100 protein-coding genes, 1 tRNA gene and 3 pseudogenes (2 of these 104 running past the window's edge) are annotated in these 115,343 nt (G+C 60.0%); 62 read left to right on the top strand and 42 right to left on the bottom strand.

From position 1 onward, the window contains the following. The 5 genes from GMST_RS06815 to GMST_RS06835 all read left to right on the top strand — a co-directional run. Positions 1 to 59, top strand: the 3' end of a protein-coding gene (locus GMST_RS06815; RefSeq protein WP_183353888.1) for a flagellar assembly protein FliW. The gene continues 430 nt to the left of window position 1, outside the view; 59 of the gene's 489 nt are visible here — the last part of the coding sequence; its start codon lies beyond the left edge, outside the window; it ends in the stop codon at positions 57 to 59. A 242-nt stretch (positions 60 to 301) separates the two neighbouring features. After that, entirely contained in the window at positions 302 to 1,129 is an 828-nt protein-coding gene (locus GMST_RS06820; protein WP_183353889.1) for a flagellin N-terminal helical domain-containing protein, read from the top strand. Positions 1,130 to 1,314: 185 nt separating this feature from the next. After that, the gene (gene fliD / locus GMST_RS06825) at positions 1,315 to 2,760 is read left to right on the top strand and encodes a flagellar filament capping protein FliD (RefSeq protein ID WP_183353890.1); all 1,446 of its coding nucleotides are present in this window, start codon (positions 1,315 to 1,317) and stop codon (positions 2,758 to 2,760) included. A gap of 175 nt (positions 2,761 to 2,935) precedes the next feature. Continuing rightward, a complete protein-coding gene (gene fliS / locus GMST_RS06830; protein ID WP_183353891.1) occupies positions 2,936 to 3,364 on the top strand; it encodes a flagellar export chaperone FliS in 429 nt (142 codons plus the stop codon). After that, a complete protein-coding gene (locus tag GMST_RS06835; RefSeq protein WP_183353892.1) occupies positions 3,361 to 3,756 on the top strand; it encodes a hypothetical protein in 396 nt (131 codons plus the stop codon). The genes fliS and GMST_RS06835 overlap by 4 nt, the downstream gene beginning before the upstream one ends. A 293-nt stretch (positions 3,757 to 4,049) precedes the next feature. Here GMST_RS06835 and GMST_RS06840 read toward each other — a convergent pair whose 3' ends face one another. The 12 genes and pseudogenes from GMST_RS06840 to GMST_RS06895 form a co-directional block, all read right to left on the bottom strand. Continuing rightward, the gene (locus tag GMST_RS06840; protein ID WP_183353893.1) at positions 4,050 to 6,581 is read right to left on the bottom strand and encodes a motility associated factor glycosyltransferase family protein; all 2,532 of its coding nucleotides are present in this window, start codon (positions 6,579 to 6,581) and stop codon (positions 4,050 to 4,052) included. A 54-nt stretch (positions 6,582 to 6,635) separates the two neighbouring features. Beyond that, entirely contained in the window at positions 6,636 to 8,024 is a 1,389-nt protein-coding gene (locus tag GMST_RS06845; RefSeq protein WP_183353894.1) for a B12-binding domain-containing radical SAM protein, read from the bottom strand. A 37-nt stretch (positions 8,025 to 8,061) separates the two neighbouring features. Beyond that, positions 8,062 to 8,751 carry an acylneuraminate cytidylyltransferase family protein gene (locus GMST_RS06850; RefSeq protein ID WP_183353895.1) on the bottom strand — a complete coding sequence of 230 codons (690 nt, stop codon included), beginning with the start codon at positions 8,749 to 8,751 and terminating at the stop codon, positions 8,062 to 8,064. Beyond that, positions 8,741 to 9,796, bottom strand: a complete 1,056-nt coding sequence (locus tag GMST_RS06855) for a nucleotidyltransferase family protein (protein ID WP_183353896.1) — start codon at positions 9,794 to 9,796, stop codon at positions 8,741 to 8,743. Before GMST_RS06855 ends, GMST_RS06850 begins: the two co-directional genes overlap by 11 nt. Continuing rightward, the gene (locus GMST_RS06860; RefSeq protein WP_183353897.1) at positions 9,793 to 10,431 is read right to left on the bottom strand and encodes an acetyltransferase; all 639 of its coding nucleotides are present in this window, start codon (positions 10,429 to 10,431) and stop codon (positions 9,793 to 9,795) included. The genes GMST_RS06855 and GMST_RS06860 overlap by 4 nt, the downstream gene beginning before the upstream one ends. Next, positions 10,428 to 11,495: an N-acetylneuraminate synthase gene (gene neuB, locus GMST_RS06865; RefSeq protein WP_183353898.1), complete on the bottom strand. Its 1,068-nt coding sequence runs from the start codon at positions 11,493 to 11,495 to the stop codon at positions 10,428 to 10,430. The genes GMST_RS06860 and neuB overlap by 4 nt, the downstream gene beginning before the upstream one ends. A 50-nt stretch (positions 11,496 to 11,545) precedes the next feature. Beyond that, on the bottom strand, positions 11,546 to 12,712 hold the full coding sequence (neuC, locus tag GMST_RS06870) for a UDP-N-acetylglucosamine 2-epimerase (protein WP_183353899.1): 1,167 nt from the start codon (positions 12,710 to 12,712) through the stop codon (positions 11,546 to 11,548). Next, positions 12,705 to 13,889: a LegC family aminotransferase gene (locus GMST_RS06875; protein ID WP_183353900.1), complete on the bottom strand. Its 1,185-nt coding sequence runs from the start codon at positions 13,887 to 13,889 to the stop codon at positions 12,705 to 12,707. The genes neuC and GMST_RS06875 overlap by 8 nt, the downstream gene beginning before the upstream one ends. Further along, the gene (locus GMST_RS06880) at positions 13,886 to 14,902 is read right to left on the bottom strand and encodes an NAD-dependent 4,6-dehydratase LegB (protein ID WP_183353901.1); all 1,017 of its coding nucleotides are present in this window, start codon (positions 14,900 to 14,902) and stop codon (positions 13,886 to 13,888) included. Before GMST_RS06880 ends, GMST_RS06875 begins: the two co-directional genes overlap by 4 nt. 879 nt (positions 14,903 to 15,781) lie before the next feature. Continuing rightward, positions 15,782 to 16,534: pseudogene (locus GMST_RS06885) on the bottom strand (OmpA/MotB family protein); the annotation flags it as partial. Continuing rightward, positions 16,535 to 17,299: a flagellar motor protein gene (locus GMST_RS06890; protein ID WP_183353903.1), complete on the bottom strand. Its 765-nt coding sequence runs from the start codon at positions 17,297 to 17,299 to the stop codon at positions 16,535 to 16,537. A 29-nt stretch (positions 17,300 to 17,328) separates the two neighbouring features. After that, positions 17,329 to 17,586: a flagellar FlbD family protein gene (locus GMST_RS06895; protein ID WP_183353904.1), complete on the bottom strand. Its 258-nt coding sequence runs from the start codon at positions 17,584 to 17,586 to the stop codon at positions 17,329 to 17,331. A gap of 332 nt (positions 17,587 to 17,918) precedes the next feature. Here GMST_RS06895 and GMST_RS06900 point away from each other — a divergent pair, with 332 nt between their 5' ends. Then, a complete protein-coding gene (locus GMST_RS06900) occupies positions 17,919 to 18,320 on the top strand; it encodes a flagellar protein FlaG (protein ID WP_183353905.1) in 402 nt (133 codons plus the stop codon). 324 nt (positions 18,321 to 18,644) lie between these two features. Here the strand turns inward: GMST_RS06900 and GMST_RS06905 are convergent, their stop codons facing one another. Continuing rightward, positions 18,645 to 20,069 (bottom strand): tetratricopeptide repeat protein, encoded by a 1,425-nt coding sequence (locus tag GMST_RS06905; RefSeq protein ID WP_246399252.1) that lies wholly within the window; start codon positions 20,067 to 20,069, stop codon positions 18,645 to 18,647. A 538-nt stretch (positions 20,070 to 20,607) separates the two neighbouring features. Between GMST_RS06905 and GMST_RS06910 the strand changes: the two genes are divergently transcribed. Next, positions 20,608 to 20,934, top strand: a complete 327-nt coding sequence (locus GMST_RS06910; RefSeq protein ID WP_183353906.1) for a hypothetical protein — start codon at positions 20,608 to 20,610, stop codon at positions 20,932 to 20,934. A gap of 76 nt (positions 20,935 to 21,010) precedes the next feature. After that, the gene (locus GMST_RS06915; RefSeq protein WP_183353907.1) at positions 21,011 to 21,340 is read left to right on the top strand and encodes a hypothetical protein; all 330 of its coding nucleotides are present in this window, start codon (positions 21,011 to 21,013) and stop codon (positions 21,338 to 21,340) included. Here GMST_RS06915 and GMST_RS06920 read toward each other — a convergent pair. Beyond that, on the bottom strand, positions 21,303 to 22,154 hold the full coding sequence (locus GMST_RS06920) for a metallophosphoesterase (protein WP_183353908.1): 852 nt from the start codon (positions 22,152 to 22,154) through the stop codon (positions 21,303 to 21,305). The genes GMST_RS06915 and GMST_RS06920 overlap by 38 nt on opposite strands. A 196-nt stretch (positions 22,155 to 22,350) precedes the next feature. On the opposite strand from GMST_RS06920, the gene GMST_RS06925 reads away from it, so the two are divergent. The 26 genes from GMST_RS06925 (at position 22,351) to recQ (ending at position 45,832) form a co-directional block, all read left to right on the top strand. Then, entirely contained in the window at positions 22,351 to 22,806 is a 456-nt protein-coding gene (locus tag GMST_RS06925) for a peptide chain release factor family protein (protein WP_183353909.1), read from the top strand. A 376-nt stretch (positions 22,807 to 23,182) separates the two neighbouring features. Next, positions 23,183 to 24,433, top strand: a complete 1,251-nt coding sequence (gene rho / locus GMST_RS06930; protein ID WP_183353910.1) for a transcription termination factor Rho — start codon at positions 23,183 to 23,185, stop codon at positions 24,431 to 24,433. A 98-nt stretch (positions 24,434 to 24,531) separates the two neighbouring features. Then, entirely contained in the window at positions 24,532 to 24,738 is a 207-nt protein-coding gene (gene rpmE, locus GMST_RS06935; RefSeq protein WP_183353911.1) for a 50S ribosomal protein L31, read from the top strand. Positions 24,739 to 24,915: 177 nt separating this feature from the next. Then, complete coding sequence (thyX, locus tag GMST_RS06940) at positions 24,916 to 25,605, top strand: FAD-dependent thymidylate synthase (RefSeq protein WP_183353912.1); 690 nt, start codon at positions 24,916 to 24,918, stop codon at positions 25,603 to 25,605. A gap of 99 nt (positions 25,606 to 25,704) precedes the next feature. After that, positions 25,705 to 26,610: a DUF1385 domain-containing protein gene (locus GMST_RS06945; RefSeq protein ID WP_183353913.1), complete on the top strand. Its 906-nt coding sequence runs from the start codon at positions 25,705 to 25,707 to the stop codon at positions 26,608 to 26,610. A 33-nt stretch (positions 26,611 to 26,643) separates the two neighbouring features. Further along, a complete protein-coding gene (gene prfA, locus GMST_RS06950) occupies positions 26,644 to 27,717 on the top strand; it encodes a peptide chain release factor 1 (protein ID WP_183353914.1) in 1,074 nt (357 codons plus the stop codon). Between the two features lie 67 nt (positions 27,718 to 27,784). Then, positions 27,785 to 28,645 carry a peptide chain release factor N(5)-glutamine methyltransferase gene (gene prmC, locus GMST_RS06955; RefSeq protein ID WP_183353915.1) on the top strand — a complete coding sequence of 287 codons (861 nt, stop codon included), beginning with the start codon at positions 27,785 to 27,787 and terminating at the stop codon, positions 28,643 to 28,645. A gap of 197 nt (positions 28,646 to 28,842) precedes the next feature. Continuing rightward, positions 28,843 to 30,105, top strand: a complete 1,263-nt coding sequence (gene murA, locus GMST_RS06960) for a UDP-N-acetylglucosamine 1-carboxyvinyltransferase (protein WP_183353916.1) — start codon at positions 28,843 to 28,845, stop codon at positions 30,103 to 30,105. A 15-nt stretch (positions 30,106 to 30,120) separates the two neighbouring features. Further along, positions 30,121 to 30,197 (top strand) — tRNA-Pro (locus GMST_RS06965). Between the two features lie 54 nt (positions 30,198 to 30,251). Then, on the top strand, positions 30,252 to 30,890 hold the full coding sequence (hisG, locus tag GMST_RS06970; protein WP_183353917.1) for an ATP phosphoribosyltransferase: 639 nt from the start codon (positions 30,252 to 30,254) through the stop codon (positions 30,888 to 30,890). Between the two features lie 23 nt (positions 30,891 to 30,913). After that, positions 30,914 to 31,237 carry a hypothetical protein gene (locus GMST_RS06975; protein ID WP_183353918.1) on the top strand — a complete coding sequence of 108 codons (324 nt, stop codon included), beginning with the start codon at positions 30,914 to 30,916 and terminating at the stop codon, positions 31,235 to 31,237. Between the two features lie 82 nt (positions 31,238 to 31,319). Further along, complete coding sequence (gene hisD / locus GMST_RS06980) at positions 31,320 to 32,609, top strand: histidinol dehydrogenase (RefSeq protein ID WP_183353919.1); 1,290 nt, start codon at positions 31,320 to 31,322, stop codon at positions 32,607 to 32,609. Positions 32,610 to 32,658: 49 nt separating this feature from the next. After that, positions 32,659 to 33,246, top strand: coding sequence for an imidazoleglycerol-phosphate dehydratase HisB (gene hisB, locus GMST_RS06985; RefSeq protein ID WP_183353920.1), 588 nt, complete (start codon positions 32,659 to 32,661; stop codon positions 33,244 to 33,246). A 173-nt stretch (positions 33,247 to 33,419) separates the two neighbouring features. Next, entirely contained in the window at positions 33,420 to 34,043 is a 624-nt protein-coding gene (gene hisH / locus GMST_RS06990; protein ID WP_183353921.1) for an imidazole glycerol phosphate synthase subunit HisH, read from the top strand. Positions 34,044 to 34,242: 199 nt separating this feature from the next. Further along, positions 34,243 to 34,968, top strand: a complete 726-nt coding sequence (hisA, locus tag GMST_RS06995; protein WP_183353922.1) for a 1-(5-phosphoribosyl)-5-[(5-phosphoribosylamino)methylideneamino]imidazole-4-carboxamide isomerase — start codon at positions 34,243 to 34,245, stop codon at positions 34,966 to 34,968. 25 nt (positions 34,969 to 34,993) lie between these two features. Continuing rightward, the gene (gene hisF / locus GMST_RS07000; RefSeq protein WP_183353923.1) at positions 34,994 to 35,752 is read left to right on the top strand and encodes an imidazole glycerol phosphate synthase subunit HisF; all 759 of its coding nucleotides are present in this window, start codon (positions 34,994 to 34,996) and stop codon (positions 35,750 to 35,752) included. Positions 35,753 to 35,986: 234 nt separating this feature from the next. Continuing rightward, the gene (locus GMST_RS07005; RefSeq protein ID WP_183353924.1) at positions 35,987 to 36,319 is read left to right on the top strand and encodes a phosphoribosyl-ATP diphosphatase; all 333 of its coding nucleotides are present in this window, start codon (positions 35,987 to 35,989) and stop codon (positions 36,317 to 36,319) included. A gap of 126 nt (positions 36,320 to 36,445) precedes the next feature. Beyond that, complete coding sequence (rpsU, locus tag GMST_RS07010; protein WP_011940832.1) at positions 36,446 to 36,643, top strand: 30S ribosomal protein S21; 198 nt, start codon at positions 36,446 to 36,448, stop codon at positions 36,641 to 36,643. A gap of 9 nt (positions 36,644 to 36,652) precedes the next feature. Beyond that, the gene (locus GMST_RS07015; RefSeq protein ID WP_183353925.1) at positions 36,653 to 37,096 is read left to right on the top strand and encodes a GatB/YqeY domain-containing protein; all 444 of its coding nucleotides are present in this window, start codon (positions 36,653 to 36,655) and stop codon (positions 37,094 to 37,096) included. A 115-nt stretch (positions 37,097 to 37,211) separates the two neighbouring features. Continuing rightward, on the top strand, positions 37,212 to 37,733 hold the full coding sequence (locus GMST_RS07020) for a CvpA family protein (protein ID WP_183353926.1): 522 nt from the start codon (positions 37,212 to 37,214) through the stop codon (positions 37,731 to 37,733). Positions 37,734 to 37,751: 18 nt separating this feature from the next. Continuing rightward, positions 37,752 to 39,527, top strand: a complete 1,776-nt coding sequence (gene dnaG, locus GMST_RS07025; RefSeq protein WP_183353927.1) for a DNA primase — start codon at positions 37,752 to 37,754, stop codon at positions 39,525 to 39,527. A 28-nt stretch (positions 39,528 to 39,555) separates the two neighbouring features. Beyond that, positions 39,556 to 41,310, top strand: coding sequence for an RNA polymerase sigma factor RpoD (rpoD, locus tag GMST_RS07030; protein ID WP_183353928.1), 1,755 nt, complete (start codon positions 39,556 to 39,558; stop codon positions 41,308 to 41,310). Between the two features lie 208 nt (positions 41,311 to 41,518). Continuing rightward, positions 41,519 to 42,199, top strand: a complete 681-nt coding sequence (gene queC, locus GMST_RS07035; RefSeq protein ID WP_183353929.1) for a 7-cyano-7-deazaguanine synthase QueC — start codon at positions 41,519 to 41,521, stop codon at positions 42,197 to 42,199. Positions 42,200 to 42,310: 111 nt separating this feature from the next. Then, positions 42,311 to 43,078 (top strand): GTP cyclohydrolase FolE2, encoded by a 768-nt coding sequence (folE2, locus tag GMST_RS07040; RefSeq protein WP_183354134.1) that lies wholly within the window; start codon positions 42,311 to 42,313, stop codon positions 43,076 to 43,078. Positions 43,079 to 43,201: 123 nt separating this feature from the next. Further along, a complete protein-coding gene (locus tag GMST_RS07045; protein ID WP_183353930.1) occupies positions 43,202 to 43,879 on the top strand; it encodes a TIGR04282 family arsenosugar biosynthesis glycosyltransferase in 678 nt (225 codons plus the stop codon). 159 nt (positions 43,880 to 44,038) lie between these two features. Beyond that, positions 44,039 to 45,832 (top strand): DNA helicase RecQ, encoded by a 1,794-nt coding sequence (gene recQ / locus GMST_RS07050; protein ID WP_183353931.1) that lies wholly within the window; start codon positions 44,039 to 44,041, stop codon positions 45,830 to 45,832. 119 nt (positions 45,833 to 45,951) lie between these two features. Here the strand turns inward: recQ and ilvA are convergent, their stop codons facing one another. From ilvA to GMST_RS07065, 3 genes are all read right to left on the bottom strand, one after another. Beyond that, entirely contained in the window at positions 45,952 to 47,160 is a 1,209-nt protein-coding gene (ilvA, locus tag GMST_RS07055) for a threonine ammonia-lyase (RefSeq protein WP_183353932.1), read from the bottom strand. Positions 47,161 to 47,317: 157 nt separating this feature from the next. Further along, positions 47,318 to 48,325 carry a cation diffusion facilitator family transporter gene (locus tag GMST_RS07060; protein WP_183353933.1) on the bottom strand — a complete coding sequence of 336 codons (1,008 nt, stop codon included), beginning with the start codon at positions 48,323 to 48,325 and terminating at the stop codon, positions 47,318 to 47,320. Positions 48,326 to 48,370: 45 nt separating this feature from the next. After that, complete coding sequence (locus GMST_RS07065; protein ID WP_246399258.1) at positions 48,371 to 49,126, bottom strand: hypothetical protein; 756 nt, start codon at positions 49,124 to 49,126, stop codon at positions 48,371 to 48,373. 150 nt (positions 49,127 to 49,276) lie between these two features. Between GMST_RS07065 and trxB the strand changes: the two genes are divergently transcribed. The 3 genes from trxB (at position 49,277) to GMST_RS07080 (ending at position 54,000) form a co-directional block, all read left to right on the top strand. After that, positions 49,277 to 50,227: a thioredoxin-disulfide reductase gene (gene trxB / locus GMST_RS07070; RefSeq protein WP_183353934.1), complete on the top strand. Its 951-nt coding sequence runs from the start codon at positions 49,277 to 49,279 to the stop codon at positions 50,225 to 50,227. A 259-nt stretch (positions 50,228 to 50,486) separates the two neighbouring features. Further along, positions 50,487 to 51,365, top strand: a complete 879-nt coding sequence (locus tag GMST_RS07075) for a YifB family Mg chelatase-like AAA ATPase (RefSeq protein WP_183353935.1) — start codon at positions 50,487 to 50,489, stop codon at positions 51,363 to 51,365. 865 nt (positions 51,366 to 52,230) lie between these two features. Further along, a complete protein-coding gene (locus tag GMST_RS07080) occupies positions 52,231 to 54,000 on the top strand; it encodes a hypothetical protein (protein WP_183353936.1) in 1,770 nt (589 codons plus the stop codon). 147 nt (positions 54,001 to 54,147) lie between these two features. On the opposite strand, the gene GMST_RS07085 is transcribed toward GMST_RS07080, so the two are convergent. After that, a complete protein-coding gene (locus GMST_RS07085; protein ID WP_183353937.1) occupies positions 54,148 to 55,248 on the bottom strand; it encodes a helix-turn-helix domain-containing protein in 1,101 nt (366 codons plus the stop codon). Positions 55,249 to 55,465: 217 nt separating this feature from the next. Here GMST_RS07085 and GMST_RS07090 point away from each other — a divergent pair, with 217 nt between their 5' ends. The 5 genes from GMST_RS07090 to GMST_RS07110 all read left to right on the top strand — a co-directional run bounded on the left by GMST_RS07090 (position 55,466) and on the right by GMST_RS07110 (position 63,684). Continuing rightward, positions 55,466 to 55,699: a DUF2188 domain-containing protein gene (locus GMST_RS07090; protein WP_183353938.1), complete on the top strand. Its 234-nt coding sequence runs from the start codon at positions 55,466 to 55,468 to the stop codon at positions 55,697 to 55,699. A 199-nt stretch (positions 55,700 to 55,898) separates the two neighbouring features. After that, a complete protein-coding gene (locus tag GMST_RS07095; RefSeq protein ID WP_183353939.1) occupies positions 55,899 to 57,212 on the top strand; it encodes a hypothetical protein in 1,314 nt (437 codons plus the stop codon). A 149-nt stretch (positions 57,213 to 57,361) separates the two neighbouring features. Next, positions 57,362 to 58,066, top strand: coding sequence for a hypothetical protein (locus GMST_RS07100; protein ID WP_198424536.1), 705 nt, complete (start codon positions 57,362 to 57,364; stop codon positions 58,064 to 58,066). Beyond that, a complete protein-coding gene (locus GMST_RS07105; RefSeq protein WP_183353940.1) occupies positions 58,053 to 62,606 on the top strand; it encodes a hypothetical protein in 4,554 nt (1,517 codons plus the stop codon). The genes GMST_RS07100 and GMST_RS07105 overlap by 14 nt, the downstream gene beginning before the upstream one ends. Next, a complete protein-coding gene (locus tag GMST_RS07110) occupies positions 62,587 to 63,684 on the top strand; it encodes a Wadjet anti-phage system protein JetD domain-containing protein (RefSeq protein ID WP_183353941.1) in 1,098 nt (365 codons plus the stop codon). Before GMST_RS07105 ends, GMST_RS07110 begins: the two co-directional genes overlap by 20 nt. 138 nt (positions 63,685 to 63,822) lie before the next feature. Here GMST_RS07110 and GMST_RS07115 read toward each other — a convergent pair whose 3' ends face one another. The 4 genes from GMST_RS07115 to GMST_RS07130 all read right to left on the bottom strand — a co-directional run bounded on the left by GMST_RS07115 (position 63,823) and on the right by GMST_RS07130 (position 67,227). Continuing rightward, positions 63,823 to 64,176, bottom strand: coding sequence for a DUF6788 family protein (locus GMST_RS07115; RefSeq protein ID WP_183353942.1), 354 nt, complete (start codon positions 64,174 to 64,176; stop codon positions 63,823 to 63,825). Positions 64,177 to 64,296: 120 nt separating this feature from the next. Further along, a complete protein-coding gene (locus GMST_RS07120) occupies positions 64,297 to 65,562 on the bottom strand; it encodes a three-Cys-motif partner protein TcmP (protein WP_198424537.1) in 1,266 nt (421 codons plus the stop codon). Between the two features lie 40 nt (positions 65,563 to 65,602). After that, positions 65,603 to 66,340 (bottom strand): DUF5131 family protein, encoded by a 738-nt coding sequence (locus GMST_RS07125; RefSeq protein ID WP_183353943.1) that lies wholly within the window; start codon positions 66,338 to 66,340, stop codon positions 65,603 to 65,605. After that, positions 66,337 to 67,227 carry a three-Cys-motif partner protein TcmP gene (locus tag GMST_RS07130; RefSeq protein WP_183353944.1) on the bottom strand — a complete coding sequence of 297 codons (891 nt, stop codon included), beginning with the start codon at positions 67,225 to 67,227 and terminating at the stop codon, positions 66,337 to 66,339. Before GMST_RS07130 ends, GMST_RS07125 begins: the two co-directional genes overlap by 4 nt. Before the next feature lie 613 nt (positions 67,228 to 67,840). On the opposite strand from GMST_RS07130, the gene GMST_RS07135 reads away from it, so the two are divergent. Both GMST_RS07135 and GMST_RS07140 read left to right on the top strand, forming a co-directional pair. Further along, a complete protein-coding gene (locus GMST_RS07135) occupies positions 67,841 to 69,451 on the top strand; it encodes an anti-phage dCTP deaminase (RefSeq protein ID WP_183353945.1) in 1,611 nt (536 codons plus the stop codon). Positions 69,452 to 69,478: 27 nt separating this feature from the next. Further along, positions 69,479 to 69,673 (top strand): hypothetical protein, encoded by a 195-nt coding sequence (locus GMST_RS07140; RefSeq protein ID WP_183353946.1) that lies wholly within the window; start codon positions 69,479 to 69,481, stop codon positions 69,671 to 69,673. A gap of 102 nt (positions 69,674 to 69,775) precedes the next feature. Here the strand turns inward: GMST_RS07140 and GMST_RS07145 are convergent, their stop codons facing one another. The 6 genes and pseudogenes from GMST_RS07145 to GMST_RS07165 all read right to left on the bottom strand — a co-directional run bounded on the left by GMST_RS07145 (position 69,776) and on the right by GMST_RS07165 (position 75,637). Next, on the bottom strand, positions 69,776 to 70,642 hold the full coding sequence (locus GMST_RS07145; RefSeq protein ID WP_183353947.1) for a hypothetical protein: 867 nt from the start codon (positions 70,640 to 70,642) through the stop codon (positions 69,776 to 69,778). 183 nt (positions 70,643 to 70,825) lie between these two features. Next, positions 70,826 to 71,212, bottom strand: a pseudogene (locus GMST_RS22755) (hypothetical protein); the annotation flags it as partial. Positions 71,213 to 71,216: 4 nt separating this feature from the next. Further along, on the bottom strand, positions 71,217 to 72,410 hold the full coding sequence (locus GMST_RS22560; protein WP_371873110.1) for a TniQ family protein: 1,194 nt from the start codon (positions 72,408 to 72,410) through the stop codon (positions 71,217 to 71,219). Further along, positions 72,302 to 73,198: a TniB family NTP-binding protein gene (locus GMST_RS07155; RefSeq protein WP_183353949.1), complete on the bottom strand. Its 897-nt coding sequence runs from the start codon at positions 73,196 to 73,198 to the stop codon at positions 72,302 to 72,304. The genes GMST_RS22560 and GMST_RS07155 overlap by 109 nt, the downstream gene beginning before the upstream one ends. Then, positions 73,195 to 75,117, bottom strand: coding sequence for a TnsB C-terminal domain-containing protein (locus tag GMST_RS07160; RefSeq protein WP_183353950.1), 1,923 nt, complete (start codon positions 75,115 to 75,117; stop codon positions 73,195 to 73,197). The genes GMST_RS07155 and GMST_RS07160 overlap by 4 nt, the downstream gene beginning before the upstream one ends. Next, positions 75,104 to 75,637, bottom strand: a complete 534-nt coding sequence (locus GMST_RS07165; protein ID WP_198424538.1) for a TnsA endonuclease N-terminal domain-containing protein — start codon at positions 75,635 to 75,637, stop codon at positions 75,104 to 75,106. Before GMST_RS07165 ends, GMST_RS07160 begins: the two co-directional genes overlap by 14 nt. A 244-nt stretch (positions 75,638 to 75,881) precedes the next feature. Between GMST_RS07165 and GMST_RS07170 the strand changes: the two genes are divergently transcribed. Then, the gene (locus GMST_RS07170) at positions 75,882 to 76,589 is read left to right on the top strand and encodes a YifB family Mg chelatase-like AAA ATPase (protein ID WP_183354138.1); all 708 of its coding nucleotides are present in this window, start codon (positions 75,882 to 75,884) and stop codon (positions 76,587 to 76,589) included. A gap of 93 nt (positions 76,590 to 76,682) precedes the next feature. Here GMST_RS07170 and GMST_RS07175 read toward each other — a convergent pair whose 3' ends face one another. The 4 genes from GMST_RS07175 to GMST_RS07190 form a co-directional block, all read right to left on the bottom strand. Beyond that, the gene (locus GMST_RS07175; RefSeq protein WP_183353952.1) at positions 76,683 to 80,528 is read right to left on the bottom strand and encodes a M6 family metalloprotease domain-containing protein; all 3,846 of its coding nucleotides are present in this window, start codon (positions 80,526 to 80,528) and stop codon (positions 76,683 to 76,685) included. A gap of 352 nt (positions 80,529 to 80,880) precedes the next feature. Then, entirely contained in the window at positions 80,881 to 81,870 is a 990-nt protein-coding gene (locus GMST_RS07180; protein ID WP_183353953.1) for a zinc-dependent alcohol dehydrogenase family protein, read from the bottom strand. Positions 81,871 to 82,104: 234 nt separating this feature from the next. After that, on the bottom strand, positions 82,105 to 82,818 hold the full coding sequence (locus tag GMST_RS07185; RefSeq protein WP_183353954.1) for an LrgB family protein: 714 nt from the start codon (positions 82,816 to 82,818) through the stop codon (positions 82,105 to 82,107). Continuing rightward, positions 82,808 to 83,221 carry a CidA/LrgA family protein gene (locus GMST_RS07190; protein WP_183353955.1) on the bottom strand — a complete coding sequence of 138 codons (414 nt, stop codon included), beginning with the start codon at positions 83,219 to 83,221 and terminating at the stop codon, positions 82,808 to 82,810. Before GMST_RS07190 ends, GMST_RS07185 begins: the two co-directional genes overlap by 11 nt. Before the next feature lie 99 nt (positions 83,222 to 83,320). On the opposite strand from GMST_RS07190, the gene GMST_RS07195 reads away from it, so the two are divergent. Together GMST_RS07195 and GMST_RS07200 are read left to right on the top strand one after the other, a co-directional pair. After that, on the top strand, positions 83,321 to 84,193 hold the full coding sequence (locus GMST_RS07195; protein ID WP_183353956.1) for a LysR family transcriptional regulator: 873 nt from the start codon (positions 83,321 to 83,323) through the stop codon (positions 84,191 to 84,193). 85 nt (positions 84,194 to 84,278) lie between these two features. Continuing rightward, a complete protein-coding gene (locus tag GMST_RS07200; RefSeq protein ID WP_183353957.1) occupies positions 84,279 to 84,764 on the top strand; it encodes a DUF3124 domain-containing protein in 486 nt (161 codons plus the stop codon). Positions 84,765 to 85,016: 252 nt separating this feature from the next. Here GMST_RS07200 and lon read toward each other — a convergent pair whose 3' ends face one another. After that, positions 85,017 to 87,425: an endopeptidase La gene (gene lon, locus GMST_RS07205; protein WP_183353958.1), complete on the bottom strand. Its 2,409-nt coding sequence runs from the start codon at positions 87,423 to 87,425 to the stop codon at positions 85,017 to 85,019. Between the two features lie 244 nt (positions 87,426 to 87,669). Here lon and GMST_RS07210 point away from each other — a divergent pair, with 244 nt between their 5' ends. From GMST_RS07210 to GMST_RS07245, 8 genes are all read left to right on the top strand, one after another. Then, positions 87,670 to 88,377 (top strand): response regulator transcription factor, encoded by a 708-nt coding sequence (locus GMST_RS07210; RefSeq protein ID WP_183353959.1) that lies wholly within the window; start codon positions 87,670 to 87,672, stop codon positions 88,375 to 88,377. Between the two features lie 106 nt (positions 88,378 to 88,483). After that, a complete protein-coding gene (macA, locus tag GMST_RS07215; protein WP_183353960.1) occupies positions 88,484 to 89,686 on the top strand; it encodes a macrolide transporter subunit MacA in 1,203 nt (400 codons plus the stop codon). 2 nt (positions 89,687 to 89,688) lie between these two features. Next, entirely contained in the window at positions 89,689 to 91,647 is a 1,959-nt protein-coding gene (locus GMST_RS07220; protein WP_183353961.1) for a MacB family efflux pump subunit, read from the top strand. Between the two features lie 9 nt (positions 91,648 to 91,656). Further along, positions 91,657 to 93,240: an efflux transporter outer membrane subunit gene (locus tag GMST_RS07225; protein ID WP_246399267.1), complete on the top strand. Its 1,584-nt coding sequence runs from the start codon at positions 91,657 to 91,659 to the stop codon at positions 93,238 to 93,240. Positions 93,241 to 93,464: 224 nt separating this feature from the next. Next, the gene (locus GMST_RS07230; RefSeq protein ID WP_246399275.1) at positions 93,465 to 93,734 is read left to right on the top strand and encodes a hypothetical protein; all 270 of its coding nucleotides are present in this window, start codon (positions 93,465 to 93,467) and stop codon (positions 93,732 to 93,734) included. Further along, a complete protein-coding gene (locus GMST_RS07235; protein ID WP_183353962.1) occupies positions 93,731 to 94,036 on the top strand; it encodes a phasin family protein in 306 nt (101 codons plus the stop codon). The genes GMST_RS07230 and GMST_RS07235 overlap by 4 nt, the downstream gene beginning before the upstream one ends. Positions 94,037 to 94,218: 182 nt before the next feature. Further along, a complete protein-coding gene (gene fusA, locus GMST_RS07240; protein WP_183353963.1) occupies positions 94,219 to 96,354 on the top strand; it encodes an elongation factor G in 2,136 nt (711 codons plus the stop codon). 267 nt (positions 96,355 to 96,621) lie between these two features. Beyond that, positions 96,622 to 96,801 carry a CsbD family protein gene (locus GMST_RS07245; protein ID WP_183353964.1) on the top strand — a complete coding sequence of 60 codons (180 nt, stop codon included), beginning with the start codon at positions 96,622 to 96,624 and terminating at the stop codon, positions 96,799 to 96,801. Between the two features lie 159 nt (positions 96,802 to 96,960). On the opposite strand, the gene GMST_RS07250 is transcribed toward GMST_RS07245, so the two are convergent. Continuing rightward, positions 96,961 to 97,413: a BON domain-containing protein gene (locus tag GMST_RS07250; protein ID WP_183353965.1), complete on the bottom strand. Its 453-nt coding sequence runs from the start codon at positions 97,411 to 97,413 to the stop codon at positions 96,961 to 96,963. 381 nt (positions 97,414 to 97,794) lie between these two features. Between GMST_RS07250 and fdh the strand changes: the two are divergent. From fdh to nrfD, 3 genes and pseudogenes are all read left to right on the top strand, one after another. After that, positions 97,795 to 101,077: pseudogene (fdh, locus tag GMST_RS22100) on the top strand (formate dehydrogenase). 3 nt (positions 101,078 to 101,080) lie between these two features. After that, positions 101,081 to 101,869, top strand: a complete 789-nt coding sequence (locus GMST_RS07265) for a 4Fe-4S dicluster domain-containing protein (protein WP_183353967.1) — start codon at positions 101,081 to 101,083, stop codon at positions 101,867 to 101,869. Further along, the gene (gene nrfD / locus GMST_RS07270) at positions 101,866 to 102,909 is read left to right on the top strand and encodes an NrfD/PsrC family molybdoenzyme membrane anchor subunit (RefSeq protein WP_183353968.1); all 1,044 of its coding nucleotides are present in this window, start codon (positions 101,866 to 101,868) and stop codon (positions 102,907 to 102,909) included. The genes GMST_RS07265 and nrfD overlap by 4 nt, the downstream gene beginning before the upstream one ends. 141 nt (positions 102,910 to 103,050) lie before the next feature. Here the strand turns inward: nrfD and GMST_RS07275 are convergent, their stop codons facing one another. From GMST_RS07275 to GMST_RS07295, 5 genes are all read right to left on the bottom strand, one after another. Further along, complete coding sequence (locus GMST_RS07275; RefSeq protein ID WP_183353969.1) at positions 103,051 to 103,962, bottom strand: alpha/beta fold hydrolase; 912 nt, start codon at positions 103,960 to 103,962, stop codon at positions 103,051 to 103,053. A gap of 148 nt (positions 103,963 to 104,110) precedes the next feature. Next, positions 104,111 to 105,088 carry a TIM44-like domain-containing protein gene (locus GMST_RS07280; RefSeq protein WP_183353970.1) on the bottom strand — a complete coding sequence of 326 codons (978 nt, stop codon included), beginning with the start codon at positions 105,086 to 105,088 and terminating at the stop codon, positions 104,111 to 104,113. 55 nt (positions 105,089 to 105,143) lie between these two features. Continuing rightward, positions 105,144 to 105,362, bottom strand: a complete 219-nt coding sequence (locus GMST_RS07285) for a ribbon-helix-helix protein, CopG family (RefSeq protein WP_183353971.1) — start codon at positions 105,360 to 105,362, stop codon at positions 105,144 to 105,146. 112 nt (positions 105,363 to 105,474) lie between these two features. Continuing rightward, positions 105,475 to 105,720, bottom strand: coding sequence for a PGPGW domain-containing protein (locus GMST_RS07290; protein ID WP_183353972.1), 246 nt, complete (start codon positions 105,718 to 105,720; stop codon positions 105,475 to 105,477). A 192-nt stretch (positions 105,721 to 105,912) separates the two neighbouring features. Further along, a complete protein-coding gene (locus tag GMST_RS07295) occupies positions 105,913 to 106,689 on the bottom strand; it encodes a TerC family protein (RefSeq protein ID WP_183353973.1) in 777 nt (258 codons plus the stop codon). Between the two features lie 649 nt (positions 106,690 to 107,338). Here GMST_RS07295 and GMST_RS07300 point away from each other — a divergent pair. Both GMST_RS07300 and GMST_RS07305 read left to right on the top strand, forming a co-directional pair. After that, positions 107,339 to 108,088, top strand: a complete 750-nt coding sequence (locus GMST_RS07300) for an endonuclease/exonuclease/phosphatase family protein (RefSeq protein WP_183353974.1) — start codon at positions 107,339 to 107,341, stop codon at positions 108,086 to 108,088. A gap of 192 nt (positions 108,089 to 108,280) precedes the next feature. Next, positions 108,281 to 108,622, top strand: a complete 342-nt coding sequence (locus GMST_RS07305) for a hypothetical protein (protein ID WP_183353975.1) — start codon at positions 108,281 to 108,283, stop codon at positions 108,620 to 108,622. Between the two features lie 125 nt (positions 108,623 to 108,747). Here the strand turns inward: GMST_RS07305 and GMST_RS07310 are convergent, their stop codons facing one another. Next, on the bottom strand, positions 108,748 to 110,565 hold the full coding sequence (locus GMST_RS07310) for a KUP/HAK/KT family potassium transporter (protein ID WP_183353976.1): 1,818 nt from the start codon (positions 110,563 to 110,565) through the stop codon (positions 108,748 to 108,750). A gap of 152 nt (positions 110,566 to 110,717) precedes the next feature. Here GMST_RS07310 and ileS point away from each other — a divergent pair, with 152 nt between their 5' ends. Together ileS and lspA are read left to right on the top strand one after the other, a co-directional pair. After that, positions 110,718 to 113,495, top strand: a complete 2,778-nt coding sequence (gene ileS, locus GMST_RS07315) for an isoleucine--tRNA ligase (protein ID WP_183353977.1) — start codon at positions 110,718 to 110,720, stop codon at positions 113,493 to 113,495. A gap of 46 nt (positions 113,496 to 113,541) precedes the next feature. Further along, positions 113,542 to 114,030: a signal peptidase II gene (lspA, locus tag GMST_RS07320; protein ID WP_183353978.1), complete on the top strand. Its 489-nt coding sequence runs from the start codon at positions 113,542 to 113,544 to the stop codon at positions 114,028 to 114,030. A 365-nt stretch (positions 114,031 to 114,395) separates the two neighbouring features. On the opposite strand, the gene ybgC is transcribed toward lspA, so the two are convergent. Both ybgC and glnE read right to left on the bottom strand, forming a co-directional pair. Further along, positions 114,396 to 114,794, bottom strand: a complete 399-nt coding sequence (gene ybgC, locus GMST_RS07325; RefSeq protein ID WP_183353979.1) for a tol-pal system-associated acyl-CoA thioesterase — start codon at positions 114,792 to 114,794, stop codon at positions 114,396 to 114,398. Beyond that, a protein-coding gene (glnE, locus tag GMST_RS07330) for a bifunctional [glutamate--ammonia ligase]-adenylyl-L-tyrosine phosphorylase/[glutamate--ammonia-ligase] adenylyltransferase (RefSeq protein ID WP_183353980.1) crosses the window boundary here: on the bottom strand, positions 114,794 to 115,343 show its 3' portion. Its footprint extends 2,618 nt past the window's final position; only the last 550 of its 3,168 coding nucleotides appear in the window; its start codon lies beyond the right edge, outside the window; it ends in the stop codon at positions 114,794 to 114,796. The genes ybgC and glnE overlap by 1 nt, the downstream gene beginning before the upstream one ends.

A 115,343-nucleotide genomic window follows, 5' to 3' on the forward strand; every position in this document is an offset into this window, starting at 1 on the left:
TGAAAGGGGGACGGCGCAGCGGCAAGAAGCCGGCACCGGGGGCCGTGCAGCCTGCCTGACGGGCCAGCAGGCGCCCGGCGCAGCGCGCCGGAAAGAATTTTTCGTCCGAGCATTTTTTCTCTAAAGTTTGAGCCGCAAAAACCGAATAGTTCACCAGATGCCGGATGCGGCGCAAGGGTAACCCCCGCGGCGCAGAGGGCAAGCCCTGAACAACTTCACTCCAGGACCTGATCAAGCGTCACTGGTCGATCGTCAACCCATAGGGCACGGAAGCCCGCAACCACTCACGGAGGAATTCACCATGGCTTTAACTGTCAACACCAACGTAGCGTCCCTCAATGCCCAGCGTAACCTCTCCAAAACCCAGGTAGCCCTCAACCAGTCGCTGCAGCGTCTGTCTTCCGGTCTCCGGATCAACAGCGCCGCTGACGACGCAGCCGGTCTCGCCATCTCCGAAGGGATGAAGGCGCAGGTCAAGTCGATGAACCAGGCTATCCGCAACGCTAACGACGGCGTGTCGTTGGTGCAGACCGCGGAAGGCGCCCTCAACGAGGTCAGCAACATCCTGAGCCGTATGCGCGAACTCTCCACCCAGGCAGCGACCAACACCGTTGCCCAGTCGCAGCGTTCCTACATCGCGGCAGAATTCACCCAGCTGGCTTCGGAGATCACCCGCATCGCCTCCGCCACCAACTTCAACGGCATCAAGCTGACCGGTGGTGCTGCCACCTCGATCAAGATCCAGGTCGGCACCGGCACTTCTGCATTCGACACCATCACCGTCCAGCTGAAGTCGATGACCGCAACCGGCCTGAGCGTCGGCACCGCGTTCGGCACCGGCTCCGGCCAGTCCGCACAGGACATGCTGGCCAAGATCGACGGCGCCATCTCCAAGGTTTCCGCACAGCGCGCTAACCTGGGTGCCGTCCAGAACCGCTTCCAGTCCATCATCAACAACCTGCAGGTAGCCGCCGAGAACACCTCCGCAGCGCAGTCCCGCATCGCCGATGCCGACGTCGCTTCCGAGACCGCAGCCATGACCCGCGCTCAGATCCTGAACCAGGCCGGCATCTCGGTTCTGTCGCAGGCCAACCAGCTGCCGCAGGCAGCCCTCAAACTCTTGGGCTAAGAGTAACGTTAGTTGGTACGACCCAAAGGGGGGGCTTCGGCCCCTCCTTTTTTGCTAAGGAAGGTTAGTGAAGGACCGTCGCCGGCAGCCGAGCCGTCTCCAGGGACGACGCGGCGTAAGGTTGGGCGCTGATAATGCCCGGAGTCAGGGCAGACAACGCGTTTTTTTCAGAGGAGGCAGGAGCCATGTCTACTATTTCTTTTTCCGGTTTGGCGACAGGCATTGACACCGCATCGATCATCAGCCAGTTGGTGGCGCTCGAGCGCCGTCCCGAAACCCTTCTGAAAAACCAGCAGACGACCAACACCACCAAGATCTCCGATCTGCAGAAGATCGAAGATTACCTCAGCACCCTGCAAAACGTCGTCAAGGGCTTCAACTCCCCGGCGACCTTCGCCGCAACCAAGGCGTCCGTCCTCGACAGTTCGGTGCTTACCGCCAGCACCGCGAGCGGTGCCACCCCCGGTACCCACACGGTGGAGGTGATTTCCCTGGCCCACAACCAGCGCCAGGTTTCCGACGGAGTGGCAAGCGCCACCAGCAAGATCTTCAGCACCGGGAGCTTCACCATCAATAACGGCTCCGGCACCACCACCACGGTAAATATCGCCGAAGGGCAGAACACCCTGCAGGGGCTCGCCTCGGCCATCAACTCCTCGGGTGCCAACGTCTCCGCCTCGGTCATCAACGACGGCGCCAACTACCGCCTCGTCGTCAATGGCAACGACACCAAAAACTACGCTTTCGACTTCAGCGGCCTGTCAACCGACCCCGTCGGCGGGACCGGCGCGCTGGTACCCAACCTGCCGCAGGCGGGACCCACCTACCAGGCCGGCACCGACGCCAGCTTCAAGGTCGACGGCGTCTCGATGACCAAGCAGTCCAACACGGTCACCGACGCCATCCAGGGGATCACGCTCAACCTGGCCAAGGAAGGTTCCAGCACCAACATCACGGTGACCACCGACACCGACAGCATCACCACCAAACTCAACAACTTTGTCACGGCTTACAACAACGTGATTTCCTTTATAAACTCGGAGTCCACCTACAACGCCACCAGCAAGACCGCCGGGATACTCTCGGGCGACTCCACGGTGCGCGGCATCAAGCAGCAACTTCAGTCGCTGCTGACCTCCCCGGTGGTCGGAACCAGCGGCACCTTCAACTCTCTGGCGTCCATCGGTATCAAATCCGACTCCAAGACCGGCACCCTGTCCCTCGACTCGGCGAAATTGACCAGCAACCTCACCAACCACTACAACGACGTGGTCGATTACTTCGCCCACAACGGCGGTACTTCTGCGACCACACTGGCCCGGAACAAGTACGGCATCGCGCAGCAGTTCAACCTGGTCATCGAAACCATGGTGCACGCCTACACGGCTGACGGAGTTGCCAGCAACGGACTGTTGGAGATCGCCAAGCATACCCTGACGCTGAAGAACAAACAGCTCGACGATGCCATTGCCACCCAGGAAGACCGGATAACCGCACTGCAGGCAAACCTCGAGGCGCAGTATGCAGCCATGGAGAAAACGGTTTCAAACCTCAAAGCCCAGGGGAACCTGGTCACTTCCTTCTTCGCATCGAACAGTTCGAGCAGCAGTAGCAGTAATAGCAGTAACTGATGGGGTTCGGCCCGCTTCCTGCAGTGATTCCTGCGGTGTCGGGGGTCGCTGGCGGCGGACCGACAACCGCGAGGTGCGCCGGACGCATCCGGTCAAAGCCCGCGGTTCCAGATCAAACGACAGCCCTTGTTACGGCTCAAAGGCTGCACGGGCAGATTCTCAGGAGGACTACATCATGTACGCGGCGGTTAACCAATACCAGAACATGCAGGTCACCACGGCCTCGCCCGAGGGAATCCTCCTCATGCTGTGCGATGGCGCGGTAAAATTCTCCCGCCAGGCCCTCGATAACATGAATCGGGGAGACATCAACGGCAAGGGTATCTACATCGGCAAGGCCCTCGGCATCGTGACGGAACTGATGAACACCCTGAACCACGATACCGGCGGCGAAATAGCAGGAAACCTGGAGCGCCTCTACCTGTACGTCATCGGCGAGTTGACCGGCGCCAACCTGAAAAACGACGCGAAATCCCTGGAAAATGCCATCAAGATCATGACCAACCTGCGCGATACCTGGACCGATGCCGTGGAGATCGTCAGGAACGAGCGTTGCGCCAACAAGGCGGAACACAAGCTCCAGGCCGCGGGGAGCCGGCGGTGACCGGGGGCTCCGGCGCGCTTTTCGACGAGGGGCGCAAGCTGTACGAGATGCTGCTCGCAGAGGCTACGGACCTGCTCAGGAACCTGGGGAGGCTCGATCCCGAGGGGGTAGCCGAGGTGCTCGAGCGGCGTCAGAGTCTCGTCGACGCTCTTCAAGATTTTGACGCCCGGTTCCGGCCGGTGGCCGACAGCCCCGGCGGCGCAGAGTTCCGCGCCTTCCGCGAGGAGATCACCAGGGAGATCCTGGCGGTCGACGGGCTGGTCATCGGTCTGGCGCAGGACAAGCAGCAGTGCATCAGGGCGAAGAGCTCTTCCATCGCCAAATCGGCCAGCGTGGGGAGGGCGTACGACGCGCACTTCGGCACACGTTCGCACCTGAGAACTTCGATGTAACGCAGAAAGAGACTATTGCCCAAACAGAGGAAAAGGGGTCACCTGCAGAGCAGGGAGCCCCTTTTTACGTTGTGGCGGCATTTAGAGCATCGATATCGAGTCAAACAACGAGGTCCTTGGCAAACCACCTCGGTCGGAAAAAAACTCCCTCGCCACTCCGGGAGAGGGGGGACCTGGTAACAGGACTGGTAGGCATAGCTACAAAAAAAGGGGCCACCTGCGCGGCAGGTGACCCCTTTTCTCGTGTTGGCCGGCAGGTAAGCCGGTTGTCCCGTCAGGCAGCTCGCGCGCCGTCACCCCTGACAGGCGACGGCACCCGCGGACGGCTCCAGCTCGGCGAGGAGCTTCTGCGCGGCTCCGTTCAACGGGTCTTTTTCCAGCACCCTCTGGAACAGTTCGGCTGCGGCCTCGACGATCCCCGCTTCGCGGCACATGAGGCCCAGCGAGATGAGCGCCCCCGCGTCGTCAGGGACGAGCGAGATGTAGTGGCGCAGGGCATTGAAGGCGTCCTCGAACCGTCCCACCGCCTTCAGCAGCTCGGCGTAGACGGTCAGGTAAATGGGGGAGAAGCCGACGAGGCACTCGAGGGCCATCAGGGCGTTGTCGGGGTCGTTCTCGGCCAGTGAGAGGTGCACCACCTGCAGCAGGGCGTCCTCGGTCAGCTGGTGGGGCGGGTCGGTGAAGAGCTGCTGGTAGTGGCCGATCGCCTCGGCGGTTTCCCCCTTGAGCTCAGCCAAGAGCCCCTGCACGAAGTGGAGGTAGGGGAGCGCCTTGTCCGGATCGGGATGTCCAGCCAACCCGGTGGCCATACTCTCCAACTCGGAGACCTTCTGTCGCTTGAAGAGGAGCAGCACCTTACTCCGGGCATGCGCCAGATCGTGCGCCCTTTCCAGGAGCATGATGTGGGTGGTGCGCTCTTCGGTCATGACACGGGTGAACTCCTGCTCCAAACGATCCAAAACACCCCGTTGTGTTTCGGTCAGCAAGGGCACCTTGTCGGGGTTTCGCTGGCGCCAGAGCTGTACACGACCGCATTGCAGGTCTATTTCCCACTGGGCGGCCAGCAGATCGAAATCGGGTTTTTTGCCGTCCTCCTCGATGCGTGCGTCGATCCGTTGCACGAGGTCGTCCATACGGTTGATGAGGAACAGGGCGCCTTCCTCGTAAGCCTCGTAATACTCGCGAGTCGCGACCTCGACCTGTTCGTCGGTCATCTCTTCGGCCATCGTCGTTTTGAGGCTCAGCAGGAATCTCTTGATGCCGCACTGTTTGACAAGTATGGAGAATTCATCGAAATTCTGATCGAGTCTCTTTTCGATCTTGTCCATCCGTATTTTGTGCCGGAAGTCGCGCTTTCTGCCGTTGCGGCCGAACAGGCCGTCTGTGCATCTTAGGGCTTCGCGCGACAGGGTGAGTATGCCCTGGAACTTGCTGCGCGCCCGCTGTATTTCCTTTTTGATGCGGCGGTAATGCACCAGGCGCGTGGCTGCCGTCGATTCGGGCATGCGGGACCGGATCACGGAGGATGGCGGGGCAGCGCCATCGGCCAGGTCGAGTTCGTCGAGCGGTTTGTAGCCGATGAAGGGGACCACGGCGGCGTTACGTGAGCAGTTGTAGACGCCGATGCCCCGTTTCTCCAGTTCCTGCGCCTGTAAGGTAAGGATGCCGATGGACGCGCTGAAGCTGTAATTGGTTTCGGCCTGCCATCCTCCATAGGTCTCTATACGGGATGAGGTCTGGCCGAGGTCCGGGCCGACCTTACTCTCGTTGCTGCCCGCCGCGTGGGTCTGTCCCGCGGAGGAGAAACAGTTGTCGACGCCTGCCAGGACAATCGTGGTGCAGCCCATGTGCATGCAGAGGGAAATCGAGAAGTTGCTGACAGTGGGACCGTGGTACAGGAGCGTGTCGCTGTTCAACGGGGTGTGCCAGGGGAAAAGCGGGCCCGAGTACAGGTAGTCACCCCGCCACTGCCCTACCAACTGGGGAACCACATGGTAGCTGCCGACGAAAAGCGGCGGTTCCGGGAGGTCGGCAAATAACAGCATCTCCCTGCTGATTTCGAAGCTCAGGATGGTCGGGTCGACGGAGGCGACGATGTGCGGGACGATCCCCGCCTCCCGCAGGGTCCGGCAGATGCGGGAGACCGCGATGATGAGGATGCGGTCGCGGTTCTGCTTGACCCACGGCAGCACCTCGGTCAGGGAAGGGCCCCCCGCCAGGACGATCGCGGTCCGGCCGGCGAAGGCGTTCGGCAAGACCTGGCTGAAGGGGACCTGGTTCTCGGTCAGGTTCTCCCACTGGCGCGAAATGAACGGAAAGTTGTTCGCGGAAAGTACGATCTTCTGCAGCAAGTTCTTGAGCGCCAGGTTGAGATCCCAGGAAAGCTCGCGGTATTCGATCAGATTGGCGTCGCGCGACCCTACCGATTCGTGCACCTTGACCGCATCGAGGAAGGCGTAGCTCGTCAGCTGGTGCGCCTCGGTATGCCCCATGAAGTCGTCCAGCGACAGGACCGAGATCTCGGAGGGGAGTTCCTCCCACCCCGGGAGCTGGCCGAGAACCTCGAGGATGGAAGGCAACTCTACGAAAACGTAGCGCGACCCGCTGGGTACGCCGCATTTCGCTATGTACTGGGGCAACAACCCCGAGTCCGTGCCGATAATCACGTTGAGCTGAAACTCCTGGAACAGCTTCTCGCCGTACAACGAGCTGTAGAGCGCGTCCGAGCCGATTCTGGAGAAGGCGTTGCGGTTGATGGAGTACAAATAACGATCGCCGAAGGCGTTGGTGACGAAGTGCCCCAGGTTGTTTTCGATATCACGCATAATTTATCCCTTAGCTGCTCTGATACGGCCCCCCGAAGGAAGGCGCCCCCACGATCAACTCTGCCGGAAACCCCGGAAGGAGCTGTCGCTCTCCAGGTAAAGTTTCCGTGCCTGTTCGATGGTCGCGGACTGCTTCCGGGAGAAGTACTTTTCCAGCAGGATCGAGTTGGCGTCGAAAAGGGCCGCGTGGAACTCCTGGTCCGTCATGTCGGTGAAATTGACGGCGACCAGATCCGAGTTCAGGTGCTTGTTCTTGTAGAAATCCTCGCAATCCGCGATCAGCCCCTGCTCCAGGGCGTGGTAGTACAGGGGGGAGCCGGGATAGGGGGTTACCGGGCGGATGGTCCTCATCTGTGCGCCGTCGTCGTACTGCAAGAGGAAATCCACCCCTTTTTGCAGGGTTTCCCGGGTCTCCCCGATATTGCCGAAGATGATGTTGTATCCGGGGCTGATGCCGGCGTTCAGCGTCGCCTCGATCCCCTGGACGATCTGTTTCGTCGTGAGAGCCTTTTTCATGTTCTTCAGGATCTGGTCGTCGAAGGCCTCGATGCCGTAGTTGATGAACACGCAACCTGCCCGCTTCATCAGGGCGAGCACGTGGGGGTGCGCGTAGTTGAGCCTGCCGTTGCAGTCCCATTTCACGTCGAGGTTGGCGGCGAGAAAGCCCTCGCACAGTTCGGTCACCCGCGCTTCGGAAGACATGAGCAGCTCGTCGGAAAAGGCGATGTAGGTGATCCCGTAGTCGCGCTTGAGCAGCCTGATCTCCTCGATGATGCTCTCGGTGCTGCGCGGCCGGAACCCTTCGTCCATCCGGTAGCAGAAGTTGCAGGTGAAGGGGCATCCCCGCCCCGAGAGAACCGGCATGATGAAATCGCCGTTATTCGAATGGGGCATCCTGAGCAGGCGGTAGTACTCGATGGGGAACAGGTCGTAGGCCGGAAAGGGGATGCTGTCGATGTCGGCGATGAGAGGTCTGCGCTCGTTGACCAGGATCTGCCCGCCGTCGCGGTAGGCGATGCCGCGGATACCGGCTAGGGGGGAGCCCGACCCCACGGCCTCGAGCAGCTCGACGACGGTCTCTTCCCCCTCGCCAATGACGGTGATGTCCGCCCCCGTCTTGTCCATGAAGAACTTCGGTTCGGGAGCCGGTCCGTGCCCACCGATGAGGTAGAGGGGGCGCCGCTTGGACCGGTTGATCGCTTCGGAGAGGGAGAGGGCTTTGCGGTACTGGTAGTATCCGGCGATGAAGCTCAGGCAGACCACGTCGAAGGGGTGTGCGTCGAGATAGCCGGTCAGGTGCTCGTCGGGGTAGTGGTGGAGGTCCTGATTGTAAATGACCACCTCGTGCCCGTGGATTCTGAGCACGCTGGCGATGTACGCCAGCCCCTGGGGAAACCAGTGGATATAGGAATCGTTGTCGTAAACTACCAGCAGGATGCGCATTGTGTCTCCCATTGTTTGTCGTCGGAAATGGCGGCTCTTAGCGGTTGGCGCTCAAGCGGAACTCGCAGAGGGCGAAATCATCTTCGGTGTCGATATCGACGGAGTGCTCCTTGCTCATGATGCAGCCGGCGGTTTCCGGCCCGATGAAGGAGCGGCGCTCCAAAAGCCACGCGGTTCGAGCCACGTAGACCGCACCGTTCAAGGCATAGACTTCGGGAAGGTCCTGTCGGCGGGAAAAGCCGGGAGGCTCGGGGAGCAGGGGGCTCAGCCGGGACTCGCGGTTCAGGGTGAACATCCAGAAAGGGCTCTTTTCGGGTGCCGTTACCGTCACGCAAGAGGGAGCTGCACCGCCGACGCAGGCCTCGATGCAGCGGTCGATGTCCTCGGCGCTCCGAAACGGCGAGGTGGGCTGCAGGAGCACCACGTAGTCGTAGCCCGGCACCTGCTCGAGGGCGTGCAGCACCGGTTCGATGCCGGGGGTCTCGTCGCGGGCCAGTTCGGCCGGGCGCACGAAGGGAACCTCGCAGCCGACCTCCCGGGCCACCCGGATGATCTCCGCGTCGTCGGAGCTGAGGATCAGGCGGTCGATGTAGCGCGACTCCCTGGCCGCCTCGACGCTCCAGGCGAGGAGCGGCTTCCCCCCCAGGGGGCGGATGTTCTTCCCCGGCACCCCCTTCGACCCTCCGCGGGCCGGGATGACGGCCAGTACCTTCTGGTCATTTACCATTGAACACCTTCGGGTAGTCGAGGTCGGCCCGCTCGAAGTCGTCCATGCGGCCGATGTCGAGCCAGTACTCGTGGATCGGGAACACGGCCGTGGTCCGCTTCTGGTGGATGAGCCCCTTGAAGACGTCGGGCATGTCGAGGCGCTCGTTACTGGGGATCTGCTCCAGCGCCTCGGGGCTCAAGACGTAGATCCCGGCGTTGACGAAGAAGCGCTGCACCGGCTTCTCCTCGATGCTGGTCAGGCGGTGCTTGTCGAGCTTCACCACGCCGTAGGGGATGTGGTGGTCGTACTCGCGCACGCACATGGTCGCCGATGCCCGGTGCTCGGAGTGGAATTCCAGGAGCTGCTGGAAGTTCACCCTGGTCAAAAGGTCGCCGTTCATGACCAAAAGGGGCTGGGTCGGCTTCTCGGGGAGGAGCCCCAGCGGCCCGGCCGTGCCGAGCTGCTTTTCCTCGTGCAGGTAATCGATCTCGACCCCCCAGCGCGAGCCGTCGCCGAAGTAGTGCTTGATCATCTCGGCGCGGTAGTTGACCGCGATGTAGAAGCGCCTGAAACCGTACTCGGCGAAGCTCTGCAGGATCGTTTCCAGGATCGGCTTGCTCCCCACCTTCAAAAGCGGCTTCGGGCAGTCGTTGGTCAGCGGGCGCAGCCGGTTCCCCAGGCCCCCCGCCATCAGGATGACGACGTTCTCCCGGGCGCTCGGCTGGATCAGCTTGTTGAAAAGCTCCAGGCCGGTCACCAGCCCCTGGCTGTCGACGACCGGTATCTGCCGGATCTTGGTGGCTTTCATGATGGCGAGGATGCTCTCGCGGCTGTCGTTTAAGTCGGCGGCGATCGGGTTGTCGTTCATCACGAGCTCGACCGGGCTGTTCAGATCGATCCCCTTCAGGATGGCGCGCCGCACGTCGCCGTCGGTCAGAGTCCCCAAGAGCTTGCGCTGCGGGCTCACGACCAGGGCGATCTGCAGTCCCGTCTCGTCGATGCTGCGGATCACCTCGATGATCGGCGTTTGCGGTGCTACCAGTATGCTTTCCCAGTTGCTCATCGTTGTGCCTCTCGTGCGGGGACCCCGAACACCGTGACCCCTTCCTTGACGTTGCGCAGCACCAGCGCACCTGCGCCCACCGTGCTGCCCCGGGCGATGCTCACGCCCTGTATGACCGTGGCCCCCGTACCGATGTGGACCTCGTCCTCGACGACGACCCCCCCGGAGAGGGTGACTCCCGGCGCGAGGTGTACGTGGCTGCCGATCCGGCAGTCGTGGTCCACCGAGGCGCGGGTGTTGACGATTGAATTGGCGCCGATGCGCGCCCCGACCTGCACGACGGCTCCCGCCATGACCTGCGCTCCCATTCCCAGCTCAACGTCGCGCGCCAGGACTGCCGCCGGATGCACCACGCTCGCGAAACGGTAGCCCAGGGCCAGGTACTCCTTGAAGAGAGCGGCGCGGCGGGTAAGCGAGCCGACCGAGCCGATGCCGTTCACCAGTTCCACCTCGTCGCAGCCGAAGCGGCCGGCCTCCCGGTCGCCACCGAGGACCGGTACCCCCAGGATCAGCTCCCCCTTGAGCTTCTCTTCGGCGTCGAGGATTCCCACGACCTGGCGCGAGCAGAGCAAGAGTGCGTCCAAAAGGACCCGTGCGTGCCCTCCGGCGCCGAGTATCACGACAGGAAGGCTCACCGGATCACCTCGTCGGGTTGCAGCGCGGCGGCGCAGGACTGGCCGAGGTACTCCCAGTAGTAGAAGGGGGAGACCCCGGTCCCCGGCCGCTTCACCGCCAGGTTCTCGGTGCTGAACGGTTCCCCGGCCTCGATGGCGCGCCCGGCCACCAGGGACTTCCTGGCGATGGGGAGGTTCTGCACCTCGCTGGCAGCCGGCGCCTTCCGGGACGATCCCAACGCCTGCTCGGTGGCGCGGATGGCGAGGACCATCTGCCTAAGCTCGCCGGGCTCCAGGGACGCCTTGTGGTCCGGTCCCGGCAGGGTACGGTCCAGGGTGAAATGCTTCTCGATGACGCAGGCACCCAGGGCGACAGCCGCGATCGGGACGGCGATCCCTTCGGTGTGGTCCGAATAGCCGACCGGCAGCCCGAAACTGCGCCGCAAGGTTTTCATCACCTTCAGGTTCACGTCCTGAAGCGGAGCCGGGTATTCGGTGGTGCAGTGCAAAAGGGTCACCTGCTCCCTAAGCGCGGCGTGCCCGGCGGCGGAATGGTAGGCCGCACGAAACCCTGCCACGCCCGGGCCGGCCAGGCCCAGGTAGCCGAACGCCAGCACCCCCAAGGCGTCCTCGATCTCCCCCAGGGTGCTCATGCCGGTGGAGAGGATCACGGGCTTGCCGGTCTGCGCCATCCTGAGCAAAAGCGGGGCGTTGGTCAGGTCGCCCGAGGAGACCTTGAGGCAGGGGAGGGCGAAGCGCTCGGCCAAGAGTTCCACGCTCTCCAGGTCGAACGGGGTGGAGAGGAACTCGATCCCCACCTCGCGGCAGTGCGCGATCAGGCACTCGTGGGCGCGCTCGTCCAGTTCCAGCTTGCGGATCATCTCGTGCTGCGATTCACAGGCATCGGTGGTCTCGGTCTGGTAGCGGGCCTTGGGCGCCGAGCGCGCCACCAGCCGGTCCGCCTTGAAGGTCTGGAACTTGACGGCATCGGCTCCGGCTTTCCGGGCGGCCTCCACGAGCTGTTTCGCCATGGCGAGGGAGCCGTTGTGGTTCACCCCGGCTTCGGCGATGATGTAGGTCTTCATAGGCTCTCTTGTCTTGGTACGCCCCGGGTTCTTCCGGCCGATCCGGCCGGTCAGGGGGCGGGCGTCAGGTCGTGAAATCTCTTGACCAGGACCTCGTCGAGCTTCACCTGTTTCAGCTGTTCCTTGATCTTCAGCGCGCTGGCGTCCGCGTCGTAGACCGTGCTGATCCGCTTGAGTGTCTGCTGGAATTCCGGGCTCAAGGCCTTGCGGATCGCCGCGCCGATGTCGGCGGCCGTCTCTCGGCAGTCGATCACCGAGGAGGCCCGGCACCGCCCCGCCTGGCGCTCGCCAAGGTTCACCGTCGGTTTCCCGAACATGGGGACTTCGATGAGGCCGCTCGACGAGTTGCCGACCACCAGGTCGACCTGGGCCAGGGCGCTCAGGTAGCGCAGCTGCCCCAGGGAGGTAAAGACCGCCGCCCGGGCCGGACGGGCCGCGACGTAGTCGTCGATGAGGCGGGCGATCTCTTTGCCGCCGGCGTCGGAATTGGGCTTGGTGAAGATGAGCTTCGCGTCGGGGAACAGGTCCAGGGCGCTCAAGAGCTCCTGCATGGCGGCTTCGGGGCCCGCGGCGTCCAGGGTGACCGGGTGGTAGGTGACCAGGAAGTTCAGCGCCCCGAGTTCAAAGCCGAGCGACGCCTGCAAGGCGTCCCTCTCCAGCGGCTTTAGCCTGGCGATCTGTTCCAGGCCGGGAGCGCCGAAGTTGAAGACGCGCTCGGGGCTCTCACCCAGCTGGATGACGCGTTGCCGGTAGGGCTCCGCCGCTACGAAGTGGAGATGGGCCATCTTGGTGATGGCGTGCCGGATCGCCTCGTCGATGGCCCCCTCGGTGGTCTCTCCGCCGTGGATGTGGGCCACCGGGACCCGGGCCACCAGGGCGGCCTGTACCGCCGCCAGGATCTCGTAGCGGTCTCCCAGGACGACCAGGAGATCGGGCGCGAGCCGGTCCAGTGCGTCGGCGAAGCCGATCACCCCCAGACCGAGGGACTTGGTGACGCCGACCGGGGTGTCGCTCGCCAGCAGCATCTCCACCTTGGCGTCGATCGCGAAGCCGTCCTCCTCGATGGCGCGGTAGGTGGAGCCGAATTCGGGGGCGAGGTGCATCCCGGTGGCGACCACCTGGAGCTCGAGCTCGGGATCCTCCGCGATCTCGGTCATGAGCAGCTGGAGCAGCCCGTATTCGGCCCTGGTGCCGGTGACCACGCAGATCTTACGCATGGGGCGCCCCTGCACCCAGGGCGACGCCGCTTGGGATGTTCAGGATGCGCCGCTCCAGGCTCTCCGAAACGGAAAGGTCCATGCGGGGGGCCTCCTGGAACATGGGGAGCCGGTGCATGAGCGTCCAGGCGGGGCGGGTGGTGAGTCCGGCCGAGTTGGCTGCGGCGAGCACCGCATCGCGCTTATCCGCATGCGTCTCGTCGAGCAAGAGGGTGTTGAGCCAGTAGTTGCTGCGGGAGCCGGCCGGCTCGCTGAAGTAGCGGATGCCGCGTACCCCGGCGAAGGCCGCGCGGTAGCGCTCGGCGAGGGCGCGCTTGGCGGCCAGGAATCCGGGAAGTTGTTCGAGCTGGGCGCAGCCCAGTGCCGCGTTCAGGTTGGGCATCCGGTAGTTGAAGCCGACCTGGTCGTGGCTGAATTCCCAGCGGTGCGGCACCTTCGCCGTAGTCGTCAGGTGCTTGGCCAGTCGTCCCAGTTCCTCGTCGTTGGTGAGGATGGCGCCCCCGCCTCCGGTGGTGATGATCTTGTTGCCGTTAAAGCTGAGCGCCGCCAGGCAACCGTAGTTTCCGGTGTGGCGCCCCTGGTAGAAGGTCCCCAGGGATTCCGCGGCGTCCTCGATGAGCGCCAGCTTCCAGCGTCGACAGACCTCCTGAAGCGGCTCCAGGTCGACCGCGTGGCCGAAGGTATGCATGGGAAGTACGGCGCGGATGGGGCGGCCGGTCAGGCGGTTGCGGCACGCGCCGTCGGCGATTTCGGCCACCTCGGCGAGGTGTTCGGCGAGTTTAGCGGGGTCGAGACCCAGGGTCGCCTCCGCGCTGTCCGCCAGATGCGGGATGGCGCCGCAGTAGGCGACGGCATTGGCGGTCGCCACAAAGGTGAGCGCCGGGATGATCACCTCGTCGCCGGCGCGGACCCCGGCGAGCTTGAGGCAGACGTGCAGGGCGGCGGTGCCGTTCACCACGGCGACCGCGCGCTTCACGCTGGCATATTCGGCCAACTCCTTCTCGAAGCGGTCGACGTAGCTCCCCACCGAGGAGACCCACCGGGTATCCAGGCACTCCTTGATGTAGGGCCACTCGTTCCCCTCGAAGCGCGGCTCGTGCAGCTGTACGGGCTCGTCGCTCTTGGGAAGCGCGCTACGGATCGCCCGGACGATCCCTTCCAGGTCCAGGGCGTTCATATGTTGTAGATCCCTGCCTTGTAGGCCTTCAGGTTCTTGGGATCGCTGAACCAGCGCACCGTCTCTTCGAGGCCGCGCCGCAACCCCTCTTTCCCGGCGTACCGGGGCTCCCATCCCAAGAGTTCCTTTGCCTTGCGGTTTTCGGCCCAAAGCCGTTCCACTTCGCTTTTCCCCGGGCGCAGCCGAACCTCGTCGGCCTGGGTTTCGAAGCAGTTCTCTTTGCCCATGATCTCGGCGATCATGCGGGCGGTCTCGCCGATGGAGATCTCGTAGTTGCTCCCCACGTTGATCACCTCTCCCACGGCACGGTCGCTCTGAGCCGCGGCGATGAAACCGCGCACCGTGTCGGCGACGTAGTTGAAGTCGCGGGTCGGATGCAGGGAGCCCAGCTTGATCTTCTCGATGCCGCTGGCGAGCTGGGTGACGATGGTGGGGATGACCGCGCGTGCCGACTGGCGCGGACCGTAGGTGTTGAAGGGGCGGATGATCGCCACCGGGGTGTCGAAGGAGCTGTAGAAGGACATCGCCATCTGGTCCGCGCCGATCTTGCTGGCGGAGTAGGGGGACTGCCCCTGCAGGGGGTGCTCTTCGGTGATCGGAACGAAGCGGGCGGTGCCGTAGACCTCGCTCGTCGAGGTATGCACCACCTTGGCGACCCCCAGTTGCCGGGCCGCCTGCACGACGTTGAGGGTTCCCTTCACGTTGGTGTCCAGGTAGGTGTCGGGTGAATGGTAGGAGTACGGGATGGCGATCAGGGCGGCCAGGTGCAAGACGACGTCGCACCCTTTCATCGCCTCGCGCACCCCGTGCGGGTCCCGGATGTCTCCGGCAAACACGTCCAGCGATTTGAGGACCTCGGGTTCGGCATGGTCCAGCCAGCCCCAGGAGTTGAACGAGTTGTAGTAGACGAAGGCGCGTACCGAGTGGCCGCGACGCACCAGTTCCTCGGTTAGGTGAGAGCCGATAAAACCATCGGCGCCGGTGACCAAAATCTTCTGGTTGGCAAGCTCCATGTGGTGGTGTCCTTGGCAAGAAAGGTGAGGCGTTAGATGTTTAAAACCGCCAGCTTACCGCGATGAATCCGAGCGGGGAACTGCAGCTCACCTTTTTGCAACTGGTATGCCAGCCATCTGGAGTCAAAATTTTGAAGGGAACGGGGCTGCCGCGGGAAGGGAGTCACGGCTACGCCGCGAAACGGGTAGTTGCAGGGAAGATAAGGGAACTCACCTCGGCGTTACGCAAAACATGGCCTGTTTTTTCTAATGTAGGTGGTGCTTTAAGCGAAGTGGCGTCTGCTTTAGCTTAAAAAAGTGATTCGGCTTCGCCCAAGCCCCGGCAAACAGACCAGGAACGCCTCGCCATGTGTCATGCACCGGGCGAGGTAACAAAAAAAGGGGGTGCCAGGGCATTTTGAGCTCCCGTTTTCCCGGCGCGCGAAGCACGTGGTCCACATGAGAAAGGCAATTAAGCTAAATGCACCGGCAGTTTGCTTAACCACGTCTTCTTTAGCTTAAGTATGGGGATTTTAGCTTATGGGCGGGAATTTTAGCTTAATGGTGGTGGGCATCGGCTCAGGTACAGGGAGGTTCGGCTTAGCTTCGGCGGGGTTTGGCCTGATGCGCAGCATGGTCGCTTACCTGCCGGGGCGCCTGGCCTAGGTGCGCGGGTTTACGTGTTACCTGGCGGCCCTCACGAGAGAATCGCCGATCATCAGAAAAAAAGCCAGGCCGTGTGATGTCGGCCTGGCTTCACTATCAATTGCTGGTTGCCGTGCCCGGCGGGGCCGGGGCTGGGTTGGCTGCGGGGGGGATGCCGGTTGCCGGTTCGCCACCACCCGCGCCGCTGGTCGTGGAGCCGGTTACCGGGTTGCCGATGGGGGGCAGGTTCACCGGAGGCTCGGATTTCTCGCTTGCTTCGGAGAGCAGCACCAGGTCGACCCTGCGGTTCTTTCTCCTCCCCTCATCGCTAGTGTTCTCCGCGACCGGATGGTACTCGCCGTAGCCGGCCGCCGACAGCTGGGTCGGCTCGAAGTCCTGGCGCAGCATGTATTGCAAGAGGTTTGTGGCACGCGCGGTGGAGAGCTCCCAGTTCGAGGGGAACGCGGCGGAACGCATCGGCACGTTGTCGGTATGCCCTTCCACGCGGATGTTGTTCGAGTAGCTGGAGAGTGACTCCATCACGTCGTTAAGCAGCGTGTAGGAGGAGCGCTTCACCGTGGCGCTCCCCGAGTCGAAGAAGCCGGCTTCCCTGAGGCTCACCACCAGGCCGCGCTGATCGATGCTGACGCCCACCTTGTCCTGGGCCCCGATCTTCTGAAGATAGGCTTCCAGCGCGGCCTTGACCGACTTGAACTCCTCTTCGCGGGCGCGGACCTTGCCCCGCTTGTAGGGAGGGGGGGTCTTCTGCACGGCCGGGATGATGTTCATCGAACCGGCCTCGATCACGCTCGGCTTGGAGGACGGGGACTGGCTGTACCCGAAGGAGTCGCGCATGGAGGCCATGACCTCCTCGACCTTCTTCTTGTCGGTCTGGCTCATGGCGTAAAGGGTAACGAACACGGCGAATAACAGCGTGATGAAGTCCGCGTAGGAGACCAGCCATCGTTCGTGGTTCGGTTCCTTCTCGTGTTTTTGCTTTTTCGCCATCTACTTTCCCTTCTTTTCACCGCCGTCGTGGAGATAGGCGCGGAGCTTCTGCTCGATGAAGTGTGGGTTCTCGCCGTTTTGGATGGCGATCAGCCCTTCGATGACCATCTCCTTTTGCAGCAGCTCCTCTTTCAGCCGGTGCTTCAGTTTGGTGCCGAACGGGATGCAGAAGATGTTGGCCGTCATCAGGCCGTAGATGGTGGCCACGAAGGCAACCGCGATACCGCCGCCGAGCTTCGAGGGGTCGGAAAGGTTGCTCATGACGTGGATCAGTCCGAGTACGGCGCCGATGATACCGATGGTCGGCGCGAAGCCGCCGGCCGACTCGAAGACCTCGGCGCTCCCCTTGCTGTGCTCCTCGAAGGAGCCCAGTTCGATCTCCATGGTTTCCCTGAGCTTCTGGGGGTCGATGCCGTCGACGACCAGCGAGATCCCCTTCTTGGTGAAGGTGTCCTTGACGCTCTGTGCTTCCTGCTCGAGGGAGATCAGACCGTTGCGCCTAGCCTTAGCGGCGTAATTGATGATGTTCTTGATGACCGCCTCGGGATCCTCTTTGGGGGGCACGAACACCTTCTTCAGATCCTTGACCGCGGTGATGAGGGTGCCCAACGGGAAGCTGACGGTGGTCGCCGCGGCAGTACCGCCGAGCACGATGATCGCCGCGGTGGGCTGGATCAGCGCGCCCATGTGCAGACCCTCGAGAGCGGCGCCGCCGAAAACTGCCAACAAACCCAACGCAATACCAACAATAGTGGCTATATCCATGATGTCACTCGAACCTCGGTGGAGTTATTTTAGAGGGTGCACAGCGGGTTGTACCGTTCAGGGTCCCGTCTGTAGAGGTACTTTTTGGTCCCCTCCCCGCTGGCCCGCCGCAGCAGCCGAGCGCGGTAGGAGACGATGCGCCCGATCACCACCTTGGCCGGTTCCAAAAAGAGGTAACTTTTGCCGTTGGAGAGCGTGATGTGCGTGTCGGGAGTCTCTTCGATGGTTTCGATGAGGTCCGGGTTGAGGTAAACCTCGCTACCGTCGAGTCGTGTCAGCTTGATCATCTGCCACCTACCTTTAACAATCTAGGGTGTTTTGGCTTAATTTCGGCCGCAGGCCGCAAAACTTTAGCTATTGTTTAATTAGCTCCCGGAGTCCCGCGGCGGCGCGGGTGCCGGCGGCGGTGTTCCGGGGCGTCCGGCACGCCTCGGAACCGCTCCCGTGGACGAATGTCCGGGAACGGAGTGTGAAGCAAGGAGCACGCCATCGTGATGGGGATCCGTTTTTTTCTGTGGCCAATTTCATGGAGATAAAAAAAGTATTTTCCGCTCAATTTTTTCCCCGCGGTGCCGATACGGGTCCCAGTCCCATCTTAACTCATGATTCGGAGGTTGCCATGGCTATCATTGCGCTGGTAGGGACCCTTCAGGTGCAGGCTGCGAGCGAACCTGCGTCGAAACATGTAGATCCCGTTGCCACCGGGCGCCCGCCCACCAGCCCGCCCACCAGCCCGCCAAACCGCAAGGCCTCCCGTGCCGAGGCTCAGAAGCAGATAGAAACCGAGGCCGCGCGGTTGGAACGGCAGATGAAAGCTGCGGAGCAGCAGTTCAACGACTTCATGGAGCGCCACGCGATCAGGATGCGTTTCTCCGTCGATCCGGACACCAAAGAGGTCGTCGTGAAAGTGCTGCACGCCCAGTCCGGCGAGCTCATCCGGCAGGTCCCCACCGAGGAGGCCCTGAAACTCGCCAAGGAGCTCGACTCCCAGCAGGGGGTCATCGTTCAGACGAAAGCCTGATCCTTGTCGCGGCGGTTTTCACGGCTTGCGTCTTGGCCGGCTCGGCACGGCGGTGATCGTGGCAGCGCTTTGCTCGCCTGGATCGCGGCAGGGCGGCAGGCCGCCCCACACGGCGCGCTGCAACGGCGCACGCGTCAGATCTCACCCCCCCACACCCCTCAACCTTCCCCACCCGCTTCGCGACCTGTCACCCTTCAAGGCGAGAATTCGCTCTCGACCCTCCACGTTTTCACTCGAACCTGCATCCCCGTCAATTTCCCGAGGATCCGCCCCGGTGCTGTCGGAGATTTGACGCGGCGTGCAGCTTGTGGTGGCGCTGGAGGTTCATCCCTCGCGCACCGCGAGGTAATCGGCGCCGCGCAGTCCGGCAGCAAAGGACTCCAGGGCGTCGCGCACCTCGTCGAGTACGGCGCCCCAGTCTCCAGGGCGTAATTGCCGGAAAAGACGCATCACACCGGGGTACCAGGGAGAGTCGCCGCGCCCGGTAAGCCAGCGCCAGTCCGTTTTGTACTCCGGCAGCAGCACCCAGCAGGGGGTGCCCAGCGCCCCGGCAAGATGGGCGAAAGCGGTATCGACGGCGATCACCAGGTCCAGGTTGGCGACGATGGCGGCGGCCCCGGCGAAATCGGAGATCCCGGGTGCCAGGTCCGTGATGCAGAGGCCGGCGGGCGGGTCGGACGCCTCCTGCTCGCCGGCCCCCTTCTGCAGGCTGAAGAAGCGCACCCCCGCAACCCTGCCCAGGCCTTCCAGGGAGGCGAGGCCGGGAAGCGAGCGGTCGGCATCGTTTTCGAAGCTGGGGCTCCCCTTCCACACCAGTCCCACCCGCGCCTCGCGCCCGGGGCTCAGGGCTGCCAGTTCCTGAGCCCACCGGTCGGCCTGGTCCCCGGGTGCCCTGAGATAGGGGATGTTGGCAGGGATGGTGTCGAGTCTGGTGCCGAGATAGTAGGGGATGCTCAGTGGCGGAGTCCAGAAGTCCAGGCCCGTGGCGGGAAAGGTTTCATCGAAGGCGAAGACGGCGTCGACCCCGTCGAGCGCCTGAAAGAGGCTTTTGAGGGCCGGGTGGCAGACCATGGTGATGTGCACGGCGCCCGCACCCTTCAAGAGCGCGGCGTAGCGGGCAAACTGGATCATGTCACCGTGCCCCGCCTCGAAGGTGATCAGCAGAGAGCGCCCCGTAAGCGCCTCGCCCTGCCAGCGGGGGCACGGGAGCAGCGACTCCATCCAGCCGTACCAGGTGCGCGCCTCAAGGCATTGCCAGCCCTCCTCGAACCGCCCCTGGCGCAGGAGCAGGTAGCTCAGGTTGAAGCGCGACGCTTTGTGGTCGGGGTCGAGTTCCATGGCCCTGCGATAGCTCCGCTCGGCATGCGCCTCCTGCTTGAGGCAAGCCTGCAGGGCGCCCAGGTTGGACCACGCCTCGGGAGACTCGGGGGCGAGTGCCAGGGACCGGCGTGAGGCTGCCTGCGCCTCGGCGAACCGTTTCTGGACCAGCAGCAGGGCCGCCAGGTTGAGATGGGTCCTCCAACTGCGGGGGTTGAGGTTGAGGGCGTGGCGGATGTGCTGTTCGGCTTCTGCCACGCGGCCGGCCTTCTCCAGCAGCAGGGCGAGGTTCGTGTGCGCTTCGGCGGTATCCGGTGCGAGCCTCAACACCTCTAGGAAGCTCGCTTCGGCCGCGCGGGCGTCCCCCTCTGTCATCTGTTGCATCCCGGTGGCAAAGAGCGACTCGACGGCATCATCAAGATGGCAGGTCAATGGGGATTCTCCTTCTGTTTGGCTGCAAAGCGGCGTCCGCCGCACCTGGGTCGACTGCCTTTCTGGATCTTGGCCCGGGCAGGGAGCACAAAGCAATTTATCTGCCACCGGCGTTCAGGCAGAAAGCCTCAGGCTTTCGACTGGTGCAGCTTCGCTACGTTGCGGCACCTGTGCCCGCCGGACGCGGTTGAAGCCCCGCGGGGGGCGCTGACCCACATCCAGAAGATCGCTTGCCACGGCGGTTGGTCCTCGAACGTGCTCGGGCTCCGACGCGCGGCCGACATGCGGCGCCTCCGGCGTCAAGGTTTTGAATGGTGCGGGCTCGCCGGTCTTTGCAGCTGGAGCCTCGGTACCTGCCGCAAAGGCAGTTGAGGGTTTGGGAACGGGGGAAATGCGCTCGGCACCGCAGGGAAGGACGAATTAATAACGCGCGAGGGGTTGACTATGGCTTGGAATGTCTTAATGTCCTACTGTCGTGGAGGCCGGCAACCGCTGTGCCAAGGGACTCGGACGAAGGGGGAGCTTCGGGAGGGACGCCATGAAACGTTTTACGACAGCGCTGGAAGTGTTGCAGACGGATTACGAGTTCCGCGTCATAGCCCGCTCGTTGGCTGCCGCAGCCGAGGAAGCCGCTGCAGACGGCGTGGGGGCAGAGCGCGACGCGGCGGTGCGCGCCATAGCCTACCGTTTGGCGCGCCTTTGCCGGGTGGACGAGATAAGCTACGGTTACGATCCGGCCACCTTGGCGGATACCTACTGTACTTTGATGAAAGAATGCAAGGACAGGGCGTGTGAAGCTGCCGGCGAGAAGTTGGGCTTCCCACTGCCCGATCCGGTGACGGACCGGAAGCGGTTGCCGCTGTGATACGGGCGGCGGCAGCTCGCGAGAGGTCGGGGGGCTGGCATCGAGAGACGCTGAGCGGTGCAGGGGGAGGTGACTTATGAAACGCCACAAGGACGCCTTGGGGATCCAGGAAGGTGCCATCAACGTACGGGCCATGGCGCGATCCCTGGTGGGGGCGGCCGAAGAAGCGGCCAGCGAAGGGGCAGGGGCCGAGCAGGACGCGGCGGTGCGCATGATCGTGCACCGTCTGGCGCGCGTCTGCCGGGTCGACCTGGTCTCCTACGGCTATGACCCCGAAACCCTAACCGACACCTTCCAGTTGCTGGTCGGGGAATGCAAGGCCAAGGCGGAGCAGGAGGCCGGTGCCATCGGCAGCGGTCAGGCCCCGGTCATGCTGGAAGTGGGGAACCGTCGGGGCTCCCGGTAGCCCGTATCAGGGTCACCAGGGCGAGTTCGGGCCTGATGTTGATGCGGATCGGGAGGCCGCTCTCGCCCAGGCCGCCGCTTACGATGAGGGTGGTGTTGCCGTTGCGGTAGAGGCCGTAGTCCCAGGGCGGGAAAAAGCCGATGCGCGGCACGTAGGCGGCGCCGACCACCGGCAGGCGGATCTGGCCGCCGTGGGTATGCCCCGCCAGCAAAAGGTCGAGCCCGAGCCGGGTAGCCTGGGGAAAGAGCATCGGGGAGTGGGTGAGCAGGACCCGCGGTTCCCTGGGGTCGGTCTCGGCGAGCGCCAGGTCCAGCCGGTCCCGCCCGGTGATCGGGTCGTCGACTCCCGCGATCCAGAGCCGCTCCCCCCTTCTCTCGATGGATGCCGCGGCGTTGAGCAGCATCCGGGTTCCCACCCCGTGCAGCCGCTGGGAAAACTCCCATCCGCGCTCCAGCCGCCAGTCGTGATTCCCCAGCACCGCAAACACCGGACGGTCAGTCGCCCTGCGCAGCGAGGCAATCAGCTCGAGCGCGGGGGTGAGTGCGGGGCGGTATCCGGTCACCAGGTCGCCGGTTACCGCGATGACGTCGAAATGCTCCTGCCGAACCAGCGCCACCAATTCCTCGCCGGCCGTGCCAAATTCCTTGTCGTGCAGATCGCTTAAGTGCAGGATCGTGAACCCCTCGAACGCGGCGGGAAGCTGCCGCACCGGCACCTGGTAGCGCCGCAGCGCCACCGAGAGCCTTTCCAGGTAGAGGTAGGGGAACAAGGAGGCGCTCCCCATCAGGAACATGCGTCGTGAAATTGCCGCCATTATTTTGACCTCCGTACTGCCCGGGCTTCTGACATGGGCGGTTACTTGCCAAGGTGTAAGTAAATTCTAACTCAACTGCGACCGTAGCGTAACTTACTCTTCCTGAGCCAAAGCCGGGACCAGGCCGGGGTAACGCAGCAGATCCCTTTGACTTCGCCCTCTTTCTGCGGCTATGATGCCCGGGAAAGGGGGAGACATGGCCGAGTTTGCAGTGAGCCCGGAGAAGAACCGCTGGCTCAAGGAACGTATGGAAGAACTAGGGGTGAGCGAGACAGACCTGGAGGAGCGTTTCGTCCACGCCTCGGGACGCGGCGGGCAGCATGTCAACAAAAGCTCGTCCTGCGTCTACCTGAAGCACCTCCCAAGCGGCGCGGAGGTGAAGTGCATGGAGTCGCGCAGCCAGTCGCTGAACCGCTTCCTGGCCCGGCGTTATCTCCTGGAAAAGGTGGCGGCGCTGGCCGGCGGCAGCACGGTTAAGGACGCGGCGGCCGAGAAACTGCGGCGCCAGAAGGCGCGCCGCAAACGGCGTAGCGGCGCGAAGTACCAGGAAAAATCCGGAGCTGCCGAACCGGGAGCCGAAACCGGAAACCGGAACGCCCTTCCGGGCGACCCGGTACCCGCGGACGCACCAGGTAGCACTCCCCTCAACTGACCACCGTTTCGGCCCGCTCACCTGAAAATCATTGGCAAGAAATTTGCTGTCCCCGCTAAGCGAGGCGTAGCGCCCGTTTTCGCCAGCGCCGCAGGGCGGCGACCCGAGGCGCGGGCAGTCTCAGAAAAAAAGTTGACAAGGTTCTCAGGTGGAGGGTATAACTACGGTATCCTTCTATTTGACCTAACAACTACCCCTGCTTTTCATACCGAATAGTACCCGACACCCCAAGGTCTCTAATACTCTCACACGATTCACATACACACTGAGCGTTTTGCGCGTGTTTTCTCATGCCCCCATCCCACATTTCACACCCCATGCTCGCACCGAGGCATCGCCTTCACGATGTACTTTTGCGCCCTGACCAGGAGAACAGATGAACCTACAAGAACTGAAAGAGAAAAAGATTAACGATCTTACGGCGATCGCCAAGGCGCTCAACATCGAGGGGGCATCGAGCCTGCGCAAGCAGGACCTGATCTTCGCCATCCTCAATGCCCAGACCGAGAAAAACGGCATGATTTTCGGCGAGGGGGTCCTGGAGACGCTGCCGGACGGTTTCGGTTTCTTGAGGGCTCCGGACTACAACTACCTGCCCGGTCCCGACGACATATACGTATCCCCCTCGCAGATCCGCCGCTTCAACCTGCACACCGGCGACACCGTGGCCGGCCAGATCCGTCCCCCGAAAGAGGGTGAGCGCTACTTCGCGCTCCTCAAGGTCGAGACGGTGAACCACGAGTCCCCGGAAGTCGCCCGCGACAAGATCCTCTTCGACAACCTGACCCCGCTCTACCCCCAGGAAAAGCTGAAGCTCGAGACCACCCACGACAACATGTCGACCAGGGTGATGGAGCTCATCGCTCCGATCGGCAAGGGGCAGAGGGGGCTCATCGTCGCTCCGCCGCGCACCGGCAAGACCATGCTGATCCAGAACATCGCAAACTCGATCGCCGAGAACCACCCCGAGGTGTTCCTGATCGTTCTCTTGATCGACGAGCGCCCGGAAGAGGTGACCGACATGCAGCGCTCCGTGAAGGGCGAGGTGATCTCCTCCACCTTCGACGAGCCGGCCTCGCGCCACATCCAGGTGGCCGAAATGGTTATCGAGAAGGCCAAGCGCCTGGTCGAGCACAAGCGCGACGTCGTGATCCTGCTCGACTCGATCACCCGTCTGGCCCGCGCCTACAACACCGTGATCCCCCCCTCTGGCAAGATCCTCTCCGGTGGTGTGGACTCGAACGCCCTCCATAAACCCAAGCGCTTCTTCGGCGCGGCCCGCAACATCGAGGAGGGGGGCTCGCTCACCATCATCGCCACCGCCCTGGTCGATACCGGCTCCAAGATGGACGAGGTCATCTTCGAGGAGTTCAAGGGGACCGGCAACATGGAGCTGCACCTGGACCGCAAGCTGGTCGAGAAGAGGACCTTCCCGGCCATCGACATCAACAAGTCCGGCACCAGGAAAGAGGAGCTCTTGATCGAGAAGGCCTCCCTGAACCGGATCTGGATCCTCAGGAAGGTGCTGCACCCGATGAACGTGGTCGACTCCATGGAGTTCCTGATCTCCAAGCTCGAGGGGACCAAGAGCAACCAGGATTTCCTGGACTCCATGAGCAAGGGGTGAAAAAAGTCTTGAAACTTTGCGACGGAGGTGTTATTTATAACAACTTTCCGGCGCAAACTATGTCAGGTAACGGGGCCGAGCCCCGCGAGGAGGAAGATATGAAAGAGGGAATCCATCCCAAGTACGACGTGATCACCGTAAAATGCCTCTGCGGGAACAACTTCGAAACCCGTTCGACCAAGGCAGAAATCTCCACCGAAATTTGCTCGCAGTGCCACCCGTTCTACACCGGCAAGCAGAAACTGATCGACACCGCCGGCCGCGTAGAGCGCTTCCGCAAGAGATACAACCTGGCGGAAAAGTAAGGGCATTCGCGCTTGCAGAACCGTGAAGGGGATTTTGTCTTTGGCGAAATCCCCTTGTTTCGTTTCTAAAGGATTGCCACGGAGTCACGGAGCACACGGAGTCGACCCGAAAGGGACTCGGCTTTGCTCCGTGCCCTCCGTGACTCCGTGGCAAAGAATGATTTCACTAGGATCTTCATGAAGGTAGCGCTGCTTCAACACACCCCCGATCCGGAGCTCGCCGTAGCACTGGCCGCCCGGCTCTGCTATTCGCACGTCGACATCGAAGCGCTCAAAGACCGACTCTCCGGCGCCGACATCAACAATTTCCTCGACAAGATCATGTCGCTCGGACACCAGTCCGTGCTGGAACATGCCTCCTTCACCTTCGGCATCGAAGGGATCTCGCGGGTGACCAGCCACCAGCTGGTGCGCCACCGCGTCGCCTCCTACTCACAACAGTCCCAGCGCTACGTCTCGCACAAGGAGCGCTTCGCCGTGGTGACGCCGCCGACCATCGCCGAGAACCCGGGCTTCGCCTCGCTCTACGAGGCGCAGATCGCCGCGCTGCACGCAGGCTACGCCGCCCTGGTCGAGGCCGGCGTCCCCGCCGAGGACGCGCGCTACCTGCTCCCCAACGCCACCGAGACCAAGATCATCGTCACCATGAACGCCCGCGAGCTTCTGCACTTCTTCGGCGTGCGTTGCTGCGAGCGCGCCCAGTGGGAGATCCGGGCCATGGCGATCGAGATGCTCAAGCTGGTCCGGCCGGTGGCACCCACCATCTTCAAGAAGGCCGGTCCCGGCTGTCTGGGCGGTCCCTGCCCCGAAGGGAGCATGTGCTGCGGCAAGATGGTGGACGTCAGGAAGTTCTTCCAGGAGCTTTAGCGCCCCTGGAGCTTTCGGGCCGCCCCGCGCGCACCTCCCTCGCCTCCTGCGGCCTTTCCCGGCCGGCCCCGCGCCGGCAGGCAACCAACGAGGTACCCCATGTCTAAAATCAATATAGGCGGTCAGGCAGTTCTCGAAGGGGTCATGATGCGCGCCCCGCGCTCGCTGGCCATTGCCGTCCGGCGCCCCGACGGCGAGATCTCGGTGAAGAAGGAAGTGGTAGTGCCGCTCTCCGAGCGTTACCCGATCACCAAGCTTCCGATCGTGCGCGGTGCGGTGGCCATGGCCTCTTCCCTGCTGATCGGCATCCAGGCACTCAACTTCTCCGCCAACGAGGCGCTCGCCGAGGGTGAGGAGAAGGAGGAACTCTCCAGTTGGGCGATGGGCGGCACCATGGCGGTGGCCTTCGGTTTCGGGATCCTGCTCTTCTTCATCATGCCGCTCTACCTGACCAAGCTGCTGATCCCGATCATCGGCGACTCCAACATCGTCTTCAACCTGGTGGACGGCCTGATCCGGGTCGCAGTCTTCCTGATCTACATCACCGGGATCTCCCGGATGAAGGACATCCAGCGGGTGTTCCAGTATCACGGCGCCGAGCACAAGTCGATCTTCACCTTCGAGGCTGGCGAGGAGCTCACCGTGGACAACGTCCGCAAGTACAGCTGCCTGCACCCGCGCTGCGGCACGAGCTTCCTTTTGATCGTCATGCTGGTGAGCATCCTGGTGTTCTCGCTCATCCCGAAGCTCTGGCCCTTCTACTTCAAGGCCGGCTCGCGCGTCGTGCTGTTGCCCATCATCGCCGGGCTCTCCTACGAGGTGCTCAAGTGGACCGCAAAGCACGACAGCCACCCGCTGGTGAAGCTGGTGATCGCCCCGGGCCTGTGCCTGCAGCGGCTTACCACCCGCGAGCCGGACGACCAGCAGATCGAGGTGGCTATCCGTTCCATGAACGAGGCCCTGGAGCTGAACGACGGGTTCAAGGACGACCGGCTGGTCGTCTAGTGGTACCGAAAAATCTTCTTTTGAGGTTCATCTATGTTTGACAAGATAGCGGAGCTGGAGCGGCGTTTCGAAGAGCTGGAATCCCTCCTCGCCGATCCCACCGTACTCGCTAACCAGTCCGAGTTCCGTAAGCTCTCCAAGGAGCACTCCGGTCTCGCCGAGCTGATCGCCGCCTTCCGCCAATACAAGAAGCTTTTGGCCGACATCGCAGACAACCAGGAACTCCTGAAGGAGCCGGATCAGGAGATGCGCGAGATGGCACAGGCCGAGCTCGAGTCGCTCGAGGAGCGCCGCGAGACCCTGGAGAGCGAGATCAAGGTGCTTCTCTTGCCCAAGGATCCCAACGACGACAAGAGCGTCGTGCTCGAGATCCGCGCCGGCACCGGTGGCGACGAGTCCGCCCTCTTCGCGGGCGATCTGTTCCGCATGTACTCGCGGTTTGCGGAGACCAACCGCTGGCGCGTCGAGATGATCTCCGCCTCCGAAAGCGAGCGCGGCGGCTTCAAGGAGGTCGTGGCCCTCATCGAGGGTGCCGGCGTCTTCGCGAAGCTCAAGTTTGAGTCCGGCACCCACCGCGTGCAGCGCGTCCCCGAGACCGAGGCGCAGGGACGTATCCACACCAGTGCCTGCACCGTGGCCGTACTCCCCGAGGCTGAGGATGTCGACGTCGATATCAACCCGGCAGACCTGAAGATCGACGTCTACCGCTCCTCCGGCGCCGGCGGCCAGCACGTCAACACCACCGACTCCGCGGTGCGCATCACCCACCTCCCGACCGGGACCGTGGTCGCCTGCCAGGAAGAGCGCAGCCAGATCAAAAACCGCGCGAAGGCGATGAAGGTGTTGAAGTCCCGCATCCTGGACAACATCATCTCCGAGCAGAACGCGAAACTCGCGGCAGACCGCAAGAGCCAGGTCGGCTCCGGCGACCGCAGCGAGCGGATCCGGACCTACAACTTTCCGCAGGGGAGGATGACCGATCACCGTATCGGCCTCACCCTGTACCGGCTCGACTCCATCATGGCCGGTGACATCAACGAGATTGCCGACTCCCTGCGCGCCCACTACCAGATGGAGGCGCTCCAGGAGCAGAGCCAGGGCGGGTAACTTTCTCCCGCACCTCCCCCTCCCCTGGGAGGGGCTGCACCCCAACCTTCTTCACCCCGAGACCTTCATGGCGCAGCAGCAGGAAAAATGGGACGTCCTCAAGATACTCAACTGGACCAAGGGGTATCTGGCGGAAAAAGGCGTGGAGAATCCCCGGCTCGAGGCCGAGTGGCTGCTCTGCGAGGCGCTCTCGTTGGACCGCGTCGGTCTCTACCTCAACTTCGACAAGCCGTTAAGCGACGCGGAGCTCGCCGTCTATAAAGCCATGGTGGTCCGCCGCGCCAAGCGCGAGCCGCTGCAGTACATCCTGGGGACCCAGGAGTTCATGGGGCTCGAGTTCCAGGTGACGCCGGCGGTGCTGATCCCGCGCCACGACACCGAGGTGCTGGTCAGTGAGGCGATCCGGCGTGCCGCCGGGGTCAAGACCCTCCTGGATATCGGCACCGGCAGCGGCTGCGTGGCCATCGTGCTCGCCAAGGAACTCCCGGAGGCCGAGGTCGCCACGGTCGACATCTCCCCGGAAGCCATCGAGGTGGCCCGCGGCAACGCCGAGCGCAACGCCGCCTCCGTGCATTTTTTTCAGGGCTCGCTCTTCGAACCGTTTGCCGGGCGGCGCTTCGACATGATAGTATCCAATCCCCCCTACATCCGAAAGGACGAGCTGGACACCCTGCAACCCGAGGTGCGCGGCTTCGAACCCATGAGCGCCTTGGACGGCGGTGCCGACGGCCTCGACTTCTACCGGGCCATCGTCGCGGGCGCGCCTGAGCACCTGAACCCGGGTGGCAGGCTCCTCTTCGAGGTAGGTGCCGGACAGGCTCCCGACGTGCTGGCGCTGTTGCAGCAGGGCGGATTCGCAGCAGAAACCTTCACCGCCGCGGATCCCGCCGGCATCGAGCGGGTGGTGGGCGGCAGGCTTAACGGCTGACCAAAACGTTTAAGGTGATGAACTAACAGCAGTAAAGCCGTAACCACAGAGTCACACAGAGGAAAGGCGAGAGGCACACAGGGTAACCCAAAGCAAAAGCTTTCAGATTTACTCTGTGCTCCTCGATGTTTCCCCCCTGTGTCCTCTGTGATCAGGCTTTTGAGAAGTACTAAGAATTTTTTATAAAGAGGTACCTTGTGGACAAACTGATAATCAACGGCGGCAAGAAGCTCTCCGGCGACGTGACCGTGAGCGGATCAAAAAACGCCTCCCTCCCCATATTCATCTCCACCATCCTGGCACCCGGCTGCCATGAGATCAGCAACGTTCCCTTCCTGCGCGACATCAACACGACGATCAAGGTCCTGGAACAGCTGGGCGCCCGCGTCGACGGCAAGGGGAACGTGGTGAAGATCGACACCACGGATCTGAACAGCTTCGAGGCGACCTACGACTTGGTACGCACCATGCGCGCTTCCGTGCTGGTGCTCGGGCCGCTTCTGGCTCGCTTCGGTCAGGCCAGGGTCTCGCTTCCGGGCGGCTGCGCCATCGGTGCGCGTCCCATCAACCTGCACCTGAAGGGGCTTGCCGCGCTGGGCGCCGAGATCACCCTGGAGCACGGCTACGTCGAGGCGAAGGCGAAAAAACTTAAGGGCGCCCGGATCCACTTCGACCTCCCGACCGTGGGCGGCACCGAGCAGCTCCTGATGGCGGCCGCCACCGCCAAGGGTGAGACCATCCTGGAGAACGCGGCGCGCGAGCCGGAGATCGTCGACCACGCCGATATTCTGAACAAGATGGGCGCCAAGATCGAAGGGGCAGGCACCGACACCATCCGCATCGTCGGCGTCGACGGACTGCACCCGACCAGCCACACCGTGATGCCGGACCGGATCGAGGCGGGAACCTTCATGGTCGCCGCGGCCATGACCGGCGGCGACATCCGGATCCACAACATGCGCCTGGACCACCTGGACGCCCTGGCGTTCAAACTCCAGGACGCCGGCGTCGAGATCAGCAACAAGGACAACATCGTCCGGGTCAAGGGGCCCAAGAAGATCAAGAGTGTCAACATCAAGACGCGCCCCTACCCGGGTTTCCCGACCGACATGCAGGCCCAGTTCATGGCGCTCATGTGCATTGCCGAAGGGGCGAGCGTCATCTCCGAGAACATCTTCGAGAACCGCTTCATGCACGTCTCGGAGCTTTTGCGTTTCGGCGCCGACATCACCGTCGAGGGGAACACCGCGACCGTGAAAGGCGTGAAGAAGCTCTCCGGCGCTCCGGTCATGGCAACCGACCTGCGCGCTTCGGCCTCGCTGATCCTGGCGGCCCTCGCCGCCGACAGCACCAGCGAAGTCTCGCGCATCTACCACCTGGACCGCGGCTACGAGTCGATCGAGAAAAAACTCGCCGGCCTGGGCGCGGACATCGTCAGGGTGAAGGACGAAAGCCAGTAACAAGACAGGCATAATCGGTGCGTAGCGCAGCCTGGTAGCGCACTAGACTGGGGGTCTAGTGGTCGCTGGTTCGAATCCAGTCGCACCGACCATTTTTTCAATCCCCGCTTCCGCAGGGGGCGTCACTTCTGCCACCAGAGGTTTCTATGAACGATTTCATCACCATTGCCATTCCCAAGGGCCGCATCCTGCAGGACTCGGTGGCCCTCTTCAAGAAGATCGGCATCGACTGCGAGGAGCTTCTTTCCGACACCCGGAAGCTCGTCTTCGAAAACGCCGAGCAGAAGATGCGCTACATGATCGTGCGCGCCACCGACGTCCCCACCTACGTGGAGTACGGCTGCGCCGACCTGGGCATCGTGGGGAAAGACACCCTGATGGAGCAGGAGAAGGATCTCTACGAGCCGCTCGACCTCAAGTTCGGCTACTGCCGCCTGATGGTCGCCGAACCGGTGGAGCTCTCCAGCAAGGACGACCCCTCGGCTTGGAACAACATCCGCATCGCCACCAAGTACCCAAAGGTGACCGAGAAGTACTTCGCCGCCAAGGGCGTGCAGGTCGAGCTGATCAAGCTCTACGGTTCGATCGAGCTGGCCCCGATCGTCGGGCTCTCGGAGCGCATCGTGGACCTGGTTTCCACCGGCGAGACCCTGAAGCAGAACGGGCTGGTGGAGATCGAAACCATTGCGGAGATCACCTGCCGCCTCATCGTGAACCGGGCGAGCCTGAAGACCAAGCACGAGCGCATCTCGAAGATCATCGAAGGGCTGGAACAGCATATCTAATGAAATGACGCAGGAGGGGTTTCATGGAACAGGTGCTGGCTGATGCCTTCTTGAATTTCTACCAGAAGATGCTGAAACCTGAGTTCGACGCCCTGAAGGGGAACCAGGCCGTACACGACGAGCGGCTCTCCGAGGTCGTGGGGCACCTCGACTCCATCTACAACCGGCTCGGCATGCTGGAGGACGGTTATTCCGAGATCAAGGACCGGCTCACGCTCATCGAGGATGCGCTGGAGACCGAGGGCTCCGAGAGTTCCGGTTTGGAGCAGCAGGTGAAGGAGCTAAAGAAACAGCTCAAAACGATCCAGGATCGGCTCCACTTAGTGGAACGCCAGTTGGAGGCCTGACTCAGGACTTGCCAGTCGACTGGAATCCGGGGCAGAATAGCAACGCAGATCTAATTAGTACGCCAGGTAGTGGGGGCTTATTATGCAATTCCTCGATATCAAGGAACCGGGATTTGATGCGAAGTTCGCGGCGCTGGTGCAGCGCAGCGAGGAGTCGGGGCGCGAGGTCGAGGAGGTGGTCCAGGGGATCATCAGCCAGGTGCGCAGCCGCGGCGACGAGGCGCTTGTGGAGTACACCAGGAAGTTCGACCGCGTCGAGTGCGATGCAGCCGGGCTCGAGGTGACCCAGGCCGAGTTCGACCATGCCTTCGCGGCCGTCGATGCGCGCGACCTGGCGGCCCTGCGCCATGCAGTCCAGCGCGTGGAGCGCTTCCACGAGAAGCAGAAGCAGCAGAGCTGGCTCTCCACCGAGGAACCCGACATCATGCTCGGCCAGAAGGTCACCCCGCTGGCCCGGGTCGGCATCTACGTCCCCGGCGGCAAGGCGAGCTACCCCTCCAGCGTTATCATGAACGCCGTTCCCGCCAAGGTTGCGGGGGTCAAAGAGATCATCATGGTCGCTCCGGCTCCCGGCGGCGAGACCAACCCGCACGTGCTGGTGGCCGCGAAGCTTGCCGGCGTGGACCGCGTCTTCAAGATCGGCGGCGCGCAGGCGGTGGCGGCGCTTGCCTACGGCACCCAGACCATCCCCCGCGTCGACAAGGTCACCGGGCCGGGCAACATCTACGTTGCCACCGCCAAGAAGCTCGTCTTCGGGCAGACCGGGATCGACATGATCGCCGGCCCCAGCGAGATCTTGGTCATCAACGACGGCAGCGGCAACCCGATGCACATCGCGGCCGACCTGCTCTCCCAGGCCGAGCACGACGAGCTCGCCTCCGCCGTACTCATCACCACCGACCGCAACTTCGGGCAGCGCGTGGCCATCGAGGTCGAGCGCCAGCTGCATGAGCTGCCGCGCCAGGCCATCGCCCGCAAGTCCTGGGAATCCTTCGGCGTCATCATCGTCTCGGACACCATGGGAGAGGCGATCAGCTTCTCGAACCGGATCGCACCGGAGCACCTGGAGCTGGCGGTCGAGAATCCCTTCGAGATCCTGCCGCTCATCACCAACGCCGGCGCCATCTTCATGGGGCACTACACCCCCGAGGCGGCGGGCGATTACCTGGCAGGTCCCAACCACACCCTCCCCACCGGCGGGACCGCGCGCTTCTTCTCCCCCCTGTCCGTCGACGACTTCGTGAAGAAGAGCTCCATCCTCTACTTCACCAAGGGCGGACTGGAGCGGGTCGGCGCCGACATCGTGCGGATTGCCGGGCTCGAGGGGCTCGACGCCCACGCGAGGTCGGTGAGCTTCAGGCTGGACAAGTAGTTCGCAGGTCCCCATCACACGGGGGCACACCATACACGGAGGAGCCGCCATGGCCAGAACGGCAGTCATCGAACGGATCACCAAGGAGACCCAGATCAAGCTCTCCCTGAACCTGGACGGCAAGGGTGAAGGGCGCATCTGCACGTCGGTTCCCTTCCTGGATCACATGCTGGACCTCTTTGCCCGGCACGGCCTGTTCGACCTGACCGTGGAAGCCAAGGGCGACATCGACATCGACTTCCACCACACCGTCGAGGACATCGGCATCGTGCTCGGCTCGGCCTTCAAGGAGGCCATGGGCGACAAGTGCGGCATCCGCCGCTACGGCCAGACCACCGTGCCGATGGACGAAACCCTGGCCAGCGTTGTCACTGACCTCTCCGGCCGTCCCTACCTGGTCTACAACGTAAGCCTCCCCAAGGTGAAGATCGGCGACTTCGACGTCGAACTGGTGCGCGAGTTCTTCCAGGGCTTCGTCAACAACTGCGCGTGCAACCTGCACATCAACGTCATGTACGGCGAAAACGTGCACCACATCCTGGAGGCCTGCTTCAAGGCGGCAGCCCGGGCGCTCGACATGGCAACCCAGCACGACCCGCGCATCGAAGGGGTCATGTCCACCAAGGGCAAGCTGTAAAACCGAACAGCCGTTCTAGGTTCTATGTTCCACGTTCTAAGTTGAGGCGTGGACGTGGACGATGGTGTTGCAGAAATGGGCGAGTGAACGGAGCTGAAACCGTCCGATGTTAACGTAGAACCTAGAACATAGCACATAGCACGTAGAACAGCCTCTTAGGCTTTTGAGGATTTATGATCGCGATTATCGATTATGGAATGGGCAACCTTCGCTCCGTGCAGAAGGGGTTTGAGAAGATCGGCTTTGACGCCGTGGTCAGCGCGGACCCGAACATCCTGAAAGAGGCGGAGCGGGTGGTGCTGCCGGGCGTGGGTGCTTTCCGCGACTGCATGAGGAACCTGGAGCAGGCCGGCTTCGTCGAGCCGATCCTCAAGGTGATCCAGGAAGGAAAACCCTTCCTCGGTATCTGCGTGGGAATGCAGCTCCTCTTCACCCAGAGCGAGGAGTTCGGCATCTACCAGGGACTCAACGTGATCCCGGGCAATGTGCTGCGCTTCGCCGACGGAATGGTGGAAGAGGGCGAGGCCCTCAAAGTCCCGCACATGGGGTGGAACCAGCTCGCCATCAAGCGCGAGGCGCCGCTCTTCGGCGGCATTGCCGATGGCAGCAACGTCTACTTCGTGCACTCCTACTACGTGAAGCCCGAAGACGAGAGCGTGGTGGCGGCCTCGACCCGCTACGGCATCGACTTCTGCGCCGCGATCTGGCGCGACAACATCATGGCGACCCAGTTCCACCCGGAGAAGTCCCAGGACAAGGGCCTGGCGATGTTGAAGAATTTCGCCACGATGAAGTAGAGACGGTCGCGCCTCTCCAAGCATGGCCGGGGACATCTCAGTTTCCCGGGAAATGATCGCAGGAACTGGCCCACTTTACGATGAATCTGCCCTACGTTCCCCCCTTTTGAAAAAGGGGGGCAGGGGGGATTCGCCTTTGATTCATTGATGTCCGCAAGGTTGACCCTTTAGTTCTCATTTCAGAAATTCTGGAGTTGCAATGATCGTCATACCCGCGATTGACCTGAAGAACGGTTGCTGTGTGCGCCTCGAGCAGGGGCTGATGGACAAGGATACGGTTTTCAACGACGACCCGGGTGCCCAGGCAGCCGAGTGGCAGCGCCAGGGCGGCGAACTGCTGCACATCGTGGACCTGGACGGTGCCTTTGCAGGCGAGCCGAAAAACCGCACTGCCATCGAGGCGATCGTTAAATCCGTCAGCATCCCGACCCAGTTGGGTGGCGGCATCCGCGACATCGCCACCGTCGAAGCCTACCTCTCCCTCGGGATCGGCCGGGTCATCATCGGCACCGCAGCTCAGCGCAACCCCGAGTTTGTCAAAGAAGCCTGCGAGAAGTTCCCGGGACAGGTGGTGGTCGGCATCGACGCCAAAAACGGCATGGTCGCGGTACAGGGGTGGGCCGAGGTGACCGGCGTGACGGCAACCGAACTCGCCAAGAAGTTCGAAGGCTACGGCGTCTCCGCCATCATCTACACCGACATCAGCCGCGACGGCATGATGCAGGGGCCGAACATCGAGGCGACCAAGGCGCTTGCCGAGGCGATCAGCATCCCCGTCATCGCCTCCGGCGGCCTCTCCTCGCTGAAGGACATCGAGAACCTGATGGCCATCGAGTCCTCCGGCGTGTCCGGCGTCATCACCGGCAAGGCCATCTACAGCGGTGCCATCAAGCTGGCAGAGGCGATCGCCCTGACTAAGAAATAAGAGGCTGTTTCGGAGAAACAACACGATGCTGACCAAGAGAATCATTCCCTGCCTCGACGTTAAAGGTGGACGCGTTGTCAAAGGCGTCCAGTTCCTCGGCCTGCGCGACGCCGGCGACCCGGTGGAGATCGCCGAGATGTACGACGCCCAGGGCGCCGATGAACTCACCTTCCTCGATATCACCGCTTCCTCGGACGACCGCGACATCATCATCGACGTGGTGCGCCGCACCGCCGAGCGCGTCTTCATGCCGCTCACCGTGGGCGGTGGCGTTCGGGTGGTCGAAGACATCCGGCGCCTGTTGAACGCGGGTGCCGACAAGGTCTCCATCAACACCGCAGCGGTGCACCGTCCCGAGTTCGTGAGCGAGGCGGCTGAGAAATTCGGTTCCCAGTGCACCGTGGTTGCCATCGATGCCCGCAGCCGCGCAGGCGGTGGGTGGGAGGTCTACACCCACGGCGGCCGCAACCCGACCGGAATCGACGCCATCGAGTGGGCGCACAAGATGGAGAGCCTGGGCGCCGGCGAGATCCTTCTGACCAGCATGGACCGCGACGGCACCAAGGACGGCTACGACCTGCCGCTCACCCGCGCCGTGGTCGACGCGGTCAGCATCCCGGTCATCGCCTCCGGCGGCGTCGGGAACCTCTCGCATCTCTACGACGGCTTTACCCAGGGCGGCGCCAGCGCCTGCCTGGCCGCCTCCATCTTCCATTACCGGGAGCACACCATCGAAGAGGCCAAGCAGTACCTGCGCGGCCGCGGCGTGGCGGTGCGGCTCTAGGCGGTAAGTGCCTCCAACGTGTTCACGACAAGTTTCCACTCTCCCCCGCCCTTGACACGAGGGGGCAGGGGGGCGGGTGAAGCCACCACGAAGTGATCTGGTCGCAGCTGCAGGCCTCCCCCTCACCCCGACCCTCCCCCGCCAGGGGGAGGGAGAGCTTGCCCGAGTTAATAGAAGATCCAGCTTCACCCACCGTGCAGATGCCTGCACGAATCCCCGTGCAGGAGCTCCATCATGGAAAAACCCACCGACGACATCATCTCCGCGGTCTACCGTGTCATCCAGGAACGCAAGACGAACCCCACCGACTCCTCCTATACCGCGAGCCTCATGGCCAAGGGAATCGACAAGATCCTCAAGAAGCTGGGCGAAGAGGCGACTGAGGTGGTCATTGCGGGCAAGGGTGGCAAGCGCGAAGAGATCGTCTACGAGACCGCCGACCTCATCTTCCACAACCTGGTGCTGCTCGGTTTCTACGACATCGACCCCGAAGAAGTCTTCAACGAGCTGCGCCGCCGCTTCGGGATCTCGGGCATTGAAGAGAAGGCGTCCCGCAAAGATAAGTAAGGATGTCCAGATAAACTCATTGACAAATATCGTCACGATGCTATATTGCTCTTTCGTGAAAAACTCTGCCGGCCCCGATCTGCCCACAAGTTATTAAATCCAAAGAAAGAAGGGGGGGGAATATGAATGCCGGGAGTAAAGGTAAAAGAAGCTGAACCGTTTGAGCTTGCGCTCAAGAAGTTCAAAAAGCAGTGCGAGAAAGCCGGGATCCTTTCGGAAGTGCGCAAGCGTGAGCACTACGAAAAACCGAGCATCAAGAAGAAGAAAAAGGCCATCGCTGCTCGCAAGCGTGCTCTGAAGAAGCAGCGTAAGATGGTTGACTAAGAGGGAAGTATGCAACTGCGGGAGAGACTTACTGCGGCAATGAAGGATGCGATGAGGAACCGTGACTCGTTACGGCTCTCCGCTATCCGCATGGTGCTCTCCTCGGTGAAAAACCGCGACATCGAGCTTAGACGCGAGATGAACGATCAGGAGATCACCGAAACCATCGTAACCCTCTGCAAACAGCGCAGGGAGTCCATCAGGCTTTTCAAAGAAGCTGGCAGGCAGGAGCTTGTGGATAAGGAGGAGGCCGAGCTCGCGCTCATGCAGGAATTCCTCCCCCAGCAGCTGACACGGGAAGAGCTGGAGGCCCTCGTGGCCCAGGCTATCTCGGAGACCTCCGCCACAAGCGGAAAAGACATGGGCAAGGTGATGAAACACCTGCAACCCCTGGTTTCCGGCCGCGCAGATGGCAAGCTGGTTAGCGAAGTTGTAAAGCAGAAACTCGCATGATAAACGCCCCCGGAACCAACATTCCGGGGGTTGTGCGGGTTCTTCGATGTATTGAGTGGGGGCGAATCTAGCGATTGCCCCTTCTTTTACTTTGTGGCAGCTACCAGGTGCGTGGATGATCCTTCTCGATATTCTTATCTGGGCAGTTTTGCTGTTTTTCGTAGCTAAAGGTTTCTCAAAAGGGCTGATTCGGGAGGCCTGCTCCCTGCTCGGCCTGGTTCTCGGTGGCTGGGCCGCCTTCAGGTATTACTCTTCTCTCAGCCAGGGGATCCGGGTACTCATAAATCTCCCGCCCCAGGTTGCGCAGCCGCTCGCGTTTCTACTCATCTTTCTGCTGCTTGGCATCCTCTTTTATTTCCTCGGTCATCTGCTCACGGTTATCTTCAAGATCATGCTCTTGGGCGGGATCAATCGGATCGGCGGTGTCGTGTTCGGCTTTCTGGAAGGGGGATTCATCGTCTGCATGGTGCTCTACCTGGCAAGCACGAAGCCGATGCCCGACAAGGTAAAGGTGGCGATCGCGAAGTCGAAGACCGCGCACGCCTTCTCCGCAACGGGAGGCAGCATCGCGGCAGGGTGGGAAGGGCCGGCGCGCAGGGAATTGTCTCGGATTGGTGCAGGAGTTGGCGCACAATAGCAGCAAGGATACTCTAACGTGTCGATGATACCGGATGACAAAGTCAGGGAGGTGCGGGAAAGGGCCTCCATATACGAGGTCATCTCCGGCTACATGAGTCTCAGGAAATCCGGGGCTAACTACCAGGGCATCTGTCCCTTTCATGGGGAGAAGACGGCGTCCTTCAACGTGAACCCGGCCCGCGGCATCTTTCACTGTTTCGGCTGCGGCGCGGGCGGCAACGTCGTCACCTTCGTGATGCGCATGGAGGGGATGAACTTCCCCCAGGCGGTGAAGTTCCTGGCCAAGCGGGTCGGTGTGGAGATTCCGGAGCGGCCGCTGACTCGCGAAGAGAAGCACAAACTCGACGAGCAGGAAATGCTCTACGAGATCAACGAAATCGCCGCACAGTTTTACCGCAGGGTGCTGGAGTCCGACGAGACCGGTGCCCTGGGGCGGCAGTACCTGGTGAAGCGCGGGGTCGACGACGACATCGCCGTCACCTACCGGATGGGCTTCGCACCCGCAGGCTGGGACAACTTGGCCAAGCACCTGCAGCGCAAGGGGATCGCGCCGGCCCAAGCGGAACAACTGGGGCTGCTGCGCAAGCGCGAGGGGCGGGACGGTTATTACGACACCTTCCGCAACCGCTTGCTCTTCACCATCGCCGACCTGCACGGCCGGGCCATCGGCTTCGGCGGCCGGGTGATGGACGATTCGCTCCCCAAGTACATCAACTCGCCCGAGTCGGCCATCTACCGCAAGAGCGAGGTGCTCTTCGGCCTCGACCTGGCCAAGAAGGGGATGCGGGAGCAGGGGAGCGCCATCATCGTCGAGGGGTACTTCGACCACCTGGCGCTCTACCGGGCCGGATTCCGCAACGTGGTGGCCACCTGCGGCACGGCGCTCACCCCGCAGCACCTGAAGCTCTTGAGGCGCTACGCCGAAAAGGTGTACATGCTCTTCGACGGCGACGAGGCGGGACGCAAGGCGACGGTCCGCTCTATGGAGCTCTTCCTGGAGGAAGGGTTCCCGGCGCGGGTGATCGAGGTTCCCAAAGAGGACGACCCGGACACCTTCATCCGCCGCGAGGGAGCCGCCGGTTTCGCGCCGCTTCTGGAAAAGGCGCTCCCCATCTTCCAGTTCTACTACCGGGGCGTGGCGGCCAGCATCGACACCAGCAGCGTGGAAGGGAAGGTGGCCTTCGTCAACGAAGTGGGGCCGCGTCTCGTTAAGATCCAAGACCCCCTTGAGCGCGGGCTTTACGAACAGGAAATCTGCAAAGCGGCGGGGATCGATCTCGCCATGCTGCGCAGGAAAGTCGGCGGGCCGGTTCCCGCCGCACCCCAGGCGGCACCGCAGCCCCGGCCCAAGCCGCGGCCGGCACTGCGCCAGGGGCCAAGCACCGAAGAGGTGCTGCTTACCCTGATGGTGAAGTTCCCGGAGGTGGTTACCAAAGTCCGGGAAGCTGGGCCCGAAGCCCTATTCAGCGGCGGGCATCTGCACGTTGCCCAGGCCGTGGTGGCCCAGTCGCTCGACGGCGACCTCGACCTCTCAAGGGTGCTGGAATCGCTCGAGTCGCCAGAAGAGCGCACCCGGCTCTCCGGGCTCTTCGTGCAGGACGACCACCTGGAGGACATCGATCCCCTGAAAGCTTTCGAACAGTGCCGCCAGACGCTGCAGCGCGGCGCGCTGAAGGGGGACGCCAAAACCCTCAGGTTGGAACTTGCCCAGCTCGATCCGGAATCCCCCCGGTTCCGGGAGATACTGTTGGAGCTGGAGACATTGCGTAACAAGAAATCGAAATTATTATAGTAGGCATCGTAGTCGCGGAGTGTGGTAAATGGCAAAGAAAAGCATGGATGAAGTGAAGCAGCTCATCGACCTTGGCAAAGAGAAGGGCTTTCTCACCTATGAGGAAGTCAACGACCTCTTGCCGCCCGACATCGTCTCGTCCGACCAGATCGACGATGTGATGAGCATGTTCGGAGATATGGACATCGAGATCGTGGACTCCGCCCAGAAGGTGAAGATCCCCAAGATCAAGATGGACCTCGAAGAAGACGAGGAGCACGAAGGGGAGCAGGAAGAGGTCGAGTTCGAACCCGGCACCCTCGGCCGCACCAGCGACCCGGTCCGCATGTACCTGCGCGAGATGGGCTCGGTGTCCCTCCTGACCCGTGAGGGTGAGGTGGAGATCGCCAAGCGTATCGAGGTGGGCGAGCGTGACGTGGCAAGCGTCATCCTGAACACCCCGATTACCGTGAAAGAAGTGATCTCTCTGGGTGAGCGGCTCAGGAAGTTCCAGATCGGCGCCATCGAGATCAGCAAGGACGTCGAGGAAGAGGTTATCGAAGAGGGCGAAGAGGACCTGCAGGCAACGCGCGTTCTGGGGATCATCGACGAGATCAGGGACATCGACACCCGCATGGAGGAGATCCAGACCTCGCTCGAGCAACTCGCCGAGGGTCACAAGGACCGCGACGCCCTGCAGCAGGAGCACACCGAGCACAAGGTGAAGATGGCGGAGCTCCTTAAGTCCCTGCGTCTCAAGGACCGCCACATTGAGAAGATCGCCCAGCGCCTGAAAGAACTCTCCTGCAAGGTCGACCTGGTGATGCAGGAGGTCACCGAGCTGGAGAAAGAGACCAGCACCCAGATGGTGCCGTTCCTGACGTCCTTCGACAGCCTGAAGGGAGGCAGCGAAGCCCAGTTCAAAAGCGGCCTCAACATGACCCAGGACGAGGCGCAGAAGCTCGAGAAGCGCTACCGCTCCACCGAGAAGAAGCTCACCAAGATCGAGCAGGAGTCCGGCTTCAAGGCGAGCGAGCTGCACAATGCACTCCTGGCCATCGAGGAAGGGGAGCGGAAGGCGAAGCTGGCCAAGAGCGAGCTCGTCGAGGCAAACCTCCGCCTGGTGGTCTCCATCGCCAAGAAATACACCAACCGTGGCCTGCAGTTCCTCGACCTGATCCAGGAAGGGAACATCGGCCTCATGAAGGCCGTAGACAAGTTCGAGTACCAGCGCGGCTACAAGTTCTCCACCTACGCCACCTGGTGGATCCGTCAGGCCATCACCCGCGCCATCGCGGACCAGGCCCGCACCATCCGTATCCCGGTGCACATGATCGAGACCATCAACAAGCTGATCCGCACCTCGCGCCAGTTGGTGCAGGAGATCGGTCGCGAGCCCTCCCCGGAGGAGATCGCCGAGCGCATGGCGCTGCCGCTCGACAAGGTGCGCAAGGTCCTGAAGATCGCCAAGGAGCCGATCTCCCTGGAGACCCCGATCGGCGAGGAAGAAGATTCCCACCTTGGGGACTTCATCGAGGACAAGGGCGTGGTTTCCCCCCTCGAGGCGGTCATCAAGGCGAACCTCTCCGAGCAGACCTCGCGCGTGCTTTCCACCCTCACCCCGCGTGAGGAGAAGGTCCTCAGGATGCGTTTCGGCATCGGCGAGAAGAGCGACCACACACTCGAAGAGGTCGGACAGGACTTCGAGGTGACCCGCGAGCGTATACGGCAGATCGAGGCCAAGGCGCTCAGGAAGCTGCGCCACCCGAGCCGGGCGAAGAAGCTGAAGAGCTTCGTAGAGTAAAGCCACCAGGGCCGCACCGGATTCCGGCGCGGCCCTTTTCTTTGAGACACAAAGCTTCAATTTTGCCACGGAGACACGGAGCACACGGAGAAGGCGAAATGCCTCGACCCGACCCGGGCTTTGGGCTTTACCCCCGGTCTTGCAGTGGGCTTATCTCCGTGCTCTCCGTGTCTCGGTGGCGAAATCAGTTTTTTGAAGAGGTGAAACGATGCATAAAAAAGCGGTAATCCTGTACAGCGGCGGGCTCGATTCCACCACCTGCCTGGCCATCGCCCGCGAGCAGGGCTTCGAGCCCTACGCGATCAGCTTCCGGTACGGCCAGCGCCACGCGCACGAGATGGAGGTCGCCAAGCGCAACGCGCGTCCCATGGGCGCGGTGGATCATCTGGTAGTGGACTTCGACCTGAGGAAAATGGGGGGGAGCGCGCTCACCTCGGACGTCGCCGTCCCGAAGACCGGCGTCGAGGAGAACGAGATCCCGGTTACCTACGTGCCGGCCCGCAACACCATCTTCCTCTCCTTCGCCCTGGGCTGGGCCGAAGTGCTGGGAGCCTTCGACATCTTCATCGGCGTGAACGCGCTCGATTACTCAGGCTACCCGGATTGCCGCCCCGAGTTCGTCGAGGCCTACGAGAAGATGGCGAACCTCGCCACCAAGGCGGGTGTCGAAGGGCGCAAGCTCACCATCCACACCCCGCTCATCAGCCTCACCAAGGCCGAGATCGTCAAGAAGGGGCTCTCGCTTGGCGTCGACTACGCCCAGACCCACTCCTGCTACGACCCGGCAGAGGACGGTGCCGCCTGCGGCCTGTGCGACTCCTGCCGCCTGCGCCTGAAAGGGTTCGCCGAGGCGGGCGTGAGCGATCCGGCCCGGTACGTTAAGGGGTAGCATCCGATAAGCAACACAGACGAAGGTGGTAACGTGAACGATACGACTCCAGGCAATTCTCCGCAGGAAGCCTCCTGCTGCGCAACGCACAGCAAAGATGCCAAGCACAAGCTGAGCGATGTCCAACTTACCCACGACACGCGTAACATCCCGATCAGCAAGGTTGGCGTGAAGGACATCTCCTATCCCATCGTGGTTATGGACAAGAACCGCTCCTTCCAGAACACCATCGCGCGCATCAACATGTACGTCGACCTGCCGCACCACTTCAAGGGGACCCACATGAGCCGTTTCGTGGAGATCCTCAACAAGTACCGGGAAGACATCGCGCTGGACAAGATGGAGACCATCCTGGCGACCATGAAGCAGAAACTCGGTGCCTCCAACGCCCACATGGAGCTGGAGTTCCCCTACTTCGTCGAGAAGGAGGCGCCGGTCTCCAAGGCGAAGAGCCTCATGGAGTACTCCTGTACCTTCAGCGCCTCTCTGTCCGACAGGTTCGACTTCGTGCTGGGGATCAAGGTGCCGGTCACCTCGCTTTGCCCCTGCAGCCGCGAGCTCTCGGCCTACGGCGCCCACAACCAGCGCTCCATCATGACGGTCCAGGTCCGCTACAACGAGTTCATCTGGATCGAGGATCTCATCGAGGTCATCGAGGAGTGCGGCTCGTCGCCGGTCTACTCGCTGTTAAAACGCGAAGACGAGAAGTTCGTCACCGAGCGCGCCTACGAAAATCCACGTTTCGTCGAGGACATGGTGCGCGAGGCGACGGTCCGGCTGCTCGCCATGGACAACATCACCTGGTTCTCCGTTGAGGCCGAAAATTTCGAGTCGATCCACAAACATAGCGCCTATGCGGCCATCGAGCGCAGCAAGTAGCCCATCTGTCGGACAACGCCGGTCAATGCATTGACTGTGGATAACTCTGTTGATAAACGGCAAAAATGTGGACAAAACTAGCTTTTAACTTTTCATTTACTCTTTTTAAATAGTGCCTTGCTAATGAATCCTGTACTCGCCGTCTTCGCAAAAACCCCGCATCCTGGCAAGGTTAAGACCCGCCTGGCACCCGCTCTCACTCCCGAAGAGGGGGCTGAACTCTACCACTGTATGCTCCAGGACACGATTTCCCGGGTGCGTACCCTCGGTGTGGAAACCGTCATATTCTACGATGGAGACGAGGAGTTCTTCAGGAACTTCCATCCCGGCCTCAGACTGATCCGACAGCACCAGGCGGGACTGGGCGAGCGGTTGGAGGCAGCTTTCAGGCAACTGGAGGAACTCGGCTACCGGGAGCGGGTCGTGATCGGCAGCGATGCCCCGGATCTGCCGCTCCCCTTCATCCGCGAGGCGTTCGACCTGCTCGGTGCAGGGAAAGACGTCGTCTTCGGTCCCGCTGAGGACGGCGGCTACTACCTGGTCGGATTGAGCGGCGGGATGGCAGATCTCTTCCAAGGTGTCCCCTGGTCCACCTCGGAGGTCCTTGCGGTGAGCCACCAGAAGGCGAGGGGCGCGGGGTTCGAGGTGGAGCTGATTTCCACCTGGTACGATATCGACAGTTACGACGATCTCTTGCGCCCCGGGTTGTACGACCCCGGGAGCGGAGCCACTTTCACCCGGCACTATCTTTTGGAGCACGGCATCGAGCCTTCCGGCGCCGCTGTCCGATCGTGCGGCTGAGCTAGCTGCGCAGGCTTTCGTTTTCATGGTAAAGTTTTTCCGGCCGGGGAGAGCGACCTGGCCCTGAGTCCGACCGCACCGCACCTACTGACGCTGCAAGTCCGGCTTCCTTCCGAATCCTGAATCTCAGTCCGACAACCCCAGCAAAACGGTTACCCCATGCCCGATACTGCGCACAGAATCCTCAACGAGGTCTTCGGCTTCAAGGCGTTCCGGCCCCATCAGCGCGAGATCGTCGAGCACGTCATCGCCGGCGGTGATGCCTTCGTGCTGATGCCGACCGGCGGCGGGAAATCGCTCTGCTTCCAGGTCCCGGCGCTCTGCCTCCCCGGCACGGCGCTGGTGGTCTCGCCGCTCATTTCGCTTATGAAGGACCAGGTGGATGCCCTGCGGGAAAACGGTGTGCCTGCCGGGTGCTACAACTCGGCACTCACCGAGGCCGAGGCGCGCCGGGTGCTGGCCCAACTGCACGCGGGCGAACTGAAGCTCCTCTACGTGGCGCCCGAGCGGCTATTGAGCGACGGCTTCATCGAGCGGATCAAAGAACTCCCCATCTCCCTGTTCGCCATTGACGAGGCGCACTGCGTCTCCGCCTGGGGGCACGATTTCCGTCCGGAGTACGCCCAACTCGGCATGCTGCGCGAGATCTTCCCGCAGGTCCCGATGATCGCGCTCACCGCGACCGCCGACAGCCAGACCAGAAGCGACATCCTCTCCCAGTTGGGGCTTTCCCGGGCGGCCTGCTACGTGGCCGGCTTCGATCGCCCCAACATCCGCTACAACGTCGTGGAAAAGCACAAGCCATTCAACCAGCTGACCGCCTTTCTCGCCGGCAGAAAGGATGAGGCAGGCATCGTGTATGCCCTTTCCCGCAATCGGGTTGAAGAGGTTGCCGACAAGTTGGCTGCCAACGGAATCAAGGCGGCAGCCTACCACGCCGGGCTTCCGGACAAGGAGCGCCATCGGGTGCAGGATGCCTTTTTGAAGGATGACATCCGGGTCGTCGTCGCGACCGTCGCCTTCGGGATGGGGATCGACAAGTCGAATGTGCGCTTTGTGGTGCACTACGACATGCCCAAGAGCATCGAGAGTTACTACCAGGAAACGGGGCGCGCCGGGCGCGACGGGCTTCCTGCCGAGGCGCTGCTCCTCTTTGGATACGGCGATATTGCCATCGCGCGCGGGCTGATCGAAAGCGGCAACAACGCGGAGCAGAACCGGATCGAGCTGCACAAGCTGAACTGCATGGCAGCCTTCGCCGAGGCACAGACCTGCCGACGCCGGGTGCTTCTGGGGTACTTCGGGGACCGGCTGGAGAAGGACTGCGGCAACTGCGACATCTGCGAGAGCCCGCCCGAGCGCTTCGACGCCACTGAGAACGCGCGCAAGGCGCTCTCCTGCGTGTACCGGGTCGGCCAGCGTTTCGGGATGATGCACGTGATCGACGTGCTGCGCGGCTCCCAGAACCACCGCATCCTCGAGCTCAGACACGAAAAGCTCTCCACCTACGGCATCGGCAAGGACCTCTCCCAGGACGCCTGGAGCGGCCTGATCCGGCAACTGGTGCATCTGGGGTATCTCGAACAGGATCTGGCCAACTACTCCGTTTTGCGGCTCACCGAGCTGGCGAGACCGCTCTTAAAGGGGGAGGAAAAGCTGGAGCTGGCGCGTCCGAGGGACAGCAGGGTGGTCGAGAAGAAGAGCACGAGCGCAAAGAAGCCGGGCTACGACGGTGCTCTTTTCCAGGAGCTCAGGGAGCTCAGGAAGGCGATCGCCGACGAGCAGCAGGTGCCGCCCTTTGTCGTCTTCGCCGATGCGACGCTCGCCGAGATGGCAGCCCAGAAGCCCAGAGACAAGTGGGAGCTCTTGAAGATCACCGGCGTCGGTCAGCACAAGCTCGCCCGCTACGGCGACGCCTTCCTGCGGGTGATCAAGGAGCACAAGGAAGGGTAGGGGATTGGTTGGGTACGGTCTCGGACTCTCGTGATCAAAAAAGCGAAGGGGGATCGGCAGCAAAGCCAGTCCCCCTTTTTTCGTTTCATGTACCTCGTTTCCATGCTCGAGCTGCAACCCTACCGGATCACCTCCAGCAAATACCCGCTCTTCTCCAGGTGCTTCACCACGTCCTGGATATGCTCGGCGCCCCTGGTCTCCAGCTCCACCAACACCTCGGTTTTTCCGATGGGGAGCGATTTCGAGCGACGGTCGTGGGTGATTATCGAGATGTTGGCCCTAGCCTCGGCGATGACGGCGGAAAGCCGTGCCAGGGCGCCAGGCACGTCGTCCAGCTCGACCTTGAGCTTCAGGTAGCGCCCCGCTGCCAAGAGGCCGCGCTCCACAACCACCGCGATGGTCTTCACATCGATGTTCCCGCCGGAGAGGACCGCTACGGTTTTCCCGGAGAGCCGTTTTACCCGCCCGTTCAAAAGTGCGGCGAGGCCGACTGCACCGGCCCCCTCGACCATCAGTTTGTTGCGCTCCAAAAGAGAAACGATGGCAAGGGCGATCTCCTCCTCGTCAACCAAGACCACCTCGTCCACCAGATCCTTTACCACCGGAAAGGTCTGATCTCCTACCGTCTTCACCGCGATACCGTCGGCGAGACTCGCCATGATGGGGGCGGTGAGAATATGTCCCTTTTTCAGGGAGAGCTGCATGGACGGAGCTGCGGCAGACTCGACGCCGATGATGCGCACGTGGGGATGGGTTTCCTTGATGGCGCGGGCGATGCCGGCAATGAGACCACCGCCGCCGATGGGAACCAGCACGTTGGCAAGATCCGGCAGGTCTTCCAAAAGCTCCAGTCCGATAGTCCCCTGCCCAGCCATGACGTAGGGATCGTTGAACGGGTGCACGAAGAGCGCACCGCCCGCCTCGGCCTCGCGCAGGGCTGCGGAGCAAGCTTCGTCGAAGTTCTTCCCTTCCAATACCACGGTGGCGCCGTAATCGCGGGTGGCGAAGACCTTCTGGGGCGGGGTGCTCTCGGGCATGTACACCGTTGCCTTCACGCCGAGAAGATCGGCCGAGAAGGCAACGCCCTGGGCGTGGTTGCCGGCCGAAGCGGTGATCACGCCGCCGGAGAGCGCCTGGCGGGGTTGCGAGGTCATGAAGTTGAGAGCGCCGCGGATCTTGAAAGCACCGGTCCTCTGCAGGTTTTCACACTTGAAGTAGAGCGGCAGGCCGAGTTGCTCGCTGAAGTGGTGGGCCTGGATCAGTTCCGTGCGGCGCACCCTTTTCTTGAGTCGGTGGGCGGCGTCGAGGATCAGGTTGTAATCGAGCATGGGTTCCTTCCGGCGGGATGAAAACTGCGGTTCTCCGCCACAAAGAGGCACAAAAGTCACAAAAGATGCTGGGCGATACGGCTTCAACCTGGTCATCATTCCAGGTATTTCTCTTTTGTGTATCTTGTGTCTTTCTGCGGCCACCTGCCTTTATGGGTTAGTGGTCGTGATGGTGATCGTGGTGATGGTGGTCGCCCGAGCAGCTGTGCCCGTGCCGGTGTGCATGCGCGTGGCCGTGGGACGAAAAGCGTGGGCGGTGGCGGAACTGTTTCGGGTGCCCCGCGTCGGTGGTGCAGCTGGTGCTCTCCACCTGCAGCGTGGTGTGCGAGATGTGGAAGAGCTCGAACAGGCGCTCTTCGATCTTGCGCAAAAGCCCGCTGTGGTCGCCGCGGTAGCTCGCCGGCACTACCACGTGCCCCGAAAGCGCATTGATGTGCGAGCAGATGGTCCAGATATTGAGGTGATGCACCTCTTCGACCCCGTCCACCTCACGGATGGCGGCGGCAACCCGGTTCACCTCGAGGCCGCGCGGTACCCCCTCGAGCAGGATGTGCAGGGAATCTCGCACCACGCGCCAGGAGCCCCAGAAGATCACGAAGCCGATCCCGACCGAGATGATGGCGTCCAAAAGGTACCAGTCGGTGAAGTACATGACGATGCCGCCGGCGATGACGCCGACCGAGGCGGCTGCGTCGCCGATCATGTGCAGGAAGGCGCTGTGCACGTTGAGGTCGTCGTGCGAGTGGGAGTGCAGGGCTCCCGCGGCGAAGACGTTCATGGCGAGGCCCACCGCGGCGATGAGCATCATCGGAAAGCTCTTCACCTCTTCGGGGTGCTGGATCCGCCCCATCGCCTCGTAGCAGATGACCAGGGCGATGATGAACACGGTGCTGCCGTTTATGAAGGAGGCAAAGACCTCCATCCGGTGCCAGCCGAAGGTGCGGGTGTCGGTCGCGGGGTAGGAGGAGAGCTTGATGGCGCCCAGCGAGAGGAGCAGCGCAAAGAGGTCGAGAAACACGTGGGCCGCATCGGAGAGCAGGGCCAGCGAGTTGGTCCACAGACCGCCGATCACCTCCGCGATGAGCGTCGCGGCGGTGAGGAAGATGGCGAACTTGAAACGCCCGGCAATGCTCTGGTCCAGATGAGTCTCGGCGTGCGCGTGCATATGGTGCCTCAGACGGCAGGGTCGTAGTTTCCTGCCAATTGCGTCTTAGAAGTTGAGGGCAGCCTTGAGCGAGTAAATCATCCGCTCCTGGTACTCAACCTCGGCGGTAACCCCAAAAAGGGGCAGCGGAGATATCTTGAGCCCGGCGAAATAGCGCGGCTGCCAGAACTCTTCGGTCTTAAGCGGCACTCCCCCTTGCAGGGCCGTGGAGAGCGACTGCAACTGCCCGGTCGCCTTGCTGTTCACGTAGACTGCGCCGGCCCCGACGTACGGAGTCAATATCAAAAGCCCCTTGCTGAGCGTCGCGTCGACACCGGCGGTCTGCAGCTCGAGGTCGTTGACGCCGGCAAGCTTCGTGTAGCTGCCGCGGATGCCAAGAGCGGGGGTGGCGGCGCTCCCTTCAAGAATCGCCTTGCTCACTTCGAAGCCGTACAGCTTGATGTTGGAATCGGGGACATAGGAGTACATGGCGCCCACGTCGATACCCCAGAAGAGCCCTTTCCTGGCCCGCAGCTTGGGCAGCAGCAAAAAGGACGGGGCGTCGTTGCCGAAGGCGGCCCGCCAATAGTCGGCATCCTTCTTGATGTCGACAGCGGTGACCTCTACGCCGATGTCAAACCCGGTCAGGCCCAGCGGCTCAGCCGGTGCGGTGTTCTTGTAGGAAATGGCGGCTCCCGCCTGGTGGCTTAGGCTCTTGAACGCGCTCTGACCGATCCCTTGGGTGAAGCTGAGATCCCGTGCCAAAGCCTCGGCTCCAGTGGTTAAAAGTAGTGACAGGGCCATTATAATGATCTTCTTCACGGCGTCCTCCGTTCTCATTGAAAAGTACGACACGTTTTAATCTTAGCAGAGGCACCTTTTAGGGTCAATCACTTAGGGCCTTTGGCGCCTTGCAATTTTCTGCATATACTGTTAACCTTCCGGCCAAAGTCATGTTGGAGGAAAGCGTAAATGGAACCGATTCACCACCGTCTCATTATACTTGGATCCGGCCCGGCCGGTTACAGTGCAGCGATCTACGCGGCGCGTGCCAACCTGAACCCGGTACTGATTACCGGGCTGCAGCAGGGCGGGCAGCTCATGCAAACGATGGAGGTGGACAACTGGCCTGGCGACCCCGACGGTGTGATGGGGGCCGACCTTATGGAGCGCATGCGGCGTCATGCCGAGCGCTTCGGCACCGAAATGATCTACGACCATATCCATACTGCACAGGTGAGGAAGCCTCCCTTCGTCCTGGAAGGCGACAGCGGCACCTACAGCTGTGATGCGCTGATCATCGCGACCGGTGCCTCGGCCCGGTACCTTGGACTCCCTTCCGAGCAGGCTTTCAAAGGAAAGGGGGTCTCCGCCTGTGCGACATGTGACGGATTTTTCTATCGCGGCAAGCCCGTCGCGGTCGTTGGCGGCGGCAGCACTGCCATCGAGGAAGCCCTCTACCTCGCCAACATCGCCAGCCACGTAACCGTGGTGCACCGCAGGGACAAGTTCCGGGCCGAGAAGATCCTGGTCGACCGCCTGATCGAGAAGACCCAGACCGGCAAGGTCACCATCGAGTGGAACCAGACCCTTGAAGAGGTCCTGGGTGACGAGTCCGGTGTCACCGGCATCCGCATCCGCCACAGCAGCGGCTCGGACAAGGTCATCTCCGTGCACGGCTGCTTCATTGCTATCGGTCACACCCCGAACACCCATCTCTTCAAGGGGCAGCTGGACATGGAGGATGGCTACATCCGCACCAACGGCGGCTGCGACGGCGACGCCACCGCGACCAGCGTGCCGGGGGTCTTCGCCGCCGGCGACGTGCAGGATCAACTCTACAAGCAGGCGATCACCTCCGCCGGCACCGGCTGCATGGCGGCCCTCGACGCGGATCGCTACCTGGAGATGCTGAAGGACTAACGCGGGGATTAGGGACTGGGGACTAGGGGCTAACAAGGCAAGGACGTTCTTAGTTCTATGCTCTAAGTTGGACAACTTGGGGCTGGGGACGAGAATCGGGCTGCGCGTGCTATCGGATTCCGCCGCGCGTGCTATGCTTTTTGCTGCGTTTGTTCCTACTCCAAAAGTCTTGGGCACACGAGATTCGCTCCTACCACAGGCCGTAAGGTGAAACCGGTAGGGGCGAGTCTTGTTTCTGCCTGTCTGCAGCGGAGGGCTCATGCTCGCCAAGGTCCTCTCCAGTGCCCTGTTGGGCATCGACGCGATCATCATCGATGTCGAGGTCGACATCGCCCAGGGGCTGCCGCAACTCGCCACGGTCGGGCTCCCTGACAACGCGGTCAAGGAGAGCAAGGACCGCGTCAAGGCCGCCCTCAAAAATACCGGCTACGAATTCCCCAACCGTAAGATCACCGTGAACCTCGCCCCTGCCGACGTGAAGAAGGAGGGGGCTTCCTTCGACCTCCCCATCTCCATCGGCATCTTGGCCGCCACCGCCGTCATCAAGCCCGAAAAATTGAGCCGCTACATCCTTTTGGGGGAACTCTCCCTGGACGGGAGCGTGAAGCCGGTGCGCGGCTGCCTGTCGGTAGCCGTGGCGGCGCGTGAGGCGGGACTTGCCGGCATCGTCATCCCGGTGGAGAACGTCTGCGAGGGTGGGGTCGTCGAAGGGATCGAGGTGATCGGGGTGAGCGAGCTCTCCCAAGTTGTCGATTTCCTGAACGGCAAGCTCGAGATCCCGGCCTACCGTGCCGAACTCGCCGACCTGTTCAGCCAGGGAGGGGAGGCAGGGGACGACTTCAGCGAGGTGCGCGGCCAGGAACACGCCAAGCGCGCCCTCGAGGTAGCGGCGGCCGGAAGCCATAATCTCCTGATGATAGGACCGCCAGGATCCGGGAAGACCATGTTGGCCAGGCGCATTCCCTCTATTTTGCCGCCCATGCTCTTCGAGGAGGCGATCGAGACCAGCAAGGTCTATAGCGTGATGGGGCTTTTGGAGCGCGACCACGCACTGATTTCCAGCCGTCCCTTCCGCTCGCCGCACCACACCATCTCCGATGTCGGGCTCATCGGCGGCAGCTGTGACTTTTCAAAATAGACGCGACTGATTGAGAATAAATGCGACAGAAGAGTTTAAAAGTGCGTTTCTAAATTCCAAAGCTCGAGCTAGCGGCTAATTTTGAAAACTTTACAGCCATAGTGAAACACGGTATTTTGAATTAGGAGTACTTTTGAACCTAGTAGATGTAACTGACACTCCTGGACCGGTTGCGGAATGGACCGCCGGGAAACGGGTTTTTTATGAACTTGCAGCGTCGCTCTGAAATACGCTCCCTTGAAATACATAAAGAGGTTGTTAAGGTTCTAATTGCATCTCCCGAACTGTGGGCTAAGGTGCGCTCGAATATAGAGGAATGTCTCCAGGTTTCTCCCTGTCCTGCCTATGAAGAGTGGTGGGAGATTCTCAATACTTGGCCGAAAGAGCAAATTTTCCGTCTTTTAACTACTGATTCTGAAGAGTCATCTAGGTTGCGAAGCTCGACCCCATTCACTGGCATAATTTCTCAAGAAAAACGAAATGAAATCTTTGCAAAGTTCTCTAGGGCAGCAAATCCTCACCAACCTTTTTAATTCTGCTGAAGTTGGCGAGATCCACTCCACTCTCTTTGACTTGCTCAGACGAATTGAATCCTACTCCCTCCACGAATAGTGCCGCTGCTCATTTGTTTACACGGACCTCACTCTCTCTGATGTTGAAAATGGCATTGCAGCATGGAGCAACTGTCAAGTTGCTAAATTCCGTTGTTTCGCTCCAGTGGTGCCCATAACTTTAGTCTTTGACAGATCTGATCAGTTTTCTTGTCCCAAAGAAACTGTTGGCCTTGTGGCGCAAAATTTGCAGTACAAGGCCGGATGGGAAATGTTGCGTTCAGTAATACACGGGCGAGTGGACAAGGTGGTAAATGATTAGTTTCGTCAGCCAAGGAGAAGTCAAAGTTAAGCAAATGTCGCTCTTTCGCAATTTGAGAGGAGATCACATTGTATGGTGGTATGGAGGAGTACAAAAAAGTCACAACGCAGAGACAGTGCCAGATGTAATCGTATATTTTCGTGAGATCGATTCCTCGGGCTGTCTTGGCGAGTTTACTGGGGTTAAAGTTGGAATCACGATGCTTGGGCTTCTGCGCATTGGGTCGATTTGGCGTGAAGGATTCTGCCATCTTGAAGCACATCGAACCACGGACGTGTTCGACGTCAACTTCTCAAAAGGAGGTTGGAGGTTTGTCTCTCCCTGCCAATACCTGGAACAACAGGCAGCAAAGCCTATCATTAGGCAGCAAGATTATCCGTTGAGGTACACTCGCGACAGAAACTGGCTAGTTGACTTAAAGATTGGCGATGGAAAGAGCCTTCTTATCCCATGCCTAGAGTTCTTCACTCGCTATTACGGTGCGTCTGCTGAGGTTCGACGCGTGCTAACAGCATACCCGTGGGACGAAGCCTTAGCTCGGTTATTCTCATCCACACAGGAATTGCCGAGTCCGGGCCGGTGGCCAGTCAAACTTGCGAAAAGGATGACAAATGGGGATGTGATCTTTTTAGCGCACCTTCTATATGACGAGCCTGCCCGCCTAGCCGCAAGGAGGATTTACAGCCAACTAGAAGCCAAATTTAGCGCGGGAAACAGTATAGCCTTCCCCCAAATTGGTCCATGGTACACTGGTCCCAGCCGGATAAAGGCAACTGGTATTTGGATCAACGATATGAACACGTTCCTTGCTTTGCAGATAAACGGCATTTGTGAGCCAGCAGGTCTTCCAATCTCAAGGGATCGTGACAATACCAACAAGATCGACCAGAAGGCTGAGGCTGCGGCAGGTCGTGTCGTCCGTGAAGCGTGGAGTGGAATGAGGACGTTCGGGAATTTGCCAAAAATCGTCGACTGCACGGATGACGATGATCCTGATCAAGGTTCTGGGACAGTCGAAGTCGAAGAGGCCAGTCTAGAGATTCTGGGACTCAGAAGGGTTGTAGTTGACGTGCGGCGTGAGAAAGCACATTCGGAGGCCGGCACACGTAGGGCTGATGGTGCGTCTGTGGCGTTTTCGTCAGGTGAGAATTACGGCACGGGGAAAGGCGTCGGTCATGCATCCCTATTTGTACCACAACAAAATTTGGAGTCCAAAGGGACACTCAGAGACATGTGGAACGCACTGATTTATCTGCAAAATGAACGACCAGATGTAATTGAAAATGTGAAATGGTACTCTCCTGCAGATGGTTTTAGCTCTTCCTCTGAACCAAAGTTGATTCCGCTGAAGCCGTTTGATCAGACTGAACTAGTAGGACTTTCTAAGACCAAGCGAGAGTGGCCATATCTTGATGTTGTATGGAAAACTGTCCGTGGTCTACTTGTTGTGAAAATCATCGCAGGTCGAAAGGTCATTTATATAATTGAGATTCAGCGCAGGCCACGTGTCGGAGTTGCCGGTACAAGCGGAGAGGAGTCTTTTAGAGGCCTAGTGTGGATTTTAGGAGATAAGGAGAACTTTCAGACTTGTCTGAAAAAATTGCTTTCAAAAATAAAGGAAACAATGGGCGTGGTAAAGAATTTAGAAGGGCAGTTGCCAGGCATTGTCCTTTCTTTCAAGCACAGTCACTCTAAGGATGATAAGGTCCCATGCATGGCGGGAGTTCTAAATGCTTTGCGGAAAGTAGGAGTGAAAGTTTAATTGGTGCTACCTGCAAAGTCACTTGGTTGCGAGCGCTAACCGGGACGAGGTTAGCGCCGCCCCCAATGACACAGAAAATGGATGAGCATGCCTACGGTGAGCTTGCCACGGTAAATTGGCGGATGCAACCAAGCATACTTAAGTTACCTACTCTGTATGACAAAGAGCCTTACTAGCAATGTGAAGAAGTGTCACGGTAACATTGAACTTTGGGTCGATCATGGATTCCTCAACAACCGCTAGGCCTGGGGGGGCGTCCTCGAGCCAGACTGCGCCATTTACGACCCCCTTCCTTGTCTCTTTTTCCGTCGGAGGATTAGCTGTGAGCGAAAAGGCAATCGATCCCTCCTTCACTGTAGTGACAAGTTTGTATGGGAAACCTGCGGTATAGGCCCGAGTGATGGCGTTTTTGCTGGAAGTTATATATACGGTTTTCGAACCAAAATATTCTATATATTTATGGGCAACGGCAGTCATTGAACAGCAATACCTTTCAGATGCCAGCTTGTGAAACAAATCAATTGAAGCGGTGAATCCCTTTAGATCCTTCTTGATAGATTGGCCTGGGAGCATCAGCTCTCCAGCAAATTGCCTAGCTTCGATATCAATACGGCTTTCGTGGTCAAGGGATTTTATATGCTTTCTTCGGTAAAATGTTGATTTCAAGTGCCACGGGATTATTAAATGGCCGAGCAGTATCGCTATTGTGAAGGTTTCACGTTCTGGGTAGGTTGCTTCTGAATCAAGAAGTATAATTGGGTTCTCGACGGTTTTGTGTAAAATACCTTCTGAATCACCGGTTTGAGTGTATAATAGTTCGACGCCAAGGTTCTTAGCTATCTGTCTGACATCAACGGGAAGTGTCTTGACTTTATAATGATGAATAATGAATTGAGCATATTCAGTAGGCGTGGAAAAGAAAGGAAATTCCTTAAATATTTTACAGCCAGTTATTAAGGCAATGTAGTCGATAACCCGTTTCTTTTTTTCCGGTTCGAGAGCTCGAGCCATAGAATAAAACAGCCGATCAGAGGGATCATCCAGCTCTCCGGCGGATTCGACAAGGAGGCTGTCTACAGGAGCGTCGAGAATGTGGGCAATTTTCAAAACCAGCCCATACGAAGGCTTTCTATTATCACCTTCTATTTGACTAATAAAAGGTGTACTAACCCCAACCGCCTCCGCCAAGCTGGCTTGCGTCAGCTTTTTTTCTTTTCTTTTTGCAGCGATTCTTTTACCAACGCTCATTGTCCTTCCATCCTCTCAACTAGAAAATCTTAAATTAATACCATAAAGCCAAGAAATTAGGCCATAATCTTTTCTAATGGGGGCTGTCCCTGTGGATAGAAATATATAACATTTTGCTATTTTTTTGTATAGCAAAATGTAAAAAAATGTCTTGACACATGCGTTGGCGAAGAGTATACCGTTGCCCATTAATCATCTCTTTATAAGGAGAACAAAAATGTCGCGAGACGAGCACCATGTAGTCCCCAACGGCGATGGCGGTTGGGATGTCAAGAGGAACGGCGCGGATCGGGCTTCAGTCCACGTCGACACAAAGCAGGAAGCCATTGATCGGGGCAGGGTCATCAGCCAGAATCAGGGGACCGAATTAGTCATCCATAATCGTGACGGGAAGATTTCCAACTCTGACAGTCACGGCAATGATCCCTGTCCTCCCCGGGACACGAAGTAGAAGTGTTGATGGCCTATACCCAGGTGCCAGCGCTTCTGCTGGTTGCTGGTACCTGGGTACAGATTAGGGATTAATTCAAACCGTGGGTAGTTCCCATTTCATCTAATTACCGTACGTGTTTTTTGCGACGCGTAAGGAAGGCGTCCGAGCCGAGGCTGTGCTTTGCACCCGATGGTTATTCCGCCTATTTGGAAAAGTGATGGCCACCAATCTCATTCCACCTGGGATCATCATGCTGGCGGTAACCTCACGGTTACTTGACCTCCATCAGTCCCGTCGCCAAAAGGGCATCTATGTTCCTGATGTACCAGAAACTGCAGGCGATTACATGGGAATAGCGCTTCTTGCGCTTAACGCCTTACGTGTAACAGAAATAGAGAGGGGGTTTTCGTACACCTCTGTTGAGGAGATCCACTCTATCATCTCACTGCAGGCTAAGGATGTGAGCAGGGATGACCTTGATTTCGTGCTCGAATCATTGTCGAAGGAGCGAGAGATTTGCTTCGCGACGCCGAACCAAAACGGTGCATTCGACTATGGTAATACCCGCCAAAAAACTAGTTTAGTTACCTTTGCTGAAAGCTACGCGCAGATAAAGCTGACAGAGAACGGCCGGATGTTTTTGAGAATATGCGAGGATGAACGGTCATGGTTATATGATGACGCAGATGCGGCAAAAATAGTTACAGCACTGCTGCACTTTAAATTTTACGATGTGCCTTCTTTGTGTCACAGCTTGGGACTTGAACTTGCCCTCAAAGGCCAGATGCTTACCGATTACATTGAGCGTCCTACTCGTAAGGAACAATGTGAGATTCTAATAGCTGATGCCAAAAGTATTAGCCAAAATCTCAGAAATGCGCAAGAGTCTCCTGGCTTTGAACTAGGCAATCTTCAGGCTGAACTGGAAACTTTACTTAAAATAATCGAATCTGTTACCAGGCGATTTGTGGAGTTTCTGGAAATCGCTCAGATGCACAGCGGCGTTATAGCGACTAGTTATAGTTTTCTCGAACTCGCAGATCATCTCGTCTACAACTACACCCCCTCCTCCTCGGAACACCTCGAACTCCTGATGGCAAACATTCTCCACCCCGATACGAACATGCCTTGGTTTCACCCCTCGGGAATCCCTGGGCAAGTTGATCTTTACAGTCTTCTGGATGGTAAGAAAGCCCGTGTTGAGAAAAAGTCGTTTAACCTTGACGCAGATCCAACACCAACCGTTGAACGATTCAGCGGGTTCATAAGACGATATAAAAAACAGATTCTGGCTATGCTGGAAAGGGGACCCGTATCGTTCAGTCAATTCATTACTTCGTCTGATTTCGAGCTTCTCCCTGGAGAGGCCTTGACTGACTTCATAGGCGCATATGCCTCGCCCAGTTTGCTCGATCCTGATGGTGATGACCTCGCTGTTGTCGTTGGCTTAACGGACGAGGAGTTCATCCAGAAAAGTGAAAGCGCGACGCTCATTGCATCAGATCCGGTCATCTTCCTGGCCAAACAGTAGGAGGCTGTATGACGCCCGCGGAACAAGGTTTTACTTTTGCCACTTTGTTGCATCTTCGAATGGTCACAGATAATCCGCAGGGGCGGCATCTTAGGGACAATGAGGCTGAAACCGCGAGAATACTTTCTGACTGCAGCGAACGAGATCGAATGGATTTTGAGGATTTCCTTAATGCGCAAGGTCTTTCACTCAGAACGATCGATGGGGTGAACCTAGGTATACCTCCCCGACCTCAAATGACTAACCAGTTTCACATCCTAATCCGGAAACGAGGTGAACCTCTTGCGCCGTATTTTGATTCGCTGTGGTTTATTGATGCCATGAAGGACCTCCGGCGAGTAAAGAAGGGTGCTGATTCGCAGTTAACGAATCGGGTTGAAACTATCTTCTGGTTTACTCGCCTATGGCTCTACCTCCAATGGAGTTTTTACGAGAAAATCTCGCGACATCCGGCTCAAATCAGCAGATATGGTGATGCAATGGTCCTCACCTCACGATTCATAGAGGTTGTGACTGAAGGAGTTGAGAAAATGGGCAACGCTGGCCGCCCTGTTGGAGAGGCGGGAGTCATGTGGGACGTGTTGTGGAAGGACCGCAGCAATATCAAAACGTGGGTAGTCAGGTTTCTCAAGGTGATGGAACAGGCTGGGATGATACAGGAAACATCGGTTAAGGGGGAGTACCGGCAGACTTTGCCCGCGGCTGTGGATATGGCAGTCATAGCCGATCATGAGCTTGCGTATCTTATGCCCCCGGATCGGGAGGAGGATGTGGAAACGCGTTCGATGATGCTGATAACGGGAGCGCCACTTCCTACGAATATAATGAGGGAGGATGCGAATGCCGCTAATTAATCGGATAGAAGTGTCTAACTTCATGAACGCTGTGCGGCGCAGCCCTTGGCAGCCGACCTGGCCACATTCTGTCTTCAGCCTCCAGGGCCTCCACTCCGTGATCAATATGCCAAACGGGAGAGGTAAGACGACTTTAGTCAAAGCTGTATTATTCATACTTGCCGGCGATACCAAGAGGTTGAACCAGCTTCGTAATGAACACTTCGCCCCTAAATCCCAGGGACACTATTCCCACGTCAGGGTTCAAATGACTATGGATACCGAGGAGGCCGCAGGACTGGACCTCTTTACCGGCGCTCCATTAGGTCAGCAGATGGTGTTTGGGGTATTTGCCAATAGTGGGGAGAATGAGCATTGTGTCCTTTACGCCTACCCTGGAACGTTTGAAGACTGTCCAGTGCATCAGATGGATGTCGGGAAGACGATCCATCTTGTTAGTAATGAAGTTTTCGAGGGATGCCTAGCGGCGAGGCCTGGAAAATTCCCTGCGAGTGCTAAGGATGCTACGCGGCACGCATGGACGGCTTTCATTGCGAGGCGGTTTGACGTTGCAAACCTTCAACAGCAGATTATCTACCAGATCAATGCTGGTGCTGAGGGAAAGTCATCTTACTTCGAGGTTCCTCGCTCCAGTCTGGAATACTCCGCTGCTGTGTTCTACGAGCACCTGGCTCCGCAGCTTCTTACTGATGTCATGGGCGGCTATGGAGCAGAAGATGAGCGTAGTATAGAGGACACCATCCATGAAAAGGCACGCCAAGTCGCCCAAGCCCGTTTCAAAAGCGAGGTGCGGAAAAATGAGCTTGCCGACACGGAACGGGTATTACAGGAACTACAGCGAATTGGGGATGCCGCTGAGGAACTTGCAGCTGCTAAAGCAGAGAAAGCCAACTGCTTGGAGAAGCTGTCCCTTGAACTGGCGGTACTGAGAAACATTGTGGTGGATAAGCCTATCTACGGCCTGCCACCGCGCCCACCCGCGGACGTCCCGGAGATTACAAAACACCTTATTATGGTCGAGGGCGTCCCATATATGCCGGATCAGGCATTTAAATTTCTCACGGGAGATGAACCTCGGAGAATAAACGAGAGAGCAATGCGTTTAGCTGTCCAAAGTATTCCTGTGGACAACTCGCAAGCTATTGAAATTACTTGCGACATAAAAACAGAGCGCGATGAACGCGGTAAACCCAACAAGGCTTTCAATCACGAATCAGTAATGAGCTTGCTACGCCGGACTGAGGCCTTCATTCCCGGCCTGGACAAAGATTCCGCCATCGCGGATGTCGAACGTGCTTTTGAATGGGCCAAGGTTCATGGGGACACGAACCCTGCCCGCTTGGAGCTCACATCTCTCAGCGGAAAACTTGCTACGAGGACAGCAGAACAAAAAGCTAACCATGAGGAACGGGAGTCCTTGACCAATGAGAAAACGAACCTGTTCCAAGAGCAGCGACAGGTCGGGGAGCAACAGGCAGAGTTTCGACGTATGCAGGATAGCGGCTTATTCACGCCCGAGGAGATAGCGTCACCCGCGGCGACCGGCGAGCAAACAGCCAAGGCCCGTGCAGAGGCTGAGGTTTCTCTGCGGATCCATGATGAGCAAGTTGCTCGCCGAGAAGAGGTCTTTGTGTTGTGGCAAGACTTCACCCGGCAGAACCCAGAATGCTCTCCTCGAGATGTCATAGACGCAATGATCGTCGACGAGGTTACCGCTCAGGGAAAGGTCGATGATCTTAAGCAACAGCGGGAAGTGCTTTATCAGCAGCGTTCGGGCCTTAAAGAAGCTTCGGCCGTTGTACGAAGAAACGCTACAGTCTTGAAGGCAAGGCTGAAACAGGCTACGGATACCGAACAGCTTTCACATATGTTTGATGATGTTTTTAGCGGCGAAGATCCAAATGGGTTGGATCAACAGGTCAAGAACGATCTCAAAACGGCCAACAGTGAAAAATTCAGGATCAGCAACGAAATCGCCCAGATCAGCGAAGAAGTGAAAAGCATCGCCGCGTTCAGGGAATGCTTCGGGACCTCCGACCCGGGAACTTGGCTCAAAGTTCGATCCTGTTTGTACGAGCAAGCTCAGAGGAAAAAACACTCTCTTACCACCGAGCTTGATGAAGCAAGGATTAGCCTGAAGAATCTTCAGGAGTTCTCTATTGCACCAGGACAATATGCTCGAGCTGTAGCAAGGGAGGTGCAGGTCTCCTTCACACCTCTGCATGCGGAGGTAGAGCGGTTGAACCTTTCGCCCCAACGTAAGGAACGTATCCTGACTCTTTTTTCCGCCCTTCTTTTTGCTCCCGTGCTTGAAGATGAAGATAGCGCGGTCGTTGCAGCCAGGAATCTAGCCGCAAAGGGAATCGAGTTCCCGGTTTTCGTACGGAGCGATTTTGAGCAATTCTGCGTTACCGGCGAAGTGGCACATGGGAACGATGTGGCTCGCGGTCTATTCATCGGTGTCCGTACCAGGGCTATCGACTGTCTACTTGATGTGAACCTCGTTGAAAGAGAGAAGAAATATTACGACGTAAGAATTGCTGCACTGTCGACAAGGCTCCAGCGCCTAATTAAGGCCATTGGTCGGTTGTCCCATGAAACACCCAACGCAAGATTGGCGGAAAGGGCCAGACAATCACTTGAGAGTGGGGTACTTGAAAAGGACAAATCACTCCAAGAAGCTCTGATTGAGTTAGAGCAGGACCTCCCTCGCCTTCACGCAAGATTTGAGGCCATACCTTCTATTATGGCTGTGCTACGCCACAGGGAAGCGCTTGACGGCCTTACTATGGATGCGTTGAAGGGGCATCTGGCTGATGCCGAAGAAGCTTTGGCTGATGCCGAGATGGCTGAAGGCTCCACTGAGAACGAGATCACTGCGATTACCTTTCAAGTGGACGAAGCATCGGCTCGGCTTAAGGACGTAAGCACTGTCCGAGGATCGAATGAAGTGATCCTAGATATGATTTCAAAGTTCATGGCCGACACCGAGCACGGTCCCGAATTTATGTCTTCAGCCACAGCGGTTCGATCAAGACTTCAGGCTCATTGCGATGTAACAAGGAGCAAGAGTGGATTCAGATTCAATTTAGCCCAGCAATTTGTCACATCTGGCAGCCAGCGACCGCAAGAAATTGAAGCCAGGATCGGTGAGATCACCGTCAGGGTAAAACTAATTTGGGAGGAACAGTCTAAGTTGAGTGGTGAGATTGCCGCTCTACAGGAGCTTCATTTGGACCTTGCCAAGAAGGTAAACCAAATCGATGAGTTCATGTCGTCATTGACGAGGTTTTACAAGAAATATAAGCATTTGCCCACGGAAACGTCTGCGGACCTATCCCGGCACGGGGTTTACCGGGCGTGCTCGTATTTGCGCGGCGCAGACAAGATTGATGAGTGCATTCGCTGGATTACCACCCTGAAAGGCGAAGTAGAGGCCATGAAGGATGTGGTTAGTGGGCTTGCTGGAGATCTGCGGGAAACCGAGGGCGTTTATGAGCGAGCAATCAGGAACTTCAACTTTGAGATCGAGCGTGTTACTGGAGAATCCACACTGAAAATTAGTGAGCACCAAAGCTATCTCCTTGCTCAAGCCAAAACTGACCCTTCGAGGATCAGAGAGATGGTGGCAGTCGCCCTCAGTAATTTTGGAAAAGAGCGGCTGGCCAACGAAACGGCGCGTCAGGAGCTCGATGCAGAGTGGGCCAAAATGGACGAATGGCTAACGGAATTCACTAAGCGTCTTCCAGGAAATTTGGCGCTGCTTAAGTCGACTTTCGCTCCTAAATATGACACTGCAGCGAAAAAAGTGATTAAAGCTGGATTCGAGATAGGCGGAGAGGTAATTCGTTTCGAAGACATTGAATCGGTCATGGAAGACATCGTCCGGGACATTGAGGACTATGAGAAGGACAACACCTTGCGGCGGGACACCAATGCCAAAAAAATCCTGCGTGACAGCTTTCGAAAAGGGATACGAGACAAGTTCTATCAACGGGTCTTGCAGAACGCGTACATTAAGGTGTGTATCCCAGCAATCAGCGAAACACCGCTAAAGCTCGGACCGAACATTGTGAGTTCTGGGCAGGGAGTCGCAATGACGCTGCTTTGGATTGTTAAGCTGGCAGATTTTGTCGCAGAGCGTGAGAGAAGAAGAAAGACGATAAGCACTGGGCTATCCATGATGGCCGCCAATAAATTACGAAAAGTGGAATCGCAGTTCGTCTTCATTGACGGAGCTTTTTCACATCTTTCTGACCGTGCGCTTATTGACGACGTCCTCAATGGGATTATGCAGACTCGTGGGCACTTTCAGCTTATCGTCACGGGGCACGATCCTGAGTATAAGCACAACTTCGAGTATTTCCCAACATTGATTTGCGCCCGTGAAATAGGCGGCCGTTATATGCTTGTTGAGAATGGAAATCCGGTGCAGCCTCACACCAAAGGTTGCAATTTGGGAACTATGGCAACCTTGAGGGCAACTCAGATTAGCCACACCGTCCTTGGAGGGCAAACCAGTGGACCAGTTGCACATTGAAAATATCGTGAAAGATGCGTTCTGGAAGGTTCTCGGTCCACGGGACTCATTGCAGGGGAAATCTCTTGCGGCGCGCCTGTCAAGACTCACGGGGCTTGATGAACTCACTGTTCGAGGAGCACTGGGAGGATTGTCGCAGCAGCGGTGGTTGGGTGGCGTCTCAGTTCAGGGGATTTCCCTGGGAAAAGTGTTCCCCTTGGCAGATCGCCCTGGTCCAATTGTCCCTAGGTCACTTACTAAATGGGTCGCGAGCATGATAGCTGCTGGCTTAGGTCCTGATGAGGTAGAGGCTCTCCGCCCCCTGCACAACCAGGTCGAGGACCTGGAGCCAGAAGACCAGGCAGAACTTGTGAAGGGGCTTCTCCGACTTCGTGCGGAGCAGGCTGCTTTCATCAACCAGCCGTCCTTTTTGGTCAGTGCCAAGTTTCTCCTGGGCGCTTCTAAAATCCTGGATCAGTTGGCACCCACGGCTTTGAAGTCCTTTGGTATTAACACGACCCAGTTCACGGGTTCCCCCTCCGTATTGTTAACGGCTGGACCTCCAATTCCGAAAAATGTGGTGTTGGTGGAGAATCCCCATGCCTTTTGGAGAGCGATTACCTGCAAGGCGCTTGAAACCACTGCTTTCGTCGTGACATTCGGGTATGGCTTGTCTCGTCACAGCGATGATTATGGTAACCAACTCGCGGCGCTCCTGGAGGGACAATCAGCATTATTAGGCGCAGTCTGTGCTGGCAACCCTCCAGATATTAGGACTCTGCTCAACCACTCCGAAATTGCCTTCTGGGGCGATTTGGACATCGAAGGAGTGAAAATCTTCAGGAGACTGCAGAGCGGAATTCCGAGGTTGCAGGTGAGTGCTCTTTATATTCCTATGATTCGCGCGGCTTTGAATAGGTCGACCAGTCATCCATATATCAAGGTGGCAGCTAAACATAAACAGCAAAGACCGGATCCAGATGGGGAGGATTTCTGTAGAATTCTGCTCGAGGCTTGCCGCTTCAGGGCCGTGGATCAGGAAATCGTGACGGTTGATGAAATAATCCAATGCTCCGATATGGTGCTGGAAAAGACATGATAGGTGTCATCGACCAGAGCTTTCGGGATGGAATCCGAGACCAAATCTGTGATCGAGGTGTGCCCCCATAAGACCTGTCGATGGTGGAAGACAGCAACCTTAGGGCCACACGGGATAGGCGCTCTTAGGGATTCGTCACTAATTTCCAGAGTTAAGAGGAAATCCGCCCTTTTTCAAAATGTCCGCTATGGTATCCCTTCGACGACTGATAGATTCGACATCTCTCCTCAGCTTTTTCTTGCGTTCAATGAGCTTGGCGATAGTATCGACTTCCGTAGCGGAAATGTGCTGAAACTTGACCTGAGCGCCTTCCCGGTATCGCAGGCATGGATAAACGTATTCCTTCCCGTTGCTCTTGATTTTCCGCTGACTGAGACTCCCTTTTGGAAGTCTGGCAATCTCTTCGAGTATCAGTCTTATGGCTCTTAAGCATCTCTCGTGTTCTGATTGCAACATGCTATAAACGCTAGGATCTTTCTTGGAGGTCTTCATGTTTTCTCCCTTCCCGAGTGCGGTCTAATAAGCCAGCACGTGGCAAGCTGGAGATTCTATTTTGTTGCAAGATTCTAGCATGGTTTGATACGACGTTGGGACAAAAGCGTCTAAAACTGCTCAGAACAAGAAGTGTCGCTGCCTCGGAGGGAGAATCTGGTCGTTGTCATGAATTGTTCCAGCAGCTCTGCGCTGTCTCCCGTCCGGACTGAGGATTTCCAACTCTTTTTGCTGCACGAGGGTACAAAGCGCTTCTTTGTAAATGACGGCAGATGCAGGAGAACTGTTGCAGGTTGTAGCGAAAAGTTCCGAGAAGGACATCCCTTCCGGTTCTGGGTAAATTAGGTGTGGGATCTGGTTAGATAAAGCTGATATGCTAGCACTTTTGGCAGGATCGTCGAAGTAAAAGGCCATCTGGCCTGTATAAGTAGGATCTTCCTTCGGCACGTACCCAAGCATATCAAACATGTCCAGTCCTGATCCGCCGTAATGAACAAAAAGATTGTTTTTTTCCCAATGGATGCGAGTCATGACATCACGTGCGCGAGGTCTTTGTGATAGGTGGAGCAGCCAATAATCTCCATGCCCCTGGGTGGACCGGATAAAGAACGGGGTGTAAAAGCGTGCCCCGCAGCCGTCAACAAGGTCTTTGTAAAGACTGCTCTGGATGTAGAGTCTCCAGTTGGTTTCGGAGCGTTTGATCTCCTGGATTGATCGACCACGCAGCAGCCCGGTAAGCCCAATTCGTTTCAGCATTGCCTGGCTACTGCGGTGATCGCCAATAAAATTGACAAGAGAATCGACTGCAAAGGTGAGGATGACTTCAGCGCCGGGGACGTTCCTCATTAGGCTGTTGATCATGAAGGTGGGGACTTCAGAGTAGCCATATTGGTCAAGGAGGAAGATTGCCCGAGCTGCACGCCCCTTGTTCCTGATGAAGGTGGCGAGGTCATCCGCCTTGCTTTGGAAGGAGGTCTCAAAAATGTGGACTGTGCGCCCAATTTCTCTATCATAGCCACGAGAAATGAGCTCTTTGCGTAGAACTGCTGCGGCAAGCCTGTCTGCTTCAATGAAGAAAAAGTCCACTAGGAGTTTCACGGGCTTCTTTCGCTCTTTATTCACAAGGAACGCAGCTTCCTCCACCGCCTGTAACATAATGAAGGGGGACCCGAGGACCTCAGTGCTACTCGACTCGTGTAGATAAATTCCGCCGCCGGCAAAACCATCAACCAACGTAAGTCGGAAGACCTCTTGATTTGGCGAAGAGATGAGCGTACAGATGTAGGCGACCAGATAAGAGTGGAGTATTTCGTGCTTCGCAATGCTATGCTGTTTGATGATGGGAGGCTTCTGGCCGAGCTCCCACATATAGGGTGACTTTGCCAATGATCCCCCTCCTACGCAATAGAAATTGCACCTTTGAGCCTTATTGTCCAACTGCCTGCGGATAAGTGATTGGTACTGCAGGCATTTGATCCCAAACCTTTCCCTGCAATTCCCTCCCGGCTTTTTTTTTGTGAATTCCGCCCCACTGCTTGAAGAAGAAAGGAACGCGAGCTTTGGTACACTGCTCTTGAATTTCAATTACCCATTCTTCCTTGATGGGGCGAGCGCCAGGGCCGGATTCCCCACCGACAATCACCCAGTCGATTCCGGCAAGATCCAAGTGCGGTATGGGGCCGAGTAGCGGCTCCAGTGAAAGGAATTTTACAGCCGCTGCAGTCCTGCGCAGGTCATCGATCCGTTGAACGTAATCGGAGTTCTCTACAGTAACTCCCATCCAGATGTTTTTTGACCAAGTTAAGGAATGGGCGAGCGCTGCGAGCCGTTCGGAACGTTTGGTGAGAACCTGGAAGGTATGCCAATGGCTGCGGCGCATAACGCTAAACACTTCTTGGATGAAGTTGTTAGGAATGCCTTCTAGGAAAAGGTCTGACATCGAATTCACAAAAATTGTTTGCGGCTTCTTCCATGACAGAGGTAGTTCCAGCACATGCGGATGCATTGCGAGCTGAAAACCATTGCCGTAGTTTGGCTGGCCCATGGCCTTCAAACGCTTAGCCATTCGCTCCGCGTAGCAGTTCTTGCATCCGGGACTCACCTTTATGCAGCCGGTTACTGGGTTCCAAGTGGAACCGGTCCACTCGATTGCAGACTTTTTCATGGTCTCCTCCCTCTCAGTATGTGCTCCGCGATTTTGAGCGCGATGGGGGCTCCCTTTTTGTTGGAAGCAGCAAAACAAAGCAGATAAAGTGGATTGCTCCGCGAGTTCATCAACTGAAGCGGGTTGCCTGCAACTCCAGGGAAAATGGTCTGTAGCCGCGTTACAAAATAATCAGTGATTTGTTTGAAGTCTCCGGTTTTGGAGACAATCTCCTCTTCGCCGAAAAGGTTGGGCAGAACTTCTTTTTTGTAGAAAAGGCCTTCCCAATCAGAATTACCAAAAATATTCTCTAGTCGCCGCCGCCAACCCTCTGGGATGTTCCCATCTTTTCTCAGCAAGCGGTTTACCCCCACGCCGAGGGGGAAAAGGTACCACATATCTATCGCCTCGGTCCTGGCCACCGCCTCGATGGTATTCCAAGAAACATTCATCCCAAAAGGATCAAGAAAAAGGACCCCTCGAAGGTTTTTTTGCTTCCACTGCACCAGGGAAATCTTCTGGAGTGTAGCATTTGCGTCGTCGTTGATGATTCGTATTTGACGTGCTTTGTCGGGAAACTCAGTCCTCAGCCTCTCTAACTCGCCACATTTTTCCTTGTCTTGCTCAATGAAGTAGTACCAGGAAAAGGGAGGCTCCATTTCCAGAGCAATCCTAGCAGATCCTGCGTGCAGTGCCTCGGCATCGTGCCCAGCCTGGTCAGGAAATAGCAGGTCTGTGCTGGTTTCGTCGATCTTAAGATTGCGGTAGCCAGTACCCGCAAACGCGTCGATGTAGACAAGATTAAAATTCTTGTTCTTGAGTGCTTGGGTGTAGGCGGACAGATAGCTTCGCACTCGGAATAATTTTTCCTGAGTCCAATCGCCCCCAAACTCCTGTAGATTAGCCATCATCCCTCCTCGCGTCAGAAGTCTTCCTGCCCGTGCCACGGTAACCGGGTTTTTGCGGTTTGCGCGGGCGTCTTCCCATAAGATCAAGGTTCGTGAATATGCGATTTAGATCCACGTCATGGCGCTCTAACTCCACCATCATTAACGAGATAACTGCGAGATGTTCCGGGACGGATCCAGATCGAGAGTAGTTGGACAAGGACCTATGGTGCATTCCCATCAATGATGCGAACTGCTTGAGATCAAACCCTGCCTTCCTGATATGTGTCTTAAACATCTGGTATGTCATACCCTTTTATATACGCGAATTCATAATCTGCGTCTATAAAAAACGCGGGCTCAAATACATAAAAAAATGAACTATGTACATTGAAAAATGGCATATGTTTTTTTGGCAGTCAGCCTAGGCTTATGCCGGGGCGTTACGCAAAATGGCGTAGACTTGGACGATGCAACGAGGTTAGCAACGTCAAATGGCAGTATTTTTAAGAATAAATAGTTTTCCATCCTCGTGATTACAGTATGTTGCGTTGCCGGGTATAACAATTGCTGTCAGCACACCACGTTACTCGCGCCGGCACAAACTAGGCGCTATCTCCCCACTGAGGATCATATGGCAACTAAACTTAAACTCATCGATGCCGAAAAGGACGCGGAGAAGTCCAAAAAAACAGAAAAGCCAATCGATACCATTCTAAAAAGGCGAACTCAGGAGCAGATTATCGCCCTCTGCGGCCCGGTTGGCTGTGGCATGGAGAAGATAGCGGAGCGACTGGTCAAAACATTCCGAGCGGTGAAGTATGAGGTCGAGATTATCAAGGCGAGTGACCTCATTATCGAAGCCATCACGAATTTGAAGGCAAATGACGTCCCTGGTGCCGATGGGTTTCAATGTGCGGGGTGGGGAAATGAAGGTGATAGGATTGAGGCCCTACAGAACATGGGCGATTTCCTCAGGAAGAGGCTGGGCTCTGACGCAATAGCTCAACTTTTCATCAAAAAGATATCTGCGCATCGACAAAAAGATATAACGGACGAGGAAGTTGACCGTGGCGAGGTGCACAAGGAGTCGCGCCGACTGGTATGGATACTGGACAGTCTGAAACACCCCGAGGAAGTGCGTCTTCTACGCATGGTATACGACAAAATGTTCAGCCTGATGGGAGTACTTTGCTCCTTCAAAGTGAAACAGCGAATACTCGCTGAGAAATTCAGGATTCCAGATGCTCAAGCTATTGACCTGATCCGAAGAGACGAGTCCGCAGAGCTAAGCTATGGCCAGAAACTGTTAAAAACCCTCCAACATGGAGACTTTTTTGTTCGCAATGCTCCGGTAGAAAACGAGCGGATAGTTGCTACCATTGAGAGATACGTTAATATCATCCTGGGCGATCACAGCATCACTCCTACTCATGGCGAATATGCTATGTATCTTGCTCAATCTGCAGCGTACCGGTCTGGTTGCATGGCTAGGCAGGTTGGTGCTGCGATCATGAGTGCTCAAAACGAGATTGTCGCCACCGGATATAATGATGTCCCGTGTTATAAGGGGGGGCTCTACACGGAAGTCGGGAAAGATGAGCGTTGCTTCAAGACGCCAAGCAGCAGCTGCCGTAACGATGCCACGAAAGACGACATCAAGAAAAAGATGAGTTCGCAAATCCTTGATACGTACCTTAAGTTAAATGAGAAGAAGGATCCAGGGGAAAGGATTTCGCAAGAAGAACTTGCACGTCTCTCGGAGGAGGTCACCGAGTCGATATGCAAGAAGTCAGGGATAGATGCCCTGACCGAGTACTGCCGTGCAGTCCATGCTGAAATGGATGCAATAACGAGTGCTGCCAGGAAGGGGGTATCCCTGAGAGAAGGTACCATATATGTTACCACCTTCCCATGCCACAACTGTGCGAAACACATCGTTTCGTCGGGACTTACCACGGTCTATTATGTCGAACCATATGAAAAGAGCATGGCGATCGACATGCACGGTGATTCCATTTCCACTGACGATGCAGCAACGGACGTTGTCCGCTTTTTGCCATTCGAGGGTGTCGCCCCGCGTCAGTACCAAAATAGGTTCTGCACCACCACGGTTAAAAAGGTCGACGGTAAATTTGTGCGAGTCGAGGTTGGAGAGGATACCCCCGCATATTCACAGCTGTTGGATTGCTTCGTAGATTACGAAACAAAAATTGCTGGTAATTTAACCGAAAGTGGGTTATAAAATTCGACCGTGAAAGGGGGCGATGTTATGAAAACGTCCGATTTTAATGCCCAGTTGCATTTCCACTTTGAAAAATCAGACAGTTCTGCCTCTAATTTCCCAAGCCCCAAAGTGATTTGCTTTCAGCAGGCCGCAAAAGCGCGCAACACGGAAGCCATCCGAGCAAAAGAGCGAGACGTCCTCGAAAAAATTGTCAGGGTGTCCAAACGGTATCCTTGGTGAATTCGGTGAGTAGATGTTGGCTGTTTCGTTGCCAGCGTTATTTATATTAGGGTGTGACTAACAGAAAGGCCGCAACTCGTAATGAGTTTTGCGGCCTTTCTGTTAATTCAACAGCTGAGATTTCGCGATAGCTGGAATCCAGTAATCCTGTTTTTCCCACGTCAGCGTGTGGCTACCATCTTCATGCCTCTCCAGTTTCCCCTCTTTGAGAGCCACTTTACAGACTTTTCTCGGCACCCCATGGAAGTATGTTAACCCCAATGCAACCCAGCGGTGTAATCGATAGTTATCTTCTGTATCGCCTCGTAAAATTGCCAGCATCTCCCGCTCCAGCATATCTGTCAGTTTTCGTTGCAATTTTGCCCGGTTAGTCCTTGGTAAGGTGATTGGAACGGAGTGAATCTCCCGAAGATGCCGCACAAATCCCGAAATCGCGGCACGTTGCCCTAAGAAGGTATTGAGCGCTTTCTGGTCGGGGGGCATCGCGTTAAGCTTTCTGGCTTTTAATAGAAGGCCCACCGCCGGTCTAAGAGCAAGACGAATGGACCGAGTGGTTGTCTTGCCCTCTGCTAAACGGCCGTGTAACGTGTCACTGAAACCTCTGAGTATTGAGCATTCGAGTGAATTCAAAGGGAAAGTTTGAAGGGCTGCGCTAATTCTGCGCGCTTCGGAGTTCTCCTGCCTGGAAACTGCATCTTGAGTAATATGGCCTACGAATTCAAGCCATTTCATAGGTAACAGGACGCTCCTCAGTCGACGAGCCCCGAAATGTTCCAATAGGGCTTTGTAGTCGGGAAATTCCTTCCATCGGCGTTCAATCTCGGTGAAAAAGACTGAGTATCGGTTGATGCAAATTGCCGCTTTGTGGTCGCCAACCCTCTGCCCAAGCCATTTTCCGAAAGCTTTAAAAGCCGTAGCCATTGAAGGAGCCGAAAACGCCGCAACATTCATTTTAATCCGTCTATCCAAAAGCTCCTTCCAGTAGCACCTCTGACAGCGACTTCCAGATCCGGCAGGCATTGATTCACCACAGTCGGGGCAAATTTTCTCTCCTATTTCTAGACAAGGTTTGCAAAGGCGTCTCCCATTGGGGGTTATTTGAAGAGGGCGGTGCCGGCGACACGCAGCACAGGTGCCATGATGCTTCCGTGCACATTGAGGACAAACCGGGATATTGATTCCCGCACTCTTAGCAGTCGTTAGGCGACTTGAGGTCTTACCGCAAATCCCGCAGGGCTTGCCTTCTCGGAAATGAGGCGCACAGCTCGTGCAAGCCGGGCCGTAAGGGGTTATTTTCCCAACCTCGTATTCTGTCTTTCCGCACCGAATGCATGGCTTGTCTCGTTCGCACTTTTTACAAATTGCATTCGTGTCATTATTGGGAAGTCTTGCTATGTTGCCACACCTCGGGCAGAGGGCCCGCTTGAAGATGCGCTTGTAGCAGGTCGTACAATATCGGCGACCTTTACAGACCCGATGCGCTTTTGCGATGCCTCGGCCACACTCATCGCAGGTAAACTTTACAGCGGGTTCTTTCACTAAGTCACCTCATCTTTCGTTGAAGCCTAGCCAATTTCCGCATAATGACCCCTTTGGGACAAGGTTTGATTCGCCTAAATGACGGTGTTTCCAGAATCTTTCGAAAAGTTTTGCTCGTAGTGGGGAGGCGGGAGAGGATGTGGTCAATGCTCGCAGGAGGACTTTGCTTAACATCGCAAAGAGAGGCCTTGGTAAGACCAACTGCGATTGCCGCTTCCAAAAAAACCGCTGGTCCTAAATTTAACAATTGAGAGGTCGCGGCCAGTAGGGAGTCCCTTTCGTGAGCTGGAAGGAGTTCTAGTGGCAATCCCGTGGCAGGAGTTGAAAGCTGTTCGATATCGACTCCAAGGGTCGCTATGAGTTCTACCAACCTCAGGGGTCTAGAACGTAATGATTTTCTCAATAAAGTCAAAAAAAATCTACAGAGATTAAACCACTCTCGGGCAGTAAGTTGATCAGATCCATAACACACACCTACACCGCATAGCGCCTGATCCGCTAAGGTTTGAAAGGCGAGGGCTCTCGCCTTTGTCTGTGCCACATGACCATCTCGAAGGTCGCTCTTACAACTCGCGCAGACTGCTAAGTCGCGGTCACCTGCGGATAATCGGTGCGGCTCGATTGGCCTCCGGCAAGTAGAGCATTTGTCTAATAAAAGAACACGATGTTTCTGACAGCCAGAGTGCCAGGCAAATCTCCAGTGAAGCCGGTAATAAGGAATCCTATCTTCGGCAAGGCACCTTGGACAAAACTGCAGACCGCCGTGTCTAATCCTATTACGTGCTCCAACTGCTAAAATCCATGGCCACACAGCGTTAGGTTGTAGCGGTCTCTGGTTGAGCTCGCCAATGGTGGGCCCCAGCGTTGCCGCTGACAACCATTCCTCTCTAACTCCTGATAAAAAGGAGAGCTGCCCCAGTTTACCTTGCAGCCCACCACGATCGAAATCAAGGGTCCACACCCTCCATTTTGGCCAGAGTGAACCGGTGAGCACCAGAGGATCACAGCCGTGATCTAGGGCAGCCCGGGTTAGCCACGACGACAGCAACTCATCTGGCAGCAATTGCACGGGCACAGCCCATCGTGGGACTACATCATTACTTCCCGGATGCCACGAGTAGGGTGTAGCCATGATTTCCCCTCCACAATGGACTTGTCTATCTGCTCCTTGCCAGTTCTGATTGCTTCGACTGAACATTCAACGAGTAACCGGTGAAGATTGCCGATATTCCCTTCGCAAATGGCATGCAGCAGAGTAGCTAGATTTGGGTCGGAGAGTTTCGATGGCCTTCTTAGTGGAAGGACCGTTTCAAATCCTGCAAGTAAACGCTGGAAATCAGCATCAAGGGACCATAGTGGAAGCGAAACAACATCAAACCGACTGGCATGTTGTGGGTCAGAGTGTAGGACTCGAACCGCCTCACGTGTTCCGACTCCAACTATCGGTATTCCCAACTCGTTACACAGAAGCTTCAACGCGTTCATCACTTCTCTCTGCTTCACTGCAGTACCCGTCAGCAGTGAATGAAATTCGTCGATGATAAGGATTTTGGTGTGACATAGCCTTAAAAGGTGGATTACCTGGTAACGTAGTTTATAAACCGGATCGGTCGCTCTATATGGAGTAAAGAAGCGTTCGAGAATGGAAATGTAGAGGCTTTTTTCGTCGGCGCTGGGTGGTGCTTCCGCTAATATGACGGGTTTAACAGGCTCAGAGTCATCGTTAACGTAGCCATTGCCGCAAGTCTCACGGAAGCGTCGTACTATCGTCGTCTTGCCGTTATTCGGATCACCTACAATAAGCAGATTCGGCATCCGTGGGCGGGTAGGCTTCAACATAAGCCCCAGCAGGGTGTCCGTAATCTGTTTAGCATGTTTGTAGCCTATCCATCGCGGTTGATCTAGAAACGCGATTCGTTCAATGCCAGATAAACCCATCACGTGTCGAAAGTCAGGGTGGATGTGATCGTAACTGCAAGTGGTCATTCGACATCTCCGAATGGGTTGAAATCGTCGCCAAGGTCAGAAAGAGTGGTCATCGAATTTGTCGCGTTTTGTACCGGTGCGACAGCTAAAACAGGAGTGGCTGGGGAAATATTTTTCTCATGTTCCTTGCGCCGTTGTGCCTGGCGACGCGCTTTCTTGGTTTTCTCTTGTGCGGCGTCTACCTTTGAGCGTAGTTCTGTTATCGCCAGGAGGATCTGGTGCTGATTAACACTTTTCACGCCTTCACGTTTTAACTTTTCACGCGCCTGCTTGTATTCCCAAATGCTCATCGATGGCATTGATTGGTCGGCAAAGGGAATTTTAGAATAGTGCTTCAGGTCTGGGTCAAAGAACCAGATCGCGCTGATGTCTCTTGGATCGCGGCGAAATACAAGTTCACGTTTTTTTGCAGGATTGTCGGGTGCTGACGCATTAATCCACGGCCGGAGAGCATCGGCATAGTAGGATATATCGTCGATGGTTACCCCGAAGGTCTGAACGGTTCGCCGAAAAGCAGGGAGAAAGTCAAGGAGTACGGTAAGCCTATCTTGCGGACGTGGAGGAATTCCTATCCCATGTAGATCTCCGTTGCCGAAGATTCCAACTTCCCATTTGCGCAGAGGCGACATTCCAATACCAGAATGCATCCGCTGATGGTAGACCTTGCATATGAGGGTAACCAACCACTCCTCAAATTCAGACTTCGTCAACGCTGCATGCTTCTCAGAATCATAGTCCGATCGTTCTTTGAGCGATGAGAAAGTTGTGCCGGGGAGGTCATGGATCTCTCTTAGCAGGGTCCCTAGCATCCGCTCGATGTGGCCACCGTACCTTGGAGTTTTGACAGGTCTGAACTCGAGAGTAATGCCATATGTCAAACATGATCTTTCGAAGTTATTGGACCTAAAGTCAGGTCCATTATCGACAAAGATTTTCTGAGGGATGCCCCAGACGGGCCAATCCGCATCAACCTTGTGTAGCGCAAGCCAATCCTCTTTAGGGAGCATGGAATGCGAAACGCACATTGCAACCGATGTCTCTGATGGAGGGTCAAACGACAGGTAGTATCCAGTGACGATCCGGGTGCAGACATCAATAGCCAATGTAATCCAGGGACGGCCGATCGGCTTTCTGAAAATATCATCTACGAGGATAATATCTGCAGGTGTGTGGTCGATTTGCACAACGGCTAAGGGGAAATTCGCATTCGGGAAACTACCTGGTGCCGGTTGAAACTTATTGATTGCTCGTTCCCTAAATCCTCGCCCGCGGAGAATCTCCCTTTCCGACAACTTCCCTAGTCGATTCCTGATAGTACTGGGGCTGGGAACTTCAATTAACCTCTGCTGACAGCGTCGCTGCACCTCAATGATAACCTTTTGAACCTTCGGCCTCTGCGGAGTTAGGTAATAGTCGGTGATCACCTCCGAAATGACTTTGTCGGCAAATGCGGGGAGACGGTGTTTTCCGGATTTCCAGCCCCTCTTAAAGGGTATTAGAGCGGATACATCGCCATAGGCTTTGTAGCGTTTAAGCCAACGATAGAGGGTAGCGGTATTTATCCCAACTTCATTGGCTCGCTGCTCGACCTCCTGGCGGCTGTGTTGCGGCATATGGATGAGTGGTTTAATTGCGGCAAACCGTTCCTCGGCTATCCGCCAATCGGCGTCAGCGATTTCTGCCAGGTCTTCAGAGCATAGTGCTATTCCATCTTGGTCAATAGAACGCATGTCCGCTATCAAGAGCGGGCAACTTCGTCCATTTTCAACGTTTATACCTATTGCTGATTCGAAATTTAAAATCTGGGTCACTCGGTAGACGTCTTGTCCGCATCGGACAAAGCGGCCGACCTGTACATCAACGCTCTTTCGAATGGGTTCGAAGGCCTCATTGGAGACATCATTATCATTCTGAGTCATGTTCGGGTATCCAGAGTTCGGTGAAATCGTTCAGGGGCAGGGTTATATCGCAGTCAAGTTGCCGTAACGCAAGTAAATGCCAAAGGTGAGCTATGCCCTGGCCTCTATATATGCCCATGAAGTGGCGGGCCAGGAGGTAGTGGAAGGGAGCGGACCCCATTTCCTGAACGGTTTTCAGAATATATTCGCTCTCTTCGTGTGAGAATTGCATCCTTTTATAGCGCTCAAGAAAGGTAATATTCAAAAATGCGACGTCACGGATTCGTGATTCGTCGTGGATGCGAAAAATCCAACCCTGCTGTTTAGCATAGGCATAGGCCGCTTTCCATTTAGGGAGCCACTTTCGCCAATTTTTGCGCCACTCTTGAGCTGGTTTAACTTCGACCAGTAATGGCTTGGTGTAACCTGGGAAAGAAGCTGTGCCAAGTTTGTAGAAGACTAGAAAATCAGGGGTGTAATTGAAAGACTGTCCATTCAGGACGAAGGGGATTTGGCAAGGTTGCGGGATAACGTCCTGCACTGAAAGACTGAAATCCTTTCGGATAATAAAGTCGCGTTCGAGAGCAGATTCATACTGGATATGCTTCTCCAGGCGAAATGGGTAGTACCCTGACACGCTTCGGCGTGTGGGGCCAATCTTCCTAGTCTGCTGGGGGAGGGGGCTGTCGCAATTATTTCTTCGCATTGTGAACTCAGTCGCAGCTAATTCAGGGTTTGGATCGCAATAATTTAGAAACTTTTCGGTTCAACTCGCTAAAACTTTAATACCAGTAGTCGCATCAAATGTCAAAAGTCACAGCAGCAATACCCCGAAGCCAGGCGAGGTCTCGCTCTCGCACAACGGCGTCCTTTTCCTGGACGAGCTTCCCGAGTTCAAGAAGCATGTCCTCGAGGTGCTGCGCCAGCCCATGGAGGACGGCCGGGTCACCATCTCCCGCGCCCTCTCCAGCGTCACCTACCCGTCGCGAATCATGCTCGTTGCCGCCATGAATCCGTGCCCCTGCGGCTACCAGGGGGATCCCGTACACCTCTGCTCCTGCACGCCGCTCATGATCCAGCGCTACCGTTCGCGCATCTCGGGTCCGCTTTTGGATCGCATCGACATCCACATCGAAGTCCCGGCGGTGAAGTTCCGTGACTTGGCCGACCGCGGCGAGGGGGAAACCTCGGAAGCCATCGCGGCGCGGGTGGCCCGTTCCCGTGAGGTGCAGAAGGAGCGCTTCAGGGGGACCCGGGTGCACTGCAACGCCCAGATGTCGGCGCGCATGATCCGCAAGTTCTGCGAGCCCGACGCGGCGGGGAACCGGATGCTCGAGATGGTCACCGACCGCCTGGGCCTCTCCGCCAGGAGCTACACCAGGATCCTCAAGGTCGCCCGCACCATAGCCGACCTCGAGCTTGCCGAGCAGATCAGGGAAACCCACATCTCCGAGGCGATCCAGTACCGCAGCCTGGACCGCAAAACCGGATAGGAGAAAAAAAGATCGCACCGGCGAAACTGCCCGGTGCGATGATGGATTGCCATGGAAATTAATGGCCGGGCCGGTAATGGCCCGGCTTTTTCGTTAGGGGAGCACCTTCACGAGGACTGACTTGCTGACCGAGACGTTTCCGGCCGCGTCCTTCACCCACGCGTACATGGCCTTGGTGCCGGTGGTCGAAAGCGTGAAGCTGGTCGGGACGGTCGTGCTCCACCCGGAGGCTGCGGCGGTCGGTGCGGTGGAGTTCTCGGTGATCAGGTAGGCCTTTACCCCAGAGTTGTCGTCCGTGCCGGCGAAGGTGACTGCCACGGTGCGCGTGGCGGATTGCGCCGGGGCGCTGAAGCTTGCGACCACGGGCTTGGTGGTGTCGACGTTGACCGTCGCGCTGGTCGAGGCGGAGACGTTGCCGGCGGTATCCTTCACCCAGGCGTAGAGGGTCTTGGAGCCCGAACCGGAGACCAGCACGCTTACCGGCTTGGTGGCACTCCAGGTGGTGGGCGCGGTGTTGCTGGTGGTGACGGCATAGCCGGCGATGCTGACGTTGTCGCTCGCGGTGAAGGAGCTGATCGGGATGGTGAGCGAAGCCGAGATCGCGGGGACCGTGAAGGCGCTGATGCTCGCTGCGGTGGTGTCGATGGTGACGGCTGCGCTCTTGGCGAGCGAGACGTTGCCCGAGCTGTCCAGCGCCCAGGCGTACAGGGTCTTCGCGCCGTCAGCGGTGTTGCTCGCGAAGGTGTAGCTTTTCGGCGCAGTAGCGGACCAGCCAGTGCTCGCCGACGGAGCGGTCGAGCTCGCGGTGACCTGGAAGCCGACGACCTTGACGTTGTCGGTGGCGGTAAAGGTGGTGATGGGCACGGTCAGGCTCTTCACCGGGGTGCTGGGGAGGGCGAAGACCGAAACCGCCGGTTTCGTCAGGTCGACGATGCAGGGGGCACTCTTCAGCACGGAGACGTTACCGGCTGCGTCTTTGGCCCAGGCGTAGAGCGTCTTGGCGCCGGCGGCGCTCACGGTGTAGCTGGTCGGGGCGCTGGAGAGCCAAGCTGCGCTGGCAGTCGGCACGGTCCCGGTTTCGGTTATCAGGTATCCGGCGACGCCGCTGTTGTCGTCGCTGGCGGCGACAGTGACCGGGACGCTGAGCGAACCGTACTGGGCGGGGACCGTGAAGGTCCCGACCACCGGCTTGGTCAGGTCCACGTTGACGGTGGCGCTCGCCGAGGCGGAGACGTTGCCCGCTGCGTCTTTCACCCAGGCGTAGAGGGTCTTGGAACCGGCGCCGGTAACGATGAAGCTGACCGGCTTCGTTGCGCTCCAGACGGTCGGCGCGGTGTTGGTCGCGGTGATGGCGTAGCCGGTAATGGTGCCGTTGTCACTTGCGGTGAAGGAGCTGATGCGGACCGTGGCCGACGCCGAGAGGGCGGGGACCGTGAAGGCGCTGATGGCCGGTGCCGTGGTGTCGATCGCGACGGCGGCACTCTTGGCAAGCGAGACGTTCCCCACGGTGTCTACGGCCCAGGCGTACAAGGTCTTCACACCGTCGGCGGTGTTGCTGGCGAAGGAGTAGGTCTTGGGGGCCGTACTGCTCCACCCGGTGCTCGGCGAAGGGGCGCTCGCGCTCTCGGTGACCTGGTAGCCGGCAACCTTGACGTTGTCGGTGGCGGTGAAGGTGGGAATGGTCACGGTCAGGCTCTTCACCACGGTGGTGGGGAGGGTGAAGGCCGAGACTACCGGCTTCGTCAGGTCGACGACACAGGGGGCCGATTTGGCGACGGAGACGTTGCCGGCGGCATCCTTGGCCCAGGCGTAGAGCGTCTTGGCGCCGGCGGTGCTCACGGTGTAGCTGGTCGGCGCGCTGGCAAGCCAGGTGCTAGCGCCGGCGGCGGGGACCGTGGCGCTCTCGGTTACCAGGTAGCCGGTTATCACGCTGCTGTTGTCGCTGGCGGCGATGGTGACCGGCACGGTGAGCGAGCCGTACTGTGCCGGAACCGTGAAGGTGCCCACCACCGGCTTCGCCAGGTCGATGGCGACCGTGGCCGAGGCCGGGCTGGATACGTTGTTGAGCGCGTCTTTGACCCAGGCGTAGAAGGTGTAAGAGCCGCTGGTAGCGCCGGTGGCGACTACTGCGGTGGGGGGCGCGGCGAGCCAGCCGGTGGCGCTGACCAGCGGCGCCGTTGAGGTTGTGGTGATCTTGTAGCCGGTGATCTTGTTGTCGCCCGCGCCGCTGAAGGCGGTAACCGGTATGGTGAGCGAATTCACGTTGGGCTTCATGGCGAAGCTGGCCACCGAGAGGGCCGTGCTCGTCTTGAGGTCCGCCGTCATGCTGGTTCCGCGCGCCGAGATGTTGGTCACCGAGAAATTGCTGGCGGTGCCGTCGTAGTACGCCGAGTTCACCAGGGAACCGGGGGTGAAGGCGGCGTTGTTGCCGGAGTAGAAGGTGGTGGCGGCGCTGCCACGGCAACCGCTGGTCAGCATGTTGCACACGGCGGTGCTGGCCTGCGTCGGAACCACACCCTGGTGTGCGCCGGCATGGTACGCGTTGAGGTCGTTGGCGCCCAGAGTGCCCACGGTCAGGTCGATGTGGGTGATCAAGAGCCCCCCGGCATATCCGCTGGTAAGTCCGGTGATGCCGGCATCCCAGCCGGTGGGGGGGCGGTTTTCCGCGAGCCAGTACTCGGTGGGGCGCTCGGGGCGTGCCAGCTTGAGGGCGGAGTCGTTGGCCGACAGTGCGCTCGCGATGGTCACCGAACCTGCGCTGGGGGCGACCGGGGTGGTCCAGCCCAGGAACTCGCGGGACCAGGCGTCCATAGCCACCGGGGTGGAACCGACGGCCTGGTTAGGGAGCGTACCCCAGCTGCCGCCGGCCATGACCGAGAAGTTACCCAGTCCGGCGTTGAAATTGGTGGTGTCGTAGAGGTCGGGAAGGCCGGTCATCAGGTGCCCAAGTTCGTGGACGATGACACCCACCGGATGCTGCTGATCACTGTTGTTCAGTTCGCCGCACAGTGCCCAGCCGGTGATGGTCTTGCTCCCCATGGGGATCGAGCCGCTCCAGGCATGGGCCCAGATCTTCGGCGTCTTGGAGCTCCCCGAGTTCTCGTAGCCGGCGTAGACCAGGAACACCTCGTCGTTGGACGGATCGAAAGAGCTCAGGTCGACGGCGCTCACCGCCTGGGCGAGAGCATGGCCGATGACGGTGGTCTCCAAGGTGTAGTTGTAGGAGTTGCCGGAGTTGGGATGGCTGTCGGGGATGGTCACCGCCACCACGCCGGGGTGCGTTCCCCCCGTGAAGGCAGGTGCCACGGTGAGGGTGCCGAAGGAGTTGTCCTTGTAGAAGTTGGCCACGGATTTGGCGCCGGGTGTGCTGTCGAAAACCTCGCTGTACCAGGCGTCGGGGGTGGTGACCAGCGTGCGGTTGGCGAAGTTCACCAGGACGATCAGGAGCTTCTTGGTTCCCGAAACCGGCACCGGTGTCCAGTCGCCCGCGGCGCCGTACACCACCCCGGCCGGAGTGCCCGCCCCGGTGGAGCCGTCCAGGGAGACGGAACCGGCGGGAAGCCGCTGCTGCAACTTCCGTTTCAGGTGATCCTTCTGGCGCTTCTCACCTGCGGTGTCCCGGACCGGTTTGACCCCCTTGGGTAAGAAGGAGGGCGCGAACTTGCCGGCGGGCTCAACCTTGACTCCGGAAGCCTTCAGCGACCCGTCTGGCAGCTGCTCGGCGTATTCCCAGTGTTGGGTCGTCGGGTTCTTCACCACGGTGTGCCCGCTCTCTGTCGATTCAATCCAGTTCTGGAACTCGTCGCCGTGGACCTTACCTTTGAAGGTGGAGCCGTCCGGCTGCTGGAGATCGATGCTGTCCGGCATGGCAGGCCCGGCATAGGCTATGGTTGACATAGCGAGCATCAACGTCGTGGCAAGCACAAGCAATCTGGTCATAACTGTTCCCTCCGGGACAAAAGTGTCTAGCCTGTGCGAGCTTAAACCGTGCCAGCGGGCCACCTAAGAGAAGTGACTAAAAAACAGGTGGATAAAGAGGGGGGCTGCCCGCCGGAGCTGCTTCGGGCAGTTCAAATTTTGCATGCTGTAAAAGTTTCGAACAGCAACGGGATAGGAAAAGGGGCGCTGTGCTCTCGATAAGGGTGTTCTGGCCGCACAACCGTCGACTGCGCGGAGAGGCGTCTCGTGACCATCCGGGGTTTCGCTGGCTGGTGCCTTTTGCCGGTACACAAAAGGCCGTGACGGGATCAGTTTCCCGCACGGCCTTTGGGCATCTTCGTGGTGAATTTTTTTACGGGGAAACGACCAGCACGCCGGCCCCTTTGACCCGTCCGGCCTTGAGGTCGGCCAGAGCTTCATTGGCGGCTTCCAGCGGGTAGAGCTGCACTTCGGTGCGGACCGGCACGCGGGGGGCGATCTCCAGGAACTCCTCGCCGTCCCTGCGGGTAAGGTTCGCGACGGAGCGCAGCACGCGCTCGCCCCAGAGGAGGCGGTACGGGAAACTCGGGATGTCGCTCATGTGGATCCCCGCGCAGACCACCGTCCCCCCCTTACGTACCGCTTCAAGCGAGGCGGGAACAAGCTCTCCCGCCGGGGCGAAGATGATGGCGGCGTCCAGGGCGTCGGGCGGGAGCTGATCCGCGGCGCCGACCCAGACGGCGCCCAGCTGGCGGGCGAACTGTTGTCCTTCGTGGTCACCCGCACGGGTGAAGGCATAGACTTCGCACCCCTGCCAGCGCGCCACCTGGATGATGATGTGGGCCGCGGCGCCGAAGCCGTAGATCCCGAGCCGGCGGGCATCACCGGTCATGCGCAGCGAGCGGTAACCGATCAGGCCGGCGCAGAGCAGCGGCGCCGCCTGCAGATCTCCGAAGCCTTCGGGAAGGGCGAAGCAAAAACGCTGGTCGGCGACGGCGTACTCGGCGTAGCCGCCGTCCAGGTGGTAGCCGGTGAAGCGCGCCCTATCGCAGAGATTCTCTCTTCCTTCGTTGCAGTCCGGGCAGCAGCCGCAGGTGGAGCCGAGCCACGGCACGCCGACCCGGTCTCCCGGTTTGAACTGCGTGACGCCGCTCCCCGAGGTCACCACCCGCCCAACGATCTGGTGTCCCGGCACCAGCGGCAGCTTGGGTTCAGTCAGCTCTCCGTCCAGGATGTGCAGATCGGTGCGGCAGATGGCGCAGGCGGCCACCTTGATAAGCAGCTGCCCCGGGCCGGGTGCAGGTATCGGCAGGTCCCTCAACTGCAGGGGAGTGCCCGGTTTCAGAAGTACCATCGCTCTCATCAGTGCCATCTCCACTGAATGTAGAATGTTCCACTAAGTTCATGTCTGTCGGCCAAGCCTAATACTACACACACTTCAGTCATTATCCAAGTGCGAGCAGGCCGTCTCCCGTTGGCAGAAGATGAGCTGCAGTGGAGTCTTGCGCCTTAGCTCAAAGCTGTGCCAGCAAATTCTGGAAGAGATTCAGTGCACCCCGAAAGGGGAAGGCTGATCAGCACTCTAACGCCTGGGTTCTCAGCGGGATACGGCAGAGACGAGGTGGGCGAGCAGCGGGGCGCTGAGGACGTTGAGCAGGCCGACCAGGACCATGACCAGGCCGGCGATGGCACCTACCTCGCTGTCGATCTGATGCGCCTTTGCTGTGCCGGCACCGTGGGCCCCCATGCCGAGCAGCGCCCCACGGGCCAGCGCCGAACGAAAGGGGAGGCAGCTCAGCAGGAGTTCGCCGATGGTTGCACCGAGAACGCCGGTGATGACCACGAAGACGGAGGTGAGCGCCGGAACGCCGCCGATATCGCCGGAAACCACCATGGCAAACGGAGTGCTCATGGAGCGCGGCAAGAGGCTCAGGCACACGGTGGCGTCGAGGCCGAAGAGCTCGGAAAGGAACCAGGAAGAGATGACGGCAGTGCAACTGCCCGCGACGACCCCCACCAACAGGAGCATCCAGTGCCGGCGAATCAGCGCGCGCTGCTCGTAAATCGGGATCGCGAAGGCGACGGTAGCAGGACCAAGCAGCATCATGAGCCAGTGCGTCCCGCGGATATACTCGGCATACCGGACGTGGCCGATCAGGGCGGCCGCGATAAGGAGAACCGGGGTGAAGACGAGCGGCGAGGTGAAAAGGCTCGGGCGGCGCGCGTTCAGGTATTTTCCCAGGGCGTAGAGGGCCACGGTCAAAAAAGACCAGAAAACCGCGTGAACAAGCAGCTGCTCATCACACCACATCGCAGTTCTCCCCACGGTTCACCCACCGATAGCACAGATCGATGGCCGCACCCGTCACCACCATGATGGCGATCGTCCCGAAGAGGATCACCGCCAGGATCTTCAATCCCAGCATGCCGAGCAGTTCGGGATGATCGAGCACCGCGAGGACCGCAGGGATGAAGAAAAGGAGCATCTCGGCCAGAAACCACTGGGCCCCGCGGCGAACCGTCAGGATGTTCAGTCGCCGGGTGATCAGCAGCAACAGCACGATGAACAGGCCGAGCACCGAGCCCGGGATCATCAGGTGAGTGGTGCGCGCGATTCCTTCGCCTGCCGCCCAGAACAGCAGGATCAGCACAATTTGGAAGAAGCGGCTGGAGCGCAAGGGTCTCCAGAGCGAGGTGCGTAGATAACTGGTCATCTGTCTCTCCCGTGTTTCCGATGTTTGAATCATAGGTTGTTCTGTGGTATTCGTAAAATGAAGATTTCGACTCGAACCGATTCTGATCAGGAATAGTATATGGAGATGCGGACCTTACGGACCTTCGTCGAGGTGGTGCGGCAGGGTGGATTTTCCCGTGCGGCCAAGACGGTCTTTGTCACCCAGTCCACGGTGAGCAAGGCGGTCAAGCAGCTGGAAGACGAGCTGGGGCTGCAGCTATTGGACCGGATCGGCGCGAACGTGAAGCTCACCGCCGCCGGAGAGATCGTCTACCGCCGTGCACTCGCGATTCTGGCCCAGGGGGACGACCTGAAAGCGGAGCTCGAGGAGCTGCGCGGGCTTAAGGGGGGCGTACTGCGCCTTGGGGTGCCGCTCATCGGCAGCAACACGCTCTTTGCCCACCGCTTCGCCGCCTATCGAAACCGCTACCCCGGGATCGAGCTGCAGCTCATGGAACACGGCAGCAAGCGGCTCGAGGAGTTGGTGCTGGCAGGGGAGCTGGACCTGGCGGCGACGCTGTTGCCGGTCGGTGAGGAGTTCGAGTGGCAGGAGGTCTGGCGCGAGCCGATCGACGTGCTGCTTCCGGCGGAGCACCCGCTGGCCGCCTCAGAGAAACTCTCGTTCCGGCAGCTTAAGGACCTCCCCTTCATCCTCTACGGTCCGGGCTTCGCGCTGAACCAGATGATCCTCGATGCCTGCCGGGAGAGCGGCTTCACGCCGAAGGTCTCGGCGCAGTCGAGCCAGGTTGATTTCGTGATCGAGCTGGTCGCCACGCGGTTAGGGGTGGCGCTATTGCCGCGCATGATCGCCGAGCAGCGGCCGCATCCCCTGACCCGGCGGGTTCCGGTCGAGCAGCCGGCGCTCTTTTGGCACCTGGCGCTCATCTGGCGGCGCGGCGGCTACCTCTCCCCTGCGGCTCAAGCCTGGCTTGCCTTGGCTGCGGAAACCTGAGCAACGGCCGAAAATGCAGGGGACTGGGCTCCGTGGGTGCCTGTCCCCTTGGAATTCGAACAAGACCATAAAAGGAGGCTCAACAATGAAACAGAAACTCCCGGTGCTGCTGGCTCTTATTCTGTTGTTTGCAGTTTCGTTCACCGTTACCGCCACTCCGGCCGCCGCGGCGCCGGAATACCGGCTCTCCAAAGGGCAGACTGTGTACGTGCCGGTCTACTCCAACGTCTTCAGCGGTCCCAGAAAGCGCCCGTTCCAACTGGCCGCTACCTTGAGCGTGCGGAACACCGACCCTGCTGGCTCGCTTAAGATAACCGCCATCGACTACTACGACACCAACGGAAAGCTGGTGCGCCGCTACCGCACCGGTGCGCTTTCTTTGGGCCCCCTGGCCTCGGCGGATTTTCACATCGACGAGAAGGACGTAGCTGGCGGCTTCGGTGCCAACTTTATCGTGAGGTGGGAAGCGGACCGCGCCATAAACGCCCCGATCATCGAGTGCGTCATGATCGGAACCGCGTCGGGGCAGGGGATCTCGTTTGTGAGTCCGGGGCAGGAGATCAAGGAGTAGCGAGCAGAGGGAAGGGGATGATGGCAGCAGGGGAAGATCGAGGGGGACAGGCACCAATTAATAATGGCCTGTCAAATGTTGGCCGCTTGACAGGTCGGATCTCCACAAAGAGCAGATGTTGTACAACGAGTGGATGAGCGGTTGTCAAAAAGGGGGACTGGCACTTTGCGGAGCCAGTCCCCCTCGACGTTTTCAGGTACCTGAGATGCGTTTCTCTTCTCGTCAGGCCGCTTTCGGTTTTTCCTTCACCTTCTACACCGGCTCGCCAAAGGCCACCTTGTACACGTCCTTGTACTCGCTGGCGAAATGCACCTCGATTCCTTCCTGCAGGTAATCCGGCAACTCGGCGAAGTCCTTGCGGTTGGCCTCGGGGAAGATGAGCACCGTAAGTCCGGCGCGGCGGGCGGCGATGGTCTTCTCCTTGACCCCGCCGATCGGGAGCACCCGCCCGGTAAGCGTCAGCTCTCCGGTCATGCCGAGCTTCGCGCGCACCGGCTTCCCGCGCATCATGGAGATGAGCGCGGTAGCCATGGTGACGCCGGCGGAGGGGCCGTCCTTCGGGGTCGCGCCGGCCGGCACGTGCAGGTGCACGAAGTGGGTGTCGAAGAAATCTTCGGCCACACCGTACTCCTTCAGGTGCGCCATGACGTACGAGTAGGCGATCTCGGAGCTCTCCACCATGACGTTGCCGAGTTGCCCGGTCTGGCGGAACCCTTTCCCCTTGCTGGGCATGGCCGCCGCCTCGATGGGTAAGGTCGCTCCCCCCATGCTGGTCCAGGCAAGCCCGGTCACCACACCGGCCACGTTCTCGAAAACCTCCTCGGTCACGAACACCGGCTGCCCCAGGTAGTCGACCAGGTCCTTCTTGCTGATCACGACGGGCTCGATGCGCCCGGAGGCGAACTCGAGCGCCGCCTTGCGCATCAGCTTCTTGATCCGGTTCTCCAGGTTCCTGACGCCAGCCTCGCGCGCCCAACCGTCGATGAGCGCGGCGAGCGCCTCTTTCTTGATGGTCACCTGCCCCGACTTCAAGCCCGCGTTCTTGAGCGCCTTGGGGATCAGGTAGCGCTTGGCGATCTCCATCTTCTCCTCGAGCACGTACCCCGAGAGCCGGATGATCTCCATACGATCCAGAAGCGGCGCCGGGATGGTGTCCAGCTGGTTCGCCGTTGCGATGAAGAGCACGTTGGAGAGGTCGAAGGGGACGTCCAGGTAGTGATCCCGGAAGGTCGCGTTCTGTTCGGGGTCGAGCACCTCGAGAAGCGCCGAGGCGGGATCGCCTTGGAATGAGGCGCCGACCTTGTCGATCTCGTCCAGCATGAGCACCGGGTTCGCGGTCGCGGCGCTCTTCATGGCCTGGATGAACTTGCCGGGCATGGCACCGATGTAGGTGCGCCGGTGCCCCTTGATTTCGGCCTCGTCGCGCATACCGCCCAGCGAGAAGCGGTAGAAGCTCCGCCCCAAGGCGTCGGCGATGCTCCGCCCGATCGAGGTCTTACCGACACCCGGCGGCCCCACCAAACAGAGGATGGATCCCGAAATGTTCCCCTTCAGCTTGCCAACAGCGATGAACTCGGTGATGCGGTCCTTCACGTCGCTAAGCCCGTGGTGGTCGCGGTCCAGGATGCGCCGCGCCTTGTCCAGGTTATAGGAATCCTTGCTGAAGCTCCCCCAGGGGAGCACCGTGAGCCAGTCCAGGTAGTTGCGGGTCACGTGGTACTCGGGGGAGGAGGGCTCCAAAAGCCGGAACTTCTCGATTTCCTCCGTGACCGTGCGCTGCGCCTCGGGGTTCAAGGTGAGCTTTTTCAGGCGCTCCTCGAACTTCTCGATCTCCGAGGTCTTTCCTTCCTTTTCCAGCCCCAGCTCTTTCTTGATCGCCTTTAACTGCTCGCGCAGGAAGAACTCGCGCTGCTGCTCGCTGATCTTCTCCTCGATCTGCTTGGTGATCTTGGTCTGCAGCCGGGAGACCTCGAGCTCCTTCTTCAAAAGCACCAGCACGATGTCGATCCGCTTGCGCACGTCCAGCGCCTCGAGCACCTGCTGCAGCTCCTGCCCGTCGGCCGAAGTGAGGTTCGCCGCAAAATCGGCCAGGCGCCCGGGATCGTCCAGGCTGGAGCGGCTTAAAAAGAGCTTGATCTCCTCGGTGTAGAGCGGGTTGATCTGCACCAGCTCCTTGATGGTGGAGAGGACCGCCATCGAGTAGGCCTTCAGCTCCTCGTTCACCGAGAGCTCGGGCGCGTATTCGTAGCTGACCCGCGCGAAGTAGGCCCCGGAAATATCGGTCAACTCATCGATGGAGAAACGCTCCAGCGTGTTGACCAGGAAGTGGATATTCTCCTCGTCCTGGTGGATCACCTTGACCACTTTCCCCACCACCCCTACGCGGTGCATGTTCTCCAAACCATCGGGTCGGGCGGGATCGCGCACCAGCACGAGACCCAGGGCGTGGGCGGGGTTGTCGAGGGCGCGCTGCACCGCCGCTTTCTGATGCGGATCGCTGACCGCCATCGGGAAGAGGAGGTTCGGAAAGGCCGGGCGCGGCTTGATCGGGATGATGGGAAGACTCGGCGGCAGCACCTCGGAGGCGAGCACCAGCCCTCCGGATTCGTCACTCTCAGGCTTGCCGTTGTATTCGACATCTATGGTGGGCTGTTCACTCATGGTAAGGCTCCCGTAGTTGTTTTTATGAAACCTAAGCATCCACCCCCTTGTTGTCAACCTGCCCGATCCTTAACCTGCTGCTCCCGCGGAACCCCTCGGCATTATTGTGGAAAACTGGCGCGAGAGGCGCACGGACTGCGGCTTGGCAGGGTCCCGAGACTACTTAAAGCTTCTTTACAACTCTTAACAGTCGCACGCAGGAGGTTGGGCTATACTCGCCGAAAAAATCAGTTGGGAGATTGCCGTGTCGAAAAAGATCCTGCTTGTAGATGACGATGCCGGCCTGTGTCAGCTGCTTCAAAGCTACCTGGGTGGCGAGGAGTTCGAGGTGGTTACGGTTCATGAGGGGAAGGCGGGAGCTGCAGCTGCACTCGAAGGGGATTATGCGGCGGTGATCCTCGATGTGATGCTGCCGGGGCTGAACGGCTTCGAGGTGCTGCGCAAGCTGCGCCAGGTCTCTGAGGTGCCGGTGCTCATGCTGACGGCGCGGGGCGAGGAGGTGGACAGGATCGTGGGGCTGGAGCTTGGGGCTGACGATTACCTCTGCAAACCGTTCAACCCGCGCGAGCTGATCGCCCGGCTGCGCGCCATCCAGCGGCGCAGCGGGATCCTGCCGCACGAGGGACGCCCCGGGACGCTGGTGGTTGGGGATGTCGCCATGAACCTGGGGACCCGCACCCTGTACTGTTCGGGGGAGTCCATCGACCTGACCTCATCCGAGTTCTCGGTGCTGGAGGTGTTGCTGCGGCTGGCCGGAACCGTGGTGACCCGCGAGGAGCTGACCCGGCAGGCGCTGGGGCGCGAGTTCCGCAGCTTCGACAGGAGCGTCGATGTCCATGTAAGCGGGCTGCGCAAAAAGCTCGGCACAGGGCTGGACGGCGGTGACAGGATCAAGTCGGTGCGCGGGGTGGGGTACCTCTATGGGTACTCGCCTGAGTGGCAAAACCAGTAACACCCTTTCACAGGAACACAGAGGGGAAAACCGAGGAAGGGCAGGAGAAAATCTGGAAACTGGAAAACCTTCGAATGCGGAACGCAGTCACAGATCAGGAGAATCAATGAAGTTTTCAGGCAGGAAGGTAGCTGTTGCAGTATTGGTTTTGCTGGTCCTGGGGGGCGCAGGGCTGGCGGCACAGAAGGGATTCAGCAAGCCTAAGCCGACCTACGTCACGGCTCAGGCGACAACGATGGACCTGGAGGAAAGTGTCCTCGCAAGCGGCACGTTGAAGGCGTTCAAAACGGTTGCGGTCGGTGCCCAGGTTTCCGGGCAGTTAAAGACGCTGCACGTGGCGCTGGGCGACAAGGTGAAGAAAGGACAGCTGCTCGCCGAAATCGACCCGGTGCTGCAGCAGAACACGCTGAAAGACGCCGAGGCCCAGGTGGAGAACCTGAAGGCCCAGCGCCGCTCCAAGGAGGAGCTCTTAAAACAGTACCGGCTCGCCTTCCAGCGCCAAAGTCAGCTGGTGGCGAAAGATGCCGGTTCCCGCGCCGATCTGGAAAGCGCCCAGGCACAGCTGGAGAGCACGCGTTACGACATCGCGGCGCTGGATGCCCAGTTGAAGAAGGCGGTCATCGCCGTGGACACCGCCCGGGCCAACCTGGGCTACACCCGGATCAACGCCCCCATCGACGGGGTGGTGATCTCCATCGACACCGAAGAGGGGCAGACGGTGGTCTCCACCCAGTCCGCCACCACCATCCTCACCCTGGCAAACCTGGACACCATGACGGTGAAGGCCAAGATATCCGAGGCCGACGTCACCAAGGTCAGGCCGGGCCTCACCACCTATTTCACCCTCTTGGGGGATGCCGACAAACGCTACTACGGAAAACTGCGGGCCATCGAGCCGGGGCCGGTTTCTTCGAGCACCAGCAGCACCTCGAGTGCCAGCTCCAGCACGACTTCCGGCAGTTCCGCCATCTACTACTACGGGCTCTTCGAGGTCCCCAACGCCGACAACCGGCTCAAGGTCTCCATGACGGCGCAGGTCGCCATCGTCCTTAACCAGGCGAAGCAGGCACTCTGCATCCCTGTCGCAGCGCTCGCCGACAAACGCGCCGACGGACAGGCGACGGTCCAGGTGCTCAGGGGCGAGCAGGTGGAGCGCCGCAGCATCCGTACCGGCATCGGCAACAACGTCCAGGTGCAGGTGCTGGAGGGGCTCAAGGCCGGCGAGAAGGTCGTGGTGGGGGACAGTACCAGCGTCCCGGAAACCACCACGAGTTCCGGCCACATGCCGCCTCCGGGCGGGAGGCGCTAGCCATGGATCGGCCGCTTTTGGAACTCTGCGGGCTGGGACGGCACTTCGTCACCGGCGAGCAGGAGATCGCCGTCCTCAAGGACGTGAACCTCACCATCAACGCCGGCGAGCTGGTCGCCATCATCGGCGCCTCTGGCTCCGGCAAGTCCACCCTGATGAACATCCTGGGGTGCCTGGACCGCCCCAGCGAGGGGAGTTACCTGATCAACGGCGAGGAGACCGGTACGCTTTCCGGGGACGAGCTGGCACGCCTCAGGCGCGAGTACTTCGGTTTCATCTTCCAGCGTTACCACCTGATGCCGCACCTCTCCGCCACCCAGAACGCCGAGATCCCGGCGGTGTACGCGGGGGTACGCAAGGAGGAGCGCCGGGCGCGGGCTCGCGAGATCCTCTGCCGGCTCGGGCTCGAGGAGCGCTGCGAGCACCGACCCAACCAGCTCTCCGGTGGCCAGCAGCAGCGCGTCAGTATCGCCCGCGCCCTCATGAACGGCGGCGAGGTGATCCTGGCGGACGAGCCAACCGGGGCCCTGGACAGCAAGAGCGGCCAGGAGATGATGGCGCTGCTTCATGAGCTGCACGACGCGGGGCACACCATCATCCTGGTGACCCACGACGCCCAGGTGGCAAGGCACGCCGAGCGGATCATCGAAATCAGCGACGGCCGGATCGTGTCCGATCGGGTGAACCCGGCGGCCCCGCCCCGGCAGCGTCGCCAGCGACTGGAAAAGGGCCCGGTGCAAAACGAGTCCTCCCTTCTTGCCGCCGCCTGGGGGCGCTTTGCCGAGGCCTTCAAGATGGCGCTCATTGCCATGGCCAGCCACCGGATGCGTACCCTCTTGACCATGCTGGGTATCGTGATCGGCATCACTTCGGTTGTCTCCGTGGTGGCCTTGGGGCAGGGGGCACGCCAGAAGGTGATCAACGACATCTCCGCCATGGGGACCAACGTGATCGACATAAGTCCCGGCAAAGACTGGGGCGATGAGGACGCCGCGGGCATCCAGACCCTGGTTCAGGCGGATCTGGAGGCGCTGAAGGCGCAGGTCTACGTGGACAGCGCGACCCCCACGGTAAGCGACAGCGAACTCCTGCGTTACCGCAACGTGACGGCGAACGCCCAGGTGAAGGGGGTAGGGGAGCAGTACTTCCGGGTGCGCGGCTACGAGTTCGAGAAAGGGTCCGGCTTCGGCGCGGAGGACGTCCGGCTCCAGGCCCAGGTGGTGGTCATCGACAAGAACACCAGCAAGAAGTTCTTCGCCCAAGAGGACCCGATCGGCAAGGTGCTCCTGGTCGGCTCGCTCCCCTGCCGTGTCATCGGGGTGACCAAGGAAAAGGAAGGCCCCTTCGGCAACAACCAGAACCTGGAGGTGTGGATCCCTTCCAGCGCTGCCATGGCGCGGCTTTTAGGGCAGCAGTACCTGAACTCCATCACGGTGCGGGTGCGCGACGGAGTCTCGAACCAGATCGCCGAGCAGAGCATCATCAAGCTTCTGACCCAGCGCCACGGGCGCAAGGACTTTTTCACCAGCAGTTCGGATACCATCATGAAAACCGTGAACAAGACCACCCAGACCCTGGCGCTGATGATCTCGGCGATCGCACTGATCTCACTCGTCGTCGGCGGAATCGGGGTGATGAACATCATGCTGGTCTCGGTTACCGAAAGGACCCACGAGATCGGCATCCGGATGGCGGTAGGGGCGCGGCAGGAAGACATCATGCAGCAGTTTCTCATCGAGTCGGTGCTGGTCTGCCTGGTGGGCGGGATGATCGGCATCCTGCTCTCCTACGGGGTCGGCACGGTCTTCTCAATCTTCGTGAAGAGCTTCGCCATGAAGTTCTCCCTGGTGTCGGTGGTCTCCGCCTTCCTCTGTTCGACGTTAATCGGTGTCGTGTTCGGATTTCTGCCGGCGCGTAACGCGGCCCGCCTCGACCCCATCGACGCGCTGGCCAGGGAGTAGGTGAGTTTTATGAAGAGAACGCACGAGATGAGCACATCGACAGCATGGATCCCACAGCATTCCCACACCTTAAAAACGCTCCTTTTCCCCCTGCGGGAGAGGGGTGAGGCGAGGGGGAGGCTGGATCTGGGCAAGGCTGTTTCCGGTAGCGGACGTGAGGCTTTCGTCGCCCTTCTGCTTTCCGTCGCCCTGCTGTTTTCCGGCTGCGCCGGCCTCCTGCCGCGCAGCCAGTACAGCACCCCCGCGGCGGCCCTGCCGCAAACCTGGCAAGAGCAGACGCTGACCGGCAGCGCAGTCGCCCTGAAGGACGGCTGGTGGCGCGACTTCAACGACCCGCAGTTAAGCGGACTCATCGAGGGCGCCCTCACGAGCAATAACGACCTGGCGGCCGCGGCGATCAAGGTGCGCCGGGCCCAGCTGAACGCAAGCCTCACCGACACCAACCGCACCCCGTCGGTCAGCGCCTCGGGGAACTCGAGCCTGAACCACGACTTCAAGAGCGGCCGGGACACTAGATCGAGCGGCGTGACCGGCACGGTGAGCTACGAGCTCGACCTCTGGGGCAAGCTGGCGAGCGCCCGGGACGCCGGCCGGTTCGAGGCGGCGGCCACCGAATTCGATCGCCAGGCGAGTGCGCTGTCGCTCATCGGAACCACCGCTGCCGACTACTGGCAGCTCGGCTACCTGAACGAGCGGATCGCCACCGCGCAGGCGAGTATCGGGTACGCCGAGAAGATCCTCGACCTTGTGAACGTGAAGTACGCCGCCGGTGCGGTCTCCGCGCAGGACCAGGTCCAGGCGCGCCAGACGCTGGCGACGCAGCGCGCCGAACTGAGCCAGCTGCTGCAGCAGCGCACCGAGGCGCGCAACGCGCTGGCGCTCCTCTTCGACCAGGCTCCGGAGCATGCGGTCGCGGAGCCGACGAAGCTGCCGGATGGTGTGCTCCCTCAAATGGCTGCCGGTCTCCCGGCGAGCGTGCTGGCCCAGCGCCCGGACCTGAAGGCAGCCGAACAGCGGCTCAGGAAGTACCTCGCCACTATCGATTCCACCCGCGCCAGCTTTTATCCAAGCTTCACCCTGACCGGCTCCCTGGGGACCGCGAGTGCTTCGCTTTTGAGCGTGCTGCAAAACCCCTACGGAACGCTGGGTGCCGGGATCACGCTTCCCTTCGTGCAGTGGAACACCATGCAGCTCAACGTTGAGATCGCAAAGACCGACTACGAGGAAGCGGTCGTCAACTTCCGGCAGTCGCTTTATACCGCGCTGGGGGACGTGGAAAACGCCCTGTCGGCACGCGAACGCTACGCCGAACAGAACCGCGAATTGGAGGAATCGCTCGCCCTGGCCAAGCGAGCCGAGGAACTGGCGGAGATCCGCTACCGTGCCGGCTCCACTGCACTGCAGGCCTGGCTCGACACCCAGGAGAGCCGGCGCAGCGCCGAGAAGTCCCTGGCAGAAAACCGCCTGAATCGCCTTAAGAACCTGATGACGCTCTACCAAGCCTTAGGCGGGCCGGTGCCCAAGGAGAAGCAGGTTGAGGTTAAGGTTGAGGTTGAGAAAGAGGCACGGGCCTTCCCGGTTCCTGCCCGATAAGCAGGTGGCCCCCCCGCGCTTAAATTTCAGCCCGGGACCCGGCTGGAGGGGGCGGCTTGGCGGTCCGGTCGGCCCATTATTCTGCGCCAACGCTGGTGGCAAAGGGGATATGATAAAGAAAAAAAGGTCGCCACGAGGAAGGCCAGTGCCGGGGAAAGCCGACTGGTCGGCCCGTCCTGCGCAGCATCACCCCCGGCATTCTGCCAGGACGAAGGGGATGAAACATGTGCAGCAACTACCTGGATGAGCTGTACGACAACACGTTCGAATCGGTCTACGAGGCGCTGGTGGAGTTGGTTCGCAAGGACCCCCGGAGGGCGCTGCAACAGATACGCGGCATCCTGAAGAGCCTTTATGTCAGGCAGGGCAATGACTGGAGCGGGCGCGGCGTGGTAGGCGACACCGGCATCGACGCCTCCATAGCCGCGCATGAGTCGGTGCTGGCGGACCTCGCGTCACGCCGGACTTCGAGAGATGAAAAGGAGTCGCCATGAAAGACACACTAGAGCAGCTTTTCTACTTCGGAGTGGGGAGCATCCTGTTGGCCAAGGAGAAGTTGGACAAGGCCACCGATATGAGCCGCAGCTTCAAGGAGCAGGGGGACCAGAAGGCGCGGGAGTTTTACGATGAGGCAGTTGCCAAGGGGAGCAGCGAGCGGAGCCAGTTCAAGGGGATGGTCAAGGATCTCTTGAAGGAAGTGGTGGGCGACCTCGGTCTGGCCACCCACGCCGACATCGCCGCGCTCCGCGAAGAGATCGCCCTCTTGCGCCGGGAACAGGTGAAATACGGCGATTGAGCGGTTGATGAGCAGGTGCCACCGCGGAGCCCTTGCCGAGCAGAGAGCAAGGGCTCTTCGCTTATCACAATGAATTACTCCCAACGATCGAATTCATGATATAAGAACTGACTGGTACGCCAGTACCGATAACTGCATCTCCTTTATGGTATTGCCCGGTCACCTGCAGTTCATGTAGTTTGATGCGGCCCCCAACCCTCCGCTTTTGCCATGGGGTCCGCAGGGGGAGAACTACCATCCAACCTCTCGACCTCGACCCGATCGCATCCATCCGCAATTTCGGCATTGTTTCCCACATCGACGCTGGCAAGACTACCGTTTCGGAGCGCATCCTCTTCTACTCGGGCGAGACCCACAAGATGGGGGAGGTGCACGACGGCCTGGCGGTCATGGACTGGATGCCCCAAGAACAAGAACGCGGTATCACCATTACCGCGAGCACCACGACCTGCCACTGGAGCGACTGCCGCCTTAACCTGATCGACACCCCGGGACATATCGATTTCACCATCGAGGTGGAGCGCAGCATGCGGGTCCTGGACGGCGCCATCGCCATCTTCAGCGCCGTCGAAGGGGTGCAGCCCCAAAGCGAGCTGGTCTGGCGCCAGGCGGACCGCTACCGGGTGCCGCGGATCTGCTTCATCAACAAGATCGACCGCATCGGAGCGGACTACCAGCAGGCCCTGCAGCAGGTGGTGGAAAGGCTCCAGGCCCGCCCGGTCCTGCTGCAGCTGCCGGTGGGGGTGGAGACGAGCTTTGCCGGGGTGATAGACCTGCTTGCCGAGGAGCTGGTGAGCTTCGAGGAGAGCGACCTGGGGAGGACGGTGCGGAGATCTCCTGTGCCGGAGGAATTGAAGCCCGAGGTCCAGGAGGCGCGCCTGAGGCTTACCGAAGTGGCAGCCGACTTCGACGACGAGGTGATGGCTGATTTCCTGGAGGGGAGGGCGATCCCCGCGGAGCGGCTGCGCGCGGCGCTTAGGCGCGGCACGCTTTCCTGCGCGATCTTTCCGGTGTTCCTTGGCTCGGCACTACGCAACAAGGGGATCCAGCCGCTCATGGACGCGGTCTGCGACTTTCTCCCCTCCCCACTGGAGCTCCCCGGGCTGGTGGGGCGCCACCCGGAAACCGGTACCGGTCAGACGCTCACCTGCGATCCCGCGGCGCCGCTGCAGGCGCTTGCCTTCAAGGTGATGGCCGAGGAGGGGCGCCGGCTCACCTACCTCAGGGTGTACAGCGGCACGCTGAAGCCGGGGGCGGCCCTTTTGAACAGCGCCCGGCGCACCACCGAGCGGATCAAGCACATCTTCCACATCCACGCCCACAAGCGCGAGGAGATCCCCGAGGGGCGTGCGGGCGACATCGTGGCGGTCACCGGCTGCCAGGTTACCCTCACCGGTGACACCCTGAGCGACCCGGCCCAGCCGCTCGTGCTGGAAGGGCTCGAGGTTCCGGAGCCGGTGGTTTCCCTGGCGGTGGAGGCGAAGGCCGCCCACGATCGCGAGAACCTGTTGAGCTCGCTGGAGAAGTTCGGCTGGGAGGATCCCACCTTCAAGGTCCACGAGGACCCCGAGACCGGCCAGACCATCCTCACCGGGATGGGGGAACTGCACCTGGAGATCATCCTGGACCGGCTTTCCCGTGAGTACGGCGTGCAGGTGAAAACCGGCCGTCCGCGGGTCGTCTACCGGGAGACCCTGCGCCACCAGGTGGAGCGGCGCGAGGTGTTCCACCGCGAGGCGGGTGACCGGCGCCCGGAGAACGCGGAACTCTTGTTGCGGGTAGGGCCTCTGCCACGCGGCAAGGGGGTGCGGATCCAGGTCCCGCCGCCTTTGGCGCCGTTGACCTCCGAACTCATGAGCGCGGTGCGCCGCAGCCTGCAGCAGGGATGCGAGGCCGGCTGCCGCACCGGATACCCGCTTACCGACGTGAAAGTGGACGTGCTGGAAATCCCGGTTGAAGGCGGGGTGCCGAGCGAGACGGCGCTTTGGGGGGCTGCCCAGCGCGGGGTCATCCTGGCAGCCCGCGAGGCGGGGCCCTTCCTTTTGGAGCCGATCATGTCGCTCGAGCTGGAGCTTCCCGCGGAGCACCTGGGCAAGGTGCTCGGCTCGCTGCAGCAAAAACATGGGCGTGTCGAGGGGATGGAGGAGCGGGGGGCGGTGCAGGTGGTGCGGGCCACGGTTCCCCTGGCAGAGATGTTCGGCTACATGACCGAACTGCGCAGCGCGACCAAGGGGCGCGGCAGTTACACCATGGAGTTCAAAGGGTTCGAGGTGGCACCTGCCGAGGTCCAGGAGCGTCACGGCCTGCTCCCGTGCTGACCACGCTGTCCTCGCGTTCTTCATGAAGAAGCCGCTGTAGGAACCTCGGCAGCACCTTTCTCACCCGTTTCTCTCAAGAACGATCTGCCGCTGGCAATGGTTGTCGCAGTGTTGTAGGAGTAATCGCATTAGTTACTCAGAAAATGTGCCTGAACCTCGTGTGATCGTCAGGATGCTCAAAGTATATTTTTGTGTTGATGTAGCACCTGACAAAACATACAATATGTATGTAGCTGACGGATCACTCCAAAACTGGAGGTGTGACTCATGAGAGACAGCACGAAAGACAAAGCAGAAGGTAAATTTCACGAAATAAAAGGTAAAGTAAAAGAGTCTACTGGTAAAGCAATCAACAACCCGAAGGTGGCTATTGAAGGACATAGCGAAAAAGTAGCAGGAAAAATCCAGAAAAAAGTAGGCGATACTGAGAAAGTTCTAGAGAAATAGTGTCAATGGGACACGCTACTGACAAAAAACAAGCCGCTTCTCACAAGGAGGCGGCTTGTTTTGTTTCTGGTCCTCACGCGGTACTCACAATTTTGCGCCTAAACGGCATGGTGCAGCTGCACTGAGCGGCGAGCACCTGGTCTGCTTGTAGACATATGGTTATTTTTCCAGCTGTTTATCCACTTTGTCAGACTTCTTCTCCGATTTTTTCTCTTTCTTGTGGGCGATTGTCAGCTCGTTCTTCACGTTCTCCTTGCCAGCGACTTCGACTGCCGCTTTCTCCACCGCCTGTTTCTCTTTTTCGCTGCGCACCGGCCCCTTGAGCGTCACCGCACCGGCGCGGGTGATGATCTTCACGTTGTGCGCGTACTGGGAAAGCGATTTGTCCTTCACGATGGCCTGGCGGATCTGCTGGGTAATCTTGCGGTCCGCCGGTGTCTCGGCCTGCTGGTCCGCCGTCAGTTCTTGGGCGTGCTGCCTGTTTTGCTTCGTGTTGTCGGCACTGCTCGCCGCATCGGACGTGCTCTTCTTAGCCTCCGCCGCCTGTGCGGGTACCGACAGGCCGAGGGTTGCCGCCAGGGCGAGCGCCATAAGCAGGTAATTCGTCTTCATCGATCCCTCCTTGGGTGCAGTGCCTCGGGCCCGGTGCGGACCCTTGGCTGTAAATTTTGTTAAAGAACATTAATCACTATTTTTTATTTGTCAACTGCCGAGCGTCCCGGAAATCTCCGCATCTTCGCCTCTTCGGCCTAAAGCGCGGTTTTAGAGCCTCCTCCCCATGAGAACCCCTCCGCACCTCCACTCTCTCCAGCCGTGGCGCGGCTTCGCAGCATCATGAGCTTTGACATCAGGGTGAAGTCCGATAGCATTATGCGTTGTTAATAGAACGCGTTCTTACTCCCCGCGAGGGGGGGGCACCGCTCTCTCATGATCCACGAGGTGCTGGACCTGCCGGAATCGGCTCGTTTCGTACCGGGCAGGCAAGGAGGTACTATGGCAGGGGACAGGCCGAAACCGGGCTGGCCGGCATGGCGACAACTGGTGAGCGGGGATCCGGTGGGGTTGGGCGAATCGGCATTTTCGCCGCGCAGCGACTCGCTCAAGGCGCGCATCAGCGAGGCCGACCGGACGGTCGGTTCCATCTGCCCCTACTGCGGCGTGGGGTGCGGCCAAAAGGTGTACGTGCAGGACGAGAAGATCCTCGGCATCGAGGGGGACTACGACTCGCCGATCTCCCGGGGCTGCCTCTGCCCCAAGGGGGCCGCCACCATGCAGCTGGTGACCGGCACCCACCGCGTCAAGACGGTCCTCTACCGCCGTCCCTACGGCACCAGGTGGGAGGAGATCCCGCTGGAGCGCGCCATGGACCTGGTGGCGCGCCGGGTCCAGAAGACCCGCGACGAGACCTGGGAAGACCAGCATGAGAAGGGGCACCCGCTGCGGCGCAACCTGGGGATCGCCCACCTGGGCGGCGCCACCCTCGACAATGAGGAGAACTACCTGATCAAGAAGCTCTTCTCGAGCCTGGGGATGGTCCAGGTGGAAAACCAGGCCCGAATATGACACTCCTCCACGGTCCCCGGTCTGGGGATCTCGTTCGGAAGGGGGGGCGCCACCACCTTTCAGCAGGACCTGCAGTTCAGTGACTGCATCGTCATCCAGGGCTCGAACATGGCGGAGTGCCACCCGGTCGGCTTCCAGTGGGTCATGAAGGCCAAAAGGCGCGGTGCGACCATCATCCACGTCGACCCTCGCTTCACGCGCACCAGCGCCGTCGCCGATATCCACGTCCCGATCCGCGCCGGCAGCGACATCGCCTTTCTGGGCGCGCTCGTCAACTACATCATCTCCAACGACTGCCGGTTCAGGGAGTACGTGGTCAACTACACCAACGCCTCCGCCCTCATCTCGGAAGACTTTCAGGACACCGAGGACCTGGACGGGCTCTTCAGCGGCTGGGACCCCGAGAAGGGGCAGTACGATCCCAAGAGCTGGCAGTACCGCGGCGTCGAGGTCTCCCCGGCGGCCGGGCACCGCGAGATGTTCTCCGGCGAGCCGCGCTCGGAGCGGGGCGCGGGCATCGCGGCCGAGGAGCACGATCCCACCCTGACCGATCCCAAGTGCGTGTTCCAGATCGTGAAACGGCACTACGCGCGCTATACCCCCGAGGTGGTGCAAGAGGTCTGCGGCGTCGCCCCCGAGCTCTTTTTAAAGGTGGCGCGGGCCCTGTGCGACAACTCCGGACCCGAGCGGACCGGCGCCTTTTGCTACGCCGTGGGGTGGACCCAGCACACTGTCGGGGTCCAGTTCATCAGGACCGCGGCGATCGTGCAGCTCCTTCTGGGGAACATCGGGCGCCCCGGCGGCGGCATCATGGCCCTGCGCGGCCACTCCTCCATCCAGGGCTCAACCGACATCCCGACCCTCTACAACATGCTGCCGGGCTACCTCCCCATGCCCAAGGCCTCCTACGACATCGACCTCGCGAAGTACATCGAGTTCAACAAGTCGGCCAGCGGTTGGTGGAGCGAGTTCCCCAAGTACATCGTCTCGCTGCTGAAGGCCTGGTACGGCAACAACGCGAGCGCCGCCAACGACTACTGCTATCACTACCTCCCCCACATAAGCGGCGACCACTCGCACATGGTCACCGTCGCCGCCATGGCGGACGGCCTGGTCAAGGGGTACTTCGTCATGGGGGAAAACCCCGCCGTGGGGTCGATGAATGCCTCGCTGCAGCGCAAGGGGCTCAGAAAGCTGGAGTGGCTGGTGGTGCGCGACTTCGCCCCGACCGAGACCGCGGAGTTCTGGCGCTCGGCTCCCGAGGTGGTGGCCGGGGACGTGAAGCCCGAGGAGATCGCCACCGAGGTCTTCTTCTTCCCCTGTTCCGCCCACACCGAAAAGGACGGCAGCTTCACCAATACCCAGAGGCTTTTGCAGTGGCACCACAAGGCGATCGAGCCACCCGGCGATTGCCGCAGCGAGCTGCACTTCGTCTACCACCTGGGCAAGCGCCTGAAGGAGCTCTACCGGGACTCCCTGGACGCGAAGGATCACCCGATCCGCGACCTCGCCTGGAACTACCGGGAGCTGGGGGAAATGCAGGAGCTGGACGCCGAGGAGGTGCTGGCGGAGATCAACGGGCACTCGCTTCCCGATGAGAAGCCGCTTTCCGCCTACACCGAGCTCAAGGACGACGGGAGCACCGCCTGCGGCTGTTGGATCTACTGCGGTTGCCGCAAGGACGGGGTGAACCAGGCGGCGCGCCGCAAGCCCAAGGACGAGCAGGACTGGGTGGCGCTCGAGTGGGGCTGGGCCTGGCCCGCCAACCGGCGCATGCTCTACAACCGCGCCTCGGCGGACCCGGACGGAAATCCCTGGTCGCAGCGCAAGAAGTACGTCTGGTGGGATCCGGAAGAAAAGAAGTGGACCGGCTACGACAACCCGGACTGCATCGCCACGCGCCCCCCCGGACTACCGCCCTCTCGAGGGGGCCCAGGGGATCGATACCCTCTCCGGCATCGATCCGTTCATCATGCAGGCCGAAGGGAAGGGGTGGCTCTACGACCCGAGCGGCCTATTGGACGGCCCGCTTCCGACCCACTACGAGCCGCAGGAGTCGGTCTTGAAGAACCCGCTCTACGGGCAGCAGTGCAACCCGGCGCGCCTTGAATGGATACGCCGCGACAACCCCTACCACAAGGCCTGGGGCGACCCGCGCTACCCCTTCATCGCCACCACCTACCGGGTCACCGAGCACCACACCGCGGGGGGGATGAGCCGCTGGCTCCCCTGGTTAAACGAGCTGCAACCCGAGATGTTCGTCGAGGTCTCGCCGGAACTCGCCGGGCTGCGCGGGCTGGAAAACGGCGGCTGGGCCACGGTGAGCACCATCCGCGGCGAGATCGAGGCGCGCGTCTTGGTGACCGAGCGCCTGCACCCCTTGGTGGTGCAGGGACAGGTGCTGCACCAGGTGGGAATCCCCTACCACTGGAGCTACGTGGGGCGCAGCACCGGGGACGCCGCCAACGAGCTCACCGCCTTCGTCGCCGATCCCAACGTGAGTATCGAGGAGTCCAAGGCCTTTTCGGTGCAGGTCGTGGCGGGGCGGCGGGCGAGCCGCAGGCGCGCCGCTGCCGTCGGACCGCTCGCCGAGCCGGAACCGGGGCAGGAGCAGGGAGGAGAGCCGAGCCGCGACCTGCCGCAGGTGCAGGCCAAGAAGCCGGCTCCCCACGGCGAGCGTTCGGGGCGGCAGCAACAGACCGAGGAGGCTTGAGCTATGGAACCGCACGGCTTTTTCACCGACACCTCGGTCTGCATCGGCTGCAAGGCCTGCGAGGTCGCCTGCAAGCAGTGGAACCAGCTCCCCGCCGACGGGGCCTACTTCAGCGGCCGCTCCTACGACAACACCCTGCACCTGGAGTCGACCACCTGGCGCCACGTGGCGTTTCTGGAGCACAGCCGCCAGCTCTCGGGGCAGACCACGGCGCGCCCCTTTTCCTGGCTCTTTCTCTCCGACGTCTGCAAGCACTGCAACCGGGCCGGCTGCCTGGAGGCGTGCCCGACGGGAGCCCTGGTGCGCACCGAGTTCGCCAGCGTCTACCTGCAGCCCGACGTCTGCAACGGCTGCGGCTACTGCGTGGTGGCCTGCCCCTTCGGGGTGATCAACCGCCGCGAGGACGACGGCCGGGCCTGGAAGTGCACCCTGTGCTACGACCGGCAGAAGGTGGGGCTGGAGCCGGCCTGCGCCAAGACCTGTCCAACCGACTCGATCTTCTTCGGCCCGGTCGAGGAGCTCAAGGTCCGGGCCCAGGCGCGCCTTTTGGAGCTGCACCGCAAAGGGGTGCACGAGGCGCGGCTCTACGGCATGACGGAGCTGGACCAGCCGGGGACCGAGGGGCTCAACGCCTTTTTCCTGCTCCTCGACCGCCCCGAGGCCTACAACCTCCCTCCCGAGCCGCGGGTACCGACCAAGGAGGCGGGAAGGGCGTGGGGGATGATGGGGTTGGCCGCGCTGGGAATGGTAGCAGCGGCCATTGCCGCGGTCCGGGCGGGAGGTGAAGAATGACCGAGCTTTTTGCAAGGAGACAGGCAACGGCGGAACGCGAGCTCGACCCGCAGCTGGCCGTACTTTCCGGGGAGGCCGCCGGGCAACGGATCCGGCACCCCGCGGCGCAGCAGGGGATGCCCCCGATACCCCTCTGGCAGAAAGTGCCGTCGCAGCCCGGGGAAGAGGCGCAAAAGGACTACTACCGCCTGCCGCTTTTAAAGGAGCCGGTCTGGATCTGGTCGGTCCCGGCGTACTTCTACCTCGGGGGGGTCGCGGGCGGCAGCGCGCTCCTCGCCACCCTGGCGCACGGCAAGCGCGGGCTCAAAAAGTTGGCGGCGCTCTGCCGCGGGCTCGCCTTTGCGGGGACCACGGTGGGGCCGGCCCTGCTCACCTACGACCTGGGGAAGATGGGGCGTTTCCTCAACATGCTCCGGGTGTTCAGGCCGAGCTCCCCCATGAGCGTCGGCTCCTGGTCGCTCGCGGGCTCCGGAGCGCTCGCCACGCTGGCGCTTGTCCAGGGGGACCACCCGGCAGCCAAACCGACCACCCGGGCGCTGGCCGGCGGCGGGCTGGTGGTCTCCGGCTACACCGGGGTCTTGTTGGGCAACAGCGCGAACCCGCTCTGGCAGGGGACCCGGCTTACCCTGCCGCTGCTCTTCACCGCCTCCGCAATCGCGAGCACCTCGGCACTTCTTGAGTTGTTCACGCTGAACCGGCGGGAGGAGCGGGTGGTGCGGCGCTTCGGCACCATCGGCAAGATCGCCGAGGCCGGGAGCATGGCGCTCTTCGAACTGGAGGCGGCGCAGAACCCGGAGGCGGCCCGGGCGCTCGATCGCGGCAAGGCGGGGGTACTCTGGAAAGGGGCGAAGGGATTTCTGGCCGCGGGGATCGCGCTGAGCCTGCTGCCGGGGGATTCGGTGGGGAAAAGGCGCGCGGCGGGCACGCTCACCACCATCGGGGCGCTCTGCCTGCGCTTCGGGCTTCTGGAGGCGGGGAAGGAGGCGGTGCGCGACCCCCAGGCGGTGATCACGCCACAGTTGAAGGGCCTCGCTCGATAGCCGGTGATCCGCGATTTTGGCGACTGGCCTTAGCTCCTGCAGGTTGACGGGAAGGCGAGGAAGGCGGCTCGCCCGTACCACAGAGCCATCTCCCTGCTCACGCTTTCATGCGGCAGGGCCTCCTACGACCAAGAAGAAATCCTACTCCGGCAGTTCTCCGGCGGGAGGCAACTCCGCTCCCGCCGACTCCTGCAGCACCTCATCAGCCCCCTCTCTCAGAAAACGCTCGATTATCAGGTAGGTCTCCCGCGCCTTCTCCTCCTGCGGGTTGTGCCCGCACTCCTCGAGGACCACCAGCCGCGCGCCCGGCACGTCCTGCACCAGGCGCTCCCCCTGCGACAGCGGCACGATCAGGTCGTGCCTCCCCCACAGAAGCAGCATCGAGGTTTCGATGTCCCGGTACCTCTCGGGGATGCGCGCCACGTCGGGCGGCACCAGCTGCTGGCAGGTCGCCACCAGGGCGCGCCGGGCGTCCCGGTCCTGGTAGCAGGGGGCATAGCGCTCGATGTGTTCCCGGTTCACCAGGCGCTGGTCGTAGTAGGCCGCCTTGAGGCCCACCTTAACCCAGGCCCGAGGGGCGTAGAGGTTGATGAAGAGCGGGCCGACTAAGGGGTAGCGGAAGACCCGGGCTATCAGGGGGAGCCCCTGCAGGTACCCCGGCCCCGCCAGGATCACCACTTTGCGGAGCAGGTGCTGCCGGCCCTGCTCCTTTGCCAGGAGGGTGGCGAGGAGCACCACCGCTCCGCCCAGCGAGTGGCCGACGACCATGGCCTGAGTAAGGCCGAGCCGCTCCAGGAAATCGAGCAATCGGCGCGCGTGCCCGCGGATCGAATAGTCGGCGTCCTTAGGTTTGGCGGACTCGCCGGAACCGAGCAGGTCGACGAGGTAGAGCGTGTAGCTTTCGGGAGAGAAGAGCGGGACCAGGTCGGTCCAGCATTGGGAACGGGAGGCCAAGCCGTGCAGGAGGACCAGGGCGCGGGGGCCGCGGCCGACCACCCGGTAGCTCAAAAGTTCCATTTCGGAGAGGTCGCAGGTAAAAAGAGGGGTGTCCATGCGGTCAGTGTAGCAGAAACCAGAGGGATTTAAGAGAGGTGGTTCGCCGCGGAAGGCACGGAGGTCCGCGAGGAACGGCTTATCCAAAAGCCCTTCTCCGTCTCCTCCGTGCCTCCGTGGCACATGTTTTTAAGAACCGGTCTGTCGGCTACTTCTGCTGGATGGCAGACAGGCGCCAGGGGTTGTTGCCGACCGGGCGCGTGAAGGTCCAGTACTCCTCGAACTTCACCGGATCGGTCTTGCTCCCGGAGAGGACGGTGCCGGTCTCGTCGGTGGTGTAGTCGAGCAGGTTCGCCTGGATGAGGGCGGTGGCAAAGTCCTGGCCGGACTCCTGCCACACCTCGGCGAGCTCCACCTTGCGCACCGCGATGTTCTCCAACCGGTTCACCTGGCGCTCGCGCAGGAGCCGGCTCACGTCCTCCTGCAGGATTCCGCGCATCTCCTCGGTGAGCAGAGCGCCGACCGGCGCCAGGTCGCGGTTCATCCAGGCACCCTGGATCTTGAAGAAGAGGTCCATGGCGTTGTCGCCGAAGCGCTGCTCGTCGAAGGACGGGTCCATCTGGCGCAGGTGGGCGATCCCGGTTTCCAGGTCATGGGCGGCAGGATTTTCCACCTGCTGGTAGGAGGACGGCGGCAGGGTCACATCCTGGTACCCCTGCTGGTAGCCGCCCGGCTGGTATCCCGCCTGGCTGTAGCTCGACTGGGTCGCCGGTTCCCTGCGGCTCTTCACGAACCGGTAGATCAGGTAGCCGATACCGGCCAAAAGGACGATCTCGAAGAGGCCGATGCCGCCGCCCCCCATGCCCCCCATGCCGCCGGCCATCCCCATGCTCCTGAAGAGCATGCCGCCCAGCATGCCGCCGACCAGGCCGCCTGCCATGCTCCTTAAGAATCCGCCGCCGGCGGGCTGCTGGTAGCTGTTGGGGATGGGCGCGGCCTGCTGGCGCGGCTGGCTCGGCTGGGTGTACGGGCTCGAGGGGGCGGGGCGCGAGTAGCTGCGCGTGCCGCGGCTTCCCATGGAACGGCTGGAACCGGCACGCGCCTCGGCGTTCAGCTCCATGACGGTCACGCTCATCATGAGGACCGCGGCAAGAATTGCGAAGAGTTTGGCTCCCTTGTTTTTCATCGTTGTTAGCTCCTTGAAGATCGGTTGTATTTTCGGAAATGGCTGCCGGCGCCTGCTACGGCTCCAGGCAGATCCCCTTGCGGGTGGTGAGCCAGAAGCTGAGGGCTTCGCGCACCACGTCGGAGAGGTTTGTGTGGGTGGCCTCGCTGATCCGGTCCAGCACCCGTTTTTCCCGGTCGCTGATGCGCAGCGATACCACGTTGTTGAGTCCCTTGCGCTCCTTCTTCCTTGCGGTTCTCCTGGTTGGCGTAAGAGCCAAGTGTTGATACTGCATATGTCTGCCTCCTTTGAATGCACGATGAAGCCGTTGCCCGTGGGGCAACCTTGGTAGGGGGACCCCTAAAGGTCCCGTGTACAACCGGGTGCCGGCAGCCCGCTGCCGCCTGCTACCGGTTCAGATCCGAATGCTCTCTCCCCTTCTTCCAACGCTCCAGGCGGCTGCGCACCAACTCCAGCAGCTTGCGCGCCCAGAGAAATTCGCTCGCCAGGATGGCGAGTCCCACCGGGATCACCACAAAGGCCGGTCCCGGCAGGACCACCAGGGCGATACCGATCGCCAGCACGGTACCGCCCACGATGGCGATCACCGCCCGTTTGGCCTGTCCCAGCGTTCCCCTCAAAAGTCGTTGCATGTTCCCTCTCGTCGTACCAACCGCGGGGGACCCACCCGCGGGCCGGGGCAGGTGTGCCAGGGGCTTCAGGCACTGCCTATTAGGGAAGCCGCCACAGAGAAGACGGTCCGTTACCTCGGTGGCAACCTCCCCCACCCCCCGACCCCCTCCCGCAAGGGGCGGGGGAGGCTCTGACTTACGGCCGCAGCGCCGTCAGGAGGTGTGGCGCTGGCCGGGGCCCTGCCCCTCTTGCGCCGCGGCGAGGTGCGGCTCGTGAAGTTTCACCGGCTGGCCGCGCTGCATGCGCAGGTTCAGCATCTCGACCAAGACCGAGAAGGCCATGGCGAAGTAGAGGTACCCCTTGGGGATGTGCATGTCGAGCCCGTCGCCGATGAGCGCCACGCCGATCAAAAGCAGAAAGCTCAGGGCCAGCATCTTCAGGGTCGGGTGCTTCTCCACGAAGGCGCTGATCCTGCCCGAGAAGAGCATCATGAAGCCGACTGCGATCACCACCGCGGCGACCATCACCGCAAGCTGGCTCGCCATCCCCAGTGCCGTGATGATGGAGTCGAGCGAGAACACCACGTCCAGCATGAGGATCTGGCCGATCACCGCCGCAAAGCCCGCACGGCTGCCGGTCGAAACCAGGGTCTCGTCCCCCTCGAGCTTCTCGTGGATCTCGTGGGTGCTCTTCCAGATCAGGAACAGGCCGCCGGAGATGAGGATCAGGTCCCGCCCCGAGATCTCGTTCCCCAGCACCGTGAAGAGCGGGGCGGTAAGCCCCATGAGCCAGCTCAGCGAGAAAAGGAGCGCCACCCTGATGAACATCGCCAGCCCCAGGCCGAGCAGTCGGGCCTTTTCGCGCTGCTCCACCGGGAGCTTCCCGGCCTGGATCGAGATGAAGATGATGTTGTCGATGCCGAGCACGATCTCAAGCGCGCTCAAGGTCACCAGTGCCAGCCAAACCTGCGGGTCCGTAAGCCATGTCATGGGTTAAACCTCCAGAGTGATCAATAGCGATCACTGTAATAGATATCAATGTGGACGCAAGGTTCCAGGCGCTCAATGTGGTGGCCGTGTCGGCGCTGTGCGGGACGCGACTCGGCCGCAAGAGGCGGCGGCACGCCGCAAAGCACGTGGCCGTAGCCAAGCCAGGAGAGGTGCGCAAACCGCTTCTCGAGGCTGCTGCCACGGGGCGCGTTGCGGTAACAACGGGATAGGTGCTGAACAGGAGAGGGTGGGGTACTGGCGGGTTTGTGCATGGCATTACCTCCGACTGTTCAGCGCCTGGCGGCCCTGGTTTTACGCCGAAGGTAATAAAAAAAGACCATTACCCTCGGCATGACTGCCTGGATAAAGGTCTTGTTGACAGAAGATTCTGCCCCGGGTCCGGGTCTTGCGACCGTATTGACGAAGTCCGGGTCGGCCTTTTCTCTGGCCGATAACTACTCCCCTTTAGAAGTTATGCCAAAAATAATGGCTCTCCGGCCTGTTGTCAAGGGGAAAACGCACATGAGGGTGGGAGCATGCCCTGTCTCATGGCAAATTTCCGGAAGGTGGAGGTATAATCTCCTTATCCGCCAGGGGGTTGGCAGTGTCTCTTTCAGCCCCTCGTCAGTCTCATGTGAAAGGCTACCTCATGGACCACAGCGACTCTTCGTTTACCATCGTGACCTACAACGTGCACCGGTTGATCGGCAACGACCGGCACACCTCGGCGCTGCGCATCGCACAGGTGATCGAGGAGCACCAGCCGGATATCGTGGCGCTCCAGGAACTGCCGGGAGGGCGCTACCGTCCCGAGGTGGGGGGGACCGCCCAGGACCTGGCGCGGGAGCTCGCAGAGCTCGAGTCGGCGCAGGGGCTCAGCTTCATGGAACGCGAGCGCAACGGCAACGTCACCTTCAGCCGCTTTCCCATGCGCCTGGTCCGGGCCGGCGGGCTGCATCCCGAGACCCGGAGGCGCTCCATCGTGCCGCGCGGGGCGCTCTGGGTCGAGATCGAAATGTACGGCAGGCGCCTGCAGGTGATCAACACCCACCTGGGACTCACCCCGCCGGAGCGCTCGTCGCAGGTGAAGGTGCTCTGCGGCCCCGAGTGGCTGGGGGACCCCGAGTGCCACCACCCGGTGATCCTGTGCGGCGACTTCAATACCCTGCCAAGCTCGTCGCTCCACAAGAAGTTGAAGGACGCCCTCTACGACGAGCAGGAGCGGCTCAAACTCGGGCACAGCGAACGGACTTTTCCCAGCCATTACCCGGTGGTGCGTTTCGACCACCTTTTCGTCTCTCCCGACCTCGCCGTGGAGAGCCTCCATATCCCCCGTACCACACTCACCAAGGTGGCCTCGGACCATCTGCCGCTGGTGGTAAAACTGCGGCTTTCTTGAGCCTGAGATGGCGTGTCGGCCTGCGCTTACCTGCGGGGGGGGATCCCGCTGGGTGGGGCTCGGGCCGGCTCCTACACCGATCCGATTGCTTGCGGTCTTGCCAAATATTGCTAAAGTTGGTGCCGTGTTTGCCGACGAGAGAAGTGATCGGTTTGGTAGCCTCCCGTGACGGGAACAATGGAGAGAGCAGCTATGAGTGTATACACGGAAATGCCGAAGGATATGGAGGTCGTGGAGCTGATCCTCGAGCGGGTACTGCAGAATACCGGTGCTCTCCTGGAGATCTGCGTGGTGAAGCACGGTAGGCAGTACGAGGCTGCCGTGTTTCTCGAGAAGAAGTACAAGCCAGGCCCCCCCCTGCCGCGCCCCCTGGAGACTCCGGCCGGACAGGCGACCCACTGGATGGGTGTGCGCCCGAAGGTCGGCCTGAGCGAGGAGGAGACCGAGGCGATCCTCTACGAGGTGAACGGGTTGAACGCCCTGCACCGCATCCAGATGAAGGACACCTGGGGTCACCTGCTGGACACCCTCTAGCCCCCGCTGCGCTCTCCGGCGCTGTGGCGCACCGCTCCCGGCGGCGTCATGCCCCCCAAAAACAAAAGAGGCCGCTTCCCGGAATGGGGGCGGCCTCTTCGTGTTGCTGCGATTCTGGCCCCTTCCTACATCTCGACCCGGGTCAAGACACCCTGCAGCTTGCTGGCGGGGAGCTTGTTGAACTGCACGAAGTTCGGGGTGAGCTTCTTGATGGTCGAGAAGACGCTCCAGGCCGGGTTGTTGGTCGCGATATCCTCCACGCCGTAGAAGATGACCTTCTCGATGATGCCGTTTTTCTTCAAGAGCCCCTCGATGTCGATCACCTCCATGTAGCCCGCGAAGATCTCGAAGGAATCGAGACCCGTGCCGCGCCCGGTGGTCAGCTTCGAGCCGATGCCGAAGGGCTCGTCGGTCCTCATGATGGAGATGAACACGTTGCGCTCATAGATGATGTTCGAGCGGATCATGCAGTGCACCACGTAGGGCGGCACCACGTTCCATTCGCGGGTGAAGAAGAGTCCGGTGCCGGGGATGTTCTTTCCCTTGGCGTAGATCTGCTCGTAGGAGAGCAGGAAGGTCTCGGCGTCCAGCGGCTTGAGTGCCCGGTACAGGGCGCGCTGTCCCTTGGTCCAGATCAGGATGGTGCCGAAGGGGACTCCGGCCAGGATGAGCGACCAGTAGCCGCCGTGCGGCAGCTTGTTCAGGTTGGCGATCAGGAAGACGAAATCGACCACCGTGATGAGCGCCGCGATGGGGGCTTTCCACTTCTTGGTGGTGTTGGCGAAGATGATGGTCATCATGATGCCGGTGATCGCCATGGTCCCGGTCACCGCCAGGCCGTAGGCCGCCGCCAGGTTCTCCGACTTCTGGAACAGCAGCATGATGAAGAGGACCAGGATCATCAGGAACCAGTTGACGCTTCCGATGTAGATCTGCGATTTGAGATGACTCGAGGTGTAGTCCACCTTCATAAGCGGCATGATGCGGGTGGTGATCCCCTGGTAGACGATGGAGAACACCCCGCTGATCAGGGCCTGGGAGGCGATGATGGTGGCGAGCACGGTCAGCACCAGGAACGGGATGTAGAGGTAGGGGGACTGGCTCTGCACCATGCCGAACAGGGTGTTCTTGGTTTCCGGGTGCGCCATCAGGAAGACGCCCTGGCCCAGATAGTTGATGATGAGCGCGGCAAAGACGAAGTACCAGGCCCTGAGGATCGGCTTTCTCCCCAGGTGCCCCATGTCGGCGTAGAGCGCCTCGCCGCCGGTGGCGCACAGGATCACCTCGGAAAGGACGAAGAAGCCGGACCAGCCGTTTTCCAGGAAGAACTTGATGGCGTACCACGGCGAGATGGCACGGACGATGCCGGGGTCGCGGACGATCTCGACTGCGCCCGAGAGCGAGAGCGCGGCGAACCAGAGTACCATCAACGGCCCGAAGGCGCGGGCTACCTTGTCGGTCCCCTTGAACTGGAACACGAACAGGGTGATCGCGATGACCCCCGCGAAGAGGATCAAGAGGTGCTGGGGGATGTTCGCGCAGGCCGGGATCAGCACCAGACCTTCAACCGCGGAAAGGATGGAGATGGCGGGGGTGATGACGCCGTCGCCCAGAAGCAGCGAGACCCCGATGAAAGAGAGGAAGCTGACCACCCCGAGGTAGCGGCCGCCCTTTAAAAGGCGCACCAGGATCTCTTTCAAGACGATGGTGCCGCCTTCGCCCTTGCGCCCCAGGCTCATGGCGAGCCAGGCGTATTCGACAGTTACCAGGATGAAGAGGGTCCAGACGATGAGCGACAGGATGCCGTAGATGTTGTCCGGGGTCGGCTTGGTGATGGCGAAGATGACGGTGAGGGTATATATCGGGCTGGTTCCGATGTCGCCGAAGACCAGTCCCATGGACTTGACGATACCGCCCCAGAAGGAATCCACCTGTTTACTCATGGCTTTAAGGCCCTCCCAATTAACAGCGCCCTTATAGCATCTGGCCTTCGTTAATACAACCGAAAATACCCGTTTAAGCTTGACATTACAAAGGTTTCCTTGTAGTTTTAGGCGTTTCTCTCAAGCATTAACCGACAGCGGAGGCCGCTATAATGGATTACAAGGATACCCTCAATCTCCCCCAGACCAATTTCCCCATGAAAGGGAATCTTCCCCAGCGCGAGCCCGAGATGCTGAAGCAGTGGGAGGAATCCAACCTCTACGGCAAGATCGAAGAGGCAGGGAAGGGGAGGCCGCGCTACATCCTGCACGACGGCCCTCCCTACGCGAACGGCCACATCCACATCGGCCACGCCCTCAACAAGATCCTCAAGGACATCGTCCTCAAGAACAAGCGGATGAGCGGCTTTGCAGCACCGTACGTACCGGGCTGGGACTGCCACGGCCTCCCCATCGAACTGCAGGTCGAGAAGAACCTGGGCTCAAAGAAGCACGAACTCTCGAAACTCGAGATGCGCAAGCTCTGCCGCGAGTACGCCCACAAGTTCGTCGCCATCCAGCGCGCCGAGTTCGAGCGCCTGGGGATCCTCGGTGAGTGGGGCGATCCCTACCTGACGCTCGCCAACAGCTACGAAGGCGCCATCGCCCGCGAACTGGCCCGCTTCGCCGAGAACGGCGGCCTCTACAAGGGGAAAAAGCCGGTGCACTGGTGCTCCTCCTGCGGTACGGCGCTCGCCGAGGCCGAGGTCGAGTACGCCGACCACAAGTCCCCCTCCATCTTCGTGAAGTTTGCGATGAAGGACGACCTGGGCGCCGTCATTCCGGAGCTTGCCGGCAAGAAGGCCTCCGTGGTGATCTGGACCACCACCCCGTGGACGCTCCCCGCGAACCTCGCCGTCGCGCTGCACCCGGAGCTCGAGTACGTGGGGCTCGAGGTGAACGGCGAGGTGCTCATCGTCGCCGACGGCCTGAAGGAGAGCTTCCTCTCCCAGATCGGCGCCGAAGGTAAGGTGGTCGCCACGTTCTCCTCGAAGCTTTTGGAGCGCAAGCTCGCCCGTCACCCGTTCCTGGACCAGGATTCCGTGATCCTCCTGGGCGAGCACGTCACCCTCGAGGCCGGCACCGGCGCGGTTCACACCGCCCCCGGCCACGGCCAGGAAGACTACGAGCTGGGCCTTAAGGAAGGGCTCGAGATCTACAACCCGGTCGACAACCGCGGCCGCTTCTTCGAGAACATCCCCTTCTTTGCCGGACAGTTCGTTTTCGACGCCAACAAAAACGTCATCGAGAAGCTGATCGAGGTGGGCGCGCTTCTGAAAACCGCCGAGATCTCGCACTCCTACCCGCACTGCTGGCGCTGCAAGAAGCCGATCATCTTCCGGGCCACCGAGCAGTGGTTCATCTCCATGGAGAAGAACGACCTGAGGGGCAAGGCGCTTGCCGAGATCAACAACGTCGCCTGGATCCCGAAGTGGGGCCGCGAGCGCATCTACGGCATGATCGAGAACCGCCCGGACTGGTGTGTCTCGCGCCAGCGCTCCTGGGGCGTCCCCATCACCGCCTTCTACTGCACGTCCTGCGGCGAGGTCCTGGCCGACGGCAAGATCATGCACCAGGTGGCCGACCTCTTCTCCGAGCACAGCTCGGACATCTGGTACGACTGGGAAGCCGCCAAGTTCCTCCCCGAAGGGACCACCTGCAAGGCCTGCGGCAAGGGTGACTTCGAGAAGGAGATGGACATCCTCGACGTCTGGTTCGACTCCGGCGTCTCGCACGCGGCCGTACTCGAGCTGCGCGACAACCTGGAGAGCCCGGCGGACATGTACCTCGAGGGGAGCGACCAGCATCGCGGCTGGTTCCACTCGTCCTTGCTCGCCTCGGTGGGCACCCGCGGCCGCGCCCCCTACAAGAGCGTCCTGACCCACGGCTTCGTCATGGACGGCGCCGGGCGCAAGATGAGCAAGTCGGTGGGTAACGTGGTGGCGCCCGAGGACGTCATCAAGAAGTTCGGCGCCGACGTGCTGCGCCTCTGGGTGGCGGCGCAGGACTACCGCGACGACCTGAGGATCTCCCAGGAGATCCTGACCCGGCTCTCCGAGAGCTACCGCCGCATCCGGAACACCTTCCGCTACATCCTGGGGAACATCCACGACTTCGATCCGGCCACCGACCTGGTGCCGGTCAAGGAAATGCCCGAGATCGACCGCTGGGCGATGCACCAGCTGGAGCTTCTGAAGGAAAAGGTGCTCACCGCCTACAACGAGAGCGAGTTCCACATCCTCTACCACGCGGTGAACGGCTTCTGCACCGTCGAGATGAGCGCCTTCTATCTCGACATCCTGAAGGATAGGGTCTACACCTCGAAGAGCAGCTCGCTGGCCCGCCGCAGTGCGCAGACCGTCATGTACACCATCCTGGACAACCTGGTGCGCATGGTGGCGCCGGTCCTCTCCTTCACCGCCGACGAGGTCTGGGCGGAGCTTCCGGGCAAGCGCGAGGCGAGCGTGCACACCGCGCTCTTCCCGGCGCTCACCCCCGAGTACCTTGACGTGGCGCTGGAAGGGCGCTGGGAAAAGATCATCAAGGTGCGCGGCGAGGTATCCAAGGCCCTGGAGCTGGCGCGCGTGAAGAAGGTGATCGGTCACTCCCTGGATGCCGCCGTGGCCATCAAGGCAAGCGGCGAGACCGCGGAGCTCTTGAAGGAGTTTGGCGGCGAACTGGCCAGCATCTTCATCGTCTCCAAGGCCGAGCTGGTCGAGGAGCTTTCCGGCGAGGACGTCTACCGTGCCGAAGGGGGCGAGGCGCTCGAGGTACTGGTGACCGCGGCTCCCGGCGAGAAGTGCGAGCGCTGCTGGTGCTACGACGAGACCATCGGCGAGAATACCGAGCACCCGACGCTCTGCCCGAAGTGCCTGGCTGCGGTGCAGTAGCGGCGTCCGGGCATAATTTCAGAACATGGAAATGGAAACGACCTTAATGGCCTTCAGATATCGGATACTGCTCATCGTCTCGTTCCTGGTGCTGGTGTTGGACCAGGCGAGCAAGATATTCATCGACCGCAGCATGATGCTGCACAGCTCGATCCCGGTCATCCCCAACTTCTTCAGCATCACCTACCTGAGGAACAGGGGGGCGGCGTTCGGGATTCTGGCCAACTCGGCCTACCGTCTGCCGTTTTTCCTGCTGGTTTCGGCCGTGGCGATCTGCGTCATCGTGGTGGTGATCAAGAAGCTGCGCGAGGACCAGAAACTGGCGGCGGCCTCCCTGTCGCTCATCTTCTCCGGTGCGCTGGGGAACGTGATCGACCGGATCAGGCTGGGCGAGGTGATCGACTTCCTGGACGCCCACTGGTACAACCACCACTGGCCCGCCTTCAACATCGCCGACTCCGCGATCTGCGTGGGGGTCTTCCTGCTGGCGATCGACATGTACCTCGAGGAGAAGAGGGCCAAGGGGAAAGAGTAGGGGAGGCGTTTAGCGCCTAGCACCGCTTAAATAATGAAAGGGGATGCCCGTAAGGAGCATCCCCTTTTCTTTTGTACGTTTCTGCCAGAGTTCCCAGCTAAAGCTCTGAGTGCATCACCACGAAGCTTTGCTGCCGGTCTCTACGTTCCCCCCTTTGCGAAGGGGGGGCAGGGGGGATTTAGCACTGTGGCAAACGTGGACTGGGTAGCAACCTTGTCCAAATCCCCTCTGTCTCCCCTTCGCAAAGGGGAGGACGTGGAAGCAGCTGCCGTGCCTCAGGAAAGAGGTTACTCGCTGCCCAGGATTCCCGAAGATCTGTCGGCTGAGATCATCACTAGATCAAACCCGATGAAGCCTAAAATTACTCACTCCGCCACGGTCTGCGAAGCGAGCAGCTCCCTTAGTTCCACCGGGAGCCTCCTGGCGCGCAGCCCTTCCCCCACGCAGGCCAGCGTAACCTTCGCCTCCACCAAAAGCTTGTGGTCCGCCTTGCGCAGCACCTTCTGCCCCAACACGAAGCTGCTGTTCTTCACCGCGAAAACCACCGTCTCCAGTTCCAGCAGGTCGTCCAGCTTGGCCGGCGCCCGATAGTTGATCTCGATCGCAACCACGGGGAAGATGATCCCCGCGTCGTGCATCTCCTGCACGGAAAGGCCGTAGCCGCGCAGGTACTCGCTGCGGGCGCGTTCCATGTAGCGCAGGTAGTTGGCGTGGTACACCACCCCGCCGGCATCGGTATCTTCGTAGTAGATCCGCACTTCCATCAGTTCGCCTCCTCCTGGACCAGCACCTTCTGGTACACGGCGCGCACCGCAGAGGTGACCCGCTCGTAGTCGGCCATCAGCACCTCGCCCGGATTCTTCAAAAGCGGGTCGTAGCCCAGGCGGCGCGCCAGCTTGTTCAGGTAGCGCAAAGGCCCCCCCAGGTCGTTCATGGAGTAGTCGTGAATGAGCCGCAGCCGGTTCTCGAGACGGCGCAGGAAACGGTACCCATCGCCTAACGCAGCGTGATCGGCGTCGCTGACGATCCCCAGCCGATGCATGGCATCGAGGGCCGCCAGGGTGTTGCAGTTGCGGATGTCGGTGTGCCCGCTGCCGTGACTGAGCTGCAGGTACTGCACGGTGAACTCGACGTCCACCATCCCCCCGCGCCCGGTCTTGATGTTGTAGCTGCCGGTGGTCTCCTTGGCGAGCTCGTTCTCCATGCGCATGCGCAGCCGGTGGATCTCCCTGCGCACCGAATCGTCGGCGCCGCTGCCGTACACCGTCCCCTCGACCACGCGCCCGATGGCCGCGCGCAGGGCCGGCGTGCCG

It is taken from the genome of Geomonas silvestris (assembly GCF_014193515.1).
GTDB classification, from domain to species: domain Bacteria; phylum Desulfobacterota; class Desulfuromonadia; order Geobacterales; family Geobacteraceae; genus Geomonas; species Geomonas silvestris.

Coding starts and splice junctions, on each gene's coding strand:
- GMST_RS06820 (WP_183353889.1), top strand. CDS start 302: ATGGCTTTAACTGTCAACACCAACGTAGCGTCCCTCAATGCCCAGCGT.
- fliD (WP_183353890.1), top strand. CDS start 1,315: ATGTCTACTATTTCTTTTTCCGGTTTGGCGACAGGCATTGACACCGCA.
- fliS (WP_183353891.1), top strand. CDS start 2,936: ATGTACGCGGCGGTTAACCAATACCAGAACATGCAGGTCACCACGGCC.
- GMST_RS06840 (WP_183353893.1), bottom strand. CDS start 6,581: ATGCGTGATATCGAAAACAACCTGGGGCACTTCGTCACCAACGCCTTC.
- GMST_RS06845 (WP_183353894.1), bottom strand. CDS start 8,024: ATGCGCATCCTGCTGGTAGTTTACGACAACGATTCCTATATCCACTGG.
- GMST_RS06850 (WP_183353895.1), bottom strand. CDS start 8,751: ATGGTAAATGACCAGAAGGTACTGGCCGTCATCCCGGCCCGCGGAGGG.
- GMST_RS06855 (WP_183353896.1), bottom strand. CDS start 9,796: ATGAGCAACTGGGAAAGCATACTGGTAGCACCGCAAACGCCGATCATC.
- neuB (WP_183353898.1), bottom strand. CDS start 11,495: ATGAAGACCTACATCATCGCCGAAGCCGGGGTGAACCACAACGGCTCC.
- neuC (WP_183353899.1), bottom strand. CDS start 12,712: ATGCGTAAGATCTGCGTGGTCACCGGCACCAGGGCCGAATACGGGCTG.
- GMST_RS06875 (WP_183353900.1), bottom strand. CDS start 13,889: ATGAACGCCCTGGACCTGGAAGGGATCGTCCGGGCGATCCGTAGCGCG.
- GMST_RS06880 (WP_183353901.1), bottom strand. CDS start 14,902: ATGGAGCTTGCCAACCAGAAGATTTTGGTCACCGGCGCCGATGGTTTT.
- GMST_RS06890 (WP_183353903.1), bottom strand. CDS start 17,299: ATGGATATAGCCACTATTGTTGGTATTGCGTTGGGTTTGTTGGCAGTT.
- GMST_RS06895 (WP_183353904.1), bottom strand. CDS start 17,586: ATGATCAAGCTGACACGACTCGACGGTAGCGAGGTTTACCTCAACCCG.
- GMST_RS06900 (WP_183353905.1), top strand. CDS start 17,919: ATGGCTATCATTGCGCTGGTAGGGACCCTTCAGGTGCAGGCTGCGAGC.
- GMST_RS06910 (WP_183353906.1), top strand. CDS start 20,608: ATGAAACGTTTTACGACAGCGCTGGAAGTGTTGCAGACGGATTACGAG.
- GMST_RS06915 (WP_183353907.1), top strand. CDS start 21,011: ATGAAACGCCACAAGGACGCCTTGGGGATCCAGGAAGGTGCCATCAAC.
- GMST_RS06920 (WP_183353908.1), bottom strand. CDS start 22,154: ATGGCGGCAATTTCACGACGCATGTTCCTGATGGGGAGCGCCTCCTTG.
- GMST_RS06925 (WP_183353909.1), top strand. CDS start 22,351: ATGGCCGAGTTTGCAGTGAGCCCGGAGAAGAACCGCTGGCTCAAGGAA.
- rho (WP_183353910.1), top strand. CDS start 23,183: ATGAACCTACAAGAACTGAAAGAGAAAAAGATTAACGATCTTACGGCG.
- rpmE (WP_183353911.1), top strand. CDS start 24,532: ATGAAAGAGGGAATCCATCCCAAGTACGACGTGATCACCGTAAAATGC.
- thyX (WP_183353912.1), top strand. CDS start 24,916: ATGAAGGTAGCGCTGCTTCAACACACCCCCGATCCGGAGCTCGCCGTA.
- GMST_RS06945 (WP_183353913.1), top strand. CDS start 25,705: ATGTCTAAAATCAATATAGGCGGTCAGGCAGTTCTCGAAGGGGTCATG.
- prfA (WP_183353914.1), top strand. CDS start 26,644: ATGTTTGACAAGATAGCGGAGCTGGAGCGGCGTTTCGAAGAGCTGGAA.
- prmC (WP_183353915.1), top strand. CDS start 27,785: ATGGCGCAGCAGCAGGAAAAATGGGACGTCCTCAAGATACTCAACTGG.
- hisG (WP_183353917.1), top strand. CDS start 30,252: ATGAACGATTTCATCACCATTGCCATTCCCAAGGGCCGCATCCTGCAG.
- GMST_RS06975 (WP_183353918.1), top strand. CDS start 30,914: ATGGAACAGGTGCTGGCTGATGCCTTCTTGAATTTCTACCAGAAGATG.
- hisD (WP_183353919.1), top strand. CDS start 31,320: ATGCAATTCCTCGATATCAAGGAACCGGGATTTGATGCGAAGTTCGCG.
- hisB (WP_183353920.1), top strand. CDS start 32,659: ATGGCCAGAACGGCAGTCATCGAACGGATCACCAAGGAGACCCAGATC.
- hisH (WP_183353921.1), top strand. CDS start 33,420: ATGATCGCGATTATCGATTATGGAATGGGCAACCTTCGCTCCGTGCAG.
- hisA (WP_183353922.1), top strand. CDS start 34,243: ATGATCGTCATACCCGCGATTGACCTGAAGAACGGTTGCTGTGTGCGC.
- hisF (WP_183353923.1), top strand. CDS start 34,994: ATGCTGACCAAGAGAATCATTCCCTGCCTCGACGTTAAAGGTGGACGC.
- GMST_RS07005 (WP_183353924.1), top strand. CDS start 35,987: ATGGAAAAACCCACCGACGACATCATCTCCGCGGTCTACCGTGTCATC.
- rpsU (WP_011940832.1), top strand. CDS start 36,446: ATGCCGGGAGTAAAGGTAAAAGAAGCTGAACCGTTTGAGCTTGCGCTC.
- GMST_RS07015 (WP_183353925.1), top strand. CDS start 36,653: ATGCAACTGCGGGAGAGACTTACTGCGGCAATGAAGGATGCGATGAGG.
- GMST_RS07020 (WP_183353926.1), top strand. CDS start 37,212: ATGATCCTTCTCGATATTCTTATCTGGGCAGTTTTGCTGTTTTTCGTA.
- rpoD (WP_183353928.1), top strand. CDS start 39,556: ATGGCAAAGAAAAGCATGGATGAAGTGAAGCAGCTCATCGACCTTGGC.
- queC (WP_183353929.1), top strand. CDS start 41,519: ATGCATAAAAAAGCGGTAATCCTGTACAGCGGCGGGCTCGATTCCACC.
- GMST_RS07045 (WP_183353930.1), top strand. CDS start 43,202: ATGAATCCTGTACTCGCCGTCTTCGCAAAAACCCCGCATCCTGGCAAG.
- recQ (WP_183353931.1), top strand. CDS start 44,039: ATGCCCGATACTGCGCACAGAATCCTCAACGAGGTCTTCGGCTTCAAG.
- ilvA (WP_183353932.1), bottom strand. CDS start 47,160: ATGCTCGATTACAACCTGATCCTCGACGCCGCCCACCGACTCAAGAAA.
- GMST_RS07060 (WP_183353933.1), bottom strand. CDS start 48,325: ATGCACGCGCACGCCGAGACTCATCTGGACCAGAGCATTGCCGGGCGT.
- trxB (WP_183353934.1), top strand. CDS start 49,277: ATGGAACCGATTCACCACCGTCTCATTATACTTGGATCCGGCCCGGCC.
- GMST_RS07075 (WP_183353935.1), top strand. CDS start 50,487: ATGCTCGCCAAGGTCCTCTCCAGTGCCCTGTTGGGCATCGACGCGATC.
- GMST_RS07080 (WP_183353936.1), top strand. CDS start 52,231: ATGATTAGTTTCGTCAGCCAAGGAGAAGTCAAAGTTAAGCAAATGTCG.
- GMST_RS07085 (WP_183353937.1), bottom strand. CDS start 55,248: ATGAGCGTTGGTAAAAGAATCGCTGCAAAAAGAAAAGAAAAAAAGCTG.
- GMST_RS07090 (WP_183353938.1), top strand. CDS start 55,466: ATGTCGCGAGACGAGCACCATGTAGTCCCCAACGGCGATGGCGGTTGG.
- GMST_RS07095 (WP_183353939.1), top strand. CDS start 55,899: ATGGCCACCAATCTCATTCCACCTGGGATCATCATGCTGGCGGTAACC.
- GMST_RS07100 (WP_198424536.1), top strand. CDS start 57,362: ATGGATTTTGAGGATTTCCTTAATGCGCAAGGTCTTTCACTCAGAACG.
- GMST_RS07105 (WP_183353940.1), top strand. CDS start 58,053: ATGCCGCTAATTAATCGGATAGAAGTGTCTAACTTCATGAACGCTGTG.
- GMST_RS07115 (WP_183353942.1), bottom strand. CDS start 64,176: ATGAAGACCTCCAAGAAAGATCCTAGCGTTTATAGCATGTTGCAATCA.
- GMST_RS07125 (WP_183353943.1), bottom strand. CDS start 66,340: ATGAAAAAGTCTGCAATCGAGTGGACCGGTTCCACTTGGAACCCAGTA.
- GMST_RS07130 (WP_183353944.1), bottom strand. CDS start 67,227: ATGGCTAATCTACAGGAGTTTGGGGGCGATTGGACTCAGGAAAAATTA.
- GMST_RS07135 (WP_183353945.1), top strand. CDS start 67,841: ATGGCAACTAAACTTAAACTCATCGATGCCGAAAAGGACGCGGAGAAG.
- GMST_RS07140 (WP_183353946.1), top strand. CDS start 69,479: ATGAAAACGTCCGATTTTAATGCCCAGTTGCATTTCCACTTTGAAAAA.
- GMST_RS22560 (WP_371873110.1), bottom strand. CDS start 72,410: ATGTTCAGTCGAAGCAATCAGAACTGGCAAGGAGCAGATAGACAAGTC.
- GMST_RS07155 (WP_183353949.1), bottom strand. CDS start 73,198: ATGACCACTTGCAGTTACGATCACATCCACCCTGACTTTCGACACGTG.
- GMST_RS07160 (WP_183353950.1), bottom strand. CDS start 75,117: ATGACTCAGAATGATAATGATGTCTCCAATGAGGCCTTCGAACCCATT.
- GMST_RS07175 (WP_183353952.1), bottom strand. CDS start 80,528: ATGACCAGATTGCTTGTGCTTGCCACGACGTTGATGCTCGCTATGTCA.
- GMST_RS07180 (WP_183353953.1), bottom strand. CDS start 81,870: ATGAGAGCGATGGTACTTCTGAAACCGGGCACTCCCCTGCAGTTGAGG.
- GMST_RS07185 (WP_183353954.1), bottom strand. CDS start 82,818: ATGTGGTGTGATGAGCAGCTGCTTGTTCACGCGGTTTTCTGGTCTTTT.
- GMST_RS07190 (WP_183353955.1), bottom strand. CDS start 83,221: ATGACCAGTTATCTACGCACCTCGCTCTGGAGACCCTTGCGCTCCAGC.
- GMST_RS07195 (WP_183353956.1), top strand. CDS start 83,321: ATGGAGATGCGGACCTTACGGACCTTCGTCGAGGTGGTGCGGCAGGGT.
- GMST_RS07200 (WP_183353957.1), top strand. CDS start 84,279: ATGAAACAGAAACTCCCGGTGCTGCTGGCTCTTATTCTGTTGTTTGCA.
- lon (WP_183353958.1), bottom strand. CDS start 87,425: ATGAGTGAACAGCCCACCATAGATGTCGAATACAACGGCAAGCCTGAG.
- macA (WP_183353960.1), top strand. CDS start 88,484: ATGAAGTTTTCAGGCAGGAAGGTAGCTGTTGCAGTATTGGTTTTGCTG.
- GMST_RS07220 (WP_183353961.1), top strand. CDS start 89,689: ATGGATCGGCCGCTTTTGGAACTCTGCGGGCTGGGACGGCACTTCGTC.
- GMST_RS07225 (WP_246399267.1), top strand. CDS start 91,657: ATGAAGAGAACGCACGAGATGAGCACATCGACAGCATGGATCCCACAG.
- GMST_RS07230 (WP_246399275.1), top strand. CDS start 93,465: ATGTGCAGCAACTACCTGGATGAGCTGTACGACAACACGTTCGAATCG.
- GMST_RS07235 (WP_183353962.1), top strand. CDS start 93,731: ATGAAAGACACACTAGAGCAGCTTTTCTACTTCGGAGTGGGGAGCATC.
- fusA (WP_183353963.1), top strand. CDS start 94,219: ATGCGGCCCCCAACCCTCCGCTTTTGCCATGGGGTCCGCAGGGGGAGA.
- GMST_RS07245 (WP_183353964.1), top strand. CDS start 96,622: ATGAGAGACAGCACGAAAGACAAAGCAGAAGGTAAATTTCACGAAATA.
- GMST_RS07250 (WP_183353965.1), bottom strand. CDS start 97,413: ATGAAGACGAATTACCTGCTTATGGCGCTCGCCCTGGCGGCAACCCTC.
- GMST_RS07265 (WP_183353967.1), top strand. CDS start 101,081: ATGGAACCGCACGGCTTTTTCACCGACACCTCGGTCTGCATCGGCTGC.
- nrfD (WP_183353968.1), top strand. CDS start 101,866: ATGACCGAGCTTTTTGCAAGGAGACAGGCAACGGCGGAACGCGAGCTC.
- GMST_RS07275 (WP_183353969.1), bottom strand. CDS start 103,962: ATGGACACCCCTCTTTTTACCTGCGACCTCTCCGAAATGGAACTTTTG.
- GMST_RS07280 (WP_183353970.1), bottom strand. CDS start 105,088: ATGAAAAACAAGGGAGCCAAACTCTTCGCAATTCTTGCCGCGGTCCTC.
- GMST_RS07285 (WP_183353971.1), bottom strand. CDS start 105,362: ATGCAGTATCAACACTTGGCTCTTACGCCAACCAGGAGAACCGCAAGG.
- GMST_RS07290 (WP_183353972.1), bottom strand. CDS start 105,720: ATGCAACGACTTTTGAGGGGAACGCTGGGACAGGCCAAACGGGCGGTG.
- GMST_RS07295 (WP_183353973.1), bottom strand. CDS start 106,689: ATGACATGGCTTACGGACCCGCAGGTTTGGCTGGCACTGGTGACCTTG.
- GMST_RS07300 (WP_183353974.1), top strand. CDS start 107,339: ATGGACCACAGCGACTCTTCGTTTACCATCGTGACCTACAACGTGCAC.
- GMST_RS07305 (WP_183353975.1), top strand. CDS start 108,281: ATGAGTGTATACACGGAAATGCCGAAGGATATGGAGGTCGTGGAGCTG.
- GMST_RS07310 (WP_183353976.1), bottom strand. CDS start 110,565: ATGAGTAAACAGGTGGATTCCTTCTGGGGCGGTATCGTCAAGTCCATG.
- ileS (WP_183353977.1), top strand. CDS start 110,718: ATGGATTACAAGGATACCCTCAATCTCCCCCAGACCAATTTCCCCATG.
- lspA (WP_183353978.1), top strand. CDS start 113,542: ATGGCCTTCAGATATCGGATACTGCTCATCGTCTCGTTCCTGGTGCTG.
- ybgC (WP_183353979.1), bottom strand. CDS start 114,794: ATGGAAGTGCGGATCTACTACGAAGATACCGATGCCGGCGGGGTGGTG.